The organism is Lysinibacillus sp. NPDC092081, from assembly GCF_044755845.1.
In the GTDB taxonomy this organism is placed as follows: Bacteria; Bacillota; Bacilli; order Bacillales_A; family Planococcaceae; genus Lysinibacillus.
The window spans coordinates 748,759-864,101 of sequence record NZ_JBIVRU010000001.1 but is presented as its reverse complement, the minus strand read 5'-3'; the positions used below and the strand labels follow the sequence as shown (position 1 = coordinate 864,101).

Here is a 115,343-nt window from a genome sequence, read left to right as displayed (position 1 = left end):
AATTATTGGCGCTCGTTTGGAAGAATTATTTGAATTAGTCATCGACGAGTTAGCCCGTCTAGGTGTTAGGGATTTACCAGGCGGTGTTGTTTTGACAGGTGGCGTTGCAAAGCTTGATGGTATTGCTCAACTGGCACGCCAGATTCTACAAACGCGTGTTAGAATATTTACACCTGACTATATTGGCGTTAGAGAGCCTTCATTTACGACGGCAGTTGGACTTATTCGTTACGCCTATTTAGAAGATGATTTTTATGGAAAAAGTATTAATACGCAGCCTATTGAATATGCAGTTGTAGGATCTCCTGCAGCCACACCTAAAAAGCAAGAATATGCTGCACCTTCAGAATCAAAAGGAAGCGTAATCGGAAGAGCAAAAAAATTATTTGATAAGTTTTTTGATTAACTTCTTTCAGCAGAAGTCTCCCACCTCTATAGGTGGTGAGAGATGAATGCGGATTTAGGCTACTTTTCAGCAGATGTCCAAACACCTGCTGAAAGAAGTTAATGCCTCCGGCGGATGTCACGGAATCGGAAAGGAGTTCTTTGTGCCAGCACAAAGCCGATTCCGGACGCAATTATACCGAGGCATAATTGATCTTGAATGCGTAATGAATGATACAGAGTCGAGTTACCGTGGGAGGAAAAAGAAATGTTAGAATTTGATACAAGTGTTGATCAACTTGCAGTAATAAAAGTCATTGGTGTTGGTGGCGGCGGTAACAACGCTGTCAATCGAATGATAGAACATGGTGTACAAGGTGTTGACTTTATCGCAGTAAACACAGATGCACAGGCGTTAAATTTATCGAAAGCAGAAATAAAGCTACAAATTGGTACAAAACTTACACGTGGATTAGGTGCAGGTGCAAATCCTGAAGTTGGGAAAAAAGCTGCAGAAGAGAGCCGCGAACAATTAGAAGAAGTTCTACGTGGTGCAGATATGGTATTCGTTACAGCTGGAATGGGCGGAGGAACTGGTACTGGTGCCGCGCCAGTTATCGCGCAAATTGCTCGCGATTTAGGAGCTCTTACAGTCGGTGTTGTAACGCGTCCATTTACGTTTGAGGGTCGCAAACGACAAACACAAGCTATCGGTGGTATTGGTGGCATGAAGGAGTCTGTTGATACTTTAATCGTCATTCCAAACGACAAGCTATTACAAATTGTTGATAAATCTACGCCAATGCTTGAGGCATTCCGTGAAGCAGATAATGTTTTACGACAAGGTGTACAAGGTATTTCAGATTTAATTGCAACACCAGGTCTTATAAACTTAGACTTTGCAGACGTAAAAACAATTATGTCTAACAAAGGTTCAGCGTTAATGGGTATTGGTATTGCTACAGGTGAAAACCGTGCTGCTGAAGCAGCTAAGAAAGCTATTTCAAGTCCTTTACTTGAATCATCAATTGATGGCGCTAAAGGTGTCCTTATGAATATTACTGGTGGCTCAAATCTTAGCTTATTTGAAGTACAAGAGGCTGCAGATATCGTAGCTTCAGCATCAGATGAAGAAGTAAATATGATTTTCGGTTCTGTTATTAACGAAAATCTAAAAGATGAAATTATTGTGACAGTAATTGCGACTGGTTTCTCAGAGGAAGCTATACAGCAACAGCGTAATACTTCACGACCGACGTTAAATACAAATAGACAAGCTACACAGCAACAGCAAGCTCCGATTCGTGAGCAACGTCAAGATGTGCACGTACAGCAAGAGCAACCACGTCAAAATCAACAAAATTATGCGCAGGATGACATGCTTGAGGTACCAGCATTTTTACGTAACCGTAAAAATCGCGGATAAATCAGCATCCGAACTTCTAAAAAGCTCGTATTTTACATTATGTGAAATACGAGCTTTTTATGTTGTTAAATACTATTAAACTATTAAACTATTATGTCAATGAAATGAAGCTGTCATATTAAATAAAGTATGGCTCTTCTGCAAAACGGGGGGATTTCCGTTCCGACTGAGCGCTTTCCTGTGGCATCGGGGCAACAGGTGTTTTAATGTGCGATAGCGTAGTGTTAACGTAGCGACAGCAACAGGATGTTGGTCACGAAGGCGTTATCACAGGACGTGATGGTTTTAGCCTTCGTTCCTCTATCCGATTCGCTCAGTCTCCACTCCGCACTTAGCATATATCTTTTTGCATTTCACTCTAATTTAAAGTGATAAGTGATAAAAAGCTTCAACAAATCATTTAAAGAGCTGCAACAATCATAAAAATATCCTTGGTTATTTTCAGAGTCTAAAAAATTAATTATGTTCGAATGTGTAAGGAAAAGATGTATTTTGTCAAAACATTTTATTGAATTGATGCGATTGTTTGACAATATTTGTGGGTGTAACATGCTAACTTTGTAAGTAGGAGGCGGCTGTTATGTATGGAGAATGGCTGGTGCTCATTAATACACTTTTTAATCTAGCGATACTCAAGTTTACGGCAAAAGTAACAGGGGTTTTTGTAAAGAACACGAGATTATTAATGAGTTCTATTTGTAGTAGTTTTGTAGCTGTAATAGGTGGTCAAATGCTGTTGACGACGGTACTGAGCTTTATCTTACTAATCGGGATAGCTTTTCGCTTCAAGATTCGAAGCTTTCAAAAACAAGGACCGATCGTTTTAACAGCAACAATCATTATTGGTGGATTATTAACAGCATTACAACCGTATTTAAAGAATCTTTCTGCTGTCCATTTTATAATTATTTGCCTACTATTAGCTGTTGGTAATCTTGTTGCTTTCTATAAGCAATGGGGGTTTGTAAAGCTTGAGCGGTTAAGTGGTCAGTTTGTGTTTGCTACGACGTTAAAAATCTTTGATGTAAAGATACCACTCTCTGCATTTTTAGATACGGGGAATCAAGCGATTGAGCCACTATCTGGAAAACCTGTTCACTTTGTCTCTTATGCAGCATTACGCTCACATTTACCTGCAGCATTTTGCAAATCATTGTTAGAATGGCAAGAAACGGATCCGTATAATGTATCCATGTTTTCAGAAGATTATCAGCGTTATATTCGATTTATTCATGTCAATACAGTGCAACAGCAATCGGTTGTACTAGGTTTCCGTTTTGATGAGTGGCATATAAAGGGGAAGCACTCACAAGTGAAAACGAATGAATATATCGTTTTAACAAAAAAGGCTAAAAATTTTCCACATAGCACAGCAGCAATTTTACATTTTTCAGCGCTTTCAAATAACTCATAGAGGGGGAGAACTATTGCTTCTTAGGCTACTTGCTAGCTTGAAAAAATTTTGGAGTAAGTTTCGGAGTCGTGAAACGTACTATATAGGGGGAAATGATTCATTGCCAGTGCCATTAAGTCGAGAAGAAGAAGTTACAGTCATTGCATCCTTTATGAATGGTGATTTACGAGCCAGAGATACACTAATTGAACGTAATTTACGTCTTGTTGTTTATATTGCTAGACGTTTTGATAATACGGGAACGCCGATTGAGGATTTAATAAGTATTGGCTCTATCGGTTTAATTAAGGCGATTGAAACGTTCAATACTGATAAAAACATTAAACTTGCCACATACGCATCACGTTGTATTGAAAATGAGATTTTGATGCATTTACGTAAAACAAGTCGCATGAAGGGTGAAGTCTCATTAGATGAACCATTAAACTCCGATGCTGATGGAAACGAGTTGTTATTGTCTGATATTTTAGGAACTGAAGAGCATATTATTTTAGACAATGTAGAGAAGAAAATTGAGCGTCAACACATGTTTCATGCCATTAATTTACTAGGTGCGCGTGAACGATATATTATGGAATGTCGTTTTGGTCTCAATGGAAAAATTGAAATGACTCAAAAAGAAGTTGCTGATCATTTAGGTATTTCGCAATCATATATTTCCCGATTAGAGAAGAAAATTATTCAAGATTTACGTGAAAATCTGAATCAGCCAATATCTTAGAGAGGGAAATTTATCCTACCTAAAATTGGTCGTAGCTTTTGTGCATATTCTCGTTTCTCTCGGACAAACTGATGTAACGGTTTAGTCAGAGAATAACATCCGGAGGAATCGAATATGCGAACTAAAGTAGATCTTTGCGGCTTAGATACATCGACTTTGCCAATTTTAAAGCACGAGGAAATGAAGGAGCTATTCATTCGTTTACAAGCTGGAGAAACTGAGATTAGGGAAGAGCTTGTAATGTGCAATTTAAGGTTAGTGCTTAGTATTGTCGGTAGATTTGCCTACAGGGGTGAGCAGGCAGATGATTTATTTCAGGTAGGCTGTATTGGCCTCATGAAAGCCATTGATCATTTTGATTTGAAGCATAATGTACGATTTTCAACATACGCTGTACCGATGATCATTGGTGAAATTCGTCGCCATCTGCGTGATCATCATGCATTACGCGTTTCTCGTTCTCTAAGAGATATTGCGTATAAGGCGATGCAGGCAAAAGAGCAATGGATAACCGATAATTTACGAGAACCAACGATTGAAGAAATCGCTGAAATGATTGACATGAAAAAGGAAGATGTTTTATTTGCTTTAGATGCCATTCAAGATCCAGTTTCCTTACAGGAACCCATTTATTCAGACGGTGGAGACGCTGTTTATATGATGGACCAATTACGTGATGATGATGTATCTGAAGATCAATGGGTTGCCTACGTGTCGGTAAAGGAAAGTTTGCAAAAGTTAGATGATCGTCAACAAATGATTGTTGCAAAGCGTTTTTATTACGGTGAGACACAAACAGAAATTGCAAAAGAATTAGGGATTTCTCAAGCGCAAATTTCTCGTCTAGAAAAAAATGCAATTGAAACAATGCAGAAAGATTATAAGTAAAAAAACAATGCGCACCCGAATTCTCGGTGCGCATTTTAATTTATATCAATTTTTATTGCCCTTAGAAGGTGGATGTCGATAAAATTCAGAAGTTGGGTGATAAAACGTGAAAGTTTATCGATAAAAATTAAAAGTTGGGCGATAATTTCTGAAAGTGTTTCGATAAAACTAAAAAGTTGGATGTTGTTTTGTTAAAAGGTATGTCATGTGAATTGATTGATTGGAGTGAAGACTGGACGCCCCCAGGATAGCGCCCAGTCGGAACGGAAATCAACCACACGTTTTGAGAGATTCCTTAACATTTTCATTTAAACAACAATAAACACATAAATATATAGAGAAAACATAGTTTGTTGAGATAAAACGATGTTGAGAGTAATTGATTTAGGGAGGGATAAAATGCGTTTCTCAATGTTACAGCAAAAAGAAGTTATTGAAGCAGGCAATGGACGCTTTTTAGGATTTGTGGTAGATGCAGAGGTATCCAAAGAAACAGGCTATGTAACGGCTTTTATGATTGCAGAGCCCCGTAAATATCTTGGCCTTTTCCGCGGGGAAGAATCTGTTAGGAAAGTGTATATGAAAGATGTACTTGTAGTTGGAAAGGATGTCATTTTAGTAAAAGCTATATCCTAAAGAGCAAAATTTCTATGCATATTAAAAAATTTAAGCAATTTTAAAGCGTTGGAAGGGTAAAATGTACTTTCACATAGGTCAGGCTATTCATTGATAATTCAAGCATTGCTTGTTACAATAAAAGAAACTATTGTTGTAAAGTTGGGAAAAACAGTGACGGAAATTTTAACAAATTTGAAGAAAATTAATAATCTTATACAAGCAGCAAAAAAACGTGCAAATCGTGAAGCAGAGAATGTCCAAATTATTGCAGTGACAAAAGAAGTTTCTGTAGAAAGAACACAAGAAGCAATTGATGCAGGGCTTATTCATTTAGGAGAGAACCGTCCTGAAGGCTTAAATCGTAAAATTGAGGCGATTCAAGCTGATGTACATTGGCATTATATCGGATCTTTACAGACACGTAAGGTCAAACAAGTTATTAACAGTATTGATTATTTACATGCATTAGATCGTTTGAGTTTAGCACAAGAAATTGAAAAAAGAGCAGACAAACCTGTCAAATGTTTTGTACAAGTTAATGTATCAGGCGAAGAATCAAAACATGGTTTATCGATTGAAGAGGTCCTGCCTTTTATTGAATCATTGAAGAGTTTTACAAAAATTCAAGTTATTGGTTTAATGACAATGGCACCAAATACAGATGAGGACACAATTATTCGCTCTGTTTTTAAGCAATTAAAACAATGTCAACAGCAAATAGCCGAGCAAGGATTCGCACACGCACCTTGTACCGAGTTATCAATGGGCATGTCTAATGACTTTGAAATGGCGGTAGAAGAAGGGGCTACATTTGTTCGAGTTGGAACGGCTCTTGTTGGAAATGAAAGAGGGGAACAGGATGAGCATGAAAAATAAAATAAAAAACTTCTTTTATCTAGAGGAAGAACTAGAAGAAGAAATCACGCAAGCTCCTATTCAACAGCAACAACCCGTACAACAACAGCAACAGATTCAATCAGTGAAGCCTAAAAAAGTTATGAAGGAGCGAAAGGCACCGGTTCAGGAAATTTTTCCACAGAGTACAACACCTACAAACAACATTGTAAGTTTGCAGGCAGCAATGAATTCAAAAGGTGCAAAAGTTATATTAGTTGAACCTAGAGTTTATGCCGAAGCTCAGGACATTGCTGAACACTTAAAAAATAAGCGTGCAACGATCGTCAATTTACAACGTATTGAACGAGAGCAAGGTGTACGGATTATTGATTTTTTAAGTGGCACAGTTTATGCACTTGGCGGTGATATTCAAAGAATCGGTAAAGACATTTTCTTATGCACACCTGATAATGTAGAAGTGTCTGGCGAAATTTCGAATTTTATTTTAGACGATAATTAATAGCGAGGATTGTAGTTTATATGACTTTTTTATTAATCTTGAAGTACGTGTCAATAGCATTTTATGTCTATTCACTAATGTTAGTCGCATATGTTTTAATGTCTTGGGTGCCAGCTATTCAAAACTCTTCAATTGGACGTTTATTAGCAAAAGTATGCGAACCTTATCTTGCCATCTTTAGAAAATTCATTCCGCCAATTGGCATGATTGATATTTCACCTATCGTAGCAATATTTCTCCTTAATTATATTCAAAAAGGGCTTTTTATTGTTATTTTAAAAATATACGAGATGTTTGCATAAAAAAAATCCTCACGAACGGTGGGGATTTTTTATTTATGGGAAATACTATAAGCATGAGTAGAGATTAGTGTTGTGGCATTACTAAAGCAAGATTCAACTGAAATTAAGGATCAATATTAAAAAGTATTGTTGGTATGAAAGCATTCCCTTTGAGTGAAGTGTGCAGTTAAGTGCATATTTTGGCGTATCACCAGAAGTTGGGGTGACATTTGTTATTGGAGCGGAGGCTGCAGCTGCGCCTACTTTTAAATATAAAACTAAGCGTGTTGATTAGGAAAATATAGGTTTATTATTGACTGATAAAAGGATTTTTTTGTTGATACTTTGCTAATGTATGCTCATTTTAACTGATTGTAGCGTAGGGCTACCCGACTTCCGCGGGAAAGCGAGACAGACGAGCCCCTGAGGCCAACACGATATTGGTCATGAAGGCTTTGTCACAGGACGTGACGCACTTAGCCTTCGTTCCTTTAGCGGAGGAAGCGGGCCCGCAGGAAAGCGAGTAGCACGTAGCGGAAATCAGAGCCTTAGGATGGATTAAAATGGTTAAACAATACATCTGATATGAATCCTTAAAATACCAATGAAATTGTACAAGTAAAAGAGAGATAATAGAGGTGAAGTTATATGGAGCATTTAATACAGCATTTTAGGAAAGATGAACAACCTTTTATAGAACAGGTTGTAGGCTGGCAGCATGAGGTAGAGGATCGATATGCTCCAAAGCTTACTGATTTTCTAGATCCTCGACAGCGCTTTATTGTTGCATCGATAATTGGACAGTATGACACTTTAAAAATAGCTAGTGCTGGGCTCTTTGAGGATGCAGAAAGACAACGCATGCTTATTTATCCTACTTATTTCGAGCCTCTGGAGGAAGACTTTCAGCTTACAGTATTTACAATTCAATATCCAGTGAAATTTGTCCAACTACGACATCCAGATGTTCTTGGAGCTTTATTATCTTTAGGATTGGATCGTGGCAAATTCGGTGATATTCGTGTCAATGACCATCTAGTACAATTTGTAGTAGCGAATGAGATAGCGGAATATGTACGCTTACATTTAACTGGCATCGGCAAAGTAAATGTACATGTAGAATCGATTAAAGAGACGGAGCCATTGCTTCAAAATGAGGAAGAGTGGCTAGAGGAGTCTCATACTGTTTCTTCAATGCGTTTAGATGTTATTATCTCCACTATTTTAAAAATTTCTCGTCAGAAGGCACAAGCATTAATTACAGGTAAAAAGGTACGAATCAATTGGACTGAACGGGATACAGTTGCTTTTGAATTACAAGAAGGAGATATTTTATCTGTACGCGGTAGCGGTCGAATAAAAATTATGATGACTGAAGGCCGTACAAAAAAAGATAAAATTCGTTTGCAAATCGGTCGATTAACTCAAAAAAGCTGAAAATCAAGTAAATTTCATTAATTTTTACTGCTAAGTTGTTAGAACAATTGTATAATAGAAAGTACGAATGTACATGTAAAGGAGAGAAGGATCGTATGCCATTATCACCTATTGATATACATAATAAGGAGTTTACTAAATCTTTCAGAGGTTATGCTGAAGATGAAGTAAATGAATTTTTAGATCAGATTATTAAAGACTATGAAATTTTGTTACGTGAAAAAAAGGAAGTAGACAGACAATTAGAAATCTCTTTAGAACAAGCAAGACATTTTAACTCATTAGAGGAAACGTTACAAAAATCAATTGTTGTTGCACAAGAGGCAGCTGACGAAGTACGAAGAAATTCTCAAAAAGAGGCTAAACTCATTGTAAAGGAAGCAGAAAAAAATGCTGATCGTATTATCAATGAGGCTTTAACAAAGGCTCGAAAAGTGACAATTGAAATTGATGAGCTGAAAAAGCAATCAAAGGTCTTCCGTAATCGTTTTAAAATGCTTGTAGAGGCACAGCTGGATTTACTAAATGCAGACGATTGGGACCATTTGCTACAATATGATATTGACCTTACTGAAATTCAAACATCTGTTGAAGAAGCACAGGAAGCCGATCAAGTTTAATCGCTAATATGTAGCCATTTGAACGCAATAAGTGAAGCTTGACGTGATTGTTTGATTTTCATATACTATGGTAATAGTAATTATTTTGAACACATATGCAAACAGGCAGAGACGAAGACAGTATTTGTTAGGCGTAGTTAAGCGATTTGGGGATAGTGAGAGCCCAAACAAGCAAATAACAATGAACATCACTTCGGAGCTAAATAACTGAATGAAGTAAGTTATTTCGTGACGCACAACGTTAACGTGCTTTAAGTGGTAGTACAATTTTGTGCTACAATTAGGGTGGTACCGCGAGTATAAGCTTCTCGTCCCTTTGAGGGATTGAGAGGCTTTTTTATGTTTAAATGGCGGTTGGCTTCATTTCTATTAGTGTGAAATGGCAAAATCCTGTGTTTGAACTTATACTTCCATTGTTAAAACGTGTTGATTTTGCCGATAATTAGAACTTGAGGATGGTATTTCACAAAACGTATGTCATGTAAATAAGTTGATTGGAGTGGAGGCTGGGCGACTCCTTGGGGATTAGCGGCTCATCTGACGCCCCCAGGAAAGCGCCCAGCCGGAACGGAAATCAACCTACACGTTATAATAATAAGCCTAATAACTGTCGTAATTGTATGAGCGCCTAAGCATTTGTTTTTTGTTTGTAAAATAAAGGAGGAATTGAAAAAATGGTTGAGTACAAAGATACTTTATTAATGCCAAAAACAGATTTCCCAATGCGTGGAAACTTACCGGCAAATGAACCGAAGATGCAAGAAAAATGGAATGAAATGGACATTAATAAATTACAAATGGAGCGTACAGAAGGACGCCCTGAGTATGTGTTACACGATGGACCTCCATATGCAAATGGTGATATCCATATCGGTCATGCTTTAAATAAAGTGCTGAAAGATATGATTACGCGTCATCGATCTATGACTGGCTACCATGTAAACTATATTCCAGGCTGGGATACACATGGTTTACCAATTGAGCAAGCACTTACGAACAAAGGTGTAAAGCGCAAAGAAATGTCTGTTGCTGAATTCCGTAAATTATGTGAAGAGTATGCTTACGAGCAAATCGACAACCAACGTACACAATTTCGCCGTTTAGGTGTTCGTGGTGATTGGGAAAATCCATATATTACATTAAAGCCTGAATTTGAAGCACGTCAAATTGAAGTATTCGGAAAGATGGCTGAAAAAGGCTATATTTATAAAGGTTTAAAACCAGTTTACTGGTCTCCATCATCTGAATCTGCACTTGCAGAAGCAGAGATTGAATATAAAGACGTTAAATCGGCTTCTATTTATGTAAGCTTTGCGATTAAAGATGCTAAAGATGTTGTCCCAGCAGATGCTAAAATTATCATTTGGACAACAACACCTTGGACAATTCCAGCAAACTTAGGTATTTCTGTAAACCCTGAATTTATCTATGTGGTTGTTGCAGTTGCCGATAAAAAATTCATCGTTGCGAAAGAATTATTAGAAACGGTTGCTAACGAACTTGAATGGGAATCGTATGAAGTTGTTCAAGAAGTTAAAGGTGAAGCATTAGATCGAATTGTTGCACAGCATCCATTCTATGACCGTGAATCTCTTGTGATGGTTGGAGAGCACGTAACTGCTGAAGCGGGTACTGGCTGTGTTCATACAGCACCAGGACACGGGGAAGATGACTATCATATTAGTAAGCAATATGGTCTACCAATTCTTAGCCCTGTTGATAATAGCGGTTGCTATACAGATGAAGCACCTGGTTTTGAAGGTGTATTCTACAATGATGCAAACAAGTTAATCACAGAAAAATTAAAAGAAGTAGGCGCATTAGAAAAGCTTAACTTCTTTACACACTCTTATCCACATGACTGGCGTACGAAAAAACCAGTTATTTATCGTGCAACACCACAATGGTTTGCGTCAATAGATGCATTCCGTGATGAGTTACTAGACGCAGTAAAATCAACGGCATTTACACCTGCTTGGGGTGAAACTCGTCTTTATAATATGATTCGTGACCGTGGAGACTGGGTAATTTCACGTCAGCGCGCATGGGGTGTTCCAATTCCAATTTTCTATGCTGGAAATGGTGAGCCAATTATTACACCAGAGACAATTGCTCATATCTCAGCATTATTCCGTGAGCATGGATCAAATATTTGGTTCCAAAAAACAGCAAAAGAATTATTACCTGAAGGCTTCACACATACAGGCAGTCCGAACGGTGAGTTTACCAAAGAAAACGATATTATGGACGTTTGGTTTGACTCAGGTTCTTCTCACCAAGGTGTGCTAGTAGAACGTGGTATGAAATATCCAGCTGATTTATATTTAGAGGGCTCTGACCAACACCGTGGATGGTTCAACTCATCATTAATTACTTCTGTAGCTATTAATGGCTATGCACCATATAAGGGACTATTAACACATGGTTTCGTGCTAGATGGTGAAGGTCGTAAGATGAGTAAATCTTTAGGGAATGTCATTATCCCGAAAAAGGTTATGGATCAATACGGAGCAGATATTCTTCGTTTATGGGTTGCTTCTGTAGATTATATAGCCGACGTTCGTATCTCAATGGATATGTTGAAGCAAGTATCTGAGGTTTATCGAAAAATCCGTAACACATTCCGTTTCTTACACGGAAATGTAGCTGATTTCGATGCAACGAAAGATCGAGTAGCATATGAGGATCTTCGTGAAATGGATCAGTACGTTTATATGCGCCTACAAGATGTTTTAAAAACTGTAAGTGCTGCATATGATCGCTATGATTTCGCAGCTGTTTATCATGCAGTGAATAACTTTGTTGCAGTAGAATTATCTTCATTCTATTTAGATATTGCAAAAGATGTTGTGTACATCGAAGGCCACGACAACAAAGATCGCCGTGCGATGCAAACAGTTATTTATGACACATTAATGACATTAGTAAAAGTGATGTCACCTATTATTCCTCATACAAGTGACGAGATGTGGTCTTACTTACATGCTCAAGGTGTTGTAGAAGAGGTATCTGTACAATTAGTAGACTTCCCAGAGGTAGATGAACATGAAAACTTCGAAAGTCTACGTGCAAAATGGGTGAAAATTATTGATGTTCGTGACGATATTTTAAAAGCATTAGAGGAAGCTCGAAATGCAAAAACAATTGGTAAATCACTTGAAGCGAAAGTGACAGTTTATGCGAAAGAAGATGTGGCGGCATTATTAAATGATGCAAGCATTAATTTTGCACAGCTTTCAATCGTTTCTGCCTTTGAAGTAGCATCAATTGAAGCTGCACCTGCAGATGCTTTAGCTCTAGAACATGCATCGATTGTTGTAGAAAAGGCAACAGGTGAAAAATGTGAGCGTTGCTGGTCTATTTCTGAAACAGTCGGCTCAAATGAAGCACAACCAACAGTGTGTGCGCGTTGTGCAGAAGTTGTAGAAAAGTATTACGCTTAAAAACAAACAGTAAATAAGAATCTGCATTCTATGTAATTAATAACGCAAGTCTCCTGATGATGGGGGCTTGCGTTTTTTACTTTGTCATTGAGGTCTAGCAGATTCTTTTTGTAATGGAGTGACTTGAATGCTTCATTTACGTGTTCTGAACTATTTAAATAATATTTCTTGCGTATTACGGTAGTCTGTTGGGGATATGTCGACATATTTCTTAAAGGTAAGGCTGAAATAATTAGGTGTGTTAAAGCCACAGATGAAGGAGATTTTTTCGATGGTGTAATCGTATTTTCGCAAATACGGCAGTGACTTGATGATACGTGTAAAAGCTACATAATCCACAAAATTGCGACCAGTCTCTTTTTTAAATAATCTGCTAAAATGAGTAGCACTAAAGTTGATATATTTGGCAACATCACTGATCGTCAGTTGTTCATCATAATGCTCCTCGATATATTGGATAGCCTTTTGGAGCTGTTTTTGCTTTGTTAAATCTTCATAAAATCGTATATGAATACTATGAACGGGCGGTTTCCTCCGTGCCTTTCGAGCTTGGCTATAGGATTCCTTGACTTGCATGGCGTCCTGAAAAACTCCACCAATCCCCATAAAAAGGTGGATGCCATAATCTTTTTTTAACACTTCAATAACCTCAAGTAAACAAGCTCCCCCCTCAGACCAATGCTTAAATGATGTGTAATCATTAGGAATGCGCATAAGCAACAGTAAATAACGTTCAAAATGTAAGAAGGATAGAGGTGCTTTATTAGCAAAGTTTTGGTGAAATACATTTGTTATAACACTGCTTGCATCATGAGGGATAGGTCCACCTTCATTTACATCTATATAGCCCTGGATTAAAAAGACGATATTTGGGATGCAATGCCTCGATAAGAAAGAGGATGACTGGATTATTTCCTGCTCACTTTCAACCTCTCCTCGTATAAGCCGTTTTAAAAAAGCTTCTCGGAAGGGTGAAGTATGGTCTTGCGTGATTTGCTGCGATAACTCAAGCATTGTAAGAGTACTTGCCTGTTTTTCTTTGTAGGATGTATAAAGCTTTTTAACAATTCTTAGAAATTTTGCTTTCTGTAATGGCTTTATAAGAAGTGCGGACAAATTTAGTTCAATTGCTATACCAGTTGAGTAGGTAAGGTGTTCTGCAACAATAGGGATAATTATACTATTAGGATAATTTCTTTTTAACCGATTTATCTTTACCCAGTCAAATAAATGGTTGATTTCATAGACAATGATGGCGGAAGTCTCTGTTTTGGGTTCTTCACAGTTAATAAAGGTATTAGGTAAAAATTCTTCTAACCAGTAGTCCATTTGTTGTTTTTCATTTGAATTTTCAATGTACCAAACAATATTTAATATGCTAACATCTCCTTTCTATTTAAAATGGAAAATGATAAAAATATTTTAACTTAAAATAGCATTTTTTTGTACTAATACAGCAATATTTTGTAACTATTTTATAGATTGAATAGAATAGAATAATTGTAGTGGATAATAATTTGAAATTTCAGATAATTATTCATTGATACAGAAAGGGGGAGCTGAAATATGGCGGAAGTAAGGAGTCATGATTATGAATACGTGGAAGCTGGAACTGTAGATGTGAAGAATCTTCCACCGCTAGATGCAACTACTAACAAAATTATGAAAGATGAGTTTACTACAGGTTTTAGCTTAACGGTATTTTATTTCATTTTAATTTTTAGTATTCCAGTTATGAACTGGTTTGCTCCAGAGCTTGCTTTCAAGAAAATTTTTGGTGGTATGACTGTTACATGGTTTGTGACAACCGTCGTTATGATGGTAATGGCCTTTATCATTGCGTATGTGCATACAGCATTGTACGAAAGACGCCTAAAGAAATACGAAATACTAATTAAGTAGTTTTAGCTAAGGGGGTATGTTGAATGATGAAAGCTCTATTAGAACCGAAGATGTTAATGACTATTGCTTTAATGGGGACAATTGTATACATTACGTATTTAACGAAAAGAAATGCAACGGCATCCGATTTCTTTGTTGGGGGACGAAGTTTTGGATGGTTTACAAATGGCTCTGCTATTGGAGGAGACTATTTAAGTGCAGCTACATTTCTTGGGATAGCTGGTTTAACTTTTCAATTAGGTTACGACGGTGCTTATTATGCATTTTGCTTCTCCATTGGATTAACGTTATTAGCTATTTTTGTGGCAGGTCCATTAAGACGTTTCGGAGCATTTACCGTTGCTGATTTTTTAGCCTATCGTTTTCATAGTAGACGAGCTCGGCTAGTAGCAGTAGCTGTGGTTTTGGCAATTTCTGGTTTTTATGCAGCGCCGCAATTATTAGGAGCTGCACAAATTTTAAGTATGTTTTTTGGGACTTCATATGAATTCGGCATCATTTTTACCTGTGTTGTAATGATTTTCTATGTAGGAATAGGCGGTATGAAAGGAACAACAATCAACCAAGCTTTAGAACTTTGGATTCGCCTTGGTGCGTTTATTGTTATGTTGATTACTGCGATATATGGTGGTTTGCATTACGATAAGATTTTAGCTGCCATTAATTCATTCAGCGGTCCGATTGCAGGAACTTCACCATATGCCCTAGATGGAAGTGATGTTAATTTTGATGGTGCTGCTTGGACAGGAACAGGCTTTTATTTCCCAACATTTTGGCAAACTATCAGTATGACAATAGGTTTAGCATTAGGTACAATTGGTCTGCCGCATATATTACTAAGATTTTATACAAATCCAAGTGCGAAGGCGGCTCGTAAATCAGCATTAATGGCGATTGGGATTGCCAGTACGTTTTTCTTATTAGCTGTATATTTAGGTGTTGTAGGTCGTTCTATTTTTATCTCAGGTACAGCAAGTGACGAGGTAATGCGTGATTTAGTGCTAGGTGGAAACAATATGGTTATTCCTACAACAGCACTAGCACTAGGAGGTAAATGGCTACTTGGGCTAGTCATAGCAGGTGCATTTGCAGCCATATTCTCAAATTTATCAGGGTTATTTATTACAAGCTCAGGTGCATTAGCCCATGATTTATATGCAAGCATTATGAAAAAGGATATTACCGACAAACAACGAGTGCTTGCAGGGAAAGTAGCAATTGTGATATTAGGTATTTTATATGGAGCATTGGGCTTACTAGTTAAGGATGCATCCATTGGACATTTAGTCGCACTAGCTTTTACTGTTGCGGCGAGTACATTTACACCAATATTCATTTTAGGTATTTGGTGGAGAGGAATGACAGAGAAAGGAGCAATTGCAGGTTTACTAATTGGACTTGGCGTATCCATGTGGATGATTTTCCTACCAGGAACACTACCAAGTTTCTTACAATTTAAAATTCCTGGCATTGTGACAGTACCAGTTGGCTTCTTATCGGTTGTTATTGTGTCATTATTAGATCGAAAAGTACCAGCTGATGTCAATGATTTCATGAAGCGTGTGCATTCGAAAGAGTCTGAAACAGCTTAAAACGGTATAACATTGAATAAAAATTGAAAAGCTATTGCCATTACTTTTAAAGTAACGGCAATAGCTTTTTTGTAGAAAAGAAAGCAGAGAGAGACGGAAAGAAGAGCTGAAGCGACGGATAGGAAGTCCAGAGCGACGGATAGAAAGACGAAAGCGACGGTTACAAAGCCGAAAACGATGGATAGATCAACGAATGCCCACAAGAAAGGCCAAATCGAAGCAGAAATCACCCCCACATAAGGTATTGATCCATATTTTCATGCTATATTAGTTATTCTGAGATGGGCTGTTATGGTAGAATAGGTTAGATGTTGAGCGAACGGAGGAGTGTCTGTGTATAAATATTATGGATTAGCCGTATTCGTAGTTATTTTAGATCAATGGACAAAATGGCTAATTGTGAAAAATATGGAGTTTGGTGAACGAATATCAGTATGGGATCCGTGGTTTGGGATATTGTCTCATCGCAATAGAGGAGCAGCATGGGGAATGTTAGAAGGACAAATGTGGTTATTTAGCATTGTCACGATAGGTGTTATTTGTGCTATCCTATACTTTTATCATAAAGAGGCTAAGGGTAAACCTATTTTTCAAGTAGGCTTAATGCTTTTATTAGGCGGAGCTGTAGGTAATTTTATTGACCGTATCTTTAGAGGTGAAGTGGTCGATTTTGTAAATGTCTTAATTCCAGTAATTAATTATGATTTCCCAATCTTCAATATTGCAGATGCTGCTTTAACAATGGCGGTAGTGATATTAATGATTGGCTTAATCGCTGAAGATAAAAAAGGAAAGAAACAGGTGAAATAATGACGCAAGTATCATATACAATGGAAGAACAACAACAGGGAGAGCGCATTGATAAGGCGCTTTCGGGTGTGCAATCAGAGTGGTCGCGTACACAAATCGGTAATTGGATTACTGAGGGCATTATCAAAGTAAATGGAGAGACTGTAAAGGCAAAGTATAAGATAAAAGTGGGGGATATAGTAGAAATCGATGTACCTGAAGCAGAGCCATTAGATGTTATTGCTGAAAACTTAGACCTTGAAATTGTTTATGAAGATGCAGATGTCCTAGTTGTAAATAAACCAAAGGGCATGGTTGTCCATCCAGCGCCTGGACATATGACGGGTACACTTGTAAACGGCTTAATGTATCATTGTCAGGATTTATCAGGCATTAATGGCATTATGCGTCCGGGGATTGTCCATCGTATTGATAAGGACACATCAGGATTATTGATGGTTGCTAAAAATGATGCAGCTCATGAATCATTAGTGAATCAGCTAGTCAATAAAACAGTAACACGTAAATATACTGCGCTAGTTCACGGGCATATTGCACATGATAAAGGAACAATTGATGCACCGATTGGACGCGATCAAAAAGATCGTCAAAAACAAGCAGTTGTCGATAAAGGGAAGCATGCAGTAACTCACTTCCAAGTTATCGAACGCTTTGGCGCATATACTCTTGTAGAATGTCGCTTAGAAACAGGACGAACTCATCAAATTCGCGTGCATATGAATTATATTGGCTTCCCACTTGTTGGTGATCCAAAATATGGACCAAAAAAGACAATAGACTTTGGTGGACAAGTATTACACGCGGGTGTATTAGGCTTCGATCACCCTACTTCAGGTGAATATATGCAGTTTGAAGTACCAATTCCTGCTGATTATGAACAATTATTAAATGATTTAAGAAAAAAATGCATTGACGTATAGTAAAAGAAAGTCTATACTAACGAAAGTGAATGAACAACTTAACTAAATATTCACCTTTAATGACAGTCCAGAGAGGCTGAGAAGGTACATGTGAATGTGTTGTAAAAAATTTGCGCTGCAAATTTTTCGACATACTATTTAAACACGTATATAACCCTCTCAGGCCATTCGCCTTGAGAGGTTTTTTTATGGACACATGACCAACAATAAATAAAAGAGAGGAGGAAACTTACATGGCACAAAATGAGCTATTAGATGGCCCATCTATGGCAAGAGCGTTAACACGCATTGCACATGAAATTATTGAACGCAATAAAGGAATCGATGAATGTATTCTAGTTGGTATTAAAACACGAGGTGCCTTTCTTGCAAGACGCCTTGCAGAACGAATTGAAAAAATTGAAGGCAAACCAATCCGTACGGGGGAGCTAGACATCACCCTCTACCGAGATGATTTAACGACAAAGCATGATAATGAACAGGCACATGTCGAGCAAGTAGATATTGATGATGTGGTCGTTAATCAAAAAATTATTTTAGTCGATGATGTACTTTACACAGGGCGTACAGTACGCGCAGCACTTGATGCAGTAATGGATTTAGGGCGACCTGCACAAATTCAACTTGCAGTCCTGATCGATAGAGGTCATAGAGAACTACCAATAAGAGCTGATTATGTTGGCAAAAATGTACCAACATCTGGAACAGAGCGTATTGTCGTAAATTTACAAGAGGTAGACGGAGAAGATTGCGTCATCATTTTTAAAGAAGACTAACTATAAAGTGAGGAAACATTATGTCAAATGCAGTATTAGATATTAAGGATAAACCGACCCCGGTCCAACTAGTGACATTAAGTTTCCAGCACATGTTTGCCATGTTTGGGTCAACGATCTTAGTTCCTCAGTTGGTAGGTCTTAGTCCAGCGATTGCCCTTTTAACAAGTGGAATTGCTACACTGTTCTTCTTATTAATTACGAAATTTCAGGTGCCAGCATATTTAGGTTCATCCTTTGCCTTTATTGCACCGATTTTACTTGTAGCAGGTGGTTTAAATAAAGATGGTTCAAGTGTAAATCCAGGTCATGCGATGATTGGTGCAATGGCAGTCGGGATTACATATGGTATCGTATCCCTAATCATCTGGAAAAGCGGCTATAAATGGATTATGAAAATTTTACCGCCGATTGTAGTAGGACCTGTCATTATGGTAATTGGTCTTGGATTATCAGGGACAGCGGTTAATATGGCGATGAATGTCAATGACAAATATAGCTTTTTACACTTCTCAGCAGCGTTAGTGACATTATTTACAGCTATTATTTTCACGATTTTCTTTAGAGGTATTTTAAGCACAATGCCAATCTTAATTGGCTTAATCGTAGGATATATTTACTCAATGATTATCGGGATTGTAGATTATTCACCAATTGCCGAAGCAAAATTCTTTGCAAAGCCTGAGTTTTTAATCCCAGGTGTTCACTATAACTTTGAAATCACAACAAAACTACTCCTAACAATGGTGCCAATCGTTATCGTAACTATATCAGAGCATATTGGTCACCAGTTAGTATTAGGTAAAGTTGTTAATCGAGATTACATTAAAGAGCCAGGCTTACACCGTTCACTTTTAGGTGATGGAATTGGAACATTTATTAGTGCATTAATCGGTGGTCCACCGAAAACAACTTACGGTGAAAATATCGGTGTCCTTGCTATCACACGTGTTTACAGTGTGTATGTAATTGCAGGCGCCGCAGTCGTAGCAATTTTACTATCATTCTTCGGGAAAGCAATGGCCGTTATTGCAACAATCCCAACAGCTGTACTTGGTGGGGTATCCATCTTACTCTTCGGTATCATTGCAGCAAGTGGATTGCGAATGTTAGTTGATAATCATATCGACTTTGGGAATAGTCGTAACTTGGTCATTGCCTCTGTTATTTTAGTCATTGGCATCGGTGGTGCGAAGTTCGTTATTTCAGAATCACTAAGTATCGAAGGTATGGCATTAGCAGCGATTATCGGTGTTCTTTTAAATGCCATCCTACCAGGTAAAAAAGAAGCGGCAATACCAGTACCGTACAATCAAAATAAAGATTCATAGAAGTACCTTTTAATGAATTGTCCAGAGAGGCAAAAAAAGGGAAGTTGTAGACAGGCTAAAAGTAGGAGTGTATCCTGCTGTAGTTTGTTGCGCCTCCTTATGCCTCGTTGATGACATCAACGGGGCTTTTACTTTATTCAGATTACTGAATATGGAACGTTTATACATAAACGTTCATGAAACACACCTACGGAGGTTACAATGAAGAACTTATTATCGATGGAACATTTAACAATTGAAGAAATTAACCACATTCTAGATTGTGCGCAAGCTTTTGAGAATGGTGAAGCATCATCATTATCTCGCCCATACAACGTCGCAAATTTATTTTTCGAACCTAGTACGCGCACGAAAACAAGCTTTGAAATGGCAGAGCGTAAAGTTGGCTGTATCGTTATCCCATTCGATGGTAGCTTTTCAAGCGTCACTAAAGGAGAGACATTGTACGATACGGTAAAGACCTTAGAAATGATTGGTATGGACGCAGTAGTCATTCGCGCAAAGGAAGATGCATATTACAATGAACTACTTGAAGGCATCAATGTGTCAATTATTAACGGAGGTGACGGCACTGGTCAGCATCCGTCTCAATCATTATTAGATCTTTATACTATCAGAAAAGAGTTTGGTTCTTTTGAAGGGTTGAATGTGACAATCGCTGGAGATATAAGTCATAGCCGTGTAGCGAAATCGAATGCCTTAGCGTTACAGCGCTTAGGGGCCAATGTTCATTTCCTTTGTCCGGAAGATTGGGCAGGCAGTTTCGAAGCGCATCATTCATGGGATGATTTAATCGAAATAAGCGATGTGATTATGTTACTTCGTGTGCAGCATGAACGTCATAAGGTAAATAAAAGCTTCTCAAAAGAGAGCTATCATCAAGAGTACGGTTTAACAATTGAACGTGAGAAACAAATGAAGGAAAAGGCAATTATCATGCATCCAGCACCGGTCAATCGTGATGTAGAAATTGCTTCAGAGCTAGTAGAATGCGAGCGTTCTAGAATTTTCGAGCAGGTTCGTAATGGTGTATATACACGGATGGCTATTGTTGAAACAATTTTAAAGGGGAGAGAGTAACATGACAAAGGTTCTTCAAAATGTACAAATGCTAAATGAACAAGGCGAGCTACAAACAGTAAACATAGCTATGGCAGATGGCAAAATTACTGCAATAGGTCAAAATATAGATATAGCAGGCACAGAAGTAATCGAAGGTAATGGTTTAGTTGTTGCACCAGGTTTTGTCGATGTACACACACATTTACGTGAGCCAGGCTTTGAACATAAAGAAACAATTGCTACAGGTTCAGCATCAGCAGCAAAAGGCGGCTTCACAACAATTTGCGCGATGCCAAATACAAAACCAGTGCCAGATTCAGTAGAAAACATGCAGTTGATTAATGGTCTTATTAAAGAAAGTGCAGCTATTCGAGTACTTCCATACGGCTCATTAACAAGGGACATTTCAGGTGAGGTTCGTACAAATATTGAAGAATTAAAAGCACATGGGGCTGTCGCATTTTCAGATGATGGTGTTGGGATCCAGCTTGCATCAACAATGTATGAGCAAATGAAAGATGCTGCACAGCACGATGTGGTTGTTGTCGCACACTGTGAAGATAACTCATTAATTTACGACGGTGTGATGCATGAAGGGAAACGTAATAAAGAGCTTGGTTTACCAGGAATTCCATCGATTTGTGAATCTGTTCAAATTGCACGAGATGTTCTACTGGCAGAAGCAGCTGGAGCACGCTACCACGTATGTCACGTATCAACGAAGGAATCTGTACGTGCAGTACGTGATGCAAAAGCAGCAGGAATCCGTGTCACGGCAGAAGTTTGCCCGCACCATTTATTACTTGAAGAAATGGATATTCCATCAGATGATGCAAACTGGAAAATGAATCCTCCATTACGTGGAATAGATGATAAAGACTCACTTCACGCAGCGCTGCTAGACGGTACAATCGATTGTATCGCTACAGATCATGCTCCACATACAGTAGAAGAAAAATGCTGTGGCATGGTAGGAGCACCGTTCGGCATTGTTGGCTTCGAAACAGCATTCCCACTGCTTTACACACAGTTTGTAGAAACAGGGAAATGGACGTTAAAACAGTTAATTGACTGGATGTCTGTAAAGGCAGCTCAAATTTTCGATTTACCATATGGCACATTAGAAGTTGGAGCTTCAGCAGATATGATCTTAATTGATTTAAATAAAGAGCAAACAATTGATGCAGAAGGCTTTGTATCAAAAGGACGCAATACACCATTCAATGGTTGGACTGCAAAAGGATGGCCAGTCCTTACAATTTTTGAAGGCAATATCGTATACCAGGAGGCAGAGTAATGAAAAAACGTTTACTTATTTTAGAAGATGGCACAGTATTTACAGGTACAGCGTTCGGTAGTGAGCGCGCTTCACAAGGTGAGGTTGTATTCACAACAGGGATGACAGGTTATCAGGAAACCATTTCAGATCCTTCATTCTACGGACAAATCGTAACGTTAACTTACCCTTTAATCGGTAATTACGGTATTAACCGTGATGATTTTGAATCGATCACACCTGCTATTCGTGGGTTTGTAGTTCGTGAATTAGCAAAAACACCTTCAAACTTCCGTTGTGATTTAACGGTAGATGAGTACTTAACTTCAAAGGATATCCCGGGCATTGAAGGAATCGATACACGTAAATTAACACGCATTATTCGCAGCAAGGGGTCAGTAAAGGCTATTTTAACAGCGGCTGATGAAGAAGTGAATGTGGATGAAATCGTAGCAAAATTACAGGCAACACCAGCGATTACACATCATGTTCGTGAAGTATCACCGAAAGCAGCCTACCCATCACCAGGTCGTGGCAAACGCGTCGTATTAATTGACTATGGTATGAAGCACGGTATCCTTCGTGAGTTAAACAAACGTGATTGCGACGTACTCGTTGTCCCTTACAATACTTCGGCAGAAGAAATTTTGGCGTGGCATCCAGATGGCATTATGCTGTCAAACGGTCCAGGTAACCCTGAAGACGTAGCAGAAGGCATTGAAACAGTACGCAATTTAATTGGAAAAGTGCCAATGTTCGGTATTTGCTTAGGTCACCAAATCTTCTCGCTAGCATGTGGTGCACGAAGCTTTAAATTACCATTCGGTCACCGTGGTGGTAACCATCCAGTAAAAGATTTACGCACAGGTCGTACAGACTTAACATCTCAAAACCATGGTTATGCAATCGACATCGATTCATTAAAAGATACAGATTTAGAAATAACACATATCGCATTAAATGATGGCACTTGTGAGGGTGTACGTCACAAGAAATATCCAATCTTCACAGTGCAATATCACCCAGAAGCATCACCAGGTCCAGAGGATTCAAATCACTTATTTGATGAATTTATCGAAATGATGGAAGTAGAAGCAGGGAAGGGGAAACAACATGCCTAAACGTACAGATATTGAAACTATTTTAGTAATCGGATCAGGTCCAATCGTAATCGGACAAGCAGCAGAATTTGACTACGCAGGAACACAAGCATGTCTTTCTTTAAAAGAAGAAGGCTACCGAGTTATTTTAATAAACTCAAACCCTGCGACAATTATGACAGATACAGAAATTGCCGACAAAGTATATATTGAGCCAATTACACTGGAGTTTGTATCACGTATTTTACGTAAAGAGCGTCCAGATGCTATCCTACCAACACTTGGTGGTCAAACTGGTTTAAATATGGCCATTGAATTAGATCAATCAGGAATTCTAGATGAGCTTGCTATTGAAATTCTTGGAACAAAATTAGAAGCGATCCATAAAGCGGAAGATCGCGATCTTTTCCGTAATTTAATGTATGAGCTAGGTGCTCCAGTACCTGAATCAGATATTATCCATAACTTAGACGAAGCGAAAAACTTTGTAGCGAGAATTGGCTACCCAGTAATCGTTCGCCCTGCCTTCACACTTGGCGGTACAGGCGGCGGTATTTGCTACAACGATCAAGATTTAGAGGAAATTGTGACATCTGGTCTTAAATATTCTCCAGTAACACAATGTTTACTAGAAAAATCAATCGCTGGTTATAAAGAAATCGAATATGAAGTAATGCGTGATGCGGCTGACAACGCCATCGTTGTATGTAACATGGAAAACGTTGACCCAGTTGGGATTCATACAGGTGACTCTATTGTAGTGGCACCTACTCAAACACTTTCAGACCGTGAAAACCAAATGTTACGTAATATCTCTTTAGATATTATCCGTGCACTGAAAATCGAAGGTGGCTGTAACGTACAATTAGCCCTTGATCCATATAGCTTCAATTACTATGTGATCGAAGTAAACCCTCGTGTATCGCGTTCATCAGCGTTAGCGTCAAAAGCAACAGGCTATCCTATTGCAAAACTAGCAGCGAAAATTGCAGTTGGATTAACATTAGATGAAATCAAAAACCCTGTAACAGGTTCAACATATGCTTGCTTCGAGCCAGCTCTAGACTACATCGTGGCGAAAATTCCACGCTGGCCATTCGATAAATTCGAATCAGCAAAGCGTAATCTGGGTACACAAATGAAAGCGACGGGTGAAGTAATGGCACTTGGTCGTACATTTGAAGAAGCTATGCTAAAAGCAGTGCGCTCTCTTGAAACAGGTCAAGTTCACTTAGAGCTAAAACATGCAGAAGAAAACACTGATTCTTGGATTGAAAAACGTATCCGCAAAGCAGGTGACGAGCGTCTATTCTTCATCGGTGAAGCACTTCGTCGCGGTGTAACAATTGAGCAAATCCATGAATGGTCTGCAATTGACTTATTCTTCTTAAATAAATTCAAAAACATCGTAGATATGGAGCAAACACTTGCTGACCATAAAAACGATAGAGAAGTGTTACGTACAGCAAAACGTCTAGGCTTTGCAGATAAGAAAATTGCCGAGCTTTGGGAAACAACACCAGAAGAGGTTTATGCATACCGTAAAGAAAATGGCATTATCCCGGTATATAAAATGGTTGATACTTGTGCAGCGGAGTTTGAATCTGAAACACCATACTTCTATGGCACATATGAAGATGAAAACGAATCGATTCAATCCGACAAGCCATCAGTTATTGTACTTGGTTCTGGTCCAATCCGCATTGGTCAAGGGGTTGAATTCGACTACGCAACAGTACACTCAGTATGGGCCATTCAAGAAGCAGGCTACGAAGCAATCATTATTAACTCGAATCCAGAAACAGTATCCACTGATTTCTCGATCTCAGATAAATTATACTTCGAGCCATTAACAATCGAAGACGTTATGCATATTATCGACCTTGAGCAACCAATCGGTGTAGTTGTACAATTCGGTGGTCAAACAGCTATTAATCTTGCTGATAAATTAGTTGCTAATGGCGTGAAAATCCTAGGTACAACACTTGAAGATATCGACCGTGCGGAAAACCGAGACAAATTCGAGCAAGCATTACGCGATTTGAACATTCCACAGCCACTAGGTCAAACAGCTGTATCTACGGAGGAAGCTCTTGCTATTAGTGAACGTCTAGGCTTCCCAGTACTAGTTCGTCCTTCATACGTGCTAGGTGGTCGCGCGATGGAAATTGTCTACAACCAAGATGAATTAAAACACTATATGGAGAACGCGGTAGAAGCATCTCCAGATCATCCAGTATTAGTAGACCGCTACTTAACTGGTCAAGAAATCGAAGTAGATGCCATTTGTGACGGTGAAAATGTCTTAATTCCAGGTATTATGGAGCATATCGAACGTGCAGGGGTTCACTCTGGTGACTCGATCTCTGTATACCCGCCACAAAAATTAACACAAGCGCAAAAAGATACGCTAGTGGATTATACAACTCGCCTTGCAAAAGGTCTTGGCATCATAGGCTTAATGAACATTCAATATGTTATTTCACAAGGCGAAGTATTTGTCATCGAGGTAAACCCTCGTTCATCTCGTACAGTACCGTTCTTAAGTAAAATTACAAACATTCCGATGGCAAATATCGCAACGAAAGCGATTCTTGGGAAATCAATCGTAGAACAAGGCTATCCAACAGGTTTAGCAGCTGAACAAAAAGGTGTCTTCGTTAAAGTGCCAGTATTCTCATTCGCTAAATTACGCCGTGTTGACATTACACTAGGACCTGAAATGAAATCAACAGGCGAAGTAATGGGTAAAGATGCAACATTAGAAAAAGCACTTTACAAAGGCTTAGTTGCAGCAGGTATGGAAATTCGTACAGAAGGCACAGTATTGTTCACGGTGTCCGATAAAGATAAAGAGGAAGCAATTGCACTTGCAAAACGCTTCTCAACAGTAGGCTATCGTATTGTAGCAACTGAAGGTACAGCTCAAGCGTTCGAAGCGGCTGGCGTACGCACAGATGTAGTTGGCAAAATCGGTGCAAAAGGTCAAACATTAATCGATTTAATTCAAAACGGTGAGGCACAGCTTGTTGTCAACACATTAACGAAAGGTAAGCAACCGGCACGTGATGGTTTCCGAATTCGCCGTGAGTCTGTAGAAAACGGCGTACCTTGCTTAACTTCATTAGACACAGCAGAAGCGATGGTCCGTGTTATTGAATCAATGACATTCACAGCAGAACAAATGCCAAAAGCGGAGGTAGTACATTAATATGATTCGTCAAGAGAAAATGACGGTCGTCTCTCAAAAGCAAATCGCGACAAACATTTTCGAATTGACACTTCGTGGAGAACTGGTTCAGGATATGACACCTGGCCAGTTTGTCCATGTAAAGGTGTCAGATTCATTGGAGCCGCTTTTACGTCGACCAATAAGTATTGCAAACATAGATAAAGACAACAACGAATTTACAATGATTTATCGTGCGGAGGGTCGCGGAACAAAAGTGTTAGCGACAAATCGTGAAGGGCAGCTTGTCAATGTTCTTGGCCCAATCGGTAATGGGTTCCCGGTAGAAGCAGTACCGGAGGGTGGCACAGCCCTACTAGTTGGTGGAGGAATCGGCGTACCTCCATTACATGAGCTTTCCAAACAATTGAACGCACGTGGTGTTAAAACAATTCATGTGCTAGGCTTTCAGTCGGAAGATGTATGCTTCTATGAGGAAGAATTCAGTGCCCTTGGAGAAACACATTATGTAACGGTTGATGGCTCTAAAGGAACAAAGGGCTTTGTCACAAATGTTTTAGAGTCACGAGCACCTGAATTCGATGTCTTTTATTCTTGCGGTCCGCTACCAATGTTAAAAGCACTTGAAGGCTTTTATCCAGAAAAAGAAGGTTATTTATCATTTGAAGAGCGTATGGGCTGTGGTATCGGTGCTTGTTTCGCATGCGTATGTAAAACAACAGATCAAGTAGCAAAAGACTATGTCAAAGTATGCTCTGACGGTCCAGTTTTCCCGAAAGGTACGGTGGCATTATGAGTCGTTTAACTATCCAATTACCAGGCTTAGATTTAAAAAATCCAATCATGCCTGCTTCCGGCTGCTTTGGCTTTGGACGCGAATATGCACAGCTTTATGATTTATCAAAGCTTGGCGCTATTATGATTAAAGCTACGACTGTGGAAACACGTCCCGGCAATCCAACTCCACGCGTAGCAGAAACAGCAGCGGGGATGTTGAATGCAATTGGCTTACAAAACCCTGGCATTGATAAAGTAATGAATGAAGAATTGAAGTTTTTAGAGGGGTATGATGTGCCAATCATTGCAAATGTTGCTGGTACGGAAACAGAAGATTACGTGGAAGTAGCACGACGTATTTCAACTGCAGGAAATGTTAAAGCATTAGAGCTTAACATTTCTTGTCCGAACGTTAAATGTGGTGGTATTCAATTTGGTACAGACCCTGCTACAGCACGTGAGCTAGTGAAAGCTGTCAAAGCTGTTTCAGAAGTGCCTGTATACGTGAAATTATCTCCTAACGTAACGAACATCGTAGAAATTGCACAAGCTGTTGAAGCGGGTGGTGCAGATGGCATTACAATGATTAATACACTAATCGGTATGCGTTTAGACGAGCGTACAGGTAAACCAGTGATTGCTAATGGTACAGGCGGCTTATCTGGTCCTGCCGTAAAGCCAGTTGCGATTCGTATGGTTTATGAGGTGTATAAGGCTGTCAATATTCCGATTATTGGGATGGGTGGCGTAACGGAAGCGCAGGATGTTATTGACTTTATGTCGGCTGGCGCATCTGCAGTTGCTGTTGGAACAGCAAACTTTGTCGATCACTTCGTTTGTCCAACTATTATTGATGAACTACCAGCTACGCTCGATCAATTAGGAGTAGAGCATATTTCAGAAATTATCGGAAGGAGCCATCGTTCATGAATACAAAACCAATACTTGCACTAGATTTTCCTGGAGAAGCAGAAGTATTCAACTTTCTAAAGCACTTTAACGAGCCTCTTTTCGTGAAAATTGGTATGGAATTATATATGCAGGAAGGGCCGGATATTGTACGCAAAGTAAAAGATCTAGGTCACGATATTTTTCTAGATTTAAAACTACACGATATTCCTAATACAGTTGGCTCTGCTATGAAAGGCCTAGCAAAATTAGGGGTAGATTTAGTTAACGTTCATGCGGCGGGCGGACGTCCGATGATGGAGGCAGCACTTGAGGGGCTTGAAGCGGGTACCCCGGCAGGACGTGAACGTGCGGCATTAATTGCCGTAACACAGCTGACTTCTACAACAGAAGAGCAAATGCAGGCAGAGCAAAAAATTGCTTTATCTTTACAGGAGTCTGTATTACATTATGCAAGCTTAACAAAACAAGCTGGTTTAAATGGTGTTGTCTGCTCCGTACATGAGGCAAAAGCTATTGCTGAAGCATGCGGTGAAGATTTCTTACGTGTGACACCTGGTATCCGATTAGCAGGTGGCAACGCACATGATCAAAAGCGCATTGCAACACCAGACGGCGCAAAACGTGACGGTTCTTCGTTAATCGTCGTTGGACGTGCCGTTACAGGTGCACAAGATCCAGTAGCAGCATATAAAATCGTAAGTGAATTATGGGAGGCATAACTATGACATTACAAAATGAAATCGCACACGCTATGTTAAAAGTAGGCGCAGTAGAATTAAATCCAACAGAACTATTCACATGGGCATCAGGCATTAAATCCCCAATCTACTGTGATACACGTTTGACAATTTCTGACCCTGTAATTCGTAAACAATTAGCAAACGGTCTAGCATCTCTTATTAAAGAAAACTTTGGTACAACTGAGATCGTAGCAGGTACAGCAACAGCGGGCATCCCGCATGCAGCTTGGGTAAGTGATATTTTAGAATTACCGATGGTTTATGTACGCTCTAAAGCAAAAGAGCATGGTCGTGGCAACCAAATCGAAGGAAAATACGCAGCAGGTCAAAAAGTCGTAGTAGTAGAAGACATTGTTTCTACAGGCGGCTCATCCATTACAGCTGTAGAAGCCTTACGCGCTGCAGGCTGTGAAGTACTAGGCGTTGTTTGCGTTTACACATACAACCTTCCACGCGCTGAACAAGCATTTGAAGAGGCAGGCATAAAATATGTATCTCTAACAAATTTCGATTATTTAATTGAAGCAGCTAATGAATCAGGCGCTATTCAAGAAGGAGACATTCCGTTCTTAAAAGACTGGCATGGAAAATTAAAAGCAGGAGAGCTTTAATTAAAAAAGGGTGGTATGAAAAAATTCATACCACCCTTTCATAAATTATCGACCAACTTTCACATTTTATCACCCAACTTTTAATTTTTATCGACATCCACCGTCCAAAGAGCAAAAAAGGATTCATACACAAAACTGTGTATGAATCCTTTTAAATTTACAGTAGAGGAGAAATGAGTCGCATAAGAGATTCAAGCATGCGTTTTTGAATACTTCGCTTTTGAAATGACGCCCATGTAATTTCTATGGATTCTTTAAAATCTTGTTCAAAATCATTTTTTATATCTAGAACCGTTTTAGATTCATATAGGATCGCAATGATTTCATAGTTAAGCTCAAAACTACGAATATCCATATTTGCTGTACCAATTGATGCAACTTCATCATCAACAAGGACAATCTTAGCGTGCATAAAAGCATCTTTATAAGAGTAAATAGAGACTCCCGCTTTTAGAAGCGGTGTAAAGTATGATTGGGATGCTTGATCACTAATGATACTATCGCCTTTTCCTGGATATAAAATGCGGACATCTACTCCGGAAAGTGCACTCAGACGTAATAATGTTAATGTTTCCTGATCAGGAATGAAATATGGAGTGGCAATCCAAATTGACTTTTTGGCAGAGCCCATAATTTTCAATAAAGCATTCCGAATACTTGTATCATCTGAGCTAGGTCCACTTGCAACGAGTTGTACGGCACCTTCCGCCTGATGAACTCCTCGACCTGGAAAGTATGTTTTATCCATAAATTGATTCCAAGAATACGCATTTAAACTACTAGTGGCATAAAGAAAATCTTCTAGGAAAATGGCCTGCAGTTTATATAATGCTTTTCCTTCTATTTTTAAATGACTATCACGCCAAATAGGAAACTTCTTCGAACGACCAAGATATTCATCCCCGACATTGAGTCCACCTGTAAAACCAATCGTCCCATCTACAATAACAATCTTACGGTGGTTACGATAATTGACGGTTTCTAATAACCAAGGTGAAAGAATAGAATCAAATTCAACGACTTCAATCCCTGCTTCTTTCATTGGTTGTAAGAAACGCCTCCGTAATTTATTACTGCCGAGTCCATCGTAAAGAAAGCGTACGATCACGCCAGATTTTACTTTCTTAATTAAGGCATCTCGAATTGTTGTACCGATTTCATCTGATCGATAAATATAGTATTGAATATGAATATGATGTGTAGCATTTTCAATCGCTTGTAGGATTTCAGTAAATGTTTCATCCCCGTTTGTTAAGAGCTTTGTTGTTGTTTCATTCGCAACAGGACCACCGCCAAATTTTTGAATAACTTGAGTCAAATAGGCGGACCGTTCATTTAAAGAGGAAGAGATGTCTACATTAAAACTTTTCCCTGCTAAAATCTCACGGAATATCATTCTCTTCTCTTCTGAACGTTGTAAATGTTTCTTTCTTCTCCAGCGACTTCTTCCGAATAGTAAGTATAGAAGTAAACCAATCACAGGGAGAATGGCTAATACTAAAAACCAAGCCAATGTACTTTGCGGGGAACGATTTTCAATAAAAATAACGAAGGCAATCCCTATAAGTGTGATAGGCCATATTATGCCGATAAAGGTAGATAAGGAAATAACGGACTTATTTAAGACTGTGAGTATAATTGCTGCAATAGTAAATACAAATAGCAATTGGACAACGCGATTTTTCATATATATACATTTCACCTATTCTTTCTTCCATATAAGCCTCATAAGAGGAAGTAATACTTTAACAGTTTAATGATAAGTTGTTTTCTTTTTTTTTACAATATAGACATTTCCACATTAATTTCTTCTATAGAAAATCAAGGATCTATTATATTACCCATTAAATACTCCTATTTAAATTAATGATTAATCTATTTTATTAGTCTTTTATTTTAAATTTTTAGAATATATTACCTGTATATTTGCATATATTATTTAAAATGCTAATTATTTTTTGGGAAAAATATAATCAAGAAGTACGTAAATGATGAGGTAAAAGAAATAAAATAATTACTTTTTTAATATATCAAAATTGTTATTAATTTTTTAACACTTTAAACGAGAAAACTATTTACTTAAAACAAATATATAGAAATTCAATATATTTATAAGAATAAAGATTTATAGTTATGACCTGTAAAATAGAGATAATCAAGGGGTTTAAATGTTATTTTAGTAATAAAAGTAAGTATAAATGATTTTTATATTTAAATAATAAAAATAGCAGAGTTTAGATAGAAGGTTGAAAAAAGGACAAACAATTAAGTAAAGAAAAAATTAAGATTTGAGAATTATTTTGTAAAGATGTATGGAGAAATTTGTTTGCAACTTTGTAATATTTAGAAAAATGCACTTGATTTAATGTATTATTTCCAGATAAAATAATATCACAATTAATTTTCAGATAATTCAATCAGTATTTTGGTTTTCTGGAAAAGTAAAAAAATATTAATTTATTTATAACTGTATATGGAGGTGTAAATAAACTTTTCAATAAAATATAATTCTGAAATAAATTTAAAAGATGAATATATTAATTTTTCAGAATATTGAATATAGTAAGGGGGAGATTGTTTGAATACAGCAAATGACCTATTAACAATTAGAAATCTAACTACAAGTTTCCGCATTAAAGAAACTTACCACGCTGCTGTAGAGGATGTCTCACTTTCGCTTAAAAAGAATGAAGTATTAGCAATCGTTGGCGAATCGGGTTGTGGTAAAAGTACGTTAGCAACTAGTATTGTAGGCTTGTACAACACTGTAAATACAAAAGTTACAGGTGAAATCTTTTACAATAATCAAAATTTAACGCAATTAAATGAGGAACAATTTAATAGTTTGCGTGGGAATCATATTGGTTTTATTTTTCAAGATCCACTTTCAGCTCTTAATCCTTTAATGAGGATTGGAGAACAAATTGCAGAGGGGCTAATGTATCATACAAAGCTCTCAAAGCAACAGCGCGAGAAGAGGGTACTAGAATTATTGAATCAGGTAGGCATCGCTAAACCAGAGCGTGTGGCAAAACAATTCCCACATCAATTGTCCGGAGGGATGAGACAGCGTGTTGTGATTGCTATAGCATTGTCGTGTAAACCATCTATTTTAATTGCAGATGAACCGACAACAGCTTTAGATGTAACGATTCAAGCTCAAATACTTGACCTACTAAAAGAATTACAGTCGGAAACAGAAACAGGTATTATCTTAATTACCCATGATTTAGGCGTTGTGGCAGAAATGGCTGACCGAGTTGCAGTGATGTATGCAGGTGAAGTAGTAGAAGAAGCACCTGTCCAGGAATTATTTACGAATGCTCAACATCCTTACACTCGTTCTTTATTGAATTCTATTCCGCAAACACATAGTGAAAATGAAAGACTTGAAGTTATTCAAGGTATGGTGCCATCGCTGATGAATTTACCACGGGAAGGCTGCCGATTTTCAGCGCGTATACCGTGGATTGATGCATCTGCTCATGAAAGAAAACCACAATTACATGAAATTGCACCAGGACATTTTGTTAGATGTACCTGCTGGAAACACTTTCATTTAGAAGGTGAAGAAGGAGGCGGGGCTGTATGAGCTTTATGCAAATTAGCGATTTAAACGTTCATTATCCAATTCGAGGAGGCTTTTTTAATACAGTAATCGATAAGGTATATGCGGTTGATGGTGTCACAATGGAGTTTGAAAAAGGAAAAACATACGGTTTAGTAGGAGAATCAGGTTCTGGAAAATCGACAACAGGGAAGGCCATTATAGGTCTAGAAAAGATTACTTCGGGTCAAATTTTCTATGAAGGTGAGAATGTTACAAACCAGCGCAGAAAACGTGATTCAGCATATAACAAAGATATTCAAATGATTTTTCAAGATTCCCATTCAAGTATGAACCCTAGAAAACGTGTATTAGACATTTTAGCAGAGCCTCTTCGAAATTTTATGAAGCTTAGTGATCAAGAAGAACGTAAGCGCATTAAAGAGTTACTAGCAATCGTAGGTATGTCTGAAGATGTATTGTTAAAGTATCCACATGAATTTTCAGGTGGTCAAAAGCAACGTCTTGGAATCGCGCGTGCTGTTGCTTGTAATCCAAAAATGATTATTGCAGATGAACCTGTATCTGCACTAGATTTATCTGTACAAGCTCAAGTGCTAAATTTTATGAAAGACATTCAGAATGAGTTTGGACTTAGTTATTTATTTATTTCGCATGACCTTGGTGTCGTGAAGCATATGTGTGATCACATAGCTATCATGTACAAAGGACGCTTTGTTGAAACGGGCACTCGAAATGATATATACATGAATCCACAACATATTTATACAAAGCGCCTGTTATCAGCTATTCCAAATATTGAGCCAGAAACACGTTTGGAGCGTAAAATAACACGTCAAGATGTCGAGGCCAATTATCAAAAAGAACAGCATAAATATTATGACGAGGATGGCAAAGTATACCCATTAAAAACCATCTCGGATACGCATAACGTAGCGATGTCTGACATTGAACGGGAGGGTATATAAAATGTGGAAAACAATTGTTAGACGTGTATTAGTGATGATTCCTCAGCTTTTTGTATTAAGTCTTTTAATCTTTATATTGGCAAAACAAATGCCAGGAGATCCATTTACAGGGCTTATTTCACCAGAGACAGATCCTGCAAGGATTGAGGAGCTTCGTATACAAGCAGGTTTCTATGACCCTTGGTATGTTCAGTATTACCATTGGATTACAAACGCTTTTCAAGGTGATTTTGGACGAAGCTATACATATAAAATTGCAGTGTCCACACTTATTGGTGAGCGCGGATTAAATACATTGTGGCTGTCATTACTCAGTGCAATCTTTGTATATTTGATTGCGATTCCACTAGGGGTGTTGGCAGGTCGCTATCAAGATTCATTATTAGATAAATCTATCACCCTATATAGTTTTATCAGCTATGCCATACCAACTTTCGTATTATCACTAATTTTCGTTTTTATTTTTGGCTATAAACTCATGTGGTTCCCAACTAGCGGGACCGTTGATGTAGGGGTTGATCCAGGTACAATGGCATATTATTGGAGTAAACTCTACCATATACTACTACCTGCTATTACGTACGGTATTTTAGGTACAACTGCTATTATTCAATATTTACGCTCAGAAATAATAGATGCAAAAACACAGGATTATGTGAAAACAGCTCGAAGCAAAGGTATCCCTATGCGAAAAATCTACACGAGACATATTTTCCGTAATTCCTTACTACCAATCGCAGCTTTTTTAGGGTTTACAATAACGGGTTTATTAGGTGGATCTATTTTCATTGAAACAATTTTCGGTTTCCCAGGAATGGGTCAGTTGTTTATCCATTCGATCATGAGTCGAGATTATAGTGTTATTACGGCACTAGTTATGATTTATGGCTTCTTAACATTATTAGGTAGTCTACTGTCTGATATTATTATGAGCATTGTTGATCCACGTATCCGCATAGACTAGCTATTAAAATAATGTTTAAGGAGAGGTGATTTCAAATGGAACAACAAAATAATGAAATGGTCAAATTTGATAGCTCTCCGCCGACGGGAATACAAGTCGTTTTACGAGAGTTTAAAAAAGATAAAGTAGCGATGATGTCCTTTATTGGGATAACGCTTCTTATCGTTGTAGTTATAGTTGCTGCGATGTTTTTAAATCAAGAAGAAATTTTAAAGATTAAACTGTTAGAGCGTTTCACTGAGCCAGGTGTAAATGGTTATAGACTTGGAGCAGATGAAGCAGGTCGTGATATGCTTGGGCAACTAGTGATAGGGGCAAAGAATTCGATTTTAATTGCATTTGCCATTACGATCATTACTAGTGTTGCTGGGATAGCTCTTGGTATTATTATGGGTTATTACGGAGGATTTATTGATAATTTGTTTATGCGAATTATTGATTTCTTTATAACATTACCTAGTCTAATGATTATTATTGTTTTCGTAACTATAATACCAAAATATGGTGTTCTTGAATTGATATTGATCATAAGTTTATTTCAATGGATGAGCACCGCGCGTTTAGTTCGAAGTAAAGCCCTATCAGAGGGACGAAGAGATTATGTGAGTGCATCTAAAACAATGGGGACTAGTGATCTCGCTATTATGTTTAAAGGAATTTTACCAAATTTAAGTTCTATTTTAATAGTTGAAGTAACTTTGAACTTTGCTGGAAATGTTGGTATCGAGACAGGGTTGTCTTTCTTAGGCTTTGGTTTACCACCATCAACTCCGAGCTTAGGTACCCTTGTAAACTATGCAACAAATCCGTTAGTACTATCAACAAAATGGTGGGTATGGTTGCCCGCATCAATATTAATTTTAATCTTGATGCTTGGTATAAATTATGTCGGTCAAGCACTTCGTCGTGCAGCCGACGCAAAACAAAGAATGGGATAAAGGGGAGGATTTACTATGAAAAAAAATTGGTTATTACTATCAGTTATTTTGGCAGTGATGTTTGTATTGGCAGCCTGCACTGGTGCGAGTAAAGATACGGCTAAAACGGATGATGGCAACAAAGACAAACCAGCACAAACAGATGATAACAAAGTGGATACAGCTACGCTTCCTATGGAAGTTGCAAACGATGGGGATGTTATTAAAGGCGGTACTTTAAGGGTAGGTCTTGTAACAGATACGCCTTTCAAAGGGATTTTCTCTTGGGAATTATATGACGATGCCTACGATTCAGAAATAATGAAATACACAACAAATAATCTTTTTGCAACGGATGGAGATTTCTTGATAACTGATAAAGGTATTGGGAAATTAGAAGTTGATAAGGACAATAAAAAGGCGAAGATTACGATTCAAGGCGACGTTAAGTGGTCTGACAGTCAACCTTTGACAGCTGAAGACTTAATTTATCCATACGAAATTATCGGTCACCCTGATTACGACGGAAAACGCTATGACGACGATTTCAAAAATATTGTTGGTGCAGAAGAATATCATGATGGAAAAGCAAAGACAATTTCTGGTATTAAAAAAATTGACGAAAAATCTATTGAAATTACGTTCAAGAAAGTGTCACCGGCTATTTATTCAGGTGGTGATGGACTATGGGGTTATGCAGCACCGAAGCATCAGCTAGCGTCAATCCCAGTTAAAGATGCCCTAATTGCTTCAGATGCAGTTCGTAAAAATCCTGTAACACTAGGCGCATTTAAATTTGACAAGATTAAAAATGGAGAGTCTGTTCAGCTTGTAGCGAATGAATACTACTATAAAGGTAAACCAAAGGTAGATAAAGTGGTTATCGAAGTTGTTCCTTCAAGTTCAATCGGTGAAGCTATGAAAACGGGAAAATATGATATCGCAACTTCGTTCCCAACGAATCAATATGATAGTTTGAAAGGTCTTTCAAATATAGCGATTCTAGGTCGTCCTGAGTTAGCATATTCTTATCTAGGGTTTAAAGTTGGGAAATACGATAAAGCAAATAGTAAAAATATTTTTAATGAGAAATCAAAAATGAATGATGTAAATTTACGTCAAGCGATTGGCTATGCGATGGATATTGAATCTGTTGGAGCAAAATTCTATCAAGGTCTACGTGTAAGAGCAAATTCATTAATTCCGCCAGTGTTTGCATCTTACTATGATGGTACGTTAGAGGGTTATCACTATGATCCTGAAAAGGCTAAGGAATTACTAGATAAAGCTGGCTATAAAGATGTAGACGGTGACGGGTTCCGTGAAGGTAAAGACGGCAAGAAATTCTCTGTTCGTTTAGCAGCAATAGCTGCTTCAGATACAGATGAAGCGATTGTTGAGTACTATCGTCAAAACTGGAAAGATGTTGGGTTAAATGTAGAATTGACTACTGGTCGTTTAATTGAATTCAACAGCTTCTATGATAAAGTAGAGGCTGATGATCCAGAAATCGATATGTATATGGCTGCATGGGGAACAGGTACAAATCCGTCTCCAGTAGGTTTATATAGTGAGGCTGCAGAATTTAACATGAGTCGTTACGTTTCGGCGGATTTAACAAAAATGTTAGAAGACATTGATTCGGAAAAGGCAATGGATCCAAAATATCGTGCAAAAGCATTCCGTACATGGCAAGAATATATGAGTAACACAGCAATGACAATACCAACGATGTTCCGTACGGAAATCATTCCAGTAAACAAACGTGTGAAAAATTACAATGTTGATTATGCAAATGATACACAAGACAATCTTCAAACTATTGAATTAACAGCAGATGCTCCATTAAAATAAGCTAATCACTGAAAAAACAGTCTTTCTTCATATATGGGAAAGACTGTTTTTCATAACTTATTAGTAATAAGCCCATTCATTACGAAAGATAGAGGATGATATTTGTTAAAGCCTGTACGATGTATTTAGGTTGTTTGGAGTGGAAGTTGGATGACTCCTTGAGGATTATCACGATTACCTTGTAGCGAGCAGAGAAAAGGTATTATATCGTGTGATAATGCCTTCTTGATCAATGCTCCAAGTTTCTCATAGGAATCCTAGGAAAGCACTCAGTCGGAACGAAATTAACTCTACGTTATTGGTGATGAGCAGTATTAAGTATTCATACAAAAAATCCACCCACTGGAAAAACCAATGGATGGATTTATAAGTTTTTATCGATTAGCAACCCAAGTTTTCACAAGATCGGCAGTACCATAAACGTAATGCTGATCATCAACTTCATGGTATGTTGCGCTATCGTCAACCTCTGTATGCTTGTACGGAATACGTTGACGGCGTTTTTCTGACATTGGGTCAGGAAGTGGAATTGCCGATAATAATGATTTTGTATACGGATGAACAGGGTGATTATAAATATCATCTGCTTTACCGATTTCCATGATTTTACCACGGTACATTACAGCGATACGGTCACTGATATACTTCACCATAGATAAGTCATGGGCAATGAAAAGATATGTTAAGCCACGTTCTTTTTGAAGTTCTTTTAATAAGTTAACAACTTGCGCTTGAATCGATACGTCAAGTGCAGAAATAGGTTCATCGGCGATAATAAACTTTGGATCTAAGCTTAGCGCACGAGCAATTCCAATACGTTGACGTTGACCGCCAGAGAATTCGTGTGCATAACGGTTTGCGTGCTCCTTGTTTAAGCCAACAGCCTCTAACAGTTGATTAACTTTTTCACGACGCTCTTTTTTATCTTTGTAAAGACCGTGAATAGTAAGGCCTTCACTAATGATTTCTCCAGCTGTCATACGAGGGTTTAATGAAGCGTATGGATCTTGGAAAATCATTTGCATTTGACGATTAAATTTCTTTAATTCATTTTTAGATTTTTTCCCATGGACGTTCTCGCCATCGAAAATAATTTCACCATCTGTAATGTCGTATAGGCGAATAATGGAACGACCCGTTGTTGATTTACCACAGCCTGATTCTCCTACAAGACCGAGTGTTTCACCTTCGTATACATCGAAGCTAATACCGTCGACAGCTTTAATAGGGTTACTTGGTGAACCAAAATGCTGCTTTAAATTTTTAATTTCAAGAACTTTTTTTGCGCCCGATTTAGTCATTTGATTGTGCCTCCTTTGCTAAATATCCTTCAATACGTTTAGCAACCGCATCTGGAAGCGGAATTTTTGGAGCGTCAGGATGCATCAACCAAGTTTTGGCAAAGTGTGTTTCACTTACTTGGAACATCGGGGGCTCTTGCTCATAGTCAATAGCCATTGCAAATTCATTACGAGCGGCAAACGCATCGCCCTTTGGAGGGTTAGTAAGATCTGGTGGTGAACCAGGAATCGTGCGTAATAGCTCATCAGTATCGTTATCTAAGTCTGGCATTGAACCAAGCAGACCCCATGTATAAGGATGCTTAGGATTATAGAAAATATCATTAACAGTACCATATTCAACGATTTGGCCTGCATACATAACTGCAACACGGTCAGCAACGTTTGCAACGACACCTAAATCGTGGGTAATGAAAATGATCGATGTTTTCGAAGTTTTTTGGATTTCTTTCATTAGCTCTAAAATTTGCGCTTGAATGGTAACGTCTAATGCTGTTGTTGGTTCATCGGCAATTAGAAGCTTAGGATCAGCTGCAAGTGCGATGGCAATCACAACACGTTGACGCATACCGCCTGAAAATTCATGCGGGTATTGGCTATAACGTTTTTCAGGGAAGGGGATACCTACCTGCGTTAAAAGTTCGATTGCACGTTTTTTAGCATCAGCTTTTGATACTTTTTTATGTTGTAAAATAACTTCAGTTATTTGACGTCCGACCTTCATAGTCGGGTTTAAGCTTGTCATTGGATCTTGGAAAATCATTGCAATTTCATTTCCGCGTACTTTTGACATTTCTTTATCGCTTAAAGGCACTAAATCGCGACCGTTAAATAATATTTGTCCTGACTCATAAATACCAGGTGGCTGTGGAATTAGTTTCATTAATGCGTTACTCGTAACACTCTTACCAGAACCTGATTCACCAACGATTGCGAGTGTTTCACTTTCTTTTAAGTCAAAGTTTACACCACGAACGGCATGAACAAGTCCTGCATAAGTTTTAAAGTTTATTTTTAAATCTTTTACCTCTAGAATTGTTTTACTCATTTTTGTCCACCTCCTTATTTACGTAGTTTTGGATCTAATGCATCACGTAAGCCGTCACCAACTGCGTTAAACGCAAAGATTGTTAGTGAAATGAATAATGCAGGGAATATTAAACGCCAAGGAGCATTTGCAATCGCGCCATTTCCTTCAGAAGCCATTGTTCCCCAAGAGGCTTGTGGAGCAGGAACCCCAAGTCCTAGATAACTAAGGAAAGACTCTGTAAAAATAGCAGTTGGCACTGTTAATGTCATCGTTACTAAAATTGCACCAAGTGCATTTGGCACTAAATGTTTTAAAATTAAATGTCCTGTTCTTGCGCCCAGAGTACGAGCCGCTAAAACATACTCTTGATTTTTAATAGATAATACTTCACCACGTACAATACGGGCCATATTGATCCAACCTGTAATGGATAATGCGATAATCATTGGCACAACACCTGGTTCTAATACTACTAAAAGTACGATTACAACTAAAAGGTAAGGAACAGCTGTTAAAACATCGGCAATACGCATCATAATATTGTCAACGCGACCGCCTGCTAAACCAGAAATACTTCCCCATAATACGCCAATGATCAAGTCAATAATGGCAGCAGCAAACCCGATGAATAAAGAAATACGAGCGCCGGCCCATACTCGAACGAAAATATCTCGACCTAAATCATCTGTACCAAACCAAAATTTTGATGATGGTGGGGCATTAAAGGCTCCTAATTGATCACTATAATGGTATTGTGAAAACATCGGCACAAATGTAGCCAATAAAGCAATAATTACTAAAGTAATTAATCCAAAAATCGCCATTTTATTATGGGAAAAACGAATATATACTTCCTTCCAAAAGGAGACAGATTTATCTGCTAATTTTTCTGTGGCTTCGTGATTTCCGCCAACAATTTTAAACTTATCTTTTTCGATCTGTTGCTGTGTCATTACTTTTTCGCTCCTTTCAGTCTAATTCGCGGATCGATCACGCTATATAAAATATCTACGATGAATACCGCAAATAAAAGAATGATTGCGTAGAATACGGTTGTCCCCATAACAACTGTATAATCACGGTTCGTAATACTTTGCACAAAGTGTTTACCTAATCCAGGAACCGCGAAAATTTGCTCTACAATGAAGCTACCTGTAACAACACCAGCAGTTAATGGACCTAAATAAGTAACGACTGGTAATAAGGCGTTACGTAAAGTATGGCGGAAGACGACTGTCCATTTGCCTAAACCTTTTGCACGAGCCATTTTTACGTACTCACTATTATTTTGTTCAAGCATACTTGAACGTGTCAATTTAGCAATAAAGCCCATATGCGAAAATGCAATAGCTAAGGCTGGCAATACACTATAACTAAAGCCTTGCCATCCACTAATCGGGAATAACTGAAGTTTGTATGCAAGGAAATACTGCATGAGTCCAGCTAATATAAAGGATGGAACGGAAATTCCGAGCACCGCAAAGGTCGTTGCCAAATAATCTGGAAACCTATTATGATAAAGCGCTGCCACTACGCCAATTAATACACCAAATCCAATAGCTAGCAGCATAGCTTCAATTCCTAAAGTTAAAGATACAGGGAAGCCCTCTGCAATCATATCATTAGTTGAACGCGCTTTATATTTCATAGATTCACCGAAATCAAAAGTGGCCGCATCGATTAAATAATCTTTGTACTGAATATACCAAGGGTTATTTAATCCATACTTTTCGTTTAACTTTGCCTCTATTTGAGGAGGGAAATTACGTTCAGATGCAAATGGGTTACCAGGAGCAACACGCAATAGGAAAAACGTAGCCGTTACGATGACGAAAAGCGCGAGAAGTATATACATCAGCCTTTTCAAAATATATTTAATCACATAAAACTCCTCCTTCGATTTGTCAATTATCTGACAAATTAGTGCTTTCGTATTTTAAAAAGAGCTGACTCGCGCCGTAGTGGCTACGAGGCAGCTCTCCGCTTAGAGCTTAAAAAGAAATTGTTACCAAATTATTTAATCTTTACATCTTTAAGGTGAATATCACCTGTTGGATTTGGCTCTAAGTTTTCAATACCTTTTTTAACTACTGATAAATTAGTGTAGTAGTAAATAGGTGCAACTGGTAATTCTGTCATAGCCACTGCTTCTGCTTGTTTTAAATAATCAAGACGTTTAGCTTCGTCTACCTCAGCAACTGCTTTGCTCAATAAATCTTTGTATTGAGCATTTTCCCAACCTGTTTGGTTGTTACCGTTTTTAGCCGTATCGAACATTTCAAGGAATGTATACGCATCTTTATAGTCAGCTACCCAGCCCATACGACCTACTTGATAGTCAGCAGTTCTTAATTTTTCTAAATAAACTTGCCATTCAGAATTATCTAATTTAGAAGAAATGCCAAGTTTTTTGCTCCATTCTTCTTGAATATATTGAGCAATTGCAGCATGTGCTTCAGAAGTGTTAAATGAAATGTTAACTGTGATATCTTTAGGATCTTTAATACCAAGTTCTTTCATCCCAGCTTCAAGAGCAGCTTTTGCTCCATCAACATCATTATCTTTCATGTAACCACGGTCATTTTCAAATCCAGGAATTACTACCGGAACCATACCTGTAGCCGGTTTTTGTTCACCTTTAGTTACGTTGTCAATTAATGTTTGACGATCGATTGCTAGAGTAAGAGCTTTACGGATATTTGCATTAGACATAATTTTGTCTTTTGTATTGAATTTATACCAATAAATACTTGCTTGGTCCATGATTCTTAAAGAACCATCTTTTTTGAATTCATCAATTGCATTAAGATCTACTGTTTGGAATGGCGCACCGATATAGTCAAGCTCTTTGCCTTTAAACTTAGTAGCGACAGTAGCTTCTTTTTCAACCATAGCAATATTTACAGTATCAACATCAACATTTGATGCATCCCAATAATCTGCATTTTTCTTAAGAACGATAGAATCGTTATGTTTCCAGTCGCTTAATTTATAAGGACCATTCGTTACGAAATTTTCACCTGCGTCTGCGAACCATTCTTTATTGGCCTCAGTCACTTTTTGGTTAACTGGTAAATAAGTTTTGAATCCTGTTAATTCTAGGAAATATGGTGTTGGATTTTCTAAAGTTACGACTAAAGTTTTGTCATCTTCAGCTTTGATACCAACAGCATCAGCAGAACCGCCTTTTTCGTTGTATGCTTGAGCCCCTTTAATTGGGTAGAAAATAGAAGCATACTCAGAAAGGTTTTCTGGATTTAACGCCCATTTCCAAGCATATTCGAAGTCGCCAGCTACAACTGGATCACCATTTGACCATTTTGCATCATCACGTAAATTGAAAGTATAAGTCTTTTTATCATCACTGATCTTCCAATCCTTGGCCATACCTGGAGTAGCCTCACCGTTACCGTCTGAAACAGTTAGACCTTCAAAGACGTTAATTAAGATTGCACTAGATGTAGTATCTGTTGCAAGTTGTGGGTGTAAAGATGGTGGTTCTGAAGTAATTGCTAATTTAAGTTCTTTAGCTTTTGAACCAGAATCTTTGCCGTCTGAAGATGAAGAATTATCAGACTTATCACCGCCGAAGCCACATGCAGCTAGTACTAATGAAAAGACTGCAAGGACAGTTAATAATAAAAACTTTTTGTTTTTATTCATGTGAATCCCCCTTATACAATTTTTAAGCCTTTTTTGAAGCTCTTATTTAATATACCAAAAAAATCATTTGCACAAAATAAAAAAGATTCAAATTTATATAGTATTATCTGACATTTAAGAAGATAATAATTTTTTTCTATTCATCAGTTTAAAGAATGAAAGCACTTTCATAGTAATATTTTGATGTTTATTAGGTATTTGTATCAGAAATGAAATAAAAATAAAAAAAGACTTATTATACCGAAAATTCATATTCTTTAGATAATATTATTGTTATTATAAAAATGAGGCTAAAGTCACATGCTCGATACTATAAGATATTTGTATAGATTTGTAGAAAATCATTGTAAAACTAAGTGATTTAGATTCTGAGTCATTTATTTTTGTGAAATTTATAATCGCAAAGAATGAATATTTTTATCTATTAATGATATATAAGAAACTTGTTTTGTATTTATCTAAGATTAACTAGTATAAGTGAGAAAAAAGAAGAATTAGAGTGAAATGTGCTTTTCTTAAAGAATAAATGTACTTATTTTAGTGAAATATGTTTTTTTGAAATAATTTACACATTACTTGAATATACAGTAATGTATAAAAAAACAATGCACTGAATCAGTTATATGTATGAAGGATTAGGAAAATAATTAATGGAAAAATATACCTAATTTTAGATGTTTTTATGATGTTGTTTTTTGTAGAAATCCATTTGTCTCACTTAGGAGGAAAGCTTCTACATAAAGTTACTAAAATATTGTATGAGTAGAACTTAATGAGTAGAATTACTTAAATTCTTTATATGGTCGATTTTACCGTATTTTAATACTAAGTGGTAGTTTTCCTAAAAATAAAGCTCATCACCATAGTTGTGTTTGATTTCTATTCCGACTGGGCGCTTTGTTGCTGCCGCTACGCTTTCGCACAGATAAAACATTTGTTGCTGCCGCTACGCTTTCGCGCAGAGCAGAGCAGAGCAGAGCTGAGCTTCCTAGGGGCATCGGGGCCGGACCGTTGCACTCACGTTTTCGCTATCAAGAAATACTGAAAAACATAAATAAAGTAGAGCATTTCGATTAAAGAAATGCTCTACTTGAATGTTTAAAGCTTGAATTGATTGATTTGGGCTTGTAAGTCCGAGGATTTTTCACTTAAATCTGTAGCTACATGATTTACTTGTTGCATTGTCGCTGCTTGTTCTCTACTAGCTTCGGCAATGATCTGTGTATTGTTTGCACTAGAAGAAGTACTATGAGCTATTTCTCCAACAGAAGCTGCTACTTGTTCAGCGCTTGCAGAGATTTCTTCAGAAGTAGACGAAATGTCTTCTATTTGATCTGTCATCGTAGTGATTGCTTTTACGATTGCTTCGAAAGAATTGCCAGCATCCCCAATCATTTTTACACCATCTGTGACAGAGTGTAGCCCATCTGTGACAGCTTTTTCTACATTTTGCGTATCTTCTCGGATTTCTTGTGTTAAAGTAACGATTTGATTGGCTGATTGCTTTGATTCTTCTGCTAGCTTACGAACTTCGTCAGCTACAACAGCGAAGCCTTTGCCATGTTCACCTGCACGCGCAGCTTCAATTGCAGCGTTGAGCGCTAATAAATTCGTTTGATCTGTGATGGCTGTAATTACTGTAGTGATATTGCCTATCTCTTCTGATTGCTTACTTAATTTTTGAACGAGCTTGTTAATCGTTTGAGTAGAATCATAAATCACGTTCATTTGTTGTTGAGCTTCATCAACTGTACTATTACCGTTATTCGCCAATTCAGTTGTAGTCACTGCGCTTTGGTGAAGTTGTTGAGTTGCTTCAGCTATACGCTGTACACCAATTGCTGTTTCATCCATTGCATGTGCACTTTCATTAGCAGCAATTGTAGCACTAGATGCTGCATTCGCTGTCTCGTCAATGCGTACTGTAATTTCATCAGTAGAAGCAGAAATCTCTTCGATAGAGGCGGATAGTTCTTCAGCAGAAGCTGATAAATGTTCCGCATTGCCTTGGATATGTGTTAATAAACCTCGTAAGCTGCTTTTCATGACGTTAAAGGCTGTAGAAAGCTGACCGATTTCGTCTTTAGATTGATGAGAGATATCTTGATGATATAATTCACCATTAGCAATATTATTGGCAGCCATAACTACGGATTTTAAAGGTCGTGAAATTGTACGCTGAACATAAAACATCAGTGATACTCCAAGTATTACACCGATGATGATAGCGATGATGGAGATTGTTTGAGAATTGGATACTGCTTGTTTAGATTCTTTCGTGACAATATCAAGTTGATTTTTTTGATAACTTACAACTTTCTCTGATACTGCTAACAAATCTGTATTTGCTTTTTGAACATCGCCATTCACTTTTTGTATCGCTTCTTCTAATTTTCCGGCATCATGAAGTGCTAGTGCTTCTTCAGCTGCTTTGTTAAAAGTTTCATTATGAGAATTTAAATCTTTTGCATAAGTCTCCATTTCGGATGAATCAGATTTTTCCATGATTTCTATTACATGCGCATCTAGCATTCTTGCATACTTTGTAAAGTTATCTTTATTAGCTGCTGTGTCTTCGAGGAGTATTGCCCGAATGAAAAGACCTTGCATTGCTCGTTCAGTTTGAATATTATCAGCTAATTCTACTAGCGCTACACGATTTTCAAGTGCGTTGTCTACTTTCTTGTTAATGTTTGAGAATTGAATAAACATAATCACCAATGAAATAATTAAAGTCAGAATGATGGTTAAAAAACCAAAGCTTAATTTTTTGCCTACAGACATAGAGATACGCCCTTTCTGGAATGCTATTTACTTTTTATTTAAATTTAGCCATTTATAAGGGGGGAAGTCAATAAATAGTTCGGAATATTCACGAGTTTTTTAGCGTTATTATAATAAGAAACAATAGCTTTAAAAATCAATCAAGTTAAAGGGAAATTTAATACATAGTAAGTGGTAATCGCCATAAAAAAGAATACGATACATTTCATATCGTATTCCAATTTTTAAGATTGTTTTTTTAACTGTAAAATGACAGCTTCATCTGGATCGATGAATACAGTCTTTTGTTCAAAGTAAATAACAAAACCAGGTTTAGCGCCATTTGGCTTTTTTACCTGACGTATTTCTGTGTAATCTACTGGAACAGAGGAAGATTCTCTTGCTTTTGAAAAATAGGCAGCAAGTGTTGCAGCTTCTCGTAATGTTGTTTCGTCAGGTTCACTTGTATGAATGACAACATGTGAGCCAGGAATATCCTTCGTATGCAACCAGATATCTGTGCGTTTAGCTAGTTTAAATGTAAGCATGTCATTTTGTTTGTTATTTTTCCCAACAGAGATCGCTACACCTGTAGAAGAAACATAACGTTCAGGCTCAGGCTTCGCTTGTTTTTTCTTTTTTCGTGCATGACGTAATTTCAAATAACCTTGTTCTGCTAACTCTTCGCGAATTTCTTCGATATCTCCAGGAGCAGCTTGTTGTACCTGCTGAGCAAGCATTTCAAAATAGGCAATTTCTTCTTTCGTTTTTTCTAACTGTTCTTGAACCATAATAAGGGCATTTTTTGCTTTTGTATATTTTGTGTAATAGCTTTGAGCATTTTCAACAGGTGTTTTACGTTCACTCACTGGAATGGTGATTTCTTCATCTCCAGTTTCACTGTAATAGTTAGTGACAGTTACTTCCTTTACACCTTTTTCAAACGTGTAAAGATTCGCCATCAGTAATTCCCCATATAATTGGAACTGATCTAGCTTAGACGCGCGTTCATAGTCTTTATTTAACTTTTTAGTTTTTAAGATAAGCTTGTCAATTTCATTTTGCAGCCATCGCTCCAAATCACCTGCCTGCTGTTTAACACGATCACGCTCTGCTCGAGCAAAGAATACGCGGTCAAGTAGCTCGTGGACATTTGGATAAGTCGTTACATCTCCTTGTAAATGTGTTAGAGCGATTGGTGAGAAGTACGTTTTATTATTTGCGTTTACATACATCGGCTTTGTTCCGCCATTATTAAAGGAAGCTATAAAATTTTTAAAGCAATTTACATGATCATCTGAGTCTGTTAATCGGAATAATAATTCCTCAGCATGTATAGGTGAGAAACCAATATATTGCGAAACTACTTCCTTAGCCGTTTTTGGTTCAGCGAAAAACAGTGTAAGTTGTTCGTCGGTCACTGCTAGAGGGTGCCATTTATTCTGTGCAGGCGGTGCGATATAAGGCTGCCCTGGTAAAACTGTACGGAAACTATTCACAGAAGGTGGCAAATGCTTTAAGCTGTCGACTATTTTTCCCTGCTCCTTATCTATTAACAACAGGTTACTGTGACGGCCCATAATTTCAGCATGTAACTCCCTTACAATAGGGTCGCCAATCTCATTTTTACTTTCAATTTCTACTATTATAATGCGATCAAAATCGTGTTGTTTAATAGAAGAAATAAAACCACCCTCTATATGCTTTCTCAAGAGCATACAAAACATAGGGGGTTCTGCTGGGTTGTCAATAGATTGCTCAGTAAGGTGAACACGTGCGTAAGAAGGATGAATCGAAAAAAGTAATTTTTGATTGCTTCCGTTCGCACGGATATGTAGCACAACCTCCTGAGCGTTTGGTTGATGTATTTTAGTGATCCGACCTGTTACTAATTGTTGTAGGTCGGCTGTCATTGAATAAGTAAATAAGCCATCAAATGCCATATAAATTCCTCTTTCCAACGATATAAGCATCCTTGGTACTTTCGTATTTATTATTTTAATGGTGCATTAGCTTACACTCTAAAATTCGTGTAGTAGTTACTACTATAGAGTAGCAAGCTTTTCCACCAAAGCGTGTGGTTGATTTCCGTTCCGGCTGGGCGCTTTCCTGGGGGCGTCCGATGAGCCGCTTCACTCGCGCTGCTCGCTCCAGGGTCTCGGGCCAACACGATGTTGGTCACGAGGGCGTTATCACAGGACGTGATGGTTTTAGCCTTCGTTCCCCCATTGCTGATCCCCGAGGAGTCGCCCAGCCTCCACTCCAATCAACTTATATGCATGACATACGTTTTAGCAAAGTGCCATCTCTAAATTCCGATGATGAATCAATTTATTAGAAATCATTTGTATGGCACATTACCATAACGTGTGGTTGATTTCCGTTCTGACTGGGCGCGTCGGGGCAAAAGGATGTTGGTCACGAAGGCGTTATCACAGGACGTGATGGTTTTAGCCTTCGTTCCTCTATCGCTGATCCCCAAAGAGTCGCCCAGCCTCCACTCCAATCAACTTCTATAACGAACGTCATCTCTTTCTTTTGGTGATGAGTTTTTTCTTATGTTTATCATAGCATTTTTTAGGTGAATATTAAAATATAGCTTCAATTGTGGTAGAATTAGCTTTTGCTCTATCTTCATTCAGTGGGTGTCCAACCACCCACTGAATGAAGATAGAGGCCTCCGGCGGATGTCACGAATTTTCAAAGGAGGCCTACAGGATGTAGGTCAGTTAACCGTTGTCACAGGAAGTGACGGTTTTAGGTTAACTTCCTACAAAGGGCACAATTAAAAATCCGGACGCAATTACGCCAAGGCGAAATTGATCTATTTTTTACGTCATAAACAACAGAGCTTATGTTATAATAATCCCAGTATGCAAAGAAGGGTGTGACGAACCTTGGTGCGTAGTATGACTGGTTTTGGCAGAGGTGTCACAACAACAAGAGACTTTCAATTAACCGTAGAAATGCGCTCGGTCAACCATCGATTTTTAGAAATTAATGCAAAATTCCCGAAAGAATGGCTTGAAGCAGAAATTTTTGCAAAGAAAATAATTTCGCAAGCTTTGTCACGTGGCAAAATTGATGTGATGGTTTATGTTAAGGATTTAGATAACGTCGAGCAATCTATTGAAATTAATTGGTCATTAATTGAAGCGTATCGTAAGGCAAAAGAGCAATTAGCAAGTAAAGTACCACTAGAAGAAAAATGGACGATGCAAGAGCTACTATCACTTGAACAAGCGCTTGTACAGGAAAAGCCGCAGCTTACACCTGAGGATTTACTCGGTGCTGTTGAAAAGGCTATTACGCAAGCACTTGAACAGTTGATTCAAATGCGTGAGCGTGAAGGGCGAGAATTGCATGATGTTGTTGTACAATATAAAGAACAGTTAATGGAACAAGTGAACCACATTCGTTCATGCGCCTCTCTTGCTGTTGAAAAATATCGTACACGATTATTGGAACGAATTACTGAAGTAGCGGATGGAGCGTTGTTAGAAGATCGACTACTTGCTGAAGTAGCGATATTTGCAGAACGTGTGGACATCACCGAAGAATTGGACAGATTAGATAGTCACTTTAATCAACTGAAAGAAACATTACAAGAAACGATTTCGGTTGGCCGTAAATTAGACTTTTTAATGCAGGAAATACACCGCGAGATCAATACGATTGGTTCAAAAAATCAATCAACAGAGGCGGCCATTGCGGTAGTTCAGGCGAAAACAATTTTAGAAAAGATGCGCGAGCAAGTTCAAAATATCGAATAGCTTGCCTGTATCTGTTATAAATTAAGGGAGATATAGAGAATAAATGATAAAAGAACGTGGATTATTAATTGTTCTGTCTGGCCCATCTGGTGTAGGTAAAGGGACAGTGCGAAAAGAATTATTTTCTCAGCCGAATACGAATTATGAGTATTCCATCTCGATGACAACACGAAATCCTCGCGAAGGTGAAGTAGATGGTGTAGACTATTTTTTCAAGACACGTGAAGAATTTGAAGCGTTGATTGAACAGGGTGGCTTATTGGAGCATGCTGAATTTGTAGGGAATTATTACGGAACACCGTTAGCCTACGTAAATGAAACACTTGATGCAGGACGTGATGTGTTTTTAGAAATCGAAGTGCAAGGTGCTGCACAAATCCGCGAAAAGGCACCAGATGCATTATTTATTTTCTTAGCCCCACCAAGCTTAACGGAATTAAAAGACCGTTTAGTTGGTCGAGGGACGGAAACAGCAGACGTTATTGCAAAGCGAATTGCAACTGCGAGTGAAGAGCTCGAAATGATGAGCCTTTATGATTATGTAGTTGAAAATGATGAAGTGACAAATGCCTGTGATCGTATAAATGCGATTATTAAAGCCGAGCATTGTCGTAGAGAACGTGTTGAAAAAAGATATTTGTCAATGTTGAGAGGAGAATAAACCTATGTTATACCCATCAGTAGATACATTAAAAAAAGAAATCGATTCAAAATACTCTTTAGTAAGTCTAGCATCTAAACGTGCTCGCCAAATGCAAGAGGAACAAGACACTGAACGCTTACACAAGTATGTTTCCCATAAATACGTAGGGAAAGCACTTGAGGAAGTAGCGGCAGGTGTACTTACGAAGGTAACACAGGATGAGTCAACTGTGTACGAAGACGAAATCTAACATAAATAAGCTTTTGCGAAATTAATGTTAACGTCTGCAGTGGATTTTTGATTATACAGCATGCCGAGAGCTCCCGAGGAATTTTCCTTTGGGAGCTTATCATTTGAAAGGACGATTGTACATGAATAAAAACATTTTACTTTGTGTTTCAGGTGGTATAGCGGTTTATAAGGCTGTCGCTCTAGTTAGCAAGCTATCTCAGGCAGGGGCAAATGTAAAAGTCATCATGACAGCATCAGCAAGACAATTTGTTAATCCGTTGAGCTTTCAAGTTATGTCCAAAAATGATGTTTTTTTCGACACATTTGATGAAAAGGATTCAAGTGTTATTGCTCATATTGATTTGGCGGATTGGGCAGATTTAATTTTAGTTGCACCAGCTACTGCAAATGTTATTGGTAAACTGGCGAATGGAATTGCAGACGATATGGTAACGACGACCTTGCTTGCAACAACTGCCCCTGTATGGCTTGCACCAGCGATGAATGTACATATGTATGACCATCCAGCGGTAAAACGAAATTTGGCTCAATTACAATCTGATGGCTATCAATTTATTGAGCCTTCAGAAGGTTTTTTGGCATGTGGCTATGTTGGTAAAGGTCGTTTAGAGGAGCCAGAAAAAATAACGGCGATCGTGCAAGAATTTTTTTCTGAGAAGGTTAAGCCATTAGCTGGTAAAACGGTAGTGGTTACAGCTGGAGCTTTTTATGTACCATTGGACGAGCACCATGTTATTAGTACACAGTCGAACAGTAAAATTGGTCAGGCAATAGCAAAAGAGGCAAAAACACTTGGGGCAAATGTAATCCTAATAGATGAGAAAGAAACAAGCGTGTATAAACTCTTTGAACAGCTTGAGGAGTATAAAAAACAATATCCATCTACATTTTTTATCCATGCAGCAAATACGCCTATAATTGAAGGGGCACCGATACTGTCCGTAGAAGGAATGACCGCAATAACTTTTGGACAAAAGGTTATTGGTGAACCAATGTTAACAATTTTGTCTGACACGTGGATTGATTTTAGTGACACGGCAGAAGTAAATGGTCAATTGTGGGATACGACAAATGCCACGCAGTTTGCGGAAGCATTTTGGACATATGTATTACAGGGTGAGATGCAATGAGTTTGTTGATTGCAGAAGTTATAGTGGATGTTTCAACATACCATGTAGATCGTCCGTTTGACTATGAAGTACCTACAGAATGGGCACATATTATAGAGATGGGCTGTCGTGTAAAAGTACCGTTCGGACCAAGAAATGTTCTAGGTTTTGTGGTCGGATTAAAAAATGAAACAGATGTACCATCTAACAAATTAAAGTCAATTGCACAAATTTTAGATATAGAGCCTGTATTGACCGAAGAAATGCTGTTAATGGCAAAGTGGCTGAAAAATGAAACGATTTGTTATGAAATTGATGCCTTACAGGTCATGCTCCCATCAGCGCTTCGAGCGAAGTATGAAAAAATCATAACGCTACTAGAGGAGAAAGACGCTTTGCCAGATGAGGCGCAAGCTATTTTTGGTAAGCGACAACAGGCTAATTTCAAAGAATTCGAGCGTGCAGAATTACTTTCTTTATTAAAACAGCTTATCACTAATAAAATTGTAAAAATTGAAAATGTTGTGAAGCAGCAAGGCAATGTGAAAGAAATACGGATGGTCAAAATTTCAGATCATCAGCAAGACATCGACAGGGCAATGGAAGGTGCAGCGAGAGCAGCCAAACAGCGCCAACTGATTGAATGGATGGGTAGACACCGTGGAGAGATCCTTTTGCCACAGAAAATCTATGAGGAAACAGGTGCATCCTCCGCGGTATTACAGTCAGTTATTGACAAAGGAGCTGCCCATTTTATACAAGAAGAGGTGTATCGAGATCCCTTTACGAAGGAGGTCTCCCGTACGCAATCTTTACAGTTGACGGATGAGCAGCACATTGCGCTAAAGGCTATTACTAGATCGATGGAAGAACAGACGGCGCAAACTTTTTTACTTCACGGCGTCACGGGAAGTGGAAAAACCGAAATATATTTGCAAGCGATACAAAAGGTGTTAGATGAAGGTAAGGAAGCCATTATGTTAGTGCCTGAAATATCATTAACACCACAAATGACAGAGCGTTTTCGCAGTCGTTTTGGTGAGATGGTTGCTGTGATGCATAGTGGGTTATCTGTCGGTGAAAAGTATGATGAATGGCGTAAAATTCAGCAAGGAAAGGTAAGTGTTGTTGTTGGAGCTCGTTCAGCAATTTTCGCACCTTTTACAAATTTAGGTCTCATTATTCTGGATGAAGAGCATGAATCAACATACAAGCAAGAAGATTCACCGCGTTATCACGCTAGAGATGTAGCGATTTGGCGAAGTGAATTTTACAAATGTCCTGTCATATTAGGTAGTGCAACGCCTGCACTTGAATCATTTGCGAGAGCAAAGAAGGGCGTATATAGTTTGCTATCATTAAAGCAACGTGCATTGCATCAACCGTTACCAACTGTTTTTATTGCTGATATGCGAGAAGAACTTCAAAAAGGGAATCGTTCTATGTTTTCGGAGCAACTTATTGATGCTATACGTATAAGGCTTGAGAAAAAAGAACAGATGGTGCTGTTTTTAAATCGTCGTGGCTATTCTTCTTTTGTGCTTTGTCGTGATTGTGGAACGGTTGTACAATGTCCGAACTGTGACATCTCGTTAACGTATCATCGAACGACAGAGAAATTAAAATGTCATTATTGCGGTTATGAGGAGCGTGTTCCTCAAATATGTCCACAATGCCAGAGTGAGCATATACGTTATTTTGGTACGGGGACACAAAAAGTTGAAGAAGAAATTTATAAGCTATTTCCTGAGGCAAGGGTTCTCCGAATGGATGTTGATACAACAAAGCACAAAGGTGCACATGAAGAAATTTTGCAAGCATTTGGGGAAGGACAAGCAGATATTTTGCTAGGGACGCAAATGATTGCTAAAGGTCTTGATTTTCCTAATATTACGCTTGTTGGTGTACTTAGTGCTGATACATCTCTGCATCTACCCGATTATCGTGCAGCGGAGCGAACATTTCAATTATTAACGCAGGTTAGTGGTAGGGCTGGACGTCATGAAAAGCTTGGTGAGGTTATTATTCAATCGTATACACCAGAGCATTATGCAATTGAATTGGCCAAAATACAAGATTATGAGCCATTTTACGAACGTGAAATGTTTTTACGCCGCCGCTCTAGCTATCCACCGTATTATTATGTAGCACTTGTTCAAATATCCCATGAGGATGTCATGATGGCGGCAGAGTATGCTGGACGTGCAGCGGATTGGCTAAGGGCAAACTTATCAAACAAAGTAGCAATTATTGGACCAACAACGGCAAGCATTAGTCGTCTCCAAAATAGATATCGTTATCAATGTTTGATAAAATATAAAATTGAACCTAATCTCATTCCTGTATTACAGCGCCTTCTAGCGATGTATCGAGCGGAATGGATTAAACAGGGTATATTAATGACGGTAGATTTAGATCCGTCTACTATATAAAATGGTTTATCACCTAAAAAAATGACACTGTGTTGAAATATATTTCGTGTGAACAAAGTTATGGTGATGAGAATATAAAATGTTGTGAACTACGTTAGATGATAACGAATCCAATGCGACAAGGTATAAGCCTTAAATATAGAAATGAGGAACATAAGATGGCAATTAAAAAAGTTGTAGAACATCCAGCAAAAGTACTTTCAACGCCGTGTGCGGAAGTAACAGAAATTAATGAAGAAATTATTACATTATTAGATGATTTATATGACACAATGGTTGAATACGATGGCGTTGGAATTGCAGCACCACAAATAAATGTAGGATTACGTGTTGCAATTGTCGAGCTTGGCGAGGAACGAGATATTTTAGAAATGGTTAATCCAACTGTTATTGAAACGGTTGGAGCTGAAATAGATATTGAAGGATGCTTAAGCTTCCCCGGATTATACGGTGAGGTTGAACGACCTGACTATGTGAAAATCGAAGCATGTGACCGTGAAGGGCGTGTATATGAGCTAGAAGCGGGAGGCTTTGATGCACGAGCAATTTTACATGAAATCGATCATTTAGATGGCGTGCTATTTGATTCAAAAATCAAACGTATTGTAACTGAAGAAGAGCTTGAAGCAATGTACGCTGAAGAGGAGGAATAAAATGACTTCAATAATTTTTATGGGAACACCTGATTTCTCAGCGCCAATTTTGCGTATGCTACATCATGAAGGTTATGATATTAAAGCTGTAGTTACACAACCAGATCGTCCAGTTGGGCGTAAGCGTGTGTTAACACCACCACCTGTAAAGGCAGCAGCTATGGAGTTAGGTTTACATGTTATTCAGCCTGAAAAACTGCGTGGTTCTGAGGAATTACAGCAAATTATTGATTTACAGTCTGACCTAATCGTAACAGCAGCTTTTGGACAAATCTTGCCGAAAGAATTACTAGATGTACCTCCACTTGGTTGCATTAACGTCCATGCGTCACTTTTACCGAAATATCGTGGTGGAGCACCTATTCACCAAGCAATTATCGATGGTGAAAAAGAGACGGGTATAACAATCATGTATATGGAGCAAAAGCTTGATGCCGGTGATATCATATCTCAAAAGGCTATCCTAATTGAAGAGGATGATCATACGGGTGGACTATTTGACAAGCTAAGTGTTGTAGGTTGCGAATTATTAAAAGATACACTTCCTTCTATTATAAATGGAACAAATAACCGTACAGTGCAGGATGAAGCACAAGTAACCTTTGCTAGCAATATTTCACGTGAACAGGAACGTATCGATTGGACAAAGGATGCTACAACTTTATACAATCAAGTGCGTGGTCTTCATCCTTGGCCGGTTGCCTATACAACATTTGAAGATGGAAACTTTAAAATTTGGTGGGCAAAGGTTGGCGACACAAAGCACGATGCTATACCTGGTGAGGTTGTTGCGATTTCAAAGGATCATTTTGAAGTCGCGGCAGGAAATGGTACAACACTTGCACTGTATGATATACAACCAGCTGGTAAAAAGCGCATGACAGCAGAGGAATATTTGCGTGGTACAGGTTCTAAATTACAGATCGGGGACCAATTTAAATGAGTAAAAAAAGCGTAGTAATTTGGGATGGAAATGTGCGTGATGCTGCACTTTCTATTCTGTTAGCAGTGGATAAAAATCAAGCCTATAGCAATTTGCTTTTAAATGAAACGATAAAGCGCCATAAAATTGAAGCGAAGGATCGTGCGCTTTTAACAGAAATTACGTATGGCACTCTACAATATAAAATGACACTTGACTACTATTTAGAGCCATTCATTCGTGGTTCAGTGGATCATTGGGTGCGCTGGCTTTTACGTTTATCTTTATATCAAATGCATTATTTAACGCGTATACCACCACATGCAGCGGTGAATGAAGCTGTAGAAATCGCTAAGCGTCGAGGTCACCAAGGGATAGCTTCAATGGTTAACGGTATTTTACGATCTATTTTACGTCAGGGTGTAGCTTCTACTGATGACATTAAAGATCCAATTGAGCGCCTTGCTATTGAAACGAGTCATCCCGAGTGGTTAGTGCAGCGCTTTGTCGATAACTACGGTATTGAAGTAGCAGCTGAAATGTTACATGAAAACAATGTACCTCCGGTGCAAACTGTACGTGTAAATACGACGAAAGGAAGCGTCGAGCAAGCGATTGCTAGCATAGAAGCGGAAGGTTTATCAGCGAAAAAAAGTGACCTGATGCCTGAATGCTTACATGTAACAAATGGTCAGCCAGCTCGAACAAAGGCATTCCAAGAAGGGCTTATTACTATTCAGGATGAAAGCTCCATGATTCCTGCGAATGTTTTGCATCCATCTCCTGGCATGCGCGTCTTAGATATGTGTGCAGCTCCAGGTGGAAAGACAACACATATTGCTGAGATTATGAAAAATGAAGGTTCGATTTTAGCGACCGACCTTCACCCTCATAAATTAGATTTAATCGACCATAATACGAATCGTCTAGGGATTGATATAGTAGAGACTGCTCCGGTTGACGGACGTAAAGCACCGGATTTTCTACAACTAGAATCATTCGACGCTATTTTAGTCGATGCACCTTGTAGTGGTTTAGGTGTTATGCGCCGCAAGCCAGATATTAAATATACAAAACGTGAGGAAGATTTAGAAAACCTCCAAAAAATACAATTGGCGCTATTAGATGCGGCAACAAAAGTATTGAAAATAGATGGTAAGCTTGTGTACAGTACATGTACAGTCGATAAAAGAGAAAATGAAGGTACTGTAGAGGCCTTTTTAACAACGCATCCAGAAATGGAAGCTATACAACTAGAATCTTTACCAACAAAATTAGCGGAAAAGCAAGCAAATGGCATGCTTCAAGTCTTTCCACAAGACTTTGGCAGTGACGGTTTCTTCGTTGCCGCCTTTCGTAAAAAAGGAGGATCCAACTAATGGTGGATCAAGATAAATTTAATGAGCGTATAAGCGACTTAGTTGAAGAAGCAGAAGACAAGCCTGTTCGACGCGCAAAAAAAGAAAAACCAAATTTAAAGGAATCGGTATACTCATTACAGCCGAAACAATTAGAAGAATGGTTAACGGAAAATGGTGAAAAATCGTTCCGTGCAGCGCAAATTTTTGATTGGCTTTATAATAAACGAGTAAAAACATTTGATGAAATGTCTAACCTTGCAAAGGGATTACGTGAAAAGCTTGAAGCAAGTTTTGCATTGACGACATTGTCAACAATTATTCAACAGGAATCAAAAGATGGTACTATCAAGTTTTTATTCCAATTACAAGATGGCTATTCGATTGAAACTGTATTAATGCGTCATGAATATGGGAACTCTGTTTGTGTAACGACACAAGTAGGCTGCCGAATTGGCTGTACGTTTTGTGCATCAACTTTAGGTGGTTTAAAACGTCACTTACTAGCAGGGGAAATCGTGGAACAAGTTGTCAAAGTACAACAAACTTTAGATGAATTGGGCGAACGTGTGTCACATATCGTCATTATGGGTATTGGAGAACCTTTCGATAATTATGATGCGATGATGAACTTCTTAAAAGTCATCAACCATGAAAAAGGGTTAAATATTGGTGCTCGTCACATCACTGTATCAACATCAGGAATTGTTCCTAAAATTTACGAATTCGCTGATGAACAGCTACAAATTAACTTTGCAGTATCCTTACATGCACCAAACCAAGAGGCTCGTCAAAAACTGATGCCAATTGCACGTGCTTACAAACTGGATGAATTAATGGAAGCTGTTCGTTACTATACCGAAAAAACTGGGCGACGTGTAAGTTTTGAGTATGGTTTAATGTCTGGTGAAAATGATTCAGTTGAAATTGCAGAAGAATTATCTGCATTAATAAAAGGAATTAAATGCCACGTGAACTTAATTCCTGTAAACTACGTACCAGAACGTGATTATGTTCGTACATCCCGTAGTCAAATTTTTGCCTTTGAAAAAACATTAAAGAAAAATGGTATTAACGTAACGATCCGCCGAGAGCAAGGTTCTGATATTGCAGCTGCGTGTGGTCAATTACGTGCGCAAGAGAGATCTGAAGAGACGAGGTGACCAGTGTTGGAATACACAGTCGAAAGTGATATTGGGTTAAAACGAGCAATTAATGAAGACCGTGCTGCATTTTTTAAACGTCCAGACGGGCTTGCGCTAGCACTTGTAGCTGACGGCATGGGTGGTCATAATGCTGGCGATGTAGCGAGTGATATGGCAATGAAACAGATAGAATCCGTTTTTTTACAGGCAGAGGCACATCATTTTGCATCAACAACAACAAAAAAAGAGTGGTTATTACAAGCAGTCATGCAATTGAATAAAAGTATATACGACTATTCTTTATCACACGAAGACTGTAAAGGAATGGGCACGACGTTTATTGCAGTGTTAATTGAAGAAAATCATTGCTATATCGCACATGTTGGCGATAGTCGTGTGTATTATTTCTTTGATGATGGTGCACAACAAATAACAAGAGATCACTCCTATGTAAATGTTCTGGTTGAAAATGGTGAAATTAGTGAAGAGGAAGCGTTAACGCATCCGAAGAAAAATTTCATCTTAAAAGCGGTTGGTACAGAAGAAACGATTGAACCTGACTTTTATGAAGTTGATTTAGCATCAGCATCGTATTTACTCATTTGCTCTGACGGTTTAAGCAATAAACTTACAGTGTATGAAATGGCATCAATTATTACGTATCCTGATTCAATAGAAGAAAAAGGACGAAAACTTGTGGAATTAGCAAATGCAAGCGGGGGAGAAGACAATATCTCCCTCGTGCTACTCACAAGACAAGATGAGGAGGTGTAAGTATGCTTGTAGGTAAACGAATTAGTGATCGCTATAAAATTATAGAGCTTATTGGTGGCGGTGGTATGTCCAATGTTTATTTAGCACATGACATGATTTTAAACCGTGATGTAGCGATCAAAATATTACGCTATGATTTTACCAATGAGGATGAATTGCATCGCCGTTTTCAACGTGAAGCACTTTCTGCTACAAGCCTTACACATCCAAATATCGTTAGTGTTTATGATGTAGGTGATGATGGTGATCTACATTATATTGTGATGGAGTATGTCCAAGGAAAAACATTAAAGCAGTACATACAGGAATTTGCACCAATTTCTCCTGCGAGAAGTGTGCATATTATGAAGCAGTTAACATCAGCAATTGCCAATGCTCATGAAAATCATATTATCCATCGTGACATTAAACCTCAAAATATTTTAATGGATGCTGAGGGCAATGTGAAAATAACTGATTTTGGCATAGCGATGACGCTTAGTGCAACGTCATTTACACAAACGAACTCCGTGCTTGGAACGGTGCATTATTTATCACCAGAGCAGGCTCGTGGTGGTACGGCAACAAACAGATCTGATATTTATGCACTGGGCATTGTTTTATATGAATTATTAACAGGGGAATTACCTTTTTCAGGCGAGTCAGCGGTTTCGATCGCGCTTAAACATTTACAATCCGAGACACCGTCAGTTCGTGCATTCGATGCTACAATTCCTCAAAGCGTGGAAAATGTTGTGCTAAAAGCTACAGCGAAAGATGCTAATCATCGTTATTCAACTGTAGAAGAAATGCAAGCAGATTTAGAAACAATTTTATCGCCAAATCGTATCAATGAACCGAAGTTTGTCATACCGGAAGATAATGATGTGACAAAGGCTATTCCGATTATAAGAGAGCCAGTTATACGTAAAGACGAAGATTTAACGAAGACAAGAGCAATCGAACCAATTGCACAATCAAAGCTGAAACCCGAGGCAAAGAAGCCTGTTGAAAAGACAGCACCTGTAAAGAAAAAGAAAAAGTGGCCAATATATGTTGCCGGACTAGTAATATCAGCCATCGCCATTTTCCTATTCGTTTATTTTGCAACAGATGTATTTAGCCCGAAAAAGATACCTGTACCTAGTGTGGCTGATCTTACAATTGATGAAGCTACTAAGAAATTAGTGGCTGAAGGCTTTACTGTTGGTGAACATCAAGAGCGCTATGATGAAAATGTTGAAAAGGATAAGGTTATTGAAACAGATCCTGCGGAGGGTACAGAGCGTGTAAAAGGTACGGAAATAGACTTAATCGTCAGTCTTGGAAAAGAAACGACGAAATTGGAAGATTATACCGGGCGACCATTTAGCCAAGTCGAAGCATTGATAAAGGACAAATTTGCCAATGTAAAAACTGAAAGTGTGCACTCACAAGAGCCTGAAGGTCACATTATTAAACAAGTACCAGAAGCAGGCCAAGACGTAATTGCTAAAGAGACAACTGTTATTTTTACGGTAAGCGCAGGTTTACAAATGATTACCGTAGATAATGTTGTGAATTACACGAAGGCTCAAATGGATGAGTATGTAAGTAGAAATGGCTTAAAATGGCGTATTGCTCGTGAAGACTATAATGATACAGTAGCTGCCGGAAGTGTTATTTCTCAATTGACAAAATCCGGGACTCCAGTTGAAGCGGGATCTACAATAGCTGTTGTTATAAGTAAAGGACCTGCCGAAAAACCTAAAAAAACTTTGGTGAAAACTGTGGCTGTGAAAATACCATATGAACCAGCTGAGGAAGGTATGGAGCAAACTATTCGTATTGAAATTCAAGATAAAAACCATACAATGTCATCAGTAGCCGATACATTTACTATTAAGGCTGATAAAGACTATAAAATACAGCTTGTCATTGAAGAGGGCGAAGTAGGCGCATATAGAATTATTCGTGATTCAGAAATTATTGATGAAGACAGATTCAACTACGATGATGTCAAATAAGGGGGAATTGGATGGCGCAAGGCCAAATTCGTAAAGCATTAAGTGGTTATTACTATGTATATGATGGAGAACAACTAATACAATGTCGAGGACGTGGGGTATTTCGTAATCGCGGGGAATCCCCACTCGTTGGCGACAATGTAGAATATACTCTGGAAACAAAGGGATCAGACGGCACTATTCAAAAAATTATGGAACGCCAAAATGAATTAGTACGTCCTCCAATAGCCAATATTGATCAAGGTATTCTGGTTTTTTCTGTAAAAGAACCTAATTTTAATACAATTTTACTGGATCGTTTCTTAGTTGTTTTAGAGTCATTTCATGTTCATCCGATTATTTGTTTAACAAAGATGGATTTGCTAAAAGACCATGAACGTGAGGAATTACAAGGTTATATAGCAGATTATGAAAGTATGGGCTATACTGTGCTACAAACCTATAAGGGTGAGGAAGAATTAGTTGAACGTCTACAACCTATTTTAAAGGAGAAAACTTCCGTGTTAGCAGGACAATCTGGAGTTGGGAAATCCACACTACTTAATACATTGATTCCAGATTTAAATTTAAAAACAGGCATTATTTCACAAAGCTTAGGGCGTGGAAAACATACGACTCGCCATGTCGAATTAATCGAGGTATGTGATGGTTTATTAGCAGATACTCCAGGATTTAGTTCATTTGATTTTGATGAAATAGAAAAAGAAGAAGTAGGCGCATGCTTCCCTGAAATGGTCCGTATTGCAGATGATTGTAAATTTAGAGGCTGTTTACACTTAAAGGAACCAAAATGTGCAGTAAAGGCAGCGGTGGAAGCAGGAGAAATTCGTGGATATCGTTATAAACACTACGAACAATTTATGCAAGAAATTATGGATCGAAAGCCGAGGTATTAATGATGATACAAATAGCACCATCAATTTTAGCAGCTAACTTTGCTAAATTAGGAGAAGAAGTAAAAGAAGTAGAAAAGGCGGGGGCACAGCTTATTCATATCGATGTTATGGATGGTCATTTTGTGCCAAATATTTCCTTTGGCTCTATCGTATTAGACGCTATTCGTCCTTTAACAGATTTACCGCTAGACGTTCATTTAATGATTGAAAATCCTGATCAATATATCGAACAATTCGCCAAAGCAGGAGCGGACTATATTACGGTGCATGTAGAAGCTTGCCGCCATTTACACCGTACGATTCAATTAATTCGCTCATATGGAGTCAAACCTGGTGTTGTATTAAATCCACATACACCAATAGAATCTATTCAACACATTTTAGAAGATATTGATATGGTGTTGTTCATGACAGTGAATCCAGGGTTTGGTGGACAAAAATTCATTCATTCTGTTGTACCAAAAATTGAAGCATTAGCAACTATTATTAAAGAATGTAATCTAGATATTGCTATAGAGATCGACGGTGGCATTAATGCAGAGACAATTATTCCTTGTGCAAAAGCAGGAGCAACAATTTTTGTAGCTGGTTCTGCTATTTATAGTAAAGAAGATCGTTCCGCGGCCCTACAAGAAATTTTAGCCGCTGGTGAGGCAGCGATTCAAGGATGACAGTAGCCGTTGTTTGTGCAGGTGGACCAAGAGAGGAACTCTGTTCATTTAGTCCATATAAAGAGCAAAGTGATGTGCTATTTATCGGAGCAGACCGAGGAGCACTATACTTAATCGAACAAGGAATCACACCACATGCCATAGTAGGAGATTTTGACTCACTATCGCAAGAAGAATACGAGCTGGTGATGGCACATACAAATGATAGACAACGATTCCAGGAAGAAAAAGATGAAACAGACACGGACTTAGCGTTATTAAAAGCCTTGACCTATACACCGCTTGAAATTGTACTTACAGGTGTTACAGGTGGACGTTTAGATCATTATGAGGCAGCAGTTCGTTCGATTTATCGTTTACAAAAAGAGCATCCGCAAGTAGTATTGAAGATTATTAATCATGCAAATATGATGCAATTTTTAATGCCAGGCAAGCACATCATTGAAGCAGACGAGCAATACCGTTATTTGTCTTTCTTTGCACATGAAGAGCCGATTAAAGATGTGACATTAAGGCATGTAAAGTATGAAACAACAAATGAAGAAATCTCTCTCGGTACATCTCGCTTTACAAGTAATGAAATAATAGGCAATTCAGGGTCTATATCTTTCTCGCAAGGCATATGTTTAATGATAAGAAGCATAGATTAGCGTAAGGGGGAGAGAGTCCTGAAAGTATATACATTTCAACTACCGAAATTTGTAAGTAGTATTACGCGTACGTGTATCAACATATTTAAAAAAGAAAAGAAAGTAAAAAAATCCGACTAACACTAGTCGGATTTTTTACTGTTTTTGAAAAATAAATATCCATTTCGACTGAGCGCATCGAGCAGCAAATGTTTTATGTGCGAAAGCGAAGCGACAGCAACTATCGTATCGCTGTGAGTGGTTATTCTGTTCAAATAAGGTGAGTAGCCATAACATTCATTTTTGACATATATAAAATTGATAAAAGTAGAACATTCTAAATTTCTACAGATAACAGGTGATTTGTTGTGTTGGACAAAGAAAGCCGCTAGCCATTACGTTTTCTTGTAATGGCTAGCGGCTTAGTCATTTTATTGTATCTATAAATAAATACAACGGCGACATTTATTTAAATATTTACAAAGGCGGTTGGTAGTTTGCCCAGTTAATAAGACAGAAAAAAATCGATTTGCGCCAAATGCGAAATCGATTTTTTGGAAGCGACGATTAAACGCGCTCGATTTTACCTGATTTTAATGCACGAGTAGAAACCCATACACGTTTTGGTTTACCGTCTACTAAGATACGAACTTTTTGAAGGTTAGCACCCCAAGAACGTTTGCTAGCGTTCATAGCGTGGGAACGGTTGTTACCAGTACGAGCTTTACGCCCAGTGATTACACATTGTTTTGGCATGTTGTATTCCCTCCTTACTGTTAATGCTGAAAGATTATTATTTCAGTTCGGTATTTCACATACCATAATAATTTAACATACGATGACGTTCAGTGCAATAGTTTTCACATAACCTTTCAAGAAAAAAACCTTTACAGATAAAAAATACTTGTTAAATAATGACTGTTAATTCCTAGGTAATACAATTTATGGTATAGCGTAGTTTGATTTTAACCCGCATTAACGCCCGATTGATGAAGACTATTAATCAGTGGGGGATAAAGAAAAACTATTGAAGCTTCACTTTATTTCCCTCGGTAGCCAAGCTTCATAGAAACCCGTTTACCAGTTTCCATTAAACGCTCTGTAAGGGTAATAATATGTTCTTCTGAAACGTTAAAGCTAACAAAACCTATACTTACTGCACCGACTACTTCATTGAAACCATTTAAAATAGAAACTGCAATGGAGGATGTTCCTGCTGTTCTTTCCCCATGACTAATGGCAAATCCTTGTAGTCTTATTTGCTCAAGCTGTGCCTCTAATTCAGCGACTTCTTTATGAGGAATAAGCTGTTCAATAATTTCCTCTGCTTGAGAAAATGGCATTGTGGCTAATATTGCCTTATTTGCAGCTCCAATATGCATCGGTATACGAATTCCTAACTGATCGTAAATACGAATTGGATTAGCTGCACTGTCTATTCTTTCGATAATAATTGTATCTAAACCAGCAGGCTTACTTAAATAGACACTTTCCTCGACTTCTCTTGCTAAACGCTCTAATTCTGGCCTGATTTTACTAATGTAGTCCATCGTATCATACACTTGTAAGCCGAGTTCCATCCATATTGTACCGAGTCGATATTGTTTAGTTTGATCGTCTTGTTCAATCATTCCTTCCTTAATCATCGCTTTTAAAATTCTATGTAATGTACTAAGTGGTAAATTGCATTTTGCCGAAAGCTCTGAAATGGACAAGCTGTTTTCACTTGCAGATGCCAAAACTTTTGCGATTGTCATAGCTCGTTCTAATAATTGCATGGATGTCCCACCTCTCCTTCATTTATTTTATTTTTAATCCTTGTCTACGTCTAGCTACATAATCGTGGATCTCTATTTCATTACGCTCCCTAACTAAAAAGAACGAATATATAAATTTTTCTAAATATATTGACAGTATACCTTAAAACACATATATTTTTCATATAAACTTTCCTCTCGACGGAAACGTTTTCCACTACACGGAAAAAGGGGTGAAGGGAATGCATTATTGTTCATCAATGTATGCACCTTTGAAACACGTAATCGTAAAACATCCAAAAGATGCTTTCCGAAGCCAAGAGCATCTTAGCGATAAATGGAAAACATTTAACTACTTATCAGAACCTAACTATGATGAGGCTCTGAAAGAATATGCTGAATTTATGAGCATTCTAGAAAAGTATGTTGAGAAAATTGATTTTTTACCAGAATCAGATGAAATAGGGTTGGATTCACTGTATGCACATGACCCTGTAAAATTCACACCAAATGGTGCCATTATCTTGAAATCTGGCAAAAAATTAAGACAGCCAGAAGCAGCGGTTTATAAAGCTTTTTTAAAGGAAAAGAGTATTCCACTTATCGGAGAATTGACTGGAGAGGCTGTATCAGATGGTGGCGATATTGTTTGGCTTGATGATCGTACACTTGTTGTAGGTAGAGGTTATCGAACGAATGATGAAGCTATTCGACAGCTAAAAGACATGACAAAGGATATTGTCGATGAATTCATTGTTGTACAGCTACCGCATGATTTAGGTGAAGCAGAATGTTTACACTTAATGTCCTTCATTAGTATGGTGGACAAAGATTTAGCGGTTGTACATTCAAGATTAATGCCAGTTTTTTTTCGGCAGCTTCTAATCGAACGAGGAATTCAATTAATCGAAGTACCGAAAGATGAGTATGATGCGCTAGGCTGTAACGTGTTAGCACTTGCACCTAGAGTATGTATGGTTCCGAATGGAAATCCAATTACAAAGCAACAATTACTTAAAGCAGGCGCAACAGTTTATGAATATAAAGGAAATGAAATTTCGATAAAAGGAACAGGTGGACCAACATGTCTAACTTGCCCAGTAGTAAGAAGATAAAAGGAGATGAAGTAAAATGTTTAAAAATGTTATTGTAAAAAATCCAGGAAATTGTTATGTAAATGGTTTAACGACTAGTGACTTAGGAAAACCGGTTTTAGAAAAATTATTTGAGCAGCATGAAAAATATATTGACGCTTTAAAGAAATGTGGCGTAGAGGTTACACAGCTTCCAGCAAATGAGGCCTTCCCAGATTCAACATTCGTAGAGGATACAGCTGTTCTAACACCTGAATTTGCCATCATTTCAAATCCAGGGGCAGAAGCTCGTAATCGTGAAATTGAGGGAATTGAACCAACTGTTAAAAAGTTCTATGAAAATTTATATTATATCGAGGGCCCAGGAACACTTGATGGCGGAGATGTATTGCAGGCAGAAAAGAAATTTTATGTTGGCATCTCTGACCGTACTAATGAAGAAGGAGCTCGACAATTTAAAGAAATCGTTGAAAGAGAAGGCTATGAGGCAACGATTATTCCATTAAAGGAATTTTTCCATTTAAAAACGGGCATCGCATATGTTGGTGAGAATCGTATGGTGCTAGCGGGAGAGTTTATGGATCACCCTGCATTCGAATCCTATGAAAAAATTATTATTCCAAAAGAGGATGAGTATTCAGCAAACTGTATTCAAGTAAATGATTATGTCATTATTCCAGCGGGCTATCCAGAAACAAATCGTAAATTAAACGACTTAGGCTATCAAACAATTGAGCTTGAAATGTCTGAATTTAGAAAACATGATGGTGGGCTAAGCTGCTTGTCATTACGTTTTTAATTCAATACCCAATCAATTTATAGGAGATAAATTGATTGGGTCCTTTAGTAGATCTGATATCAGAATATTCGATATATCAATAACAACTAGAGAGTGGGGATGGATGTTGAGTAAAGGGGAACAACGGCAAGATAATCAATTAAACCGGTCAATGAAAAGTCGTCATTTATTAATGCTATCGCTCGGTGGAGTTATTGGAACAGGACTATTTTTAAATGTTGGCTATACAATTAATCAAGCAGGTCCTGGAGGAGCATTAATTGGTTATATATTTGGTGGTTTAATATTGTACATGGTAATGAATTGTCTTGGAGAATTAGCTGTTTACATGCCTGTAACTGGTTCTTTCCAAACCTATGCAACACGTTTTATTAGTCCTTCGGCAGGATTTTCTTTAGGATGGATGTATTTTGTCGGGTCAGCTGCCACAGCGGGGGTAGAATTTACTGCAGCGGGAATTTTGATGCAACATTGGTTCCCTCAAGTCCCTATTTGGATATGGTGTGCCGTATTTATGGTGCTGTTATTTACTTTAAATGCATTGACAACTAGAGGCTTTGCAGAAGCAGAATTTTGGTTTGCAAGCATTAAAGTCATTGCGGTGATTGCATTTATCGTTATAGGAGTTGCGGCAATCTTTGGATTGATTCCGTTAGCTGATCGTCCAACACCACATTTTACGAATTTAGCACCGTCTGGTTTATTCCCGGCAGGTATTGCGATTATATTTGTCACAATGATGAATGTTATCTTTTCTTATCAAGGTTCTGAACTTGTTGGTATTGCAGCAGGAGAAACTGAAAATCCAGAGAAAAATATTCCTAGGGCAATAAAGACAATTCTTTTTAGAATTATAGTTTTCTATATTGCTTCTATTATTGTTTTATCTGCTATATTCCCTTCATCGGAGCTTGGATTACTGGAAAGCCCATTTGTCACATTGATGAATTTAGCTGGCGTTCCATATGCTGCTGGCATTATGAACTTTGTAATTTTAACAGCGATATTATCAGTAGGTAATTCATGTCTATATGCTTCAACACGTTTATTATGGTCGATGTCAAAAGAGGGGATGGCTCCTAAATTATTTGGACGACTAACGAAAAATAAAGTGCCATTAAATGCACTTATTTTCACGATGCTTTTCTCGTTGCTTTCTTTATTAACGAGCGTGATGGAAGCAGATGCAGTATTTGTTTTACTCATGTCTATTGCAGGAATTTCTGTAACAATTTCATGGATGGGGATTTGCGCCTCTCAATTAATGTTCCGATATCGTTATGTGAAAGCAGGAGGAGATGTATCTGAATTAAAATTTAAAACACCATTTTATCCATTGATTCCAATGTTCTGTATTATTTTTTGCACGCTAATTCTGGTCTTTTTAGCATTCGATCCAACGCAAAGAGTTGGTTTACTATATGGTATTGGATTTTTTATCGCTTGCATGATTTTCTATAAATTAAAATTGAGTAAAACAAATACAGTTTCTTCTGAGTTTGAAATAAAAAATGAGGAATCACTTGATATACATTGATATGTATTCGGTGTTAAGAAGATCGGATAAAGGAGACTTTTTATGAATGTTTATCTTTGGAATACACCTGAAAAGCTACGTGCATTATTATGTGAAATAGTCAGTTGGGAAAGTAGGACATTAACAAAAGGAGAACATGAATTTGCCTATAAATTAAAAAATAAATTGCAAACGCTTTCTTATTTTCGGACAAACCCAGAATTTATTAAATTACATGATGCGGGCCTTGAACGCAATGCTGTGACTGCTTTGTATAAGCATCCATCTGCAACAGCAACGGTTGTGTTAATTAGTCATTTTGATACGGTCCATACTGAAGAATACGGTGAACTGGAGCCATTAGCCTTCTATCCTGAAGAGCTGACAAAAAAGCTAATGGAACCTAAATACAAAAAGGATTTACCTGAAGCGGCAAGAATTGATTTGGAATCAGGTAATTATTTATTTGGTCGTGGGACGATGGATATGAAAATGGGGCTTGCTTTGCATATGCAGTTGATTGAAAAGGCAAGTGTCGAAGAATGGCCAATCAATCTTATTTTAACGACTGTGCCAGATGAAGAAGTAAATTCTGCTGGGATGCGTGCAGCAGTTGTCGAGCTTGTCAGACTTCGTGAACAGCATGGACTCTCTTATAAACTATTTTTAAATAGTGAGCCTTCTTTTTCACAAGGCCCAGCTGATACCAATGAATATATTTATTCAGGAACTATCGGTAAAATTATGCCTGCTGCCTTATTTTACGGAAAAGAGACACATGTGGGTGAGCCATTAAAAGGAATGACAGCGAATTTTATTGCTTCATACATGACGCAGCATATGGAGTGGAATCCAATTTTCCGTGAAACAGATCTTGGTGAAAGTACACCATTACCAGTATCCTTACAATTAAAAGATTTGAAAATGGAGTATTCTACACAAACACCATATCGTGCAGCAGCCCTTTACAATGTGTTTTTATTAAAGCGCACAGCATCGGAAGTAATGGATATTTTTGAACAAGTGGCATTGGAAGCAATGTCAGCTTGCAATGAACAATATAAAAGAATTTGTGAGCGAGAAAAGGTACATGGCGTTGGTGAAGTAAAAGTACTTCGTTACGAGGCACTTTTAGAGCATGCGATCAATAAATTAGGCGCTGAGGAAGTAAATGTAATAAAAAGGCATGTTCTTGAAAATAGTGCATGGGATGATCGTGAGAAATCTATTCGCATAGTGGATCAGCTAATGATTCGTTGCCAGGAACTTACACCAGCGACAGTGCTGTTATATGCACCACCTTACTATCCGGCGATTAATTCATCCGATCATCCCCTTGTCATCCAATCGATTGAATTAATGAAGAAAACAGCAAAAACATTTAATATTGAAGTGGAGCAAATTCACTATTTTAATGGTATTTGTGATTTGAGCTATGTCAATTATTCGGACGACTCAAACGAATGGACAGCATTCGAGCGTAACACACCGGTATGGGGAGACACGTATAGTATTCCATTTGAAGAAATGTCCGCATTACAGGGCCCTGTTTTAAACGTTGGACCTTTTGGCAAGGATGCCCATCAAAAGACGGAAAGATTACATGTGGATAGCGCATTTAAGGAAATGCCAGTGATGCTTGATACGCTTATAAAAAGCCTATTTTAATTAAAAATAGTGATTCAAATGAATAGGGAAACCCGTTTTATTGTTCGTTTCATAAAGAAAAATGTAAAAGCTGATGCTATGAATGAACTGCCCCGTAAATGTTAGACATCAATCTAACTTTTACGGGGCAGTTCAATATAAGCATCGGTTTTTTTATTATTTTAGAGAATAATTTTTGCAGAAAAGCGAAATGCCGCTATAGAAGTATTGTTTTTGACTAATAAAGTAGTATCGTGTTTATTGAGCTTCTATTAAAAGGTGGAGCTAATTTTTCATTTTTCAACAATTTTGCAAAGACTACTTGTATTTTTAATTATTTAGACGATAAAAATAGGACAAATTATTGCAAGATTGTTTTTAGGAGCGGAAGTTATGGAAAATCAAGAAAAGTTAACTCTCTCTATTCAAATAGAAATGCTTCAATTTAACTTAATGCGAATGCGAACAGTAGCGTGGACGTTGATGTATGTAACAGCCATCATTACAATTATTCATTATGGTGAGGTCTTCTTTACAAAAACAGAAAGAGCGATGGTACCAGCTTATATAGGCATTCACATTATATTGTTTTTTATAGATTTAGCGGTGTTATTATTTGTGAAGGAAAAGAGGATTAAGGTTACAACTCTTAATTTACGAAAATACGAATCTATCTTACTAACTTATATCTATACAATATTATTATTAATTACTGTCATAACCGTAATGGACGTTTATTTCTTTAAACATGTGGCTCTTTATGAGGTGCTATTTTTAATGATTTGTACTTTTTTTTCCCTCCCTTTCCGGAAATTTTTTTGGATTTTGTTGTTAACATTACCACCCATTTTGATAAGTGCTTATTTGAGTGTCGGGATATTTAGTGAAAGTATTAAAATATTTTTACCGATGTCCCTTATTATTCCGATGGGGCTAATTATTCAACGTCATACATTTAAAATAAAAAGACAATTTACGAAACAACATATTTTATTACAAGAAGAAATGATAAAATCCAAGAATTTGTCGAAATTATTAGCTGAGAAAAATAATGAACTATCAGAGCAAGCGCTTCGGGACACGTTGACAAATTTGCCTAATCGACGAGCTTTTAATAATAAATTGACACAAATAGGGCAACAACTTAGTAAACCAAAATCATTATCTGTCATGATGATTGATATTGATTTCTTTAAAAATTTAAATGATTATTACGGTCATTTACAAGGTGACGAAGCATTGATTAAAGTGGCAGCTCTATTAGATGAAATTGCAGAAAAGTATAATGCATTTGCAGCGCGGTGGGGAGGCGAAGAATTCGTAATTGTTAGTCAGCATGCCGCAAAGTTTTCAGAGCATGTTTGTGAGGAAATTTTAGAGGAAGTACGCAACTTAAACATTCGTCATGAGCATTCAAAGGTAGCTGATATTGTAACGGTCAGCATCGGAATGTGTCATGCTAAAATCTCGAATAGCGAGCAATTGAAAACATGCTGTGAATTAGCTGATCAAGCACTATACACAGCAAAACAAAACGGTCGTAACAACTTTTACAGCAAAAGTGGAAATTTCGATGAAGGTGTATGTTTACTTTTATAATGTCAGTAAAACGTTGATACAATGCGCTTTCTTGCCTTCCAAGGTTGCTTAATGCATAACGAAAGTGTTACAATATCATTTAGTCAAAAAGAGCCAAGGGGGCATTTCTATGTCAATTGAATTAAACAATGAATTCGGCCAAATTGATATTTCAACAGATGTACTTGCACAAATAGCTGGTGGCGCTGCTGTAGAATGCTACGGTATTGTTGGCATGGCATCTAAACATCAAATTCGTGATGGTCTAACTGATATTTTACGTAAAGAAAATTTTGCAAAAGGTGTTGTTATTCGAAAACAGGACGACGATTTACATATTGATATGTACATTATTGTTAGTTACGGGACAAAAATTTCGGAAGTTGCTTATCAAGTACAATCGAAAGTGAAATATACAGTGGATAAAACATTAGGTATGAGCGTAAAATCTGTCAATATCTTTGTGCAGGGCGTTCGTGTAGCGAATTAAGAGGAGGAACAAAATCGAATGCAGTCTTTAAACGGAATAAAGTTTGCAGAAATGGTGCAAATGGGTGCCCATCACCTATTCCAAAATGCAAATTATGTTGATTCATTAAATGTATTTCCAGTACCAGATGGTGATACAGGAACGAATATGAACTTATCGATGACATCTGGGGCAAAGGAAACGGAGCAATATGCCTCAGAACATATCGGCAAAACAGCTCAAGCTTTATCAAAAGGTTTACTAATGGGAGCACGTGGAAATTCAGGCGTTATTTTATCGCAGTTATTCCGTGGCTTTGGTAAGTCTATCGAAAAAGAAGCGACAATTGATGCCAAGGGCTTTGCGGGTGCCTTCCAAGCAGGCGTAGAAACTGCTTATAAAGCAGTAATGAAGCCGGTTGAAGGAACGATCTTAACAGTTGCACGTGAAGCGGCGAAAAAAGGTGTAGAAGTGGCAGAAACTGAAACCGATATCATTGCGGTGATGGAAGCATTTACTGCTGAAGCACAGGCTTCGTTGCAACGTACGCCTGAACTTCTACCTGTTCTAAAAGAAGTCGGTGTTGTAGATAGTGGCGGTCAGGGTCTTCTATTTGTGTATGAAGGATTTTTAGCATCCTTAAAGGGCGAGCCATTACCGGTGAAAAATGAAGCAACCTTAGATGATTTAATTAATGCAGAACATCATAGAGCACAAGATTTCATGAATACTGTGGATATTGAATTTGGTTATTGTACAGAAATCATGGTACGTTTTGAAGAAGGAAAAGAGCCATTTAGCGAAGAACAATTCCGCAATGAATTAAACCCTCTAGGTGATTCTTTACTCGTTATTTCAGATGAAGAAATTGCAAAAGTGCATATTCATTCTGAACAACCAGGCACTGTTTTAGCAATGGGTCAAAAATATGGAAGTCTTATTAAAATCAAAGTCGACAATATGCGTGAACAGCATTCTGCCATTGTTGGTGAGGATCATAAAGCACCTTCTTCAGCTAAAAAAGCAGAAAAGCACCCATATGCAATTGTAACGATTGCAATGGGCGAGGGAGTTGCTGAATTACTTCGTTCAATTGGTGCCTCTTATGTTATTGAAGGCGGTCAAACAATGAATCCTTCAACTGAAGATATTGTGAAGGCAGTACAAGAAATTGGTGCTGAAAAAGTATTGATTTTACCAAATAACAAAAATATCGTGATGGCAGCAGAACAAGCAGTAGAGCTTTTAGATATAGAAGCGGCTGTAGTGCCAACAAAAACAATCCCTCAAGGTATGGCAGCGATTTTATCGTTTAATCCAGAGGCGGCAGTTGAAATGAACCAAGCAACAATGACAGAAGCCTTTGCAAATGTTAAAACAGGCCAAGTAACTTATGCAGTTCGAGATACATCAATTGATGGTGTGGAAATTCATAAGGACGATTTCATGGCACTTGCCGAAGGTAAAATTGTATTATCTACTCCAGCCTTAAAAGATGCTGCTGAGAAGGTCATTACTGATTTAGTGGATGAAGATGCAGAAATTGTAACAGTCATCTATGGTGAGGATACAACGAAAGAAAACGCCTCAGAATTAGTGAAATTTATTGAAGAGAATTATCCAGAGGTTGAAGTAGAGTTATTTAATGGTAAACAAGGGTTATATCCATATATTATTTCAGTAGAATAATTTCATCTACTTTGCGCATAAGTAGACAAAGCAGTGCACAAGACGTGTACTGCTTTTGTTTATGGTACAAGGAGAATAGGATATAATAAACTATAAAATCAGCTAAGAATAAATGATTTGATGTATGTATCCAGAGGACAACGAATTTAGCAATACTGGAATATAAGCGTTTTGAAATCATTGTGTATATGGAGTAGACAAAAGTAAATCAGTATTTTCATTGTCTAAATTATAGTCGTGTAAATTTTCTGAAAGTTGATAAAGAAGTGCTTTACTTTTATAGTAACTATCAAGCATGATATAAATAAAAAATCGATATTATTATATGGATAGAATAGAGGGGTGTTATTATGAAGTTTACTTCAGTATTTGATATTATTGGACCAGTGATGATTGGGCCTTCTTCTTCTCATACGGCAGGTGCCGCAAGAATTGGACGCGTTGCCAGAGATTTATTTGGAAGACAACCAAAGTGGGCGAAAATCCATTTATATGGTTCATTTGCTGAAACATATAAAGGGCATGGAACAGATGTAGCTTTGGTAGGGGGCTTATTAAATTACGATACATTTGATGAGCGGATCAAAACAGCTTTTGCCGATGCAGAAAAGGCAGGCTTAGATTATGAGTTTATCCCAGAAACAGCAAACATGGAGCATCCGAATACAGCTCGCCTTGTGATTGGCGATGATGAAGGAGAGATGTCTGTCGTTGGTATTTCTATCGGTGGCGGTAAAATTGAAGTGAGTGAGGTTAATGGCTTCAAGCTACGTCTAACAGGTGGCATGCCAGCAATCCTTGTTGTACACGATGATCGTGCTGGTTGTATTGCCAATGTGGCAAATTGCTTAGCGATGCATGCTGTCAACATTGGGCATATGGAGGTTTCTCGTATTGAACGTGGTTTAACGGCCCTTATGGTGATAGAAGTCGATCAAAATATCGAGGAAAAAATATTACAACAAATTTCTTTAATACCACATATATCGAAGGTTTCTAAAATTAATAACTAAGGAGGTATCCCAATATGGACGTATTGTTTCATAATGTTCGTGAACTAGTTGAACGAGCGGAGCAAGAAGGAAAGTTAATTTCTGAAATTATGATTGAGCAGGAAATGTTAATAACTGGACGCACAAGAGAAGAAATTATACAGCAAATGGACACTAATTTAACGGTGATGGAAGAAGCTGTTGAAAGAGGCTTGAAGGGTGTTAAATCTGTAACGGGCTTAACAGGCGGTGACGCAGTATTGCTTCAAGATTATATTGCGCAAGGCAAATCGCTGTCGGGGGATTTATTACTAGACGCAGTGAGTAAAGCGGTTGCAACAAATGAAGTTAATGCGGCAATGGGTACAATTTGTGCCACACCAACTGCAGGCTCTGCTGGTGTTGTACCAGGGACACTGTTTGCAGTGAAGAACAAGCTAAATCCGACACGTGAGCAAATGATTCGTTATTTATTCACATCGGGAGCTTTCGGCTTCGTTGTTGCCAATAACGCTTCGATTTCAGGTGCTGCTGGAGGCTGTCAAGCGGAGGTTGGCTCAGCTGCTGGTATGGCAGCGGCAGCGATTGTAGAGATGGCTGGCGGTACTCCGCAACAATGTTCAGAAGCATTTGCCATTACACTCAAAAATATGCTAGGGCTTGTTTGTGACCCGGTAGCTGGATTAGTAGAGGTTCCTTGTGTTAAGCGAAATGCTATGGGAGCAGCAAATTCACTTGTGGCAGCGGATATGGCGCTTGCAGGGGTCACAAGTCGCATCCCGTGTGACGAAGTGATTGGTGCGATGTATCGCATTGGACAATCTATGAGTCCGAATTTAAAAGAAACTGCACGTGGAGGCCTTGCTGCAACACCAACAGGTAAAGCTATTAGTAAAGCTATTTTTGATAATGGCAATTTAGAAAGTATCAAGTCACTTCAAAAATAAAAATATTCAACACGCCTTCCTAAGGGAGGCGTGTTTTTTTGAGGCAATAGAATTGAATGGCTATCTTACTGAAATTGAAAAGTTATATAATGATATTGAATATATAAAAATGCTTAGTATGATTTGTTCAAAAGTGTTAAACGCAAACAACAATATTATGAAAGCTAAGAGTAATCGTAAGAAAGGGGAAAACTCATATGCTGAAAAATAGTATGGTTATACGAATGACTATAGGTAAAGTACTGGCGGTGAAAAAAATTGGAGGAGCTGTCGTGCAAAGTGACTGATTTAACGAATCCCGTGACTGATTTAAAGGGAATCGGGAAAGAAACAGCAGGACATTTAGAGACGTTGGGCATCGAGACGATCGCGGATTTGTTATGGACGTTTCCGCATCGACATGAGGATTTTCGTTTAAAGGATTTAGCGCAAACACCACATAATGAACGTGTCACTGTTGAGTGTAAAGTGGAACGTGAACCGACAGTATTGTTTTTAGGCCGCAATAAATCTCGATTACAAGTCACGGTGTTGGCAGGCCGTCATTTAGTCAAGGTTGTTTTTTTTAATCAAGGCTATTTGAAGCAGAAGCTTGTACCGGGAGCTATTATAACCGTTACAGGTAAATGGGACCGCGGCAGACAAGTTATCAATGGGACGTCTGTTTCGTTTGGTCCGAAAACAGATCAGGTCGACTTTGAACCTGTTTATAGTCTTAAAGGGTTGATTCCACAAAAGCGTTTTCGTAAATATATGAGACAAGCGCTAGATGAGTTTGGGGCAGAGATACCGGATGCAATTCCGCAGCGTTTACAAGCTGATTATAAGCTTGCTACAATGCGTGATGGGCTTGAGGGAATTCATTTCCCTGTTGATGCAGGACATACAAAGCAGGCTAGAAGACGCTTTGCTTATGAAGAGTTACTAAATTTTCAACTACGTATTCAAGTGTTGCGTAAAATTCGCAAGGATAGTGAGTGCGGTACAGTTATACAGTTTGATTTGCAAAAGTTACGTGCTTTTATTGCATCGTTACCATATGAATTAACAGGTGCACAAAAACGCGTCGTCAATGAAATTTGCAAAGATTTGAAAGAGCCACATCGTATGAACCGCTTACTTCAAGGTGATGTAGGGTCGGGGAAAACTGTTGTTGCGGCAATATGTTTATATGCGGCTGTAACTGCTGGTTTTCAAGGGGCGTTAATGGCGCCGACGGAAATTTTAGCTGAGCAGCATGCTGAAAATTTACAGGAATGGTTTGAGCCATTTGGTGTACGTGTAGCTTTGCTATCAGGATCGACGAAAGCAAAGGAACGTCGTTTACTTTTAGAAGAGCTGGCAAACGGAGACATAGATATTTTAATTGGTACACATGCGCTAATTCAGCCTGATGTCGTTTTTTACAAGCTTGGTTTTGTTATAACAGATGAACAGCATCGTTTTGGTGTAGAGCAGCGTAGAATATTGCGTGATAAAGGAGAAAATCCGGATGTGCTATTTATGACGGCGACTCCAATACCGCGTACACTCGCGATTACAGCGTTTGGAGAAATGGATGTTTCGATGATAGATGAAATGCCAGCGGGGCGCAAACAAATTGAAACACATTGGATGAAAAAAGAGCAATTTGGCTCTGTTATGTCAAAGCTAGAATTAGAGCTTGCTGCTGGTAGACAGGCTTATGCTATTTGTCCACTGATCGAGGAATCAGACAAGCTGGATGTACAAAATGCAGTAGAAATCTATGAACAGCTTGCAGCATATTTTATTGAACGTTATAATGTCGGATTAATGCATGGTCGCCTATCCGCGGATGAAAAAGACGCTGTCATGCGAGCTTTTAGTGAGGGAACTATTCATGTGCTCGTGTCTACAACTGTTGTTGAGGTTGGGGTTAACGTACCGAATGCAACTTTTATGATTATTTATGACGCTGAACGCTTCGGCTTAGCTCAGTTGCATCAGCTACGTGGGCGTGTTGGACGTGGTGAACATCAGTCATATTGTGTGTTGCTAGCAGATCCAAAATCCGATGAAGGTAAAGAACGAATGCAGTCGATGACGGAAACGAATGATGGCTTCCGCCTAGCTGAAAAGGATTTGGAACTACGTGGGCCAGGTGATTTCTTTGGGCGTAAACAAAGTGGTTTGCCTGATTTTAAAGTAGCGGATTTAGTGCACGATTATCGCATACTAGAAACTGCGCGAAAAGATGCAACGGATATGCTTGAGACGGATGCTTTTTGGCATGAGGATGAGTACCAATATTTACGAGAAATGCTTGAAAATTCAGGTGTTTTACAAGGGGACCGCTTCGATTAATTGAATATTTGTTGCTCAATCAAGAATGTGGGCACTTGTTTTTAAAACAAGTCTTGCATTCTTTTTTTATACTCTATATACTGATATTAGTACCAAGTGCTAATAACAACTAAAAAAGGTGGCGAATGATGTTGAGACGAACGAAAAAAGAGCGACAGCGACTATTATCCGAAACGATAGCTGATAATCCATTCGTCACAGATGAACAGCTAGCAACACAGTTTCAGGTTAGTGTCCAAACAATTCGTTTAGATCGTATGGAATTAGCAATTCCAGAATTACGAGAACGAATTAAAGATGTTGCATCGAAAACTTATGAAAATGAAGTGAAATCACTACCGATTGATGAAGTAATCGGAGAAATAATTGATATTGAATTGGATAATCGTGCATTATCTATTTTTGACGTAAAAGAAGAACATGTTTTTCAGCGCAATGGCATCGCACGTGGACATCATTTGTTTGCGCAGGCAAACTCATTAGCGGTAGCAGTTATTGACGACGAACTAGCATTAACAGTACATTCTAACATTACCTTTGTGAAACCTGTTAGAGCTGGAGATCGTGTTATTACAAAAGCAAACGTTATCGGACGTGATGAAAAAAGTCATCGTACAAAAGTAGAATTAACGTCCACTGTTAGCGGTGAAACAGTTTTTGTTGGTGAATTTGATATGTACCGCACGAAAGGTAAAGGTGAACAACAATGAAGTTAGCGCTTGATGGAATGGGTGGAGACAACGCACCAAAATCAGTTGTTGAAGGTGCTTTATTAGCATTAGAGCAAATTCCAAATTTAGAAATTCAATTATATGGTCAGCAGCAAAAGCTTGAACCATTTTTAAAAATACATGATCGATTAACTGTAGTACATTGTGATGAGGTTGTGGAAGGAACAGACGATCCAGCACGCGCTGTTCGTCGTAAAAAGGACTCATCAATGGCACGAATGATGGATGCAGTTGAAGAAGGAAAGGCGAATGCTTGTCTTTCAGCAGGTAATACAGGTGCCTTAATGGCAGGGGGCTTATTTAAAGTAGGACGTATTGAAGGAATTGCTAGACCTGCTCTAGCTACTACACTGCCTACTTTAGATGGTAAGGGCTTTTTAATGCTTGATTTAGGGGCAAATGCAGACGCGCGACCTGAGCATTTATTGCAATATGCGATTATGGGCGATATTTATGCGAAAAAGGTAGGCGGTTTACAAAAGCCACGTATCGGCTTGTTAAATATCGGTACTGAGGATAAAAAAGGAAATGAATTAACGAAGGCAACTTTCGGATTATTAAAAGAAGCGGATTTAAACTTTGTCGGTAACGTTGAAGCGCGAGATTTACTTGAAGGGGTAGCAGATGTTGTTGTAACAGATGGTTTTACAGGTAATATGGTGCTGAAATCGATAGAAGGTACTGCAGGCGCGTTATTTTCAATGCTAAAAGAGGCGTTTATGTCTTCAACAAAAACAAAAATTTCGGCTGCGCTTATGAAAAATAATTTGCGTGACCTAAAAAATAAAATGGACTACACAGAGTACGGTGGTGCTGGCTTGTTTGGTTTACAAGCACCTGTGATTAAGGCACATGGCTCATCCAATGCCAAAGCAATATACAGTGCAATTCGCCAAGCAAATACGATGGTTGAGCATACAGTCATCTCGACGATTACAGATACAGTACGTCACTTAGAAATTGATTAACTTCTTTCAGCGGGTGTCCAAACACCCACTGAAATAGAGGAACTCAGTCTAAGAACGCCACGTCCTGTGGCAACGACTGAGTGACCAACAGTGACCAACATCATGTTGCTGTCGCTTCGCTTTCGCACAGAAAACATTTGTTGGCCTAAAGCCTCCGGCGGATGTCACGGAATCGGAAAGGAGTTCTTAAAAGGATGTTAACCTAAAATCATCGCATCCATGCGATAACGGCTAACTGACCTGCATCGGTAAAAACGCCACGTCCTGTGGCATTACCGAAATGACCGACATCGTGTCGGCCCTCGTGCAGGCCTAAGCACAAAGCCGATTCCGGACGAAATTATGCCGAGGCATAATTGATTAAAAAGGGGATTAATAAAAAATGAAGAAAATAGCATTTATTTTTCCAGGCCAAGGTTCTCAAGTAGTTGGGATGGGGCAAGAGTTTATCGAGAATGCGGCAGAAAGTAAAGCATTTTATGAGCGTGCAAATCAAGCACTTGGCTTTGAGCTATCTAAGCTTATGTTAGAGGGGCCAGCCGAGGAGCTAACATTGACTTACCATGCACAGCCGGCACTCTTAACTACTGGTGTGATGGTTGCAGAAAAATTACGTGCAGCAGGTATTACGCCAAATTATGCAGCTGGACATTCACTTGGAGAATACGGTGCATTAGTAATCGCTGGTGTGCTATCGTTCGAGGATGCAGTTTCTGTTGTGCATAAGCGTGGGCTTTATATGAATGAAGCTGTACCTGCAGGGCAAGGTGCTATGGCAGCTATTCTAGGGATGGATCTTGAGGCACTGCATGAAGTAACTGAAAAAGTATCTGCAGCAGGTGAGCCAGTTCAGGTAGCGAATGTAAACTGTCCAGGGCAAATCGTTATTTCTGGTACAAAAGAAGGCGTTGAAAAGGCTTCTTTAGCGGCAAAAGAAGCTGGTGCAAAACGAGCAATTCCTTTAGTTGTTAGTGGTCCATTCCATTCAGAGTTAATGCGACCATCATCTGAAAAATTAAAAGAAGCGTTGGCTGATTTATCATTATCAGCTCCACAAATCCCTGTAATCGGCAATGTAATGGCGAAAGAATTAGAGGATGTTTCAGCTATTCAACATGAGTTAGTAGAACAAGTATATAGCGCCGTGCAATGGGAGGCATCTGTGCGTGAAATAATTGCACAAGGTGTGGATGTCTTTATTGAGTGTGGACCAGGCAAAGTATTAAGTGGATTAGTGAAAAAAATCGATCGATCTGTTACGACATACTGTGTTTATGATGAAGCATCATTGGAGGCTGTACTAGAAGCGGCGAAGGAGTGGACAATTAATGCGTAAATTAGAAGGTAAAGTAGCGGTTGTAACAGGTGCTTCTCGGGGAATAGGACGATCTATTGCATTAAAGCTTGCTGATGCGGGTGCTAAAGTTGTCGTAAACTACAGCGGGTCACAGGCGAAGGCAGAAGAAGTTGTCGCGACGATTCAAGAGAATGGCGGAGAGGCTATAGCCATTCAAGCGAGTGTTTCCAAAACAGAGGAAGTTACAGCATTAATGGATGCAGCGGTGAAAACATTCGGCTCGCTTGATATTTTAGTAAATAATGCGGGTATTACACGTGATAACTTGTTAATGCGTATGAAAGAAGATGAATGGGACGATGTGTTAGATACGAACCTAAAAGGTGTTTTCCTTTGTACGAAAGCAGTATCACGTCAAATGATGAAGCAACGTGCAGGCCGTATCATCAATATTTCATCGATTGTCGGTGTAGCTGGTAATGCAGGGCAAGCTAATTACGTAGCTGCAAAAGCAGGGGTTATTGGGCTAACTAAAACAACTGCAAAGGAATTAGCATCACGTAATATTTTAGTAAATGCGATTGCACCAGGCTTTATAGAAACTGAAATGACTGAACAACTACCAGAAGATCTAAAGCAAGGCATGCTTACGCAAATTCCTCTAGCAAAACTTGGGCAGCCTGAGGATATCGCAAAGGCAGTAGCTTTTCTAGCTTCAGATGATGCTAACTATATGACAGGTCAAACGTTACATATAGATGGCGGCATGGTAATGTAATTTCAATTAGTCATAGATAATGATTTTTTTGTATAATCATTTGAGGGGAGGTGAATGTTTTGTCTACAGTATTAGAACGCGTAACAAAAGTAATCGTGGACCGTTTAGGTGTTGAAGAAAGTGAAGTTACTCTAGAAGCTTCTTTCCGTGATGATTTAGGTGCTGACTCATTAGACGTAGTTGAGCTTGTAATGGAGCTTGAAGACGAATTCGATATGGAAATTTCTGATGAAGATGCTGAAAAAATCTCAACAGTTGGTTCTGCAATTTCATACATCGAAAGTAAAATAAACTAATTCCTTTAACTTTATTTAGCAGAAATTAATCACCTCTATCGGTGCTGACATGAATGCGGTCATTATACAATAAATGTTTATGATTGAATAAAGTTAAAGCCTTTGGCAAAAAAGTACTCCTGCTTTTTTTATGAGAAAAGCAGATACTTTGCTGAGGTGTATTTAAAAAGGGGGCGAAATGGTTCGTATTAGCGAACTGTGAACGTCCTCTTTTTTATTTTGGAAAATAAAATTTAATGCTGCCTCGGTATAATTTTTGTGACACCCGCTGAAAGTAGTTAAAAAAAATTTCCAAAACATTGTATTTAAGCCGAAATACTTTTGCATAAATGCCTTGAAAAAGGTACACTTAAACGGTAGAAACTATTAGGAAGGCAGATTGTTCAATGGCTATGAAAAGAAAAGGAACTATGCAGAAATCTGGCGTGCTTCCTGAAAAAGTACGCAATCAATTCGAGCTTTTACAGCATGAATTAAATATCACATTTATTAATAAAAATTTATTGTATCAAGCATTCACGCATTCATCTTATGTGAATGAGCATCGCCGTAAACTGTTTACGGATAATGAGCGTCTTGAATTTTTAGGAGACGCAGTACTTGAACTGTCTGTTTCTAAATATCTTTTTGAGAAATACCCTCATATGAGTGAGGGTGAGCTGACGAAGCTACGAGCATCCATAGTATGTGAGCCGTCACTTGTTATCTTTGCAAATGAATTAGGCTTTGGTCGCTTTGTATTACTTGGAAAAGGTGAGGAATTAACAGGTGGACGGGAACGCCCAGCACTACTTGCAGATGTATTTGAGTCATTTGTAGGTGCCCTTTATTTAGATCAAGGCTTACAAACGGTTGTGTGCTTTTTAGAACGAATCGTATTCCCGAAAGTAGAAGACGGTGCTTTTTCGCATGTGATGGATTTTAAAAGCCAATTGCAAGAAATGGTACAGCAAACAAATAACGGCCTTCTTTATTATGAAATTATTGATGAAAAGGGTCCTGCACATAACCGTACCTTTGTATCGAGCGTACTATTAAATGGGCAGGAGCTTGGTATTGGTCGTGGGAAATCAAAAAAAGAAGCCGAGCAGCAAGCTGCGCAATGTGCAATGCGTTCAATGCGTGAGCAAACTGCAAAAGAGGAGGCTTAATAGATGTTCCTAAAACGACTCGAAGTGATTGGCTTTAAATCTTTTGCGGAGCGCATTGGAATTGATTTTGTACCTGGTGTTACAGCAGTGGTTGGACCAAATGGCAGTGGAAAAAGTAATGTCATTGATGCCGTTCGTTGGGTACTTGGGGAGCAATCGGCAAAGTCGTTACGTGGGGCAAAGATGGAGGATGTTATTTTTGCTGGCAGTGACTCACGTAAGCCACTAAACTTTGCAGAGGTAACATTAATTTTAGATAACACAGATGAACAGCTTGCTTTTTCATATACAGAAGTCAGCGTAACAAGACGCGTATACCGTTCAGGTGATAGTGAATATTTACTAAATAACCAGCAGTGTCGCCTGAAGGATATTACGGACTTGTTTATGGACTCAGGACTTGGGAAAGAGGCATTCTCCATTATTTCACAAGGCCGTGTCGATGAAATTTTAAATAGCCGACCTGATGACCGTCGCTCAATTTTTGAAGAGGCAGCTGGCGTGTTAAAGTATAAACTAAGAAAGAAAAAGGCAGAACATAAGCTTGTTGAAACAGATGAAAATTTGTATCGTGTTTTAGATATTTTACATGAGTTAGATAGTCGTCTGGAGCCGTTAGAAATTCAGGCATCAAGTGCAAGAGATTATGTGCAAATGTCAACAGAGTTAAAGGATTTTGATATCGCTATCCTTGTGCACGATTTAAAAAATTGTGCACAATCTTTGCATGCTCTGAAAGCTGAGTACACAGAGCTATATGAAACAGAGCAAAAACAAGCTCATCATATTTCTTCGATAGAAAAGCAAACTGTAAGTATTCGTAAGCTTTTAAAAGAGCTAGATGACTTTTTGGATACGACTCAGGCTGAGTTTGTTAATGCAACGATGGAGGTAGAGCGTTGGGATGGTCGTAAAGCGTTAATGGCTGAAAAGCGACAAAATGCTTCGAATCAACTACTTCAATTGAATACGGCATTACAAGAAGCAAAAGGTGAGGTTGAGGCTCTTATAGCTCAAGAGCAAGAGAAAAAAGAATTGTTCATTGAAAAACAGCAAGAAGTATCAGAGCTGAAACAAAGCATTAAGCAATTAGAACAATCTTTAAATCGCTCAGTTTCTGAAATTGAACAAGAAATTGAAGAACAAAAAAACCGATATATCGACTCCTTAAACGAAGAAGCAACAGTTAAAAATGAATTAAAAAATATTGAACAACAGTTAGTGCAGCAAAAAGCGATGGCGACAAGAATGTCAGATCAAACTGATGAAATCGGGCAGGAGCTTGCGCAAATTCTAGCTGAAAAAGAGAAGCTAGTTGTTGCTCATACTACAACATCTAACGAATTGCAGGGAAAACTTGAGCAATATGAAGCATTGCAAATACAGTTGAAGAACGTCAATGTATCATTTAATGAAAAGCAAGATATGCTTTATAAAGCTTATCAGCATCAGCAGCAACTAAAAGCTAGAAAAGATACGCTAGCTGAGCTTGAAGCGGATTTTTCAGGCTTTTTCCATGGAGTAAAAGAAGTATTATTAGCACGTGATAAAGGTGAACTAGCTGGGATTGAAGGAGCCGTTGCTGAGTTAATTCAAGTGGATGGGAAATATTCTCTGGCTATCGAAACAGCATTAGGGGCAGCCTCTCAGCATATAGTGACAACTGATGAGCGATATGCTCAACAGGCAATTCAGTGGTTAAAACAAAAGAGAGCTGGACGGGCAACATTTTTACCTAAAACAGTTATCAAGTCACGGAAGATTAATCTATCTACGATTCAGCTAGCTACTGAGCACCCGGCATTTGTTAAAATGGCTGATGCACTTGTAACGTTTGATGAAGACAACCGCACAATTGTTGAGAGCCTTCTTGGCAATGTCATCGTTGCATCAAGTTTAGAAGGTGCAAGTCAAATTGCTCGATTATGTGGGTTTAGATATCGTGTTGTAACACTTGAAGGTGATATCGTCAATGCAGGCGGTTCATTAACTGGTGGTGCAATGAAACAACAATCTTCACTCTTTACAAGAAAAGCGGAATTAGATGGTTTAATAGTAAAGCTAGAATCGTTAGAAGCGTCTATTTATAGTGCTGAACAGGCTGTCTCAACTGAAAAAGAGAAGCTTGCAACCTTGCGAGACAAAGTAGATCAATTGAAGCTTGACGGTGAGCAACTACGAAAAGATGAAATGCAACAGGCGAGTCGTATACGCGAACTAGAGGTTGGCGAGAAAAGCTTATCTGCACGAGTATCTTTTGCATCTAATGAAACACAAGATGTAAAAACACGCGAAGAAGCATTGTTAGCTCAAAAGGAAGCGGCTACGGAGCGATTAACGACATTAGCAACAGAACTGTTAGAGATAAATGAAACAGTGGAACAACTAAGTAAGGTGAAGCTACAAAGTGAATCGGAGAAAGATGTACTTCGTGAGCAGTCAGCAGAAAAACGCTCGCAGTTAGCGGTAATGCAGGAGCAAATGTCACAAGTACAAATTGCTACAGCAGAGTTAGCCCTACAATTAAACAAAGCTCGTCAAAAAGTCGATAATATTTCTCAGGAAATAATCTGGCTTCAATCAGATGAATCGACAAAACTTTTAAGCGATGAAGAAGTGGCTGAGCAGGTTGCTACGTGGAAAGCGAGAAGAGATTCGCTGCAAGACACGATTTCACAGAAAAAAGATGAAAAAATAGCACATCAACAAGAGCTTACTACTTTAGAAGAACAGCTGAAAGAATTGCAACGTACACATAAAGGCTACCTTGAAGCGATACGTGCAAATGAATTGAAGCGAAGTCGCGTAGAATTTGAAATCAATAATTTCAATGAACAGCTAGAAGAAAACTATCAGCTAACATTTGAGGAAGCTGAGGAGCTTGCCCTTGCAATTGAAGATGAAGAGCATATGCGACGTCGAGTGAAATTACTGAAGAAATCTATAGAGGAGCTAGGTCCTGTTAATTTGAGCGCCATTGAGGAATACGATCGCGTACTTGAACGCCATTCATTTTTAACAGAGCAGCGTGAGGATTTACTTGCTGCACAGGAAACATTACATGAGGCTATTAAAGAAATGGATGAAGAAATGACGCTGCGATTTAGCGAAACTTTCTATGCCATTCGAGAGCAATTTAAACGTGTATTCCGTGAGTTGTTTGGTGGAGGACAGGCAGATTTAGTGTTATTAGATCCTCAAAACCTGCTAGAAACAGGTATAGAAATTGTAGCACAACCACCAGGCAAAAAATTGCAAAATCTAAGCTTGCTTTCAGGTGGTGAACGTGCACTAACTGCAATCGCTTTATTATTCTCCATCCTAAATATTCGACCTGTACCATTTTGTATTCTCGATGAGGTAGAGGCGGCTTTAGACGAGGCAAATGTTGTTCGTTATAGCCAATATTTGAAGAAATTTAGCCGTGACACGCAATTTATTGTGATCACACATCGTAAAGGAACGATGGAGGGAGCGGATGTGTTGTATGGTATTACAATGCAGGAATCTGGCGTATCTAAACTTGTATCAGTAAAATTGGAAGATGAACCCGTACTTGCGGAGCAAAGGAGCGAACAAGCATGAGTTTTTTTAAACGTTTAAAAGATAAATTGATGGGCAATGAGGATGAAAAAGTAGCAGCGATCAATGAAGAAGAAGCTGCTGAACAGAAGCAAGACGAAGCACAAGGCGAAGCAACAGAGCCTGCTCAAATTGGAGAAACTGTAGATGAAATAGAAAAAGTTGAGGAAGTTTCTGTAACGGAAAGCCCAATTGAAACAGAAATTCCTGTAGCAATAGAAGATCAAGAGCAACAAGAAGTACAAGAGGTCGCAATAGTGGAAGAACCTGTAGAGGAGAAAAAACCTTCTGCATGGTCTATTACACAAAAGTTCAAAGCTGGACTTGAAAAAACGCGTAATTCATTTACTTCTAAAGTAAACGACTTAGTTGCGCGTTATCGAAAAGTGGACGAAGATTTCTTTGAAGAATTAGAAGACTTATTATTACAGGCAGACGTTGGCTTTGAAACAGTAATGGAGCTAATGGACAAATTACGCTTCGAGGTTCAGCGTAAAAATATCAAAGATACAAACGGTATTCAAACGCTTATTTCTGAAAAACTTGTGGAAATTTATGAGCAAGGAGAAGCGGATTTAATCGACCTTAATATGCAACCTAAAGGTGAACTTACTGTAATTTTATTCGTCGGGGTAAACGGTGTTGGGAAAACGACAACAATCGGTAAACTAGCCCATCGTTTAAAATCACAAGGTAAAACAGTCGTTTTAGCGGCAGGTGATACTTTCCGTGCTGGTGCCATCGATCAATTACAAGTTTGGGGAGACCGTGTAGGCTGTGAAGTGATTAAACAATCGGAAGGCTCAGATCCAGCGGCAGTTATGTATGATGCAATTCGTGCGGCGAAAAACCGTAATGCAGATGTATTAATTTGTGATACAGCAGGGCGCTTACAAAACAAAGTAAACTTAATGAATGAGCTTGAAAAAGTTCATCGAGTAATCTCTCGAGAGGTACCGAATGCTCCGCATGAAGTACTATTAGCTTTAGATGCAACAACAGGTCAAAATGCACTTGTTCAAGCACAAACATTTAAGGAAGCTACAAATGTAACAGGGATCGTTTTAACAAAGCTTGACGGCACTGCAAAAGGTGGTATTGTTCTTGCTATTCGAAATAAATTACACATTCCTGTGAAGTTTGTTGGTCTTGGTGAAAAAATGGATGATTTACAACCATTTGATGCGGAGCGCTATGTGTATGGCTTATTTGCTGATGGTTTAGATAAAGAATTACAAAATAGTGAGGATTAACAGCTCACAAGTAGTTTGAAGCGCTCGTCTGTAAACAGGTGAATCGCATTGTTTAAAAGGGAAATACTAGCTATAGGTGAAAAACGCCTAAAAAGCAGTTAATTAAAGCTTTTAGACAAGGAGATTACCTTGACACAGACGGGCGCTTTTCGTTATGATACAAATGACTAATAACGGGAGGAGAAACATTCGATGCTACTTGAAAAAACAACACGCATGAACTTTCTCTTCGACTTTTATCAAGCATTATTAACAGATAAGCAACGAAGTTATATGGAACTCTATTATTTAGATGATCACTCACTTGGAGAGATCGCTGAATCGTATGGAGTTTCACGCCAAGCTGTTTATGATAATATTCGTCGAACAGAAGCGATGCTTGAAGAATATGAAGAAAAACTATGTTTACTTGAAAAATTTCAACAACGTACAAAAATGCTTGCGCAGCTAACAACAGGGATGACAGAACAAAGTATGACAGTAGAAGAGCAGCTAACGCTTATAGAACAGTTGAAAGAATGGGATTAGGAGGCGAAAGCAATGGCTTTTGAAGGATTAGCGGAACGACTCCAAGGAACGATCCAAAAGATTAAAGGTAAAGGTAAAGTATCGGAACAAGACGTTAAAGAAATGATGCGAGAAGTCCGATTTGCTTTAATCGAGGCGGATGTTAACTTAAAAGTAGTCAAAGAATTCGTTAAAAAGGTCAGTGAACGTGCTGTCGGTGTAGATGTTATGCAAAGTTTAACACCAGGTCAGCAAGTTATTAAAATCGTACAAGAAGAATTAACAGAATTAATGGGTGGCGAGCAAAGCCCAATTAAATTTAATACCAAGCCACCAACTGTTATTATGATGGTCGGCTTACAAGGTGCAGGTAAAACGACAACTACTGGTAAATTGGCAAATGTGTTACGTAAAAAATATAATCGTAAGCCATTACTAGTTGCTGCAGACGTTTATCGTCCAGCGGCTGTTCAGCAGTTACAAACATTAGGAAAGCAGTTATCCCTACCTGTTTTTGCGTTAGGAACCGATGTATCTCCAGTAGAAATTGCACGTCAGGCAATTGAATTGGCAAAAGAAGAACATCATGATGTCGTTATTATCGATACAGCTGGGCGCTTGCATATCGATGAAGATTTAATGCAAGAATTAAAAGATATTCGTGCATTAAAAGAGCCGGATGAAGTATTCCTAGTTGTAGATGCTATGACAGGTCAGGATGCTGTCAACGTGGCAGAAAGCTTTAATGAAGCAGTCGGTATTACAGGAGTTGTTTTAACAAAGCTTGATGGTGATACACGTGGTGGTGCGGCGCTATCAATTCGTTCCGTTACACAGAAGCCGATTAAGTTTGTTGGTATGGGTGAGAAGATGGATGCGCTGGAACCTTTCCATCCAGAGCGTATGGCTTCTCGAATATTAGGAATGGGTGACGTTTTATCACTTATTGAAAAGGCTCAGGCAAATGTTGACGAAGCAAAGGCTAAAGAACTAGAGGAAAAATTTAAAACCCAGACCTTTACGTTCGATGATTTCGTTGAACAATTGCAACAAGTGAAAAAAATGGGTCCACTTGAAGACATTTTGAAAATGTTACCAGGTGCCGGCAAAATCAAAGGCTTAGACAATGTTAAAGTGGATGATAAGCAAATGGGTCGCGTAGAAGCGATTATTTATTCGATGACACCTGCTGAAAAGACGAATCCAGAAATTATTAACGGTAGCCGTAAAAAGCGTATAGCGAAGGGTTCTGGGACATCAATTCAAGAGGTAAACCGTCTATTGAAGCAATTTGAAGAAATGAAAAAAATGATGAAGCAAATGACAGGCATGGCGAGTGGCAAAGGCAAGAAAAAGATGAAACTACCAGGCTTCGATTCATTGTTTAAATAATAATTTATAGGTGTTAAGAAAAAACACTTTACAAACAACCTAAACATTGATAATATACTATCTTGTGTGAAACTTATTCGGAGGTGCTATTAAAATGGCAGTTAAAATTCGCTTAAAACGTATGGGAGCTAAAAAATCTCCTTTCTATCGTATCGTAGTTGCAGACGCTCGTTCACCACGTGACGGTCGTTCAATCGAAACAGTTGGTACTTACAACCCACTTACTCAACCAGCTACTGTAAACATCGATGAAGAGAAAGCTCTTAAATGGTTAACTGACGGTGCAAAACCATCAGATACAGTGCGTAACTTGTTCTCAGAACAAGGTATCATGGAAAAATTCCATAACCAAAAATTCAGTAAATAATCGGGGGCGACGTCTTTGAAGCAGCTGATTGAAGCAATCGTTTTACCGTTAGTCGATTATCCAGAAGAAGTTCGTATAGAGACGGATGAAAATGCAAATCGAATTGTTTATAAACTTTTTGTTCATCCAGAGGATCGAGGGAAAGTCATAGGCAAGCAAGGGCGAGTAGCGAAAGCGATTCGTACAATTGTTTATTCAGCGGCGGGTAGTCACCATCAAAAAAAGACCTACGTCGATATATTGGATTGATAGAAAAGATTTTCACGCTCTTTTACATGCAACAAGCACAGGAGAGTTCCTGATCGGTATGTTTACATGCTCTTAGGAATTCAAAGTGGCTCTGAGGTAAAGCGTAAAATCTGGACTAAAAGGAAGGAGCTTGCCGGTTCCTTCCTTTTTTCATTATCATAATTATATTGAGAGGTAATTGAACATAATGACATTGAGGAAGACTGGTCAACGTCTTAGCTATAACACCGTCCATCAAAAGTTAATCTGCTTCTTTAGGTGAAAGTGAGAGATGGTTACTTTTGATCTGGCTAGCTAGTAGCTTGACGTGGATGAGTTTGTTTAGCATTTTTATCTTCATTCAGCATAAGTCTCCCACCTCTTAAGATGGTGAGATGAATGAGGATGTGATTCCTTTTCAGTGGATGTCAAACACCCGCTGAAATAGAGGAACTCAGTTTAAGAACGCCACGTCCTGTGGCAATGACTGAGTGACCAACATCACGTTGGCCCAAAGCCTCCGGCGGATGTCACGGATTTTGAAAGGAATGAATAAAGGATGTTAGCCTAAAACCTTCGCATCCTGCGAAAACGGCTAACTGACCTGCATCGTGCAGGCCTAGGCACAATTCAAAATCCGGACGCAATTACGCCAAGGCGAAATTGATACGAGGTGAGATTTGAATGGAATGGTTTAATGTAGGTCGTATTGTCAATACGCATGGTATTCGTGGTGAGGTGCGTATATTATCAACAACAGATTTTGAAGAAAAGCGCTTCGCAGTAGGAAATAAGCTTGCGGCGTTTAAGAAAGACGATAAAAAGCCAACATGGGTAACAATTGAATCAATGCGTCGTCATAAAAACTTCATTTTATTAACTTTTGAAGGAATGTATAACATCAATTTTGTGGAGCCTTTCAAAGAAGGCATGCTCAAAATTACGAAGGATCAAATGTCAGATGATTTATTAGAGGCAAATGAATATTACTTCCATGATATAATTGGCTGTTCAGTTGTTTCTGAAGAAGGCGAAACAATCGGAGCAGTGACAGACATTCTTCAAACAGGTGCAAATGATGTGTGGGTAGTCAAAGGCGCTAAAAAAGAGCATTATATCCCGTATATCGAAGACATCGTTAAGGAAATTAATATTGATGAGAAGAAAATTGTGATATACGTAATGGAAGGCCTGTTATGATAAATATTCATGTGTTAAGCTTATTTCCTGATATGTTTACAGGCGTCTTTGGAGCATCCATATTAAAGAAAGCTCAGGAAAAAGGTGCTGTAAATCTGGAAGTAACTGATCTCCGTGGATTTTCGGGTAACAAGCATAATCAAGTAGATGATTACCCGTATGGTGGAGGAGCGGGAATGGTGTTAAAACCAGAGCCGATGTTTAGCGCTGTCGAGGCTATTACTGAAGGAAAAAATCCTCGTATCATTTTGATGTGTCCACAAGGTGAGCGCTTTACTCAAAAAAAGGCAGAAGAGCTAGCGAAAGAAAAAGAACTAGTATTTTTATGTGGTCATTACGAAGGTTATGATGAACGTATTCGTCAGCATCTTGTCACAGACGAGATTTCAATTGGAGACTTCGTATTAACTGGTGGAGAGCTAGGGGCTATGACGGTCATAGATAGCGTTGTACGACTTCTACCGGGGGTTTTAGGACAAGAGGATTCTCACATACAAGATTCGTTCTCAACGGGTCTTCTAGAGCACCCACATTATACACGCCCTGCTGAATTTCGCGGAATGAAAGTACCTGATGTTTTACTATCGGGCAATCATGCAAAGATTGATCAGTGGCGTGCGGAAGAATCTTTGAAAAGAACATTCGAGCGTCGTCCTGATTTACTCGATAATTATCCATTAACTGACAAGCAAAAATTGTATGTAGAAAAACTTAAAAACAACAATAAAGATACTTGATTGCTATCTATATTTGTGATAACATCTAATCTGTACTTCTATGTGAAGTACTGAATTACGGTGTTCCGCTGTGGCATAGATTGCGTGCAAGAGCATCTGTCTAAGGAGAGAAAAACAATGTCAAACATTATTACAGAGATTACAAAAGCTCAGCTTCGCACTGATCTACCAACTTTCCGTCCTGGTGATACTGTTAAGGTACACGTGAAAGTAGTAGAGGGTACTCGTGAACGTGTCCAAGTATACGAAGGTGTAGTAATTAAACGTCGTGGTGGCGGTATTAGCGAAACTTTCACAGTTCGTAAAATTTCTTATGGTGTAGGTGTTGAACGTACATTCCCTGTACACACACCAAAAATCGCTAACTTAGAAGTTGTACGTCGTGGTAAAGTACGTCGTGCTAAACTTTACTACCTACGTAACCTACGTGGTAAAGCTGCTCGTATTAAAGAAATTCGATAATTATGACTTAAAAGTGAGGAGCTTGTGTAACAAGCTCCTTTTCTTTTTGCTTGTCATCATAAATAACTATCAACTAAAATGAGGATAGACAAGGGGGCAAATCTCGATGGAAAAACAGGTGAAGGAAAAGAATGAACTATGGGAATGGACAAAGGCACTTCTAATTGCATTTGCGATTGCAGCGATTATTCGTTATTTTTTATTTACACCCATTGCAGTAGATGGCCAATCTATGATGCCAACCCTTGAAGATGGCGACCGTATGATTGTGAATAAAATTGGTTATAAAATAGGTGAACCAAAACGCTTTGATATTGTTGTATTTCATGCTCCTGAGAAGAAAAACTACATTAAACGTGTTATTGGGCTACCAGGAGAGACTTTGGAATATAAAGATGATCAATTATATATTAACGGTGAACCGATAGACGAACCTTATTTAGATGACTACAAATCAAAAATTACAGAAGGTACATTAACAGAGGATTTTACATTAAAAGATATTGGTGTAAATCTAGAAGTAATTCCAGAAGGCTGTGTTTTCGTTATGGGGGATAATCGTCGATACAGTAAGGACAGTCGTATTATTGGAGTCGTCGATCAGAAAGAGATTATTGGTAATACAAGTCTGATTTTCTGGCCTTATAGTGATATTAAAATTGTAAAGTAATTCTTGAAAGGGAGGGCTAAACACTCCCTTTTTCTTTTAGTGTAGGAGGTATAGATATGACTATACAATGGTTTCCAGGGCATATGGCAAAGGCCCGCAGAGAAGTAACAGAAAAATTAAAGCTCGTTGATATTATATTTGAATTAATAGATGCACGTTTACCTCTATCTTCCCGAAATCCGATGATAGACGAAGTGATTAGTCAAAAACCGCGTCTTCTTATCTTAAATAAGTCAGATATGGCAGATGAGCAGGAAACACGTAAATGGGTTGAATACTTTGCACAAAGAGGTCATAAGGCAGTAGCCATCAATTCTCTAGAAGGCAAAGGATTACAGCAGGTTACAAAGGCTGCTCAAGAAATATTAAAAGAAAAATTTGAGCGTATGAAGTCACGCGGGATGAAGCCAAGAGCCATTCGTGCAATGATTGTCGGAATTCCGAACGTAGGGAAATCGACGCTAATTAATCGCCTAGCAAAGAAAAATATAGCAAAAACAGGGAATACTCCAGGGGTAACTAAGGCTCAGCAATGGATAAAGGTTGCGAAGGAGCTTGAATTACTCGATACGCCAGGTATTTTATGGCCGAAATTTGAAGATCAAGAAGTAGGCTATAAATTAGCCTTAACAGGTGCCATAAAGGATACGATAACGAATATGGAGGATTTAGCTGTATATGGCCTACGCTTTTTATCCAATCATTATCCGGCAAGAATGGAAGAACGCTATGGCTTCCAGTTTATACATGAAGATTTAGTTGAAACCTTTGATCATATTGGGAAACTTCGACGTGTTTTTGGTCCTGGAGGAGAAATTGATTATGATCAAGTAGCTCAACTGATCGTTCGAGATATTCGAGGATTACAATTAGGTAAACTAACCTTTGACTTTGTTGACGAACAGCTTGAAAAGGAAGCACAGCAGTAATAAGTAAAAAAACTGTCATACTCACTTGAGAAGGTTGTGAGCATGGCAGTTTTTCTTTTAGGAATACTTCTTCTTGCCGATAAATGATATAGAGCGAGAAATTTATTAGATTGTATAGTTGTCTATTGAAAAAAAGGGAATACATATTTTAATAGACGGTTCTCTATTCACTAAGACAAAACTAATCGGCTTCGTTAATAATTTAAGTAGAATGCTCAAAAGCAATTAGAGAAGATATATTAGAACGCAAACATTGGCTACGAACTGCTGATGTAGATCCAAAAGGGAGTAAGTAATATGAAAACAATTAAAGAGATTACAGCAGCATTGAAGGAAGCGGAGGAATGGCAGGATTGGATGACCACTGTAGCAACCGACGAACGAGCAGGGGTGCAAAAAGCTTGGCAAAATTGGGAAAAGCGACAGGAGAAAAAACAACAACTAGTAAATGAACATCAAGCGAAAGTCGATTTTGACCAAAGTTATGGAGGGATAGGGGCACTCATTGCGGGGGTAGATGAAGCAGGGCGTGTTATTTTACTTTCTAACTGAGTGTCTAACTAAATAATATGTTACCAATTATCCGTTTGACTAACTTTAATTTGTTTTCTAGAATGGGTAGAGTCATGAATCACCTAACAAGGTGTTTTTTTATTGGAGTAAAGTTCTATGAAGTTTTAATGCTAACTTAGAAGATGCTAATTGGAGGAAATAATTTATGTTAATTTGTGGTGTAGATGAGACAGGTAGAGGTTCTGCAATTTCAGGTGTATGGGTAGGAGCTTGTATTCTTGACCCGAACAATCCTATTGAGGGATTAAGAGACTCGAAAAAGTTATCAGCTAAAAGACGTGAGGAATTAGCTGAAGAGATAAAGGAAAAAGCGCTTAGCTGGAGTATTAATATTGCTTCGCTAGAGGAAGTGGAAACTCTAAATGTATTAAATGCTACACTTCTTGGTATGAAAAGATCAGTAGAAAGCTTACATATTAAGCCGGATAAAGTTTTTGTCGATGGTAATAAATTACCTGATTTAGATATTCCAGCTGAAGCTATCATTAAGGGAGATGATTTGATTCCTGCAATTAGTGCTGCATCTATTCTAGCTAAAGTTGAACGAGATAAAGTAATAAAGGAATTACATGAGCTGTATCCACAATATGGTTTTGATAAGCATAAGGGCTATTTAACGAAAGGTCATATGGCGACATTAGAAGAGAATGGTCCTTGTCCTATCCATAGGAAAACATACGGTCCTATTCGTGCGTTATTAGAGAAGCAATTGGAGCTGTTCTAATGGCTAAAAAGGCACAGTTAAAAAAAATAGTGGTAAAGAAGATTGAAGAAACATCTGATGTTAACTTTTTAACATTAGATGCTTCTGAAGAGTCCATTATTTCTAGAGCAAGCTCAAGAAAGTATTTGCCTTCTGTATCACTTATAAATACTTATCAAGTAAAGGATAGAGGACATGTTAGTAACTATACAGTTGATTTCAATGAACTAGTGTGTAATCATTCCAGAAATAGGGTTTTAATTGAACAACTTATTGTAGGTATGAACGAAATCATTGTACCAGATTGTAGTAAAACTACTATTATAGACATAGCTCAAGGAATTAGAGTTTTTCTAGAGTTTCTTAATAGTGATAACAATTTGAGCAATAATTATGTAGCTAATATAAATGAAATAAACATTATAGTAGCTAAATCATTCACAAATTACCTACGGAGTACTTATCCAGATGATAGTCATAGTCGTAAATGGTTTGCAGCAATTAGACGAATTGTCCAAAAATTACAAATGCTGTTTCCTGAAGATCCGTCAATAGGATTAGGTTTTACTTGGCCAACAGGTCCGGGAAGAAAAGAGAGTAATATTGAAGGATATCATCCTAGAGAAATGAAAGAGTTAATCAATGCTTGCATACAAGATATAAAAAATATTAAGAGTTTTCATAAGGTGTATTTAAGTCTTAATGAAGAGCTTGTAACTGAGGAATGGAATATAGAGAATCTTATGTTTTTTCTTCATGAAGGCATACAGAGAAATGATGAAAGTATTATAAAGAAAAATCAATCTGAAAGAGGATTGATAAAAAGGTTTATTTTAAATTCACCCAATGCTCAGAAAGGAATGGAGGAGCTAGGGTATACAATTGAACAGTTACAAGATTTATACATACAAAAAGGAGTAGAAATAGCTTCATTAGGACGTTCTCCATTTGCAACCAGAATTTCTCAAGTTCCTGATCAAGTAAGAGCCATATCACAATTTAATCTAGCTTTAGGCACACTAAAGAAACGATTCCCAAAATTTCCTTATTACATGAATCTCGACGAGGCAAAGGGTTTTTTGAATTATAATAATATGGATAACACTACAATTCTAAAGGATAAAGATCCATTGGCATTTCTAGTTAATAGTGCTGTATTTAATAGTAATAGTAAAATTAATTTCTTTGATGGAACCTTGGGGAAAATGGCTGTCCACGCCGCACAACACTTTGTAAGTGATACCTTGTACCCGTTTTTTCTTCTAGCTTTAATAAATACTGGATGGAATATTGAAAGTCTACTCTCAATAAGTGATGACGTAGATGCGCATCTAACACCGGATTTATTAGATCCTGAAAATTATGTAATAATTCACGGAAGAAAAATCCGAGGTTCAAAGGGAAGAGAATTTTTAAATGTTACACGTCGTTCGAATAAAAATAAAGCGTTAGATACTTATCAACTGCTTAAATATGTTGAAAGTATAATAACTCAATATAAGGATAGCCCTTTCTATAGAACTGGTTTTTTATGGCAATTTACTATACCAGCAAACCAAAAAGACATAACTTCATCCTTCAATGAACAAAAAAATTTTAGTGGTGTAACAAAAAGGTTTATTGATCGGCATAATTTTAAATATTTTTCTGATACAACCGCTATTTCTCATCCAAAGGTTCGATCTGGATATGTATCAATTAAACAACTTTTAGGTGAAACCGAATTTGAAATCAGTGATGATATTGATCATATTAACAAAAAATCTATAGACCATTATATATCTGATGAAAGTACAAACAGCGTGCTTAATTTAAGAATAAAAGAGATTCAAAAGCAATTTGTAGAAGATATAACTAATTTCAAAGTTCGAGTAGTGGAGTCAACATCACTTCAATCCCTCCGTAACGCTATTAATGATGCAAAGACGGAGCAAGATAAGTTGAAACAAATAAGCAAAGAAGCATTTAAACTTCAAATGGATGAAAAAACGATAATAAACTTACTAGATGTGGGTTCACAAAAATATATACTTGCTTGTGAAGATGCTAAGAACCCATCGTGGCCGGGGTGGGATGATTATGTTGGTCAAGGTAAAAGTTGTAGATATTTTAACAAGTGTTCCTTATGTAAACAAGCTATTGTATTCCCTGAGGCCCTCCCATATATCGCCCGACGCATTCTTGATTTGGAAAAGTTAAAAATAATACATGGTTCTTCTGATTGGATATTTAAATACGGTGATGAGTATGAGGCGTGGAATCAAATTTTAGAATATTGGAGTAATAAAGATCAAGTAAAAAAAGCATGGGAACTGGCTAAAATGGGTTTTGTTGTATTACCAAAGATAATGAGAGGAGTATAGAATGCAAAAAAATCTGTATGACCGAGTTATTGAACAAATAGCAGAAAAATATAAGTTAGAACTTATAGATGAAGAGATTAACTCTGGTAATACTCAAGTCGAGGAAGAAAAAATAGATGAAATGTCTATTAATTTCTATAGTTTATCAGAAATCCCATTTGAGAAAATACTAGATTTAAAGGTTAGTAAATTAAGTTTCTTTAAAGATATTATTTGGGATTGGAGACAAGAGGGAAGCCTAATATATAAAGATGATTGCTTTTTTTCGTGGAACAAAGAAGTTTCGGATGGTGTATCCTTGCTTGAAAATGAAAATAAATATCTATGTCGGTTACTCAAAATGATAGCATTTTATTCTTTACCTCAAAATGCATGTTTGCAAAATGTAAGATCTTTTAATACATCTAAAGGAATTTTAAAACAACTACAAATCTTAGGGAGATTTCTTTATAAACAAAAAATTTTTGTTGATATTCAAGGAAATGGAACTTTCACAAATACTTTGTATTTAAGGAAAGAACATTTTATAGATTTTATTAATAATGATTTGAAAAATTCTGGTGTAATATATGACTTTGCTAAACAAGTTAAGCATTGGGTAGGATTGTCAAAGAACAAACTGATTCCTGTAGAGTATCGTCTGAATTTTGAACCGTTTGATAACGAATTATATTCGAAATTGGCTAAAAATGCAGAAGATGATAAGGGAGAATATTTGCCTATTTCAATTGAGACACTTTCAGAATTAATTCCTTATTGTATAGATAACATTAGAGAAAAATCAGTTGAAGTTTTGAAGTTATACAATGTTCTTTGGCCCAATCTAGCAGGCGGTGATGTTGCTAAAATACAACCTTTTGATTGGGGAGAAGCTATTAGTGATTTGTTGGAAATGGATTTGGAGATATTAGATATTCAAAGCTATAAATTTACGGATTATACTCAGATTACAATGAGTAGGGAATTAAATAACAAACTTAGAGATATTGTTAAAAATCACCCCGATTGGAATAAACAAAATGAAATTTTCACTTCTAACATTAGGAAATTAAAAATAAGTGAAGTAGTAAGTGCAGCTTTAGAACTGGGAATCGATTTAGAGAGTATAGACGTGGCAATTATTTATGATGTAAGAAAACTTAAGATAAAGGCCATGGAACTTGTAAATGGTTTAAGAAATTCATGTGTTGTAATTCTCTTTTTGGTTACGGGAATGCGGAATAGTGAAATGTATCTTCTAGAAGAAGGTAATTGTTGGCAAATTAAAGTGAGTGAAGATGATTTTCGAATTAAAATAACAGTTCCTAAAACATCGGATGGATCAACAGGTGATCCGATAGAACTCCCGGTACCAGAGATAGCATATAATGCATTTAAATGTTTAGAAGCCTTAACAGAAAAAGCTCGAATATGGGGAGAATCAAAGAAGTTGATGGTTAGTTGCTTTTCAAATTTTGGGAAGGAAATTGTGGCTCGTAGTATAAATCAATTTCTTAAACGTTGGTGTGAAGATCTTGGGATAGAACATATTCATCCCCATCAATTTCGTAAAACAATTGCTATGTTTGCAATTTATCAAAATCCTAATAATATTGGTGTCATTAAGAGGTTATTTTCTCATAAAAGTTTAGCAATGACACTTGCATATATCGTGAAAATGCCAGGAATGGCTGAAGAAATTAAAATAGCTGTAATAGAGCAAAATAAAGAGTTACTAAGTGAATTATTAGAAGCTTTAGATAAAAAATGTATTGGTGGTGTGGCAGGTAATAGGATTAAAAGATTAGCTGACGATTCAATGTTATTTAAGGCTAAATTGAATGACGATGGTTGGGAGGGTCTTGAGCAATACGTTCAAATCTTATTACAGGATGGTTTAAATATTTTACATCGAACTTCTTTCGGTGCTATTTGTACAAATACTCATTCTGGATTAGTTCACTTAGCGCCTGAATCATGTAATTGTAATGTTACTGATTGTAAATGGTCTGTATTCACGGTCAACTCGGTAGAGGACCTTGAAGATACTATCAGATTTCATACTACTTTTATAAAAAATGATAGTTGTAGTGAAAGTCAAAAACGTTTTTCAAATAAAACAATAAAGGACTGTATTGAAAGGTTATACGAGTTAAAGGGATTAGATTACGTGAAAGTTAAATTTCCTGATTTCGCAAATGAGAATTTGCAGTTAATTGAATTATGGAGGGATAATAATAGCAACCAAGATATTAAAGCATAATGAAGCATTAGAACTAGTTTATTCAGTGATTGCATCGTTACGAGAGAGTGGTAAGGAAAAAATCACGGTAACAGAGGTAGCTGAAATTTCTGGAGTTAGTCGTGCTACTATTTACTCAAAACACTCAGATTGGGTTGAAGTGCGTGATGTTATAAAAAATAATAAGCCATCAACACATCTTAAATTAGCTTCCAAAAAAAATCATGAAAAAACCAGATGGCAAATAGAAGCTCAACGTTTAGAGAATGAATTAAAAATTTGTCAAGAAAATTTGGGGAATTTAAGCATTCAAGCTGATAGTGTATTTCAAAATCTACTAAATCAACTTCATAAATATATGTACCTCGCAAAAAAAACACCTGAACAAGCCGGAAGAGAATCTAATATCTTACTGGAGTTAAATGAACTCAAAGAACGGTGTGAATTCTATGAGGTAGAGAATAAAAGATTAATGGCAGATTCTCAATATAACACCAATATGGTTCCGTTTGTAAAAAAGGAAATAATTGATGTGTACTCGGAAATTCAGAGAGAAAATATAGTAACAATGGATTTGCTTGAATTAACATACGATGCATTATTAAAATTAAATAATTTATTTAATAAAAGTTATCCACCTAGTGTTGTTTATGTATTATGTGGAAACTTCGCAAGTGGTAAATCATCTTGGATTGCAGAACATAAATCACAAAATGTGGGTTCAGTCTTATATTTTGATGGGACTAATCATACAAAATCAATAAGAAGAATTATTTTAAAGTACATAAGAAATCTAAATTCGGATTGTAAGTTTGTTTGTGTAAGAGTTTTTTGTGATACCCAAGATTGCTTGGAAAGAAATATGAATGAAAGTCGGATTAGATTAAACACAACTATTCCAAAAGAGTTAATCATTAGATTTTCAGAAATTTTTGAAGAGGTTACTCTTGACGAAGGATTCGATGAAATCCTTATAGGAGGATTACAAAATGGCTGAATCAGGAAGAGTTAGAGGAGCAAATAACGTTAAGAAATTTGAGGCGTTTATCGAATTACGTAATCAACAAGATGATTGGCAAAAGTATATAACTCCTGGGAAAGATAAGTTGATACGATTAAGTATATGTGAAGAGTGTGGGTTTGGTAAAAGTGCGTTAAGACAAAATCCGTCGTTAAAAAATATGTTAGAGAAACTTGAAGTGGAGTTATTCGAAAAAGGGCTATTAAGAGATAAATCTTCTCATGAGGAAATGATTGATTATCCACACCAAGCTGATTTTATTCACTCATATGAATTGAATTTAAGAGAACTCAAAGAGAAGATAGAAAATGTTAAAGGGGTAATTAATTTATATCAATCTGAATTAGATAAATTGGTTAATTGAGAACTTCTTCAACTTCGTTTCGTGAGTTTATATTTTTATAAAGGAAATAGATAATATGCATCTACTTAATTCTGATGGTTTAAAAAATACTGATGTATCTCCTAAGGATACTGTTCCAATTTATTTAGATGACGAATTTCAAGTTATAGAAGGGCCTAGTTATTGGGCAATTTCATTGGCACAAAAAAGGTCTAGAAGTATTGAAACTTTAAAGCAATATACAACTGTATTGGCTAGATTCCTTCAATGGAGAGATGATCAAGGGATTAAAGCAATGAGCTGGCAATTGACAGATGAGGATGTAATAAATGCATATATTGGCTATTTAATTGATAATCGAGATCAATATGGTAGACCTAGTCATAAAACAATTGAGGATTATATAGCTACGCTAAGTTATTTTTTCAAGTGGGCAACAGAAAAGGGTTATAAGCATTATTGGAAGATAGATCCACATAAAGTAACAGTTCGTATTAAGGGTAGTAATGCAATGGTCAAAATGGAAAAACAAGTAGAGAAACGCATGGAAATAGCAAATGGTAAAAGTACAATTTTTGCCCTCGAACAAGATAAGTTTATTCATCGAGAAAATATACCAACACTTATAGGTTTATTTGATGATGTTGTATACGGTTTTATAGCTTTAGTGTTATGGAGAACTGCTTTAAGACCGAAAGAGTTGTTTCAGCTGCCTTATATGGGTGTGGGAATCAATTCAGGGCTTAAACGTTATCGAGATGAAGAGTTATTGGCACTTAATGATATAAGATTTCGTTTTGAATCAAAAGGAAAAGATAGAGAAATAAATTTTCCAGCAGATGTTTGGGCTATTATTTGTACCAAATGGTTACCAGAACGGGTTAAACGTGCTGCACGATATCAAGAAAGAAATAATGGGAAAATGCCTCCGAATAATGTGTTGTTTTTAGCAGAGAATGGGACAGTCGTTACACCGAAAATGTTAAGGGATAACTTTAACAAAGTAGCCCAAAATCATACATGTCCTGAGAAGAAAATTACTCCATACATGTTTAGACACGCATTTGCGACATACTTTATTCTTGATAGGTTACAAGCTACAAATATGTTAGGAAAAGCTTATGTGTATAATGCTGTAATAGATGCTGAATTGCGTGAATGGATGGGGCATGAGAATATTGGAACTACATATAAACACTATGTTCATCTAGTAAATCGTTATTTTTATAATGGGTTATTAGAAGTTATGGAGGATCCGGTTAACCAAGCGATATTAGAAGCGTTTGGGCAATCCTGAAAACTTAGAGGGACATAAAAAAACATTCGTGTTGATTAAAAGAAAGAGAAGTATTATTTCCGAAATTTAGTTTTTTGTGAAAGTGTTAAGGCTCAATTGTATAATGATCCAGAAAAATTCCATGTTGAGCAAGTTATAAAAAAACTTATGAGAATCCAACAGTATTTTTCGAGCTATGATGGATTATATGACCCTAAACAGTTGGGGTTTAATGCTAGAACAGAATCTGAACTGTTAAATCTAATCCAACTTTAAAATCTTATCGATTATTTGAAAAACCTGATGGCAGTACTGATTATTTTTATAATCATATTGGATTTACAGGGAAATATTGTGGGAGAATTCACTTCTTCCCAGATGACACAATTAAAAAATGTTTTATTGGTTATATTGGAAAACATTTGCCTACTAAGAATTTTTAAATATAAACATTTCTATATAGTTGTCTAAGTAGGAAGGTATCTAATATGATAGCGTCTATTAATTTATTTTGTTTTTAATTAATATAATGGTCTGCAGATTCCGTGCTGAGGCCATTTTTTATTTCCTGTAATTACCTCTTAATTCTTAGTATTTAATTTTAGCTATGCCATCTGTTTTTTTTGATTATTCAGTTTAAATGAAGGGCTTTGGTGAGCGCGAATGGAAACACTTTCATAAGTATTTAGGAATTCAGGATCAGATTGACATAACCACCTTGATTAGCTTTGCTATATTTGTAATGTTTGCTGACTTTGTTCAGTTTGTGTGTGATATAATCTAGTAACGAACAAAAGTTGGGAAAGAAGCTGCGCTTAAATATATTGATATTGATACAAAGGACCGGATTGTGATGTTGTATGAAAGTGATGAAAGAGCTACGAAGTGTTTAAAGGGTTAGAAAATAATCGACGCTAGCAATTTTAAATTTCTACAACACTTTGTTCTTGCAAACTATAAATAAAAGTTGTGTAAGAATCTACATAAAAGTTAGCATTAAAAAATGCTAGCTTATTTTTATATAAAAATATTCTTGAAATGGGAGGTCCTATATGACAACACCAGGTATTGGAGATCCATATTGGTACGAATGGTATGTTGGTTTAGAACAGTTAATAAGAATGTTAAATCCTGATAATAGTATTGAATATGTAATGTTTCAATCTGATATTCATAATACTATTGATGATGTTGTTGTTGGGTACACTAATAAAAAAGAAATTTGTTATCAGGTTAAGCATGAAATTGGAAATCAAGGAAGAGCTAATTTAACGTTTAGTAAATTGATTGAAAGTACTACGTCTTCTAATGGAAACGAAAAAATAAGTCTAATTAGAGCTTTGGCGTTCGGATGGAAAGAGGCTTCAGAAAATGAAGACAAATCTATTGTTCCAGTACTATATACAAATCGAAAGTTAGGAACTAATAAAACAACTCGAGTTTTTAATGAAACGAAGTATAATGCTTTGCCATTAGCTTTATTTATGGAAAGTATTCTAGAGGCTATAAAAGATGTGAAGTCGCTTGATGATGTACAACAAGAGTTAGTTGATAAAGATTTATTAATACAATGGGAAGAATTTAAACTTGCAATAAATGATGATTCAATAGTTGTTGATTTCTTAAAAAAATTGGAGATTAAGTCGAATGAGGGATCGCTAGATGAACTAGAAGAGGTGATGGTTAACTCTTTAGAAACTACATTTAAATGTAATAAAGCCATTGCTGAAAACTTATTTGAAAAGTTATGTTCAAAATTAAGGTTCTGGGCAACAACTAGAAGAGAAAATACTAAAGTAACGGTTGAAGATGTTTATGATGCCTTATCATTGAACCATGATGTAGAGTATGGCGAACATGAATTACCATATCCCACACCCTTTTTTAAAAGCAGAGAAATATATGCTCAAGTGATTAGAGATATTGTAGAAAAAGAGGATAAGAAAGTGGTTTGGATTTCAGGTAATCCTGGTAGTGGTAAAACAAGTTTAATAAGTTATCTACAATTAAAACACAATCTATTTACTGCTAGATATCATACATTCAAACCTATTTCTCCAGAACAAAAGTATTACAATAATGATGCAGGTTTATGTCGCCAAGAATCTTTGTGGAATGATTTATTAATTCAACTGAGAAAGAAATTAAAAGGTAATCTTCACAAGTACAGTGTTCCTGTTTTAAACGCACTATGTACGCTTGAACAGATGCGAAATGAAGTTATGCGATTATCTGAAATACTTTATGAGTTAACAGGAACAAAAACTGTAATTTGTATTGACGGAATTGATCATGCCGCAAGAGCAAACAAAGAGGTAACATTTTTAGATAATTTATTTAGGCCTGAAGAGATTTCAAAAGGTGTAGTTTTTATTATAGTAGGGCAGCCAGCTGAGTTTTATGAAAATTATCCTTTGTGGCTAAAAAAAGAAACGGAATTAGTAAAACATTGTATGATACCAAATCTTGAACAAGGTGATATAAAAAAATTATTAGATGAAAGCAATATTGATTACAGTATCCCTAATGAAATACTAGCAGGATTTATTTATGAGAAAACTCAAGGTAACAATTTATCAGTAGTCTTTGCGATTGAAGAAGCAAAGCAATGTAGTACTTTAGTAGATTATAAAAAGATATTAGACAGCAAACATGTTAGTGAAGATATTACAAACTATTATAGCTACATATGGAAATTTGTTACGGATTTTTTAAATTCGAAGTCATTAGGAATAGTCTTTCCCGATAAATTATTAGCAAGTTTAATTATTTTATTGAATGGTCGTCTGGATATAGACCTTTTGAAAGAAGCGATACAGGTAGGTTTAATGAAAGAAGATTGGGAAGAGCTATTAGACTTGTTATATCCACTTATACAAAAAGTAAATGAGAATGAATATGTACTGTTCCATAATGATTTTAGGGTATTTTTAACTTCTAAGAATAGTGAGGGTCCTAAATTTAAAGCACTCGCTTTACAATTGGCCCAATATTATATGTCTAAGGAATTAACTAGAGATAGCTTGATAAATATCATTCCTTTATTAATGAGTGCAGAAAAAAAAGCCATGATACCTAATGTGTTTAATACAGATTATATTATTCATTCATTAGCAAACGGAATGTCAAAAAAGAATTTGGAAGAGCAAGCAATTCTGGCATACGAGGCAGTATTAGAATCAAAGAATTGGATTGAGTTCCATAGTGTTTATCTAGCTGTATTTACGCTATCTCAGCATCAAACATACTTTGAGTATTATAATAAAGAATATAATGTTTTAGACAAATCTTATGTAAATAAATTAAGTCCTTTTGAGTTGAGACCAGCAAATTTAAATGTGCAAAACATTGAAGTATATAGAGATATGTTTGGATTTTGCTTAGATTTATTAGAGTTAGAAGAGTCTATTTCGAATGCAAGAGCGCAATCAACTTATAATTTGTGGACTAAAGAGTTTACACCTATTGATTTTGTAATTTTAGTAGAAGAAGATGATAATTTTGGTGATAGATATGTATTAGAGCATACTCTAGAACTTTGGGGTATATTGGCTGCAAAATTACATAAAGGCTATCTAAAATTAAGAGGAAATATAGGTCTCGAAAAAATTACTAATCAACAATTGAATTTGATAGTGACTTTTAACGATAGTTATTTCAAATATTGCATTGAACATTCGGAATCAATGAGAGCTTTAGAGGTAGTAAACGAAGGTGGAGTTACATTAACCACTATTAAAGAGAATCTGTTGCATTTACTTTTAAATAAAAGAAGTAATGAATATATTGAAATGATAGAAGGACTAGTAAAACATAGTAAGCAATCAAAAGAAAATTTATTAGAATATGTATGTTTGATTTTTAATGAAAGAGAAATTCCTTTTGTCGATATATCTTCATTTGAAAAAATAAATTATATTATAAACGATACGAATTTAAAAATGGTCATTCTATCTATAATCGCTGGTTATCAATCCATTAATAAGGAGATGCTGATAGAGTTAAGTAAGGTAAATGAACTTATAGAAGATATTGAAAGAAAAGATCATGAATATGATTATTTGAAGATATTGATTAGACATGCATTTTTATTAGGGAGAATAATAAATGAAGGTAGATTGGGGCTAGCTGGAACAGTACAACAAAGTACGATAATTAAAAGTTATGAAGATTTTTTAGAATATAATAAACAACATAATTCTTTTGATTCTAGAGATAGTTTTAAAATATTATTGTTCGTTTCTCTTAATCAAGAAAGGTTATTAAATTATTTAGATAATCAAACATTAAGCTCAATTTTAGAACATCATTTATTTGAAGTAAAACAATTAGGAATGTTTTATAAATCAATAATTTTAGATTATCTAGTTGAGAATAATAATATAGCAACAGTAAAGAACTATTTAATACAGTTATATGGAGAAGACGGGCATAATCTTTTTAAAGAAGGAAATTTTGAAGAAACACATAAAAACTTTGGAACGTATTTGAAAACTATTAATTCATCTCTTTATTTAGAAATTAGTAATAAGTTGAAATGGGATGTCGTAGGTTATTCAGATCATAAAGAATACGCCCTCTGGCCATTATTACAATATTTCGAAAAAATAGTGGATATAAATAGTAGTGAATGGAAAACTAGAGGAATTGAACTTTACAAGGTTTCGAGTATTGCTGAAAGTAAAGGGAATAATAGGGCTTTCTCTGAAATTCAAAGCCAAATTAGTAAAGCCGCTGCTAAAAGTGGCATACAAGATGTTTGGAAATTAAGAAATGTAGATGAAGACTATCGCTTTTCTTTAGAATTAATTTATACAGAGTTATTAATTTTAATAGAAAATATTAATGATATAGAAGAGTTAAAAGTAGCTTGGATATTCAGTTGTGGAATACTATCTTGGTATAATTATGAGGATAGGATTAAGCTAGGATCAGTTTATAATAAATTGATTTCAAAAGGTAAGGAACTTGGATTTGAAACTATTGAAGATATAATTTATGAAATATCCTCGGAACATGTAAAAATAGCATTAAAATCAGAAAGTAAATCATATATAAGCCCAAGTGAATCAGAATATAATATTAAATTAGAAAGTGAAAAAAAAGAGATACAAGATATTTTAACCACTTTAACAACAGATGAAATTATTGATTTCTTAAAAACTGAAAGAAATTTAGTGTATAGATGGAAGCCATTAGAGATAGCATGGGACATAATTGAAAGCAGAAATGAAATTGATGATAGAGTAGCATATCAATTTAAAACTATTATTTTTTCTAAATTGGAGACATATTCTTGGGAGAACTCCGGTAATGAAAAGATTATAAAAAGCCTTCTACCAATTTTAAAAGAGGAATTGTTATGGGAACTAGCTAACTATAATTTAAACAATTTTAATATAGGAGATAGTTATCATACATTTAAATCAAATATGCATTTTATAACGTTACTTTTGATAGAAAAGGTATCAAATGAGTATTTAATTAATATATTTGATGAAGAATTGAAATGTCATAAAAAATGGATGACAGGATGTAATCATATAAATTTTGAATATGAGCTTTCAACTCAAGAATGTTACCTTATTAATCCAAAGAATTTTATCGAATACACTATAAATATTTTACTAGAGCAAATTACTTCACGAAACATTCATAGGATTGAAATAGCCTTATTAGGATTAGATATGTTAGTGAAATATTTTTCTAATACTTTTAATTACATATCTGAATTATGGAATGTTTTAAATGAAGAACAAAAACAGTTTGTAATATTAATGATGGAAAAGTGGGGCGAAGAAGATCTCCAGGGATTAGAAATGGTATATCCACACCTTTATGCGGAGTTTTTAAATACTAATGAATTAGATAAAAAAATCCATTTATATTTAATTCTTTCAAAAAGGTACAGCGGTTCAGAATTAGAATATTTTAAAATAAATGAACATGCAGTACCTATTGAATATCAATTGAATAAAAATATACCAAGGATATTTGATAAAAGTAGAATAAGTACACATGCATTAAGGTTTTTAAGTGTGATGGAGATGCTGAATGGGATTGATAATGATGATATTAGATACTTTATAAATAAAAATAAAGATAAAGAGATAGTTCGCCAAAAAACATGGGGAAGTCATGTTCGAGATGGAGATTCTTTACTTTATCCATCTAGCTATTCAGAACTTGATATGAATATTTTATATGGTGAAGAGATGAAAAAAAGGTGGTCTTTCGTTCCAGTTGGATATAAGGCACAAACATTGTTAAATATGGATGATCCTTGGGTGATTAGTAGGGTTCCTACAGTAAGTTATGATTCAGAATGGGAAATAGAAGAACAACTTAGCATGAATATTGAAGAAGGACAACTATTAAAATGTAAACCCTTTTTAAAGAAGCTTCTATATAAAGATATTCAAGATGAGATGACTTTAATCGGGGGGGCAATCTGGTTTCCTACGAAAACAAAAGAAGGTATCGTCTATTTGGAATCTAATAAAGTAATATCTAAAGACACATTAATAAAGGGATATGAAATAAAGAAGTCCATTAATTCTAGAACATTTATTACAGGTAGCTTTAATTCAGGAGTAGAAATGTTTGAAATAGAAGATGAATACTTAGATAGTACTGGTGTATCTTTAGTAAATGAAATAATAGGGACGAGTATATTTGTATATGGTAGTACGATGTTATATCCATCAATATTTTTAATTGAAATGTTAGATTTGAAACCGGTAAATGGAAACTCTTTAAGATGGGAAAATGCAGAAGGTATAGAAGTAATGTATTTTGAATATTATACTAATCCAACTAGAGAAAATAATAGGGAATATTATTATAGACAGCCAGTAATGGGAAGATGGCTGTGCAAAAAAAGTATAATAGATCAATTATTGGCGGATTTAAATTTAAACCTTTATATTGCAGAGAAAGTAGAAGTTATGAATGATAGGTATTTGTGATTTAAAATACTGTCAACTAGATTTCTTAATCATAAAAATGTGGATTTACAACGTAAAGTTCCTAAACATCGCTTTGAGTGCATTTTCATTCTTCAACAATAGGGCCAGATTGTTGAGGAACGTTAAGATTGTGAAGTTTCTCACTTTAACTAACGGAGGACTTTAGAAAATTATTACTTAGTTTCATAAACGGCCCTTTTTTTATTGTAGAAATAATAATGTAAAGCTTATAATTTAATTAGGTGATTAAAAGTGACTATACAACATAAAAAGATAATCAATTTTTATGATAGGCGTATACTGTTCAATAAATATCGTAAAAATACACCCAGCGTAATCTTTATTGCAGGGTTAGGCGATAGCCATGAAACATGGAAAAAGGTCCAAGACCGAATATCGGATGAAACGTCAACCTTGTCCTATGACAGGGCGGGTATTGGCAGGAGTCAAGACGTAGCTGTCCCGAGAACTTGCTGTGATCTTGTTGAGGAGCTCTCCGAATTGGTGCAAGCGCTTGACGTGGAGAAGCCCTATATATTAGTAGGCCATTCCTTTGGTGGATTGGTCGCCAGATTGTATACCAGTCTTTATCCGCTAGACATCTGTGGTATGGTTTTGGTTGACGCTGCACCGGAATATAAAGAACTTGCCTATGAAAAGGTTCTACCAGAAATCTACTTGCAGGAAATAGGGAATATTTCGAGAATCCTATGTTGAATAGTGAGAAAATTGATAAAATACAGAGTTATAAGCAAATTGTTGATTATTCAAAACAAAGTGACATCCCTCTCTCAATTATTACAAGAGGTTTACCCGATAATAATGAAGATGGATGGCCCTCTCAAGAAATATTAGAAATTGAACAAAGTCTACAAGCAGAGTTCCAATGGCTGTCAACGTCAAGTAAGTTCCAGATTGCTAGTCGTAGTGGACATTATATACATAATGATGAGCCTGATATTGTAATAGAAGAGATTTTATTAATGTTAAAGGGGATGGAAAAGTGAGCGATATAAGGTTGAAACTTATGGAGGATTTGCAAAGAATTGAGGAGAATGAGTATCAGTTAGGCGAAGGTGAGCAGCATCAAGATTTCTTACCTTTGTTACTTCAATATATCGGCGATCCTCAGCCAGAATTGCGGGATAACTTGATTTATCCGATGTTTTATATGTGGATTAAGGAAGAGAATAGGTTCAGTGATGAGGAGTTGCGTAGTCTCTTAACTGTTCTGACTGATGAGAACCATTTGTTCTATAATATTGGCAGCGAGGATGATCAGTCAGTTTTTACAAGGACGTTTTCTGCCTTGCCTATCGCTTTGATTATACAACGCCACAGACAGAATCCATTTTTAAATCAAGAAGAAATTGAGCAATTAATGCAAGAAATGCTCCGTTATTACAATGAGGAGAAGGATTTACGGGGTTACCTTTCAGTAGGAGGCTGGGCTCACGGCGCATCACACGGTGCAGATGTTTTTGTTGAGTTGGTGCAGTGCGAGGAGAGCAGCGTTGCAATGCTACGTGAGGTTCTTGTCGCTATTTCTGGCATGCTACATAATGGAATACATATTTTTAGTGATGAAGATGATGAGCGGTTGGTCAATATCGTGGATACGATGATTGACAAAGAGTTACTTCCACATCAAGAAATTGCTGATTGGATTAGCTGCTTAGCGCAATGCTGCAATTTGCCGAGAAGTCGCAGTCAGGTGATTGCTCGCGTGAACAGCAAGAATTTTTTACGCAGTCTCTATTTCAGAAGGGGACAAGATAGCCGAGGGAATGAGCTTAATACTGCCATACTTGGCACTGAGGCAAAATTAAACAGGTTTTCTATCAGTTAAAGGATCCCAATCCATGGATTTGGCTGAGGGATTTACTGGTTTATTCCTCCATTAAAGCGCTTATTAACGGAGGAAATATTATAGAAATAATCAAACTTTTTTATAAAAGAATGATTCCATAAAATATATAATGAGCATGTTTTGATTAATCTTTTTTAAAACATGCTCTTTCTTTTTGCCTGGTTATCAACGCTATTAGGTATTATTTTGAACAATCTTTATTATAAAGCTAAACCACGTGCATCAATTTTTATGGGGTGACGAATGGTTGCGGTGCGGTCACATTTATGGATTTTATTTTGAAGATATATAATTTTGGATTTTTAATTGCATGTCATCAAAAGTAGATCAAGTGCTAATTTTTGTTCTATAAATGTGGAACGAAGATAAATATAAGTTATTCCATTAAAGGGCGCATTTCTTTAATAAGTAATGCGCCTTCCTCAATTAAAGGGCCAGATTGTTGAATAAAGAAGAAGTTTTTTAACAGGGGTGTTTTGTTAAAATTTTTATTCGAATTAAAGATATAACAAAATTTTATAGTGATCTTTATATTCTTGTGATAAGATTGCAAAGTAATTTACTATAAAGTATTCATATTGATGGATATTCTTATTAGAAGGAGAGTGGGGATTGTGAGAGAAACCTGTGTTCCGACTGGCGTAGAACTAAAAAACACTGGTTTTGGATATACGTTATCCTTAATAGGTGGTAAATATAAAATGATTATTTTGTATTGGTTGTCTGAAAATAAGGTTATGAGGTTCAATGAGCTGAAGCGATGTATTGAGACTATTCCCTTTAAAACACTAAGTGTTATGTTAAAAGAGCTTGAGGAAGATGGTCTTATTATACGCAAAGAATTTCCCCAAATACCTCCAAAAGTTGAATATTCATTATCTGAACGTGGTTGTTCACTTATTCCATTGTTAGATATGATGTGCGATTGGGGAGAGAAAAATAATTTTCAATCTCTAGAATGTAACAAAATAGGCATAGTGTAAAAAGGAAGTACCTTCTTGTTTAGAAGGTACTTCTTATTTTAATTTTTATAAAAGTTACCTATTACATATTATTAATGAAATTTAGATACTCTTGAGTGCTTTTTTCTATTTCACTTACAGATGGCTCAAATTCTGCTCCATAAAACGCAAAGAACGAACGATAATCTGCTTTACAATAGATGGCTGTCGTCTCAAACGGACGCAACACTTGTTCAAGTGTATAATGGTATCTTCCAGCTTCACTATAATCCACATTTTTGATTCCGGCAGATACCCCTAAAGCAACTTTACGATTCTTTAATTTATCTCCTTTTGAACCATAAGCCCATCCATAAAGGAAAACATCATCCATCCACTTTTTTAAGAGTGGAGGACAGTTGAACCAATATACAGGGAATTGGAAAACAAGGTTCCCGTGAGTTTCAATCAATTTTTGTTCTTTTTCCACATCTATGTTCTCATCAGGATATACCTTATACAATTCGTGTACAGTATATTTTTCTGGATATTTTTTTAATTCTTCTACCCATCGCTTATTTACAACAGATGTTTCTAAGCTTGGGTGTGTTATGATAACAAGAGTTTTCAATGTTTTTTCCTCCTTAAGCTGATTTCATTTTTATTGTAAAGTCCAAGCTAAAAATATGTAAGTACGCACTTTTATTACAGGTACTTACATAAAGGTAAGTGTTAAATCAGTCATAAAAAAATTTTTCTATAAGGGAGGACCAGCGAACCTATTATCCACAAAGTAGAATAGCTGCATTCTCAGGTCACCATACGTAATGTGAAAAGATTGTGTACTCCCATGAAAGAACGTAATCAACTTTCATTTTCTGCGGTGTAGCGCTGGTTTTTGAGCTACATGGATGGCTAACGGGGTGCTTTACTTAAAGATGGGATTCCACAGAGATCCCATCTTTTTCTTATTCACCTAACGGAGCAGGTTAGTGGAAGAAATAGCAAGTGGGTTTAACTAGGAGAAGTGTCGATGACATTAAAGAAGACACCGAGGTGTCTTATGTTTTTTTAATTAAGAATATTGATAAAGTGGAATTTAATTACTTAACATTATACTTATTTTCGGAGCGAGGCATCTTATCGGTGAGTATATACCAAGTAATGCTTGCTGTTAATAATGTTGACGAAATCAAAGCTGTAAGAACACTATATGTTTGCCAAATAAGTATCGTTGACCAATCGAAGGCAAAAAACATTATACACTGGGCAATCGTAGCGATTAGGAAAATAATTGTTACGATTGTTCTCTTTTTTGTAATTGGCTGCTGCTCATTCGTTTTCCTTTTTCTTAATCCTAAGAGAAATAACAGAACGGCCAATAGGCAAAGAATAATTGTGGTAGACGACAAAATGATGTCCAAAAGCTGTGTGCCGCTTATCTCATATGACTGAGTTAGATTGCCGTCTAATATATCTTTAACTTTTAGTACCAGGTTTATATTGGTATTTGCGCCGTTGCTCAGTAAGCAGATGGCTGTTCGTTCATTTGGCAGTATGGCTACTTCGGTTCTAAAATTCGGATTACCCCCAGTGTGTTCTATAAACGTTTGTTCGGCGTTTACCGACCAACCTGCCGCATAATACATATCGTTGACAGCCGAAACAGACATATCACCCCTATGTGATTTTTCGATAACCCTGTGAAATATTTCGGGTATGTCCTGCACGATACCCATCTGTATGCCCATCCAACGCGCCATATCTTTTGTATTAGAAATGATATAGCCGGCAGGTTTATTCCCAGCATAATCCGGAGCATTAAATGGAGTTGTTATGAAAAAG

96 protein-coding genes, 1 pseudogene and 1 other annotated feature (2 of these 98 only partly in view) are annotated in these 115,343 nt (G+C 37.2%); of the genes and pseudogenes, 84 read left to right on the top strand and 13 right to left on the bottom strand.

Annotation, left to right across the window (positions count from 1 at the left end; all coding sequences use genetic code 11):
• The 12 genes from ftsA to ileS all read left to right on the top strand — a co-directional run.
• On the top strand, positions 1-406 hold the 3' portion of the coding sequence (gene ftsA, locus ACIQLB_RS04340; RefSeq protein WP_400721358.1) for a cell division protein FtsA. It extends 878 nt beyond the left edge of the window; only the last 406 of its 1,284 coding nucleotides appear in the window; its start codon lies beyond the left edge, outside the window; its stop codon occupies positions 404-406.
• A 246-nt stretch (positions 407-652) separates the two neighbouring features.
• Complete coding sequence (gene ftsZ, locus ACIQLB_RS04335; protein ID WP_400721355.1) at positions 653-1,810, top strand: cell division protein FtsZ; 1,158 nt, start codon at positions 653-655, stop codon at positions 1,808-1,810.
• Between the two features lie 580 nt (positions 1,811-2,390).
• On the top strand, positions 2,391-3,224 hold the full coding sequence (locus ACIQLB_RS04330; RefSeq protein WP_400721352.1) for a sigma-E processing peptidase SpoIIGA: 834 nt from the start codon (positions 2,391-2,393) through the stop codon (positions 3,222-3,224).
• Positions 3,225-3,237: 13 nt separating this feature from the next.
• Positions 3,238-3,945, top strand: coding sequence for an RNA polymerase sporulation sigma factor SigE (gene sigE, locus ACIQLB_RS04325; protein WP_049668349.1), 708 nt, complete (start codon positions 3,238-3,240; stop codon positions 3,943-3,945).
• Positions 3,946-4,059: 114 nt separating this feature from the next.
• Complete coding sequence (sigG, locus tag ACIQLB_RS04320) at positions 4,060-4,833, top strand: RNA polymerase sporulation sigma factor SigG (RefSeq protein WP_049668350.1); 774 nt, start codon at positions 4,060-4,062, stop codon at positions 4,831-4,833.
• A 399-nt stretch (positions 4,834-5,232) separates the two neighbouring features.
• Positions 5,233-5,469 (top strand): PRC-barrel domain-containing protein, encoded by a 237-nt coding sequence (locus ACIQLB_RS04315; RefSeq protein ID WP_079559778.1) that lies wholly within the window; start codon positions 5,233-5,235, stop codon positions 5,467-5,469.
• Between the two features lie 153 nt (positions 5,470-5,622).
• Positions 5,623-6,327 (top strand): YggS family pyridoxal phosphate-dependent enzyme, encoded by a 705-nt coding sequence (locus ACIQLB_RS04310; protein WP_400721347.1) that lies wholly within the window; start codon positions 5,623-5,625, stop codon positions 6,325-6,327.
• Positions 6,311-6,808, top strand: a complete 498-nt coding sequence (locus tag ACIQLB_RS04305) for a cell division protein SepF (protein ID WP_400721344.1) — start codon at positions 6,311-6,313, stop codon at positions 6,806-6,808. The genes ACIQLB_RS04310 and ACIQLB_RS04305 overlap by 17 nt, the downstream gene beginning before the upstream one ends.
• A gap of 20 nt (positions 6,809-6,828) precedes the next feature.
• Positions 6,829-7,110, top strand: coding sequence for a YggT family protein (locus ACIQLB_RS04300; protein ID WP_400721341.1), 282 nt, complete (start codon positions 6,829-6,831; stop codon positions 7,108-7,110).
• 627 nt (positions 7,111-7,737) lie between these two features.
• Positions 7,738-8,526, top strand: coding sequence for a YlmH family RNA-binding protein (locus ACIQLB_RS04295; RefSeq protein ID WP_400721338.1), 789 nt, complete (start codon positions 7,738-7,740; stop codon positions 8,524-8,526).
• Positions 8,527-8,621: 95 nt separating this feature from the next.
• On the top strand, positions 8,622-9,146 hold the full coding sequence (locus ACIQLB_RS04290) for a DivIVA domain-containing protein (RefSeq protein WP_053483381.1): 525 nt from the start codon (positions 8,622-8,624) through the stop codon (positions 9,144-9,146).
• Positions 9,147-9,245: 99 nt separating this feature from the next.
• Positions 9,246-9,465 (top strand) — a binding site (T-box leader).
• A gap of 355 nt (positions 9,466-9,820) precedes the next feature.
• Positions 9,821-12,589 carry an isoleucine--tRNA ligase gene (gene ileS, locus ACIQLB_RS04285; protein ID WP_400721335.1) on the top strand — a complete coding sequence of 923 codons (2,769 nt, stop codon included), beginning with the start codon at positions 9,821-9,823 and terminating at the stop codon, positions 12,587-12,589.
• Positions 12,590-12,739: 150 nt separating this feature from the next.
• On the opposite strand, the gene ACIQLB_RS04280 is transcribed toward ileS, so the two are convergent.
• The gene (locus tag ACIQLB_RS04280; RefSeq protein ID WP_400721331.1) at positions 12,740-13,918 is read right to left on the bottom strand and encodes an AraC family transcriptional regulator; all 1,179 of its coding nucleotides are present in this window, start codon (positions 13,916-13,918) and stop codon (positions 12,740-12,742) included.
• A gap of 237 nt (positions 13,919-14,155) precedes the next feature.
• On the opposite strand from ACIQLB_RS04280, the gene ACIQLB_RS04275 reads away from it, so the two are divergent.
• From ACIQLB_RS04275 to pyrE, 14 genes are all read left to right on the top strand, one after another.
• Positions 14,156-14,491: a hypothetical protein gene (locus tag ACIQLB_RS04275; RefSeq protein WP_400721328.1), complete on the top strand. Its 336-nt coding sequence runs from the start codon at positions 14,156-14,158 to the stop codon at positions 14,489-14,491.
• Positions 14,492-14,514: 23 nt separating this feature from the next.
• Positions 14,515-16,083: a sodium/solute symporter gene (locus ACIQLB_RS04270; protein WP_400721325.1), complete on the top strand. Its 1,569-nt coding sequence runs from the start codon at positions 14,515-14,517 to the stop codon at positions 16,081-16,083.
• 333 nt (positions 16,084-16,416) lie between these two features.
• Complete coding sequence (gene lspA, locus ACIQLB_RS04265; RefSeq protein ID WP_400721322.1) at positions 16,417-16,893, top strand: signal peptidase II; 477 nt, start codon at positions 16,417-16,419, stop codon at positions 16,891-16,893.
• On the top strand, positions 16,893-17,813 hold the full coding sequence (locus ACIQLB_RS04260; protein WP_400721319.1) for an RluA family pseudouridine synthase: 921 nt from the start codon (positions 16,893-16,895) through the stop codon (positions 17,811-17,813). The genes lspA and ACIQLB_RS04260 overlap by 1 nt, the downstream gene beginning before the upstream one ends.
• Before the next feature lie 233 nt (positions 17,814-18,046).
• The gene (gene pyrR, locus ACIQLB_RS04255) at positions 18,047-18,589 is read left to right on the top strand and encodes a bifunctional pyr operon transcriptional regulator/uracil phosphoribosyltransferase PyrR (protein ID WP_400721316.1); all 543 of its coding nucleotides are present in this window, start codon (positions 18,047-18,049) and stop codon (positions 18,587-18,589) included.
• A 20-nt stretch (positions 18,590-18,609) separates the two neighbouring features.
• Complete coding sequence (locus tag ACIQLB_RS04250; RefSeq protein ID WP_400721313.1) at positions 18,610-19,920, top strand: solute carrier family 23 protein; 1,311 nt, start codon at positions 18,610-18,612, stop codon at positions 19,918-19,920.
• Positions 19,921-20,121: 201 nt separating this feature from the next.
• Positions 20,122-21,000, top strand: coding sequence for an aspartate carbamoyltransferase catalytic subunit (locus ACIQLB_RS04245; RefSeq protein WP_400721310.1), 879 nt, complete (start codon positions 20,122-20,124; stop codon positions 20,998-21,000).
• Position 21,001: 1 nt separating this feature from the next.
• Positions 21,002-22,279: a dihydroorotase gene (locus ACIQLB_RS04240; protein WP_400721307.1), complete on the top strand. Its 1,278-nt coding sequence runs from the start codon at positions 21,002-21,004 to the stop codon at positions 22,277-22,279.
• On the top strand, positions 22,279-23,379 hold the full coding sequence (locus ACIQLB_RS04235; protein WP_386847678.1) for a carbamoyl phosphate synthase small subunit: 1,101 nt from the start codon (positions 22,279-22,281) through the stop codon (positions 23,377-23,379). The genes ACIQLB_RS04240 and ACIQLB_RS04235 overlap by 1 nt, the downstream gene beginning before the upstream one ends.
• Positions 23,372-26,569 carry a carbamoyl-phosphate synthase large subunit gene (gene carB, locus ACIQLB_RS04230; RefSeq protein WP_400721303.1) on the top strand — a complete coding sequence of 1,066 codons (3,198 nt, stop codon included), beginning with the start codon at positions 23,372-23,374 and terminating at the stop codon, positions 26,567-26,569. Before ACIQLB_RS04235 ends, carB begins: the two co-directional genes overlap by 8 nt.
• Position 26,570: 1 nt before the next feature.
• Positions 26,571-27,344 (top strand): dihydroorotate dehydrogenase electron transfer subunit, encoded by a 774-nt coding sequence (locus tag ACIQLB_RS04225; protein ID WP_400721299.1) that lies wholly within the window; start codon positions 26,571-26,573, stop codon positions 27,342-27,344.
• Positions 27,341-28,255, top strand: coding sequence for a dihydroorotate dehydrogenase (locus ACIQLB_RS04220; RefSeq protein WP_400721296.1), 915 nt, complete (start codon positions 27,341-27,343; stop codon positions 28,253-28,255). Before ACIQLB_RS04225 ends, ACIQLB_RS04220 begins: the two co-directional genes overlap by 4 nt.
• Positions 28,252-28,956, top strand: coding sequence for an orotidine-5'-phosphate decarboxylase (pyrF, locus tag ACIQLB_RS04215; protein WP_400721293.1), 705 nt, complete (start codon positions 28,252-28,254; stop codon positions 28,954-28,956). Before ACIQLB_RS04220 ends, pyrF begins: the two co-directional genes overlap by 4 nt.
• Positions 28,957-28,958: 2 nt before the next feature.
• Positions 28,959-29,588 carry an orotate phosphoribosyltransferase gene (gene pyrE / locus ACIQLB_RS04210; RefSeq protein WP_400721290.1) on the top strand — a complete coding sequence of 210 codons (630 nt, stop codon included), beginning with the start codon at positions 28,959-28,961 and terminating at the stop codon, positions 29,586-29,588.
• A gap of 157 nt (positions 29,589-29,745) precedes the next feature.
• Here pyrE and ACIQLB_RS04205 read toward each other — a convergent pair whose 3' ends face one another.
• Complete coding sequence (locus ACIQLB_RS04205) at positions 29,746-31,275, bottom strand: cardiolipin synthase (protein WP_400721287.1); 1,530 nt, start codon at positions 31,273-31,275, stop codon at positions 29,746-29,748.
• Positions 31,276-32,166: 891 nt separating this feature from the next.
• Here ACIQLB_RS04205 and ACIQLB_RS04200 point away from each other — a divergent pair.
• From ACIQLB_RS04200 to ACIQLB_RS04180, 5 genes are read left to right on the top strand one after another with little or no spacing between them, the layout of a single operon-like run.
• The gene (locus tag ACIQLB_RS04200) at positions 32,167-33,180 is read left to right on the top strand and encodes an ABC transporter ATP-binding protein (RefSeq protein WP_400721284.1); all 1,014 of its coding nucleotides are present in this window, start codon (positions 32,167-32,169) and stop codon (positions 33,178-33,180) included.
• Positions 33,177-34,124, top strand: a complete 948-nt coding sequence (locus tag ACIQLB_RS04195; RefSeq protein WP_400721281.1) for an ATP-binding cassette domain-containing protein — start codon at positions 33,177-33,179, stop codon at positions 34,122-34,124. Before ACIQLB_RS04200 ends, ACIQLB_RS04195 begins: the two co-directional genes overlap by 4 nt.
• A gap of 1 nt (position 34,125) precedes the next feature.
• Positions 34,126-35,088: an oligopeptide ABC transporter permease gene (gene opp4B / locus ACIQLB_RS04190; protein WP_400721278.1), complete on the top strand. Its 963-nt coding sequence runs from the start codon at positions 34,126-34,128 to the stop codon at positions 35,086-35,088.
• A gap of 35 nt (positions 35,089-35,123) precedes the next feature.
• The gene (locus tag ACIQLB_RS04185) at positions 35,124-36,026 is read left to right on the top strand and encodes an ABC transporter permease (protein ID WP_400721275.1); all 903 of its coding nucleotides are present in this window, start codon (positions 35,124-35,126) and stop codon (positions 36,024-36,026) included.
• Between the two features lie 15 nt (positions 36,027-36,041).
• Entirely contained in the window at positions 36,042-37,859 is a 1,818-nt protein-coding gene (locus ACIQLB_RS04180) for an oligopeptide ABC transporter substrate-binding protein (protein ID WP_400721272.1), read from the top strand.
• Positions 37,860-38,233: 374 nt separating this feature from the next.
• Here ACIQLB_RS04180 and ACIQLB_RS04175 read toward each other — a convergent pair whose 3' ends face one another.
• The 7 genes from ACIQLB_RS04175 to ACIQLB_RS04145 all read right to left on the bottom strand — a co-directional run bounded on the left by ACIQLB_RS04175 (position 38,234) and on the right by ACIQLB_RS04145 (position 48,559).
• The gene (locus ACIQLB_RS04175) at positions 38,234-39,160 is read right to left on the bottom strand and encodes an ABC transporter ATP-binding protein (protein ID WP_400721269.1); all 927 of its coding nucleotides are present in this window, start codon (positions 39,158-39,160) and stop codon (positions 38,234-38,236) included.
• Complete coding sequence (locus ACIQLB_RS04170; RefSeq protein ID WP_400721266.1) at positions 39,153-40,208, bottom strand: ABC transporter ATP-binding protein; 1,056 nt, start codon at positions 40,206-40,208, stop codon at positions 39,153-39,155. The genes ACIQLB_RS04175 and ACIQLB_RS04170 overlap by 8 nt, the downstream gene beginning before the upstream one ends.
• Positions 40,209-40,222: 14 nt before the next feature.
• Positions 40,223-41,143: an ABC transporter permease gene (locus tag ACIQLB_RS04165; protein WP_370045669.1), complete on the bottom strand. Its 921-nt coding sequence runs from the start codon at positions 41,141-41,143 to the stop codon at positions 40,223-40,225.
• The gene (locus ACIQLB_RS04160; RefSeq protein WP_400721262.1) at positions 41,143-42,072 is read right to left on the bottom strand and encodes an ABC transporter permease; all 930 of its coding nucleotides are present in this window, start codon (positions 42,070-42,072) and stop codon (positions 41,143-41,145) included. The genes ACIQLB_RS04165 and ACIQLB_RS04160 overlap by 1 nt, the downstream gene beginning before the upstream one ends.
• Before the next feature lie 131 nt (positions 42,073-42,203).
• Entirely contained in the window at positions 42,204-43,853 is a 1,650-nt protein-coding gene (locus ACIQLB_RS04155; protein ID WP_400721259.1) for a peptide ABC transporter substrate-binding protein, read from the bottom strand.
• Positions 43,854-44,951: 1,098 nt separating this feature from the next.
• The gene (locus tag ACIQLB_RS04150; protein WP_400721256.1) at positions 44,952-46,637 is read right to left on the bottom strand and encodes a methyl-accepting chemotaxis protein; all 1,686 of its coding nucleotides are present in this window, start codon (positions 46,635-46,637) and stop codon (positions 44,952-44,954) included.
• A 224-nt stretch (positions 46,638-46,861) separates the two neighbouring features.
• On the bottom strand, positions 46,862-48,559 hold the full coding sequence (locus tag ACIQLB_RS04145) for an Rqc2 family fibronectin-binding protein (RefSeq protein ID WP_400721696.1): 1,698 nt from the start codon (positions 48,557-48,559) through the stop codon (positions 46,862-46,864).
• A 954-nt stretch (positions 48,560-49,513) separates the two neighbouring features.
• Here ACIQLB_RS04145 and ACIQLB_RS04140 point away from each other — a divergent pair.
• From ACIQLB_RS04140 to spoVM, 15 genes are all read left to right on the top strand, one after another.
• Positions 49,514-50,389 (top strand): YicC/YloC family endoribonuclease, encoded by an 876-nt coding sequence (locus ACIQLB_RS04140; RefSeq protein ID WP_400721253.1) that lies wholly within the window; start codon positions 49,514-49,516, stop codon positions 50,387-50,389.
• Between the two features lie 43 nt (positions 50,390-50,432).
• Positions 50,433-51,050, top strand: a complete 618-nt coding sequence (gmk, locus tag ACIQLB_RS04135) for a guanylate kinase (RefSeq protein ID WP_285399571.1) — start codon at positions 50,433-50,435, stop codon at positions 51,048-51,050.
• Between the two features lie 4 nt (positions 51,051-51,054).
• On the top strand, positions 51,055-51,282 hold the full coding sequence (rpoZ, locus tag ACIQLB_RS04130; protein ID WP_400721249.1) for a DNA-directed RNA polymerase subunit omega: 228 nt from the start codon (positions 51,055-51,057) through the stop codon (positions 51,280-51,282).
• A gap of 121 nt (positions 51,283-51,403) precedes the next feature.
• The gene (gene coaBC / locus ACIQLB_RS04125) at positions 51,404-52,414 is read left to right on the top strand and encodes a bifunctional phosphopantothenoylcysteine decarboxylase/phosphopantothenate--cysteine ligase CoaBC (RefSeq protein WP_400721246.1); all 1,011 of its coding nucleotides are present in this window, start codon (positions 51,404-51,406) and stop codon (positions 52,412-52,414) included.
• Positions 52,411-54,825 carry a primosomal protein N' gene (gene priA / locus ACIQLB_RS04120; protein WP_400721243.1) on the top strand — a complete coding sequence of 805 codons (2,415 nt, stop codon included), beginning with the start codon at positions 52,411-52,413 and terminating at the stop codon, positions 54,823-54,825. Before coaBC ends, priA begins: the two co-directional genes overlap by 4 nt.
• 158 nt (positions 54,826-54,983) lie before the next feature.
• A complete protein-coding gene (gene def, locus ACIQLB_RS04115; protein ID WP_400721240.1) occupies positions 54,984-55,478 on the top strand; it encodes a peptide deformylase in 495 nt (164 codons plus the stop codon).
• Between the two features lies 1 nt (position 55,479).
• A complete protein-coding gene (gene fmt, locus ACIQLB_RS04110) occupies positions 55,480-56,421 on the top strand; it encodes a methionyl-tRNA formyltransferase (RefSeq protein WP_400721237.1) in 942 nt (313 codons plus the stop codon).
• Positions 56,418-57,779: a 16S rRNA (cytosine(967)-C(5))-methyltransferase RsmB gene (rsmB, locus tag ACIQLB_RS04105; protein ID WP_400721234.1), complete on the top strand. Its 1,362-nt coding sequence runs from the start codon at positions 56,418-56,420 to the stop codon at positions 57,777-57,779. The genes fmt and rsmB overlap by 4 nt, the downstream gene beginning before the upstream one ends.
• Positions 57,779-58,921: a dual-specificity RNA methyltransferase RlmN gene (rlmN, locus tag ACIQLB_RS04100; RefSeq protein WP_400721231.1), complete on the top strand. Its 1,143-nt coding sequence runs from the start codon at positions 57,779-57,781 to the stop codon at positions 58,919-58,921. Before rsmB ends, rlmN begins: the two co-directional genes overlap by 1 nt.
• Positions 58,922-58,927: 6 nt before the next feature.
• Entirely contained in the window at positions 58,928-59,677 is a 750-nt protein-coding gene (locus ACIQLB_RS04095; RefSeq protein WP_400721693.1) for a Stp1/IreP family PP2C-type Ser/Thr phosphatase, read from the top strand.
• Positions 59,678-59,679: 2 nt separating this feature from the next.
• On the top strand, positions 59,680-61,662 hold the full coding sequence (gene pknB, locus ACIQLB_RS04090; protein WP_400721228.1) for a Stk1 family PASTA domain-containing Ser/Thr kinase: 1,983 nt from the start codon (positions 59,680-59,682) through the stop codon (positions 61,660-61,662).
• An 11-nt stretch (positions 61,663-61,673) separates the two neighbouring features.
• Positions 61,674-62,558 carry a ribosome small subunit-dependent GTPase A gene (gene rsgA / locus ACIQLB_RS04085; protein ID WP_400721225.1) on the top strand — a complete coding sequence of 295 codons (885 nt, stop codon included), beginning with the start codon at positions 61,674-61,676 and terminating at the stop codon, positions 62,556-62,558.
• A 2-nt stretch (positions 62,559-62,560) separates the two neighbouring features.
• Positions 62,561-63,229 (top strand): ribulose-phosphate 3-epimerase, encoded by a 669-nt coding sequence (rpe, locus tag ACIQLB_RS04080; protein WP_400721690.1) that lies wholly within the window; start codon positions 62,561-62,563, stop codon positions 63,227-63,229.
• Positions 63,226-63,879, top strand: coding sequence for a thiamine diphosphokinase (locus ACIQLB_RS04075; RefSeq protein ID WP_400721222.1), 654 nt, complete (start codon positions 63,226-63,228; stop codon positions 63,877-63,879). Before rpe ends, ACIQLB_RS04075 begins: the two co-directional genes overlap by 4 nt.
• 18 nt (positions 63,880-63,897) lie before the next feature.
• Complete coding sequence (spoVM, locus tag ACIQLB_RS04070) at positions 63,898-63,999, top strand: stage V sporulation protein SpoVM (protein ID WP_100544041.1); 102 nt, start codon at positions 63,898-63,900, stop codon at positions 63,997-63,999.
• Positions 64,000-64,425: 426 nt separating this feature from the next.
• On the opposite strand, the gene rpmB is transcribed toward spoVM, so the two are convergent.
• Positions 64,426-64,614 (bottom strand): 50S ribosomal protein L28, encoded by a 189-nt coding sequence (gene rpmB, locus ACIQLB_RS04065; RefSeq protein WP_370042904.1) that lies wholly within the window; start codon positions 64,612-64,614, stop codon positions 64,426-64,428.
• 284 nt (positions 64,615-64,898) lie between these two features.
• Positions 64,899-65,636 carry an IclR family transcriptional regulator gene (locus ACIQLB_RS04060; RefSeq protein WP_400721218.1) on the bottom strand — a complete coding sequence of 246 codons (738 nt, stop codon included), beginning with the start codon at positions 65,634-65,636 and terminating at the stop codon, positions 64,899-64,901.
• Between the two features lie 221 nt (positions 65,637-65,857).
• Here ACIQLB_RS04060 and ACIQLB_RS04055 point away from each other — a divergent pair, with 221 nt between their 5' ends.
• The 38 genes and pseudogenes from ACIQLB_RS04055 (at position 65,858) to ACIQLB_RS03870 (ending at position 113,540) form a co-directional block, all read left to right on the top strand.
• Entirely contained in the window at positions 65,858-66,730 is an 873-nt protein-coding gene (locus ACIQLB_RS04055) for a dimethylarginine dimethylaminohydrolase family protein (protein WP_400721215.1), read from the top strand.
• A gap of 16 nt (positions 66,731-66,746) precedes the next feature.
• Complete coding sequence (locus tag ACIQLB_RS04050) at positions 66,747-67,508, top strand: dimethylarginine dimethylaminohydrolase family protein (protein ID WP_400721212.1); 762 nt, start codon at positions 66,747-66,749, stop codon at positions 67,506-67,508.
• A gap of 103 nt (positions 67,509-67,611) precedes the next feature.
• Positions 67,612-69,045: an amino acid permease gene (locus ACIQLB_RS04045; protein ID WP_370042900.1), complete on the top strand. Its 1,434-nt coding sequence runs from the start codon at positions 67,612-67,614 to the stop codon at positions 69,043-69,045.
• A 42-nt stretch (positions 69,046-69,087) separates the two neighbouring features.
• A complete protein-coding gene (locus ACIQLB_RS04040; protein WP_400721209.1) occupies positions 69,088-70,692 on the top strand; it encodes a M20/M25/M40 family metallo-hydrolase in 1,605 nt (534 codons plus the stop codon).
• Positions 70,693-71,064: 372 nt separating this feature from the next.
• The gene (locus tag ACIQLB_RS04035) at positions 71,065-72,270 is read left to right on the top strand and encodes a GGDEF domain-containing protein (protein ID WP_400721206.1); all 1,206 of its coding nucleotides are present in this window, start codon (positions 71,065-71,067) and stop codon (positions 72,268-72,270) included.
• A 109-nt stretch (positions 72,271-72,379) separates the two neighbouring features.
• Complete coding sequence (locus ACIQLB_RS04030; RefSeq protein WP_053483333.1) at positions 72,380-72,739, top strand: Asp23/Gls24 family envelope stress response protein; 360 nt, start codon at positions 72,380-72,382, stop codon at positions 72,737-72,739.
• An 18-nt stretch (positions 72,740-72,757) separates the two neighbouring features.
• Positions 72,758-74,407, top strand: a complete 1,650-nt coding sequence (locus ACIQLB_RS04025; RefSeq protein WP_400721202.1) for a DAK2 domain-containing protein — start codon at positions 72,758-72,760, stop codon at positions 74,405-74,407.
• Positions 74,408-74,757: 350 nt separating this feature from the next.
• The gene (gene sdaAB / locus ACIQLB_RS04020) at positions 74,758-75,420 is read left to right on the top strand and encodes an L-serine ammonia-lyase, iron-sulfur-dependent subunit beta (protein WP_400721199.1); all 663 of its coding nucleotides are present in this window, start codon (positions 74,758-74,760) and stop codon (positions 75,418-75,420) included.
• Positions 75,421-75,434: 14 nt separating this feature from the next.
• Complete coding sequence (sdaAA, locus tag ACIQLB_RS04015; RefSeq protein WP_400721197.1) at positions 75,435-76,346, top strand: L-serine ammonia-lyase, iron-sulfur-dependent, subunit alpha; 912 nt, start codon at positions 75,435-75,437, stop codon at positions 76,344-76,346.
• Between the two features lie 279 nt (positions 76,347-76,625).
• Entirely contained in the window at positions 76,626-78,671 is a 2,046-nt protein-coding gene (recG, locus tag ACIQLB_RS04010) for an ATP-dependent DNA helicase RecG (protein WP_400721194.1), read from the top strand.
• Positions 78,672-78,802: 131 nt separating this feature from the next.
• A complete protein-coding gene (fapR, locus tag ACIQLB_RS04005; RefSeq protein WP_400721687.1) occupies positions 78,803-79,381 on the top strand; it encodes a transcription factor FapR in 579 nt (192 codons plus the stop codon).
• The gene (gene plsX / locus ACIQLB_RS04000) at positions 79,378-80,370 is read left to right on the top strand and encodes a phosphate acyltransferase PlsX (RefSeq protein WP_400721191.1); all 993 of its coding nucleotides are present in this window, start codon (positions 79,378-79,380) and stop codon (positions 80,368-80,370) included. The genes fapR and plsX overlap by 4 nt, the downstream gene beginning before the upstream one ends.
• Before the next feature lie 382 nt (positions 80,371-80,752).
• Positions 80,753-81,706 carry an ACP S-malonyltransferase gene (fabD, locus tag ACIQLB_RS03995; protein WP_400721188.1) on the top strand — a complete coding sequence of 318 codons (954 nt, stop codon included), beginning with the start codon at positions 80,753-80,755 and terminating at the stop codon, positions 81,704-81,706.
• Positions 81,699-82,445, top strand: a complete 747-nt coding sequence (gene fabG, locus ACIQLB_RS03990) for a 3-oxoacyl-[acyl-carrier-protein] reductase (protein ID WP_400721184.1) — start codon at positions 81,699-81,701, stop codon at positions 82,443-82,445. The genes fabD and fabG overlap by 8 nt, the downstream gene beginning before the upstream one ends.
• Positions 82,446-82,504: 59 nt before the next feature.
• Positions 82,505-82,741, top strand: a complete 237-nt coding sequence (gene acpP / locus ACIQLB_RS03985; protein ID WP_008181678.1) for an acyl carrier protein — start codon at positions 82,505-82,507, stop codon at positions 82,739-82,741.
• Positions 82,742-83,127: 386 nt separating this feature from the next.
• Positions 83,128-83,892 carry a ribonuclease III gene (rnc, locus tag ACIQLB_RS03980; protein WP_400721181.1) on the top strand — a complete coding sequence of 255 codons (765 nt, stop codon included), beginning with the start codon at positions 83,128-83,130 and terminating at the stop codon, positions 83,890-83,892.
• Between the two features lie 3 nt (positions 83,893-83,895).
• Positions 83,896-87,477: a chromosome segregation protein SMC gene (gene smc, locus ACIQLB_RS03975; RefSeq protein ID WP_400721178.1), complete on the top strand. Its 3,582-nt coding sequence runs from the start codon at positions 83,896-83,898 to the stop codon at positions 87,475-87,477.
• A complete protein-coding gene (gene ftsY, locus ACIQLB_RS03970; protein ID WP_400721175.1) occupies positions 87,474-88,727 on the top strand; it encodes a signal recognition particle-docking protein FtsY in 1,254 nt (417 codons plus the stop codon). Before smc ends, ftsY begins: the two co-directional genes overlap by 4 nt.
• A 192-nt stretch (positions 88,728-88,919) precedes the next feature.
• Entirely contained in the window at positions 88,920-89,255 is a 336-nt protein-coding gene (locus ACIQLB_RS03965; RefSeq protein WP_400721172.1) for a putative DNA-binding protein, read from the top strand.
• A gap of 12 nt (positions 89,256-89,267) precedes the next feature.
• Positions 89,268-90,626, top strand: a complete 1,359-nt coding sequence (gene ffh, locus ACIQLB_RS03960; RefSeq protein WP_400721169.1) for a signal recognition particle protein — start codon at positions 89,268-89,270, stop codon at positions 90,624-90,626.
• Between the two features lie 94 nt (positions 90,627-90,720).
• A complete protein-coding gene (gene rpsP / locus ACIQLB_RS03955) occupies positions 90,721-90,993 on the top strand; it encodes a 30S ribosomal protein S16 (protein WP_053483320.1) in 273 nt (90 codons plus the stop codon).
• Positions 90,994-91,008: 15 nt separating this feature from the next.
• A complete protein-coding gene (locus ACIQLB_RS03950; RefSeq protein WP_004269410.1) occupies positions 91,009-91,242 on the top strand; it encodes a KH domain-containing protein in 234 nt (77 codons plus the stop codon).
• A 663-nt stretch (positions 91,243-91,905) separates the two neighbouring features.
• A complete protein-coding gene (gene rimM / locus ACIQLB_RS03945) occupies positions 91,906-92,421 on the top strand; it encodes a ribosome maturation factor RimM (RefSeq protein ID WP_400721162.1) in 516 nt (171 codons plus the stop codon).
• Positions 92,418-93,158 (top strand): tRNA (guanosine(37)-N1)-methyltransferase TrmD, encoded by a 741-nt coding sequence (gene trmD, locus ACIQLB_RS03940; protein ID WP_400721159.1) that lies wholly within the window; start codon positions 92,418-92,420, stop codon positions 93,156-93,158. The genes rimM and trmD overlap by 4 nt, the downstream gene beginning before the upstream one ends.
• A gap of 117 nt (positions 93,159-93,275) precedes the next feature.
• Positions 93,276-93,620: a 50S ribosomal protein L19 gene (gene rplS / locus ACIQLB_RS03935; RefSeq protein ID WP_049668419.1), complete on the top strand. Its 345-nt coding sequence runs from the start codon at positions 93,276-93,278 to the stop codon at positions 93,618-93,620.
• 106 nt (positions 93,621-93,726) lie between these two features.
• Positions 93,727-94,290, top strand: a complete 564-nt coding sequence (lepB, locus tag ACIQLB_RS03930) for a signal peptidase I (RefSeq protein WP_400721155.1) — start codon at positions 93,727-93,729, stop codon at positions 94,288-94,290.
• 56 nt (positions 94,291-94,346) lie between these two features.
• A complete protein-coding gene (ylqF, locus tag ACIQLB_RS03925) occupies positions 94,347-95,219 on the top strand; it encodes a ribosome biogenesis GTPase YlqF (RefSeq protein ID WP_400721152.1) in 873 nt (290 codons plus the stop codon).
• Between the two features lie 297 nt (positions 95,220-95,516).
• Complete coding sequence (locus ACIQLB_RS03920; protein ID WP_400721149.1) at positions 95,517-95,771, top strand: hypothetical protein; 255 nt, start codon at positions 95,517-95,519, stop codon at positions 95,769-95,771.
• Between the two features lie 166 nt (positions 95,772-95,937).
• Positions 95,938-96,516 (top strand): ribonuclease HII, encoded by a 579-nt coding sequence (gene rnhB / locus ACIQLB_RS03915; RefSeq protein ID WP_400721146.1) that lies wholly within the window; start codon positions 95,938-95,940, stop codon positions 96,514-96,516.
• Positions 96,516-98,858, top strand: coding sequence for a hypothetical protein (locus tag ACIQLB_RS03910; protein ID WP_400721143.1), 2,343 nt, complete (start codon positions 96,516-96,518; stop codon positions 98,856-98,858). Before rnhB ends, ACIQLB_RS03910 begins: the two co-directional genes overlap by 1 nt.
• A 1-nt stretch (position 98,859) precedes the next feature.
• Positions 98,860-101,100, top strand: coding sequence for a tyrosine-type recombinase/integrase (locus ACIQLB_RS03905; RefSeq protein ID WP_400721140.1), 2,241 nt, complete (start codon positions 98,860-98,862; stop codon positions 101,098-101,100).
• On the top strand, positions 101,054-102,076 hold the full coding sequence (locus ACIQLB_RS03900) for a hypothetical protein (protein WP_400721137.1): 1,023 nt from the start codon (positions 101,054-101,056) through the stop codon (positions 102,074-102,076). Before ACIQLB_RS03905 ends, ACIQLB_RS03900 begins: the two co-directional genes overlap by 47 nt.
• On the top strand, positions 102,069-102,464 hold the full coding sequence (locus ACIQLB_RS03895) for a hypothetical protein (RefSeq protein ID WP_400721134.1): 396 nt from the start codon (positions 102,069-102,071) through the stop codon (positions 102,462-102,464). The genes ACIQLB_RS03900 and ACIQLB_RS03895 overlap by 8 nt, the downstream gene beginning before the upstream one ends.
• Before the next feature lie 55 nt (positions 102,465-102,519).
• Positions 102,520-103,740, top strand: coding sequence for a tyrosine-type recombinase/integrase (locus ACIQLB_RS03890; RefSeq protein ID WP_400721131.1), 1,221 nt, complete (start codon positions 102,520-102,522; stop codon positions 103,738-103,740).
• 1,031 nt (positions 103,741-104,771) lie between these two features.
• Entirely contained in the window at positions 104,772-110,687 is a 5,916-nt protein-coding gene (locus ACIQLB_RS03885; protein WP_400721129.1) for an AAA family ATPase, read from the top strand.
• Between the two features lie 252 nt (positions 110,688-110,939).
• Positions 110,940-111,694, top strand: a pseudogene (locus ACIQLB_RS03880) (alpha/beta fold hydrolase).
• Complete coding sequence (locus ACIQLB_RS03875; RefSeq protein WP_400721126.1) at positions 111,691-112,536, top strand: DUF2785 domain-containing protein; 846 nt, start codon at positions 111,691-111,693, stop codon at positions 112,534-112,536. Before ACIQLB_RS03880 ends, ACIQLB_RS03875 begins: the two are co-directional and overlap by 4 nt.
• A gap of 635 nt (positions 112,537-113,171) precedes the next feature.
• Positions 113,172-113,540, top strand: coding sequence for a winged helix-turn-helix transcriptional regulator (locus tag ACIQLB_RS03870; protein WP_400721123.1), 369 nt, complete (start codon positions 113,172-113,174; stop codon positions 113,538-113,540).
• A 61-nt stretch (positions 113,541-113,601) separates the two neighbouring features.
• On the opposite strand, the gene ACIQLB_RS03865 is transcribed toward ACIQLB_RS03870, so the two are convergent.
• Positions 113,602-114,129 (bottom strand): NAD(P)H-dependent oxidoreductase, encoded by a 528-nt coding sequence (locus ACIQLB_RS03865; RefSeq protein ID WP_400721120.1) that lies wholly within the window; start codon positions 114,127-114,129, stop codon positions 113,602-113,604.
• Positions 114,130-114,601: 472 nt separating this feature from the next.
• A protein-coding gene (locus tag ACIQLB_RS03860) for a serine hydrolase domain-containing protein (protein ID WP_058844397.1) crosses the window boundary here: on the bottom strand, positions 114,602-115,343 show its 3' portion. Its footprint extends 719 nt past the window's final position; 742 of the gene's 1,461 nt are visible here — the last part of the coding sequence; its start codon lies beyond the right edge, outside the window; it ends in the stop codon at positions 114,602-114,604.

Excerpts from the sequence above, each read along its gene's own strand:
- ftsZ (WP_400721355.1), top strand. The coding sequence starts at position 653 with ATGTTAGAATTTGATACAAGTGTTGATCAACTTGCAGTAATAAAAGTC.
- ACIQLB_RS04330 (WP_400721352.1), top strand. The coding sequence starts at position 2,391 with ATGTATGGAGAATGGCTGGTGCTCATTAATACACTTTTTAATCTAGCG.
- sigG (WP_049668350.1), top strand. The coding sequence starts at position 4,060 with ATGCGAACTAAAGTAGATCTTTGCGGCTTAGATACATCGACTTTGCCA.
- ACIQLB_RS04315 (WP_079559778.1), top strand. The coding sequence starts at position 5,233 with ATGCGTTTCTCAATGTTACAGCAAAAAGAAGTTATTGAAGCAGGCAAT.
- ACIQLB_RS04305 (WP_400721344.1), top strand. The coding sequence starts at position 6,311 with ATGAGCATGAAAAATAAAATAAAAAACTTCTTTTATCTAGAGGAAGAA.
- ACIQLB_RS04300 (WP_400721341.1), top strand. The coding sequence starts at position 6,829 with ATGACTTTTTTATTAATCTTGAAGTACGTGTCAATAGCATTTTATGTC.
- ACIQLB_RS04295 (WP_400721338.1), top strand. The coding sequence starts at position 7,738 with ATGGAGCATTTAATACAGCATTTTAGGAAAGATGAACAACCTTTTATA.
- ACIQLB_RS04290 (WP_053483381.1), top strand. The coding sequence starts at position 8,622 with ATGCCATTATCACCTATTGATATACATAATAAGGAGTTTACTAAATCT.
- ileS (WP_400721335.1), top strand. The coding sequence starts at position 9,821 with ATGGTTGAGTACAAAGATACTTTATTAATGCCAAAAACAGATTTCCCA.
- ACIQLB_RS04280 (WP_400721331.1), bottom strand. The coding sequence starts at position 13,918 with ATGGACTACTGGTTAGAAGAATTTTTACCTAATACCTTTATTAACTGT.
- ACIQLB_RS04275 (WP_400721328.1), top strand. The coding sequence starts at position 14,156 with ATGGCGGAAGTAAGGAGTCATGATTATGAATACGTGGAAGCTGGAACT.
- ACIQLB_RS04270 (WP_400721325.1), top strand. The coding sequence starts at position 14,515 with ATGATGAAAGCTCTATTAGAACCGAAGATGTTAATGACTATTGCTTTA.
- ACIQLB_RS04260 (WP_400721319.1), top strand. The coding sequence starts at position 16,893 with ATGACGCAAGTATCATATACAATGGAAGAACAACAACAGGGAGAGCGC.
- pyrR (WP_400721316.1), top strand. The coding sequence starts at position 18,047 with ATGGCACAAAATGAGCTATTAGATGGCCCATCTATGGCAAGAGCGTTA.
- ACIQLB_RS04250 (WP_400721313.1), top strand. The coding sequence starts at position 18,610 with ATGTCAAATGCAGTATTAGATATTAAGGATAAACCGACCCCGGTCCAA.
- ACIQLB_RS04245 (WP_400721310.1), top strand. The coding sequence starts at position 20,122 with ATGAAGAACTTATTATCGATGGAACATTTAACAATTGAAGAAATTAAC.
- ACIQLB_RS04240 (WP_400721307.1), top strand. The coding sequence starts at position 21,002 with ATGACAAAGGTTCTTCAAAATGTACAAATGCTAAATGAACAAGGCGAG.
- ACIQLB_RS04235 (WP_386847678.1), top strand. The coding sequence starts at position 22,279 with ATGAAAAAACGTTTACTTATTTTAGAAGATGGCACAGTATTTACAGGT.
- carB (WP_400721303.1), top strand. The coding sequence starts at position 23,372 with ATGCCTAAACGTACAGATATTGAAACTATTTTAGTAATCGGATCAGGT.
- ACIQLB_RS04225 (WP_400721299.1), top strand. The coding sequence starts at position 26,571 with ATGATTCGTCAAGAGAAAATGACGGTCGTCTCTCAAAAGCAAATCGCG.
- ACIQLB_RS04220 (WP_400721296.1), top strand. The coding sequence starts at position 27,341 with ATGAGTCGTTTAACTATCCAATTACCAGGCTTAGATTTAAAAAATCCA.
- pyrF (WP_400721293.1), top strand. The coding sequence starts at position 28,252 with ATGAATACAAAACCAATACTTGCACTAGATTTTCCTGGAGAAGCAGAA.
- pyrE (WP_400721290.1), top strand. The coding sequence starts at position 28,959 with ATGACATTACAAAATGAAATCGCACACGCTATGTTAAAAGTAGGCGCA.
- ACIQLB_RS04205 (WP_400721287.1), bottom strand. The coding sequence starts at position 31,275 with ATGAAAAATCGCGTTGTCCAATTGCTATTTGTATTTACTATTGCAGCA.
- ACIQLB_RS04195 (WP_400721281.1), top strand. The coding sequence starts at position 33,177 with ATGAGCTTTATGCAAATTAGCGATTTAAACGTTCATTATCCAATTCGA.
- opp4B (WP_400721278.1), top strand. The coding sequence starts at position 34,126 with ATGTGGAAAACAATTGTTAGACGTGTATTAGTGATGATTCCTCAGCTT.
- ACIQLB_RS04185 (WP_400721275.1), top strand. The coding sequence starts at position 35,124 with ATGGAACAACAAAATAATGAAATGGTCAAATTTGATAGCTCTCCGCCG.
- ACIQLB_RS04180 (WP_400721272.1), top strand. The coding sequence starts at position 36,042 with ATGAAAAAAAATTGGTTATTACTATCAGTTATTTTGGCAGTGATGTTT.
- ACIQLB_RS04175 (WP_400721269.1), bottom strand. The coding sequence starts at position 39,160 with ATGACTAAATCGGGCGCAAAAAAAGTTCTTGAAATTAAAAATTTAAAG.
- ACIQLB_RS04170 (WP_400721266.1), bottom strand. The coding sequence starts at position 40,208 with ATGAGTAAAACAATTCTAGAGGTAAAAGATTTAAAAATAAACTTTAAA.
- ACIQLB_RS04165 (WP_370045669.1), bottom strand. The coding sequence starts at position 41,143 with ATGACACAGCAACAGATCGAAAAAGATAAGTTTAAAATTGTTGGCGGA.
- ACIQLB_RS04155 (WP_400721259.1), bottom strand. The coding sequence starts at position 43,853 with ATGAATAAAAACAAAAAGTTTTTATTATTAACTGTCCTTGCAGTCTTT.
- ACIQLB_RS04150 (WP_400721256.1), bottom strand. The coding sequence starts at position 46,637 with ATGTCTGTAGGCAAAAAATTAAGCTTTGGTTTTTTAACCATCATTCTG.
- ACIQLB_RS04145 (WP_400721696.1), bottom strand. The coding sequence starts at position 48,559 with ATGGCATTTGATGGCTTATTTACTTATTCAATGACAGCCGACCTACAA.
- gmk (WP_285399571.1), top strand. The coding sequence starts at position 50,433 with ATGATAAAAGAACGTGGATTATTAATTGTTCTGTCTGGCCCATCTGGT.
- rpoZ (WP_400721249.1), top strand. The coding sequence starts at position 51,055 with ATGTTATACCCATCAGTAGATACATTAAAAAAAGAAATCGATTCAAAA.
- coaBC (WP_400721246.1), top strand. The coding sequence starts at position 51,404 with ATGAATAAAAACATTTTACTTTGTGTTTCAGGTGGTATAGCGGTTTAT.
- priA (WP_400721243.1), top strand. The coding sequence starts at position 52,411 with ATGAGTTTGTTGATTGCAGAAGTTATAGTGGATGTTTCAACATACCAT.
- def (WP_400721240.1), top strand. The coding sequence starts at position 54,984 with ATGGCAATTAAAAAAGTTGTAGAACATCCAGCAAAAGTACTTTCAACG.
- fmt (WP_400721237.1), top strand. The coding sequence starts at position 55,480 with ATGACTTCAATAATTTTTATGGGAACACCTGATTTCTCAGCGCCAATT.
- rsmB (WP_400721234.1), top strand. The coding sequence starts at position 56,418 with ATGAGTAAAAAAAGCGTAGTAATTTGGGATGGAAATGTGCGTGATGCT.
- rlmN (WP_400721231.1), top strand. The coding sequence starts at position 57,779 with ATGGTGGATCAAGATAAATTTAATGAGCGTATAAGCGACTTAGTTGAA.
- pknB (WP_400721228.1), top strand. The coding sequence starts at position 59,680 with ATGCTTGTAGGTAAACGAATTAGTGATCGCTATAAAATTATAGAGCTT.
- rsgA (WP_400721225.1), top strand. The coding sequence starts at position 61,674 with ATGGCGCAAGGCCAAATTCGTAAAGCATTAAGTGGTTATTACTATGTA.
- rpe (WP_400721690.1), top strand. The coding sequence starts at position 62,561 with ATGATACAAATAGCACCATCAATTTTAGCAGCTAACTTTGCTAAATTA.
- ACIQLB_RS04075 (WP_400721222.1), top strand. The coding sequence starts at position 63,226 with ATGACAGTAGCCGTTGTTTGTGCAGGTGGACCAAGAGAGGAACTCTGT.
- rpmB (WP_370042904.1), bottom strand. The coding sequence starts at position 64,614 with ATGCCAAAACAATGTGTAATCACTGGGCGTAAAGCTCGTACTGGTAAC.
- ACIQLB_RS04060 (WP_400721218.1), bottom strand. The coding sequence starts at position 65,636 with ATGCAATTATTAGAACGAGCTATGACAATCGCAAAAGTTTTGGCATCT.
- ACIQLB_RS04055 (WP_400721215.1), top strand. The coding sequence starts at position 65,858 with ATGCATTATTGTTCATCAATGTATGCACCTTTGAAACACGTAATCGTA.
- ACIQLB_RS04050 (WP_400721212.1), top strand. The coding sequence starts at position 66,747 with ATGTTTAAAAATGTTATTGTAAAAAATCCAGGAAATTGTTATGTAAAT.
- ACIQLB_RS04045 (WP_370042900.1), top strand. The coding sequence starts at position 67,612 with ATGTTGAGTAAAGGGGAACAACGGCAAGATAATCAATTAAACCGGTCA.
- ACIQLB_RS04040 (WP_400721209.1), top strand. The coding sequence starts at position 69,088 with ATGAATGTTTATCTTTGGAATACACCTGAAAAGCTACGTGCATTATTA.
- ACIQLB_RS04035 (WP_400721206.1), top strand. The coding sequence starts at position 71,065 with ATGGAAAATCAAGAAAAGTTAACTCTCTCTATTCAAATAGAAATGCTT.
- ACIQLB_RS04030 (WP_053483333.1), top strand. The coding sequence starts at position 72,380 with ATGTCAATTGAATTAAACAATGAATTCGGCCAAATTGATATTTCAACA.
- ACIQLB_RS04025 (WP_400721202.1), top strand. The coding sequence starts at position 72,758 with ATGCAGTCTTTAAACGGAATAAAGTTTGCAGAAATGGTGCAAATGGGT.
- sdaAB (WP_400721199.1), top strand. The coding sequence starts at position 74,758 with ATGAAGTTTACTTCAGTATTTGATATTATTGGACCAGTGATGATTGGG.
- sdaAA (WP_400721197.1), top strand. The coding sequence starts at position 75,435 with ATGGACGTATTGTTTCATAATGTTCGTGAACTAGTTGAACGAGCGGAG.
- plsX (WP_400721191.1), top strand. The coding sequence starts at position 79,378 with ATGAAGTTAGCGCTTGATGGAATGGGTGGAGACAACGCACCAAAATCA.
- fabD (WP_400721188.1), top strand. The coding sequence starts at position 80,753 with ATGAAGAAAATAGCATTTATTTTTCCAGGCCAAGGTTCTCAAGTAGTT.
- fabG (WP_400721184.1), top strand. The coding sequence starts at position 81,699 with ATGCGTAAATTAGAAGGTAAAGTAGCGGTTGTAACAGGTGCTTCTCGG.
- rnc (WP_400721181.1), top strand. The coding sequence starts at position 83,128 with ATGGCTATGAAAAGAAAAGGAACTATGCAGAAATCTGGCGTGCTTCCT.
- smc (WP_400721178.1), top strand. The coding sequence starts at position 83,896 with ATGTTCCTAAAACGACTCGAAGTGATTGGCTTTAAATCTTTTGCGGAG.
- ftsY (WP_400721175.1), top strand. The coding sequence starts at position 87,474 with ATGAGTTTTTTTAAACGTTTAAAAGATAAATTGATGGGCAATGAGGAT.
- ACIQLB_RS03965 (WP_400721172.1), top strand. The coding sequence starts at position 88,920 with ATGCTACTTGAAAAAACAACACGCATGAACTTTCTCTTCGACTTTTAT.
- ffh (WP_400721169.1), top strand. The coding sequence starts at position 89,268 with ATGGCTTTTGAAGGATTAGCGGAACGACTCCAAGGAACGATCCAAAAG.
- rpsP (WP_053483320.1), top strand. The coding sequence starts at position 90,721 with ATGGCAGTTAAAATTCGCTTAAAACGTATGGGAGCTAAAAAATCTCCT.
- rimM (WP_400721162.1), top strand. The coding sequence starts at position 91,906 with ATGGAATGGTTTAATGTAGGTCGTATTGTCAATACGCATGGTATTCGT.
- trmD (WP_400721159.1), top strand. The coding sequence starts at position 92,418 with ATGATAAATATTCATGTGTTAAGCTTATTTCCTGATATGTTTACAGGC.
- rplS (WP_049668419.1), top strand. The coding sequence starts at position 93,276 with ATGTCAAACATTATTACAGAGATTACAAAAGCTCAGCTTCGCACTGAT.
- lepB (WP_400721155.1), top strand. The coding sequence starts at position 93,727 with ATGGAAAAACAGGTGAAGGAAAAGAATGAACTATGGGAATGGACAAAG.
- ylqF (WP_400721152.1), top strand. The coding sequence starts at position 94,347 with ATGACTATACAATGGTTTCCAGGGCATATGGCAAAGGCCCGCAGAGAA.
- ACIQLB_RS03920 (WP_400721149.1), top strand. The coding sequence starts at position 95,517 with ATGAAAACAATTAAAGAGATTACAGCAGCATTGAAGGAAGCGGAGGAA.
- rnhB (WP_400721146.1), top strand. The coding sequence starts at position 95,938 with ATGTTAATTTGTGGTGTAGATGAGACAGGTAGAGGTTCTGCAATTTCA.
- ACIQLB_RS03910 (WP_400721143.1), top strand. The coding sequence starts at position 96,516 with ATGGCTAAAAAGGCACAGTTAAAAAAAATAGTGGTAAAGAAGATTGAA.
- ACIQLB_RS03905 (WP_400721140.1), top strand. The coding sequence starts at position 98,860 with ATGCAAAAAAATCTGTATGACCGAGTTATTGAACAAATAGCAGAAAAA.
- ACIQLB_RS03895 (WP_400721134.1), top strand. The coding sequence starts at position 102,069 with ATGGCTGAATCAGGAAGAGTTAGAGGAGCAAATAACGTTAAGAAATTT.
- ACIQLB_RS03890 (WP_400721131.1), top strand. The coding sequence starts at position 102,520 with ATGCATCTACTTAATTCTGATGGTTTAAAAAATACTGATGTATCTCCT.
- ACIQLB_RS03885 (WP_400721129.1), top strand. The coding sequence starts at position 104,772 with ATGACAACACCAGGTATTGGAGATCCATATTGGTACGAATGGTATGTT.